General features: G+C 47.1%; 80 protein-coding genes and 1 rRNA gene (2 of these 81 running past the window's edge). 25 read left to right on the top strand and 56 right to left on the bottom strand.

Annotation, left to right across the window (positions count from 1 at the left end; all coding sequences use genetic code 11):
- The 6 genes from HP567_RS07075 to HP567_RS07050 form a co-directional block, all read right to left on the bottom strand.
- Positions 1-54 (bottom strand): 16S ribosomal RNA (locus tag HP567_RS07075) (it extends 1,480 nt beyond the left edge of the window).
- Positions 55-474: 420 nt separating this feature from the next.
- Positions 475-1,410 (bottom strand): ferrochelatase, encoded by a 936-nt coding sequence (gene hemH, locus HP567_RS07070; RefSeq protein ID WP_173610505.1) that lies wholly within the window; start codon positions 1,408-1,410, stop codon positions 475-477.
- 110 nt (positions 1,411-1,520) lie between these two features.
- Positions 1,521-2,924 (bottom strand): M20 family metallopeptidase, encoded by a 1,404-nt coding sequence (locus HP567_RS07065; RefSeq protein WP_173610506.1) that lies wholly within the window; start codon positions 2,922-2,924, stop codon positions 1,521-1,523.
- Between the two features lie 62 nt (positions 2,925-2,986).
- Positions 2,987-4,246, bottom strand: coding sequence for an amidohydrolase (locus HP567_RS07060; RefSeq protein ID WP_173610507.1), 1,260 nt, complete (start codon positions 4,244-4,246; stop codon positions 2,987-2,989).
- A 720-nt stretch (positions 4,247-4,966) separates the two neighbouring features.
- Positions 4,967-6,271 (bottom strand): hypothetical protein, encoded by a 1,305-nt coding sequence (locus tag HP567_RS07055; RefSeq protein ID WP_173610508.1) that lies wholly within the window; start codon positions 6,269-6,271, stop codon positions 4,967-4,969.
- Between the two features lie 164 nt (positions 6,272-6,435).
- Positions 6,436-6,999 carry a hypothetical protein gene (locus HP567_RS07050; RefSeq protein ID WP_173610509.1) on the bottom strand — a complete coding sequence of 188 codons (564 nt, stop codon included), beginning with the start codon at positions 6,997-6,999 and terminating at the stop codon, positions 6,436-6,438.
- Between the two features lie 223 nt (positions 7,000-7,222).
- On the opposite strand from HP567_RS07050, the gene HP567_RS07045 reads away from it, so the two are divergent.
- A complete protein-coding gene (locus tag HP567_RS07045) occupies positions 7,223-8,854 on the top strand; it encodes a peptide ABC transporter substrate-binding protein (protein ID WP_173610510.1) in 1,632 nt (543 codons plus the stop codon).
- Positions 8,855-9,040: 186 nt separating this feature from the next.
- Here the strand turns inward: HP567_RS07045 and HP567_RS07040 are convergent, their stop codons facing one another.
- The 3 genes from HP567_RS07040 to HP567_RS07030 form a co-directional block, all read right to left on the bottom strand.
- Positions 9,041-10,426, bottom strand: coding sequence for an L-cystine transporter (locus tag HP567_RS07040; RefSeq protein ID WP_173610511.1), 1,386 nt, complete (start codon positions 10,424-10,426; stop codon positions 9,041-9,043).
- 707 nt (positions 10,427-11,133) lie between these two features.
- Positions 11,134-11,382, bottom strand: coding sequence for a hypothetical protein (locus HP567_RS07035; RefSeq protein WP_056490663.1), 249 nt, complete (start codon positions 11,380-11,382; stop codon positions 11,134-11,136).
- Positions 11,383-11,490: 108 nt separating this feature from the next.
- Complete coding sequence (locus HP567_RS07030) at positions 11,491-12,288, bottom strand: carbon-nitrogen hydrolase family protein (RefSeq protein WP_173610512.1); 798 nt, start codon at positions 12,286-12,288, stop codon at positions 11,491-11,493.
- A gap of 169 nt (positions 12,289-12,457) precedes the next feature.
- Between HP567_RS07030 and HP567_RS07025 the strand changes: the two genes are divergently transcribed.
- The 5 genes from HP567_RS07025 to HP567_RS07005 all read left to right on the top strand — a co-directional run bounded on the left by HP567_RS07025 (position 12,458) and on the right by HP567_RS07005 (position 19,029).
- Entirely contained in the window at positions 12,458-13,921 is a 1,464-nt protein-coding gene (locus tag HP567_RS07025) for a sensor histidine kinase (protein ID WP_173610513.1), read from the top strand.
- Between the two features lie 15 nt (positions 13,922-13,936).
- Entirely contained in the window at positions 13,937-14,632 is a 696-nt protein-coding gene (locus tag HP567_RS07020) for a response regulator transcription factor (RefSeq protein ID WP_173610514.1), read from the top strand.
- Between the two features lie 231 nt (positions 14,633-14,863).
- The gene (locus tag HP567_RS07015) at positions 14,864-16,333 is read left to right on the top strand and encodes an S-layer homology domain-containing protein (RefSeq protein WP_173610515.1); all 1,470 of its coding nucleotides are present in this window, start codon (positions 14,864-14,866) and stop codon (positions 16,331-16,333) included.
- Between the two features lie 139 nt (positions 16,334-16,472).
- Positions 16,473-17,138: an ankyrin repeat domain-containing protein gene (locus HP567_RS07010; protein WP_173610747.1), complete on the top strand. Its 666-nt coding sequence runs from the start codon at positions 16,473-16,475 to the stop codon at positions 17,136-17,138.
- A 181-nt stretch (positions 17,139-17,319) separates the two neighbouring features.
- Complete coding sequence (locus HP567_RS07005) at positions 17,320-19,029, top strand: hypothetical protein (RefSeq protein WP_173610516.1); 1,710 nt, start codon at positions 17,320-17,322, stop codon at positions 19,027-19,029.
- A 227-nt stretch (positions 19,030-19,256) separates the two neighbouring features.
- On the opposite strand, the gene speD is transcribed toward HP567_RS07005, so the two are convergent.
- Positions 19,257-20,066: an adenosylmethionine decarboxylase gene (gene speD, locus HP567_RS07000; protein WP_173610517.1), complete on the bottom strand. Its 810-nt coding sequence runs from the start codon at positions 20,064-20,066 to the stop codon at positions 19,257-19,259.
- Positions 20,067-20,271: 205 nt separating this feature from the next.
- On the opposite strand from speD, the gene HP567_RS06995 reads away from it, so the two are divergent.
- Positions 20,272-20,625, top strand: coding sequence for a DUF805 domain-containing protein (locus HP567_RS06995; protein WP_173610518.1), 354 nt, complete (start codon positions 20,272-20,274; stop codon positions 20,623-20,625).
- Positions 20,626-20,727: 102 nt separating this feature from the next.
- Here HP567_RS06995 and HP567_RS06990 read toward each other — a convergent pair whose 3' ends face one another.
- The 11 genes from HP567_RS06990 to HP567_RS06940 form a co-directional block, all read right to left on the bottom strand.
- A complete protein-coding gene (locus tag HP567_RS06990) occupies positions 20,728-21,600 on the bottom strand; it encodes a sugar phosphate isomerase/epimerase family protein (protein WP_173610519.1) in 873 nt (290 codons plus the stop codon).
- A gap of 46 nt (positions 21,601-21,646) precedes the next feature.
- Positions 21,647-22,642, bottom strand: a complete 996-nt coding sequence (locus HP567_RS06985) for a Gfo/Idh/MocA family protein (RefSeq protein ID WP_173610520.1) — start codon at positions 22,640-22,642, stop codon at positions 21,647-21,649.
- A complete protein-coding gene (locus HP567_RS06980) occupies positions 22,639-23,544 on the bottom strand; it encodes a Gfo/Idh/MocA family protein (protein WP_173610521.1) in 906 nt (301 codons plus the stop codon). Before HP567_RS06980 ends, HP567_RS06985 begins: the two co-directional genes overlap by 4 nt.
- 16 nt (positions 23,545-23,560) lie before the next feature.
- A complete protein-coding gene (locus tag HP567_RS06975) occupies positions 23,561-24,763 on the bottom strand; it encodes an ROK family transcriptional regulator (RefSeq protein ID WP_173610522.1) in 1,203 nt (400 codons plus the stop codon).
- 22 nt (positions 24,764-24,785) lie between these two features.
- Entirely contained in the window at positions 24,786-25,748 is a 963-nt protein-coding gene (locus tag HP567_RS06970) for an ABC transporter ATP-binding protein (RefSeq protein ID WP_173610523.1), read from the bottom strand.
- Positions 25,741-26,733, bottom strand: a complete 993-nt coding sequence (locus HP567_RS06965) for an ABC transporter ATP-binding protein (RefSeq protein WP_173610524.1) — start codon at positions 26,731-26,733, stop codon at positions 25,741-25,743. The genes HP567_RS06970 and HP567_RS06965 overlap by 8 nt, the downstream gene beginning before the upstream one ends.
- Positions 26,734-26,751: 18 nt before the next feature.
- Positions 26,752-27,642, bottom strand: coding sequence for an ABC transporter permease subunit (locus HP567_RS06960; RefSeq protein WP_173610525.1), 891 nt, complete (start codon positions 27,640-27,642; stop codon positions 26,752-26,754).
- Between the two features lie 19 nt (positions 27,643-27,661).
- Positions 27,662-28,585 (bottom strand): nickel ABC transporter permease, encoded by a 924-nt coding sequence (gene nikB / locus HP567_RS06955; protein ID WP_173610526.1) that lies wholly within the window; start codon positions 28,583-28,585, stop codon positions 27,662-27,664.
- A gap of 67 nt (positions 28,586-28,652) precedes the next feature.
- Positions 28,653-30,245, bottom strand: a complete 1,593-nt coding sequence (locus tag HP567_RS06950) for a glutathione ABC transporter substrate-binding protein (RefSeq protein ID WP_173610527.1) — start codon at positions 30,243-30,245, stop codon at positions 28,653-28,655.
- Positions 30,246-30,318: 73 nt separating this feature from the next.
- Entirely contained in the window at positions 30,319-31,383 is a 1,065-nt protein-coding gene (locus tag HP567_RS06945) for a Gfo/Idh/MocA family protein (protein WP_173610528.1), read from the bottom strand.
- A gap of 104 nt (positions 31,384-31,487) precedes the next feature.
- Complete coding sequence (locus tag HP567_RS06940; RefSeq protein WP_173610529.1) at positions 31,488-32,453, bottom strand: ROK family protein; 966 nt, start codon at positions 32,451-32,453, stop codon at positions 31,488-31,490.
- Positions 32,454-32,659: 206 nt separating this feature from the next.
- Here HP567_RS06940 and HP567_RS06935 point away from each other — a divergent pair, with 206 nt between their 5' ends.
- The 8 genes from HP567_RS06935 to HP567_RS06900 all read left to right on the top strand — a co-directional run bounded on the left by HP567_RS06935 (position 32,660) and on the right by HP567_RS06900 (position 37,538).
- Complete coding sequence (locus HP567_RS06935; protein WP_173610530.1) at positions 32,660-32,905, top strand: spore gernimation protein GerQ; 246 nt, start codon at positions 32,660-32,662, stop codon at positions 32,903-32,905.
- Positions 32,906-32,918: 13 nt separating this feature from the next.
- On the top strand, positions 32,919-33,290 hold the full coding sequence (locus HP567_RS06930; RefSeq protein ID WP_173610531.1) for a spore coat protein: 372 nt from the start codon (positions 32,919-32,921) through the stop codon (positions 33,288-33,290).
- A 15-nt stretch (positions 33,291-33,305) separates the two neighbouring features.
- Positions 33,306-34,442, top strand: coding sequence for a zinc-dependent alcohol dehydrogenase (locus HP567_RS06925; protein WP_173610532.1), 1,137 nt, complete (start codon positions 33,306-33,308; stop codon positions 34,440-34,442).
- A gap of 27 nt (positions 34,443-34,469) precedes the next feature.
- The gene (locus HP567_RS06920; protein WP_173610533.1) at positions 34,470-34,664 is read left to right on the top strand and encodes a hypothetical protein; all 195 of its coding nucleotides are present in this window, start codon (positions 34,470-34,472) and stop codon (positions 34,662-34,664) included.
- A gap of 11 nt (positions 34,665-34,675) precedes the next feature.
- Entirely contained in the window at positions 34,676-34,969 is a 294-nt protein-coding gene (locus tag HP567_RS06915) for a spore coat protein (RefSeq protein WP_173610534.1), read from the top strand.
- A 220-nt stretch (positions 34,970-35,189) separates the two neighbouring features.
- Entirely contained in the window at positions 35,190-35,753 is a 564-nt protein-coding gene (locus HP567_RS06910; RefSeq protein ID WP_173610535.1) for a hypothetical protein, read from the top strand.
- A 323-nt stretch (positions 35,754-36,076) separates the two neighbouring features.
- The gene (locus HP567_RS06905; RefSeq protein WP_229087954.1) at positions 36,077-36,847 is read left to right on the top strand and encodes a matrixin family metalloprotease; all 771 of its coding nucleotides are present in this window, start codon (positions 36,077-36,079) and stop codon (positions 36,845-36,847) included.
- 166 nt (positions 36,848-37,013) lie between these two features.
- Entirely contained in the window at positions 37,014-37,538 is a 525-nt protein-coding gene (locus tag HP567_RS06900; RefSeq protein WP_173610536.1) for a GNAT family N-acetyltransferase, read from the top strand.
- 55 nt (positions 37,539-37,593) lie between these two features.
- Here HP567_RS06900 and HP567_RS06895 read toward each other — a convergent pair whose 3' ends face one another.
- The 17 genes from HP567_RS06895 to HP567_RS06815 form a co-directional block, all read right to left on the bottom strand.
- Positions 37,594-38,814 (bottom strand): CynX/NimT family MFS transporter, encoded by a 1,221-nt coding sequence (locus HP567_RS06895; RefSeq protein ID WP_173610537.1) that lies wholly within the window; start codon positions 38,812-38,814, stop codon positions 37,594-37,596.
- A 183-nt stretch (positions 38,815-38,997) separates the two neighbouring features.
- Complete coding sequence (locus HP567_RS06890) at positions 38,998-39,567, bottom strand: helix-turn-helix domain-containing protein (RefSeq protein ID WP_173610538.1); 570 nt, start codon at positions 39,565-39,567, stop codon at positions 38,998-39,000.
- A gap of 165 nt (positions 39,568-39,732) precedes the next feature.
- Positions 39,733-40,332, bottom strand: coding sequence for a response regulator transcription factor (locus HP567_RS06885; protein ID WP_173610539.1), 600 nt, complete (start codon positions 40,330-40,332; stop codon positions 39,733-39,735).
- A complete protein-coding gene (locus tag HP567_RS06880; protein ID WP_173610540.1) occupies positions 40,329-41,471 on the bottom strand; it encodes a sensor histidine kinase in 1,143 nt (380 codons plus the stop codon). The genes HP567_RS06885 and HP567_RS06880 overlap by 4 nt, the downstream gene beginning before the upstream one ends.
- Positions 41,472-41,534: 63 nt before the next feature.
- On the bottom strand, positions 41,535-42,593 hold the full coding sequence (locus HP567_RS06875) for a fatty acid desaturase (protein ID WP_173610541.1): 1,059 nt from the start codon (positions 42,591-42,593) through the stop codon (positions 41,535-41,537).
- 223 nt (positions 42,594-42,816) lie between these two features.
- On the bottom strand, positions 42,817-43,842 hold the full coding sequence (locus tag HP567_RS06870; protein WP_173610542.1) for an ABC transporter substrate-binding protein: 1,026 nt from the start codon (positions 43,840-43,842) through the stop codon (positions 42,817-42,819).
- A 117-nt stretch (positions 43,843-43,959) separates the two neighbouring features.
- A complete protein-coding gene (locus HP567_RS06865) occupies positions 43,960-45,540 on the bottom strand; it encodes a helix-turn-helix domain-containing protein (protein ID WP_229087952.1) in 1,581 nt (526 codons plus the stop codon).
- Positions 45,541-45,668: 128 nt separating this feature from the next.
- Positions 45,669-47,729, bottom strand: coding sequence for a Fe(3+)-hydroxamate ABC transporter permease FhuB (gene fhuB, locus HP567_RS06860; RefSeq protein ID WP_173610543.1), 2,061 nt, complete (start codon positions 47,727-47,729; stop codon positions 45,669-45,671).
- Between the two features lie 20 nt (positions 47,730-47,749).
- Complete coding sequence (locus HP567_RS06855; RefSeq protein ID WP_173610544.1) at positions 47,750-48,769, bottom strand: ABC transporter substrate-binding protein; 1,020 nt, start codon at positions 48,767-48,769, stop codon at positions 47,750-47,752.
- A 321-nt stretch (positions 48,770-49,090) separates the two neighbouring features.
- A complete protein-coding gene (locus tag HP567_RS06850; RefSeq protein ID WP_173610545.1) occupies positions 49,091-49,714 on the bottom strand; it encodes a hypothetical protein in 624 nt (207 codons plus the stop codon).
- A 223-nt stretch (positions 49,715-49,937) separates the two neighbouring features.
- Entirely contained in the window at positions 49,938-51,815 is a 1,878-nt protein-coding gene (locus tag HP567_RS06845; protein ID WP_173610546.1) for an FtsX-like permease family protein, read from the bottom strand.
- Between the two features lie 13 nt (positions 51,816-51,828).
- Positions 51,829-52,596: an ABC transporter ATP-binding protein gene (locus tag HP567_RS06840; protein WP_173610547.1), complete on the bottom strand. Its 768-nt coding sequence runs from the start codon at positions 52,594-52,596 to the stop codon at positions 51,829-51,831.
- Between the two features lie 177 nt (positions 52,597-52,773).
- Complete coding sequence (locus HP567_RS06835) at positions 52,774-53,781, bottom strand: ABC transporter substrate-binding protein (protein ID WP_173610548.1); 1,008 nt, start codon at positions 53,779-53,781, stop codon at positions 52,774-52,776.
- 167 nt (positions 53,782-53,948) lie between these two features.
- On the bottom strand, positions 53,949-55,382 hold the full coding sequence (locus HP567_RS06830; protein WP_173610549.1) for a polysaccharide deacetylase family protein: 1,434 nt from the start codon (positions 55,380-55,382) through the stop codon (positions 53,949-53,951).
- A 150-nt stretch (positions 55,383-55,532) separates the two neighbouring features.
- The gene (locus HP567_RS06825) at positions 55,533-56,762 is read right to left on the bottom strand and encodes an efflux RND transporter periplasmic adaptor subunit (RefSeq protein WP_173610550.1); all 1,230 of its coding nucleotides are present in this window, start codon (positions 56,760-56,762) and stop codon (positions 55,533-55,535) included.
- A 20-nt stretch (positions 56,763-56,782) separates the two neighbouring features.
- Positions 56,783-59,914, bottom strand: coding sequence for an efflux RND transporter permease subunit (locus HP567_RS06820; RefSeq protein ID WP_173610551.1), 3,132 nt, complete (start codon positions 59,912-59,914; stop codon positions 56,783-56,785).
- Between the two features lie 38 nt (positions 59,915-59,952).
- Entirely contained in the window at positions 59,953-60,336 is a 384-nt protein-coding gene (locus tag HP567_RS06815; RefSeq protein WP_173610552.1) for a MarR family winged helix-turn-helix transcriptional regulator, read from the bottom strand.
- A gap of 228 nt (positions 60,337-60,564) precedes the next feature.
- On the opposite strand from HP567_RS06815, the gene HP567_RS06810 reads away from it, so the two are divergent.
- Together HP567_RS06810 and HP567_RS06805 are read left to right on the top strand one after the other, a co-directional pair.
- Positions 60,565-61,728: a sensor histidine kinase gene (locus HP567_RS06810; protein WP_173610553.1), complete on the top strand. Its 1,164-nt coding sequence runs from the start codon at positions 60,565-60,567 to the stop codon at positions 61,726-61,728.
- Positions 61,729-61,763: 35 nt separating this feature from the next.
- Positions 61,764-62,468, top strand: coding sequence for a response regulator transcription factor (locus tag HP567_RS06805; RefSeq protein ID WP_173610554.1), 705 nt, complete (start codon positions 61,764-61,766; stop codon positions 62,466-62,468).
- A gap of 71 nt (positions 62,469-62,539) precedes the next feature.
- Here HP567_RS06805 and HP567_RS06800 read toward each other — a convergent pair whose 3' ends face one another.
- The 3 genes from HP567_RS06800 to HP567_RS06790 all read right to left on the bottom strand — a co-directional run bounded on the left by HP567_RS06800 (position 62,540) and on the right by HP567_RS06790 (position 65,621).
- Positions 62,540-63,016, bottom strand: a complete 477-nt coding sequence (locus tag HP567_RS06800) for a GNAT family N-acetyltransferase (RefSeq protein ID WP_173610555.1) — start codon at positions 63,014-63,016, stop codon at positions 62,540-62,542.
- The gene (locus tag HP567_RS06795) at positions 62,997-63,707 is read right to left on the bottom strand and encodes an MBL fold metallo-hydrolase (RefSeq protein ID WP_229087950.1); all 711 of its coding nucleotides are present in this window, start codon (positions 63,705-63,707) and stop codon (positions 62,997-62,999) included. The genes HP567_RS06800 and HP567_RS06795 overlap by 20 nt, the downstream gene beginning before the upstream one ends.
- A 186-nt stretch (positions 63,708-63,893) precedes the next feature.
- The gene (locus HP567_RS06790; RefSeq protein WP_173610557.1) at positions 63,894-65,621 is read right to left on the bottom strand and encodes an amidohydrolase; all 1,728 of its coding nucleotides are present in this window, start codon (positions 65,619-65,621) and stop codon (positions 63,894-63,896) included.
- 274 nt (positions 65,622-65,895) lie between these two features.
- On the opposite strand from HP567_RS06790, the gene HP567_RS06785 reads away from it, so the two are divergent.
- Together HP567_RS06785 and HP567_RS06780 are read left to right on the top strand one after the other, a co-directional pair.
- Positions 65,896-66,345 (top strand): MarR family winged helix-turn-helix transcriptional regulator, encoded by a 450-nt coding sequence (locus HP567_RS06785; protein ID WP_229087946.1) that lies wholly within the window; start codon positions 65,896-65,898, stop codon positions 66,343-66,345.
- Entirely contained in the window at positions 66,333-67,949 is a 1,617-nt protein-coding gene (locus HP567_RS06780; protein WP_173610559.1) for a DHA2 family efflux MFS transporter permease subunit, read from the top strand. Before HP567_RS06785 ends, HP567_RS06780 begins: the two co-directional genes overlap by 13 nt.
- A gap of 86 nt (positions 67,950-68,035) precedes the next feature.
- Here HP567_RS06780 and HP567_RS06775 read toward each other — a convergent pair whose 3' ends face one another.
- Positions 68,036-68,791, bottom strand: coding sequence for a metallophosphoesterase family protein (locus HP567_RS06775; RefSeq protein ID WP_173610560.1), 756 nt, complete (start codon positions 68,789-68,791; stop codon positions 68,036-68,038).
- 327 nt (positions 68,792-69,118) lie between these two features.
- Here HP567_RS06775 and HP567_RS06770 point away from each other — a divergent pair, with 327 nt between their 5' ends.
- Both HP567_RS06770 and HP567_RS06765 read left to right on the top strand, forming a co-directional pair.
- Entirely contained in the window at positions 69,119-69,676 is a 558-nt protein-coding gene (locus HP567_RS06770) for an RNA polymerase sigma factor (protein ID WP_173610561.1), read from the top strand.
- Positions 69,673-71,418: a DUF4179 domain-containing protein gene (locus tag HP567_RS06765; RefSeq protein ID WP_173610562.1), complete on the top strand. Its 1,746-nt coding sequence runs from the start codon at positions 69,673-69,675 to the stop codon at positions 71,416-71,418. The genes HP567_RS06770 and HP567_RS06765 overlap by 4 nt, the downstream gene beginning before the upstream one ends.
- Positions 71,419-71,472: 54 nt before the next feature.
- Here HP567_RS06765 and HP567_RS06760 read toward each other — a convergent pair whose 3' ends face one another.
- From HP567_RS06760 to HP567_RS06725, 8 genes are all read right to left on the bottom strand, one after another.
- Positions 71,473-72,006, bottom strand: a complete 534-nt coding sequence (locus tag HP567_RS06760; RefSeq protein ID WP_173610563.1) for a GNAT family N-acetyltransferase — start codon at positions 72,004-72,006, stop codon at positions 71,473-71,475.
- Between the two features lie 12 nt (positions 72,007-72,018).
- On the bottom strand, positions 72,019-72,636 hold the full coding sequence (locus tag HP567_RS06755) for a TetR/AcrR family transcriptional regulator (protein WP_173610564.1): 618 nt from the start codon (positions 72,634-72,636) through the stop codon (positions 72,019-72,021).
- 540 nt (positions 72,637-73,176) lie between these two features.
- On the bottom strand, positions 73,177-76,341 hold the full coding sequence (locus HP567_RS06750; RefSeq protein ID WP_173610565.1) for a hybrid sensor histidine kinase/response regulator: 3,165 nt from the start codon (positions 76,339-76,341) through the stop codon (positions 73,177-73,179).
- Between the two features lie 59 nt (positions 76,342-76,400).
- The gene (locus HP567_RS06745) at positions 76,401-77,549 is read right to left on the bottom strand and encodes an ABC transporter permease (protein WP_173610566.1); all 1,149 of its coding nucleotides are present in this window, start codon (positions 77,547-77,549) and stop codon (positions 76,401-76,403) included.
- Positions 77,546-78,676 carry an ABC transporter permease gene (locus HP567_RS06740; RefSeq protein WP_173610567.1) on the bottom strand — a complete coding sequence of 377 codons (1,131 nt, stop codon included), beginning with the start codon at positions 78,674-78,676 and terminating at the stop codon, positions 77,546-77,548. The genes HP567_RS06745 and HP567_RS06740 overlap by 4 nt, the downstream gene beginning before the upstream one ends.
- Before the next feature lie 15 nt (positions 78,677-78,691).
- On the bottom strand, positions 78,692-79,630 hold the full coding sequence (locus HP567_RS06735; protein WP_173610568.1) for an ABC transporter ATP-binding protein: 939 nt from the start codon (positions 79,628-79,630) through the stop codon (positions 78,692-78,694).
- A gap of 117 nt (positions 79,631-79,747) precedes the next feature.
- Complete coding sequence (locus tag HP567_RS06730; RefSeq protein ID WP_173610569.1) at positions 79,748-80,863, bottom strand: sensor histidine kinase; 1,116 nt, start codon at positions 80,861-80,863, stop codon at positions 79,748-79,750.
- 16 nt (positions 80,864-80,879) lie between these two features.
- Entirely contained in the window at positions 80,880-81,581 is a 702-nt protein-coding gene (locus tag HP567_RS06725) for a response regulator transcription factor (RefSeq protein ID WP_173610570.1), read from the bottom strand.
- Between the two features lie 265 nt (positions 81,582-81,846).
- On the opposite strand from HP567_RS06725, the gene HP567_RS06720 reads away from it, so the two are divergent.
- The 4 genes from HP567_RS06720 to HP567_RS06705 all read left to right on the top strand — a co-directional run bounded on the left by HP567_RS06720 (position 81,847) and on the right by HP567_RS06705 (position 85,561).
- Entirely contained in the window at positions 81,847-82,632 is a 786-nt protein-coding gene (locus HP567_RS06720; RefSeq protein WP_173610571.1) for a class I SAM-dependent methyltransferase, read from the top strand.
- Between the two features lie 146 nt (positions 82,633-82,778).
- On the top strand, positions 82,779-83,390 hold the full coding sequence (locus HP567_RS06715; RefSeq protein WP_173610572.1) for a TetR/AcrR family transcriptional regulator: 612 nt from the start codon (positions 82,779-82,781) through the stop codon (positions 83,388-83,390).
- Positions 83,391-83,412: 22 nt separating this feature from the next.
- The gene (locus HP567_RS06710; RefSeq protein ID WP_173610573.1) at positions 83,413-84,606 is read left to right on the top strand and encodes an MFS transporter; all 1,194 of its coding nucleotides are present in this window, start codon (positions 83,413-83,415) and stop codon (positions 84,604-84,606) included.
- A 94-nt stretch (positions 84,607-84,700) separates the two neighbouring features.
- Entirely contained in the window at positions 84,701-85,561 is an 861-nt protein-coding gene (locus HP567_RS06705; RefSeq protein WP_173610574.1) for a copper amine oxidase N-terminal domain-containing protein, read from the top strand.
- 139 nt (positions 85,562-85,700) lie between these two features.
- On the opposite strand, the gene HP567_RS06700 is transcribed toward HP567_RS06705, so the two are convergent.
- The 6 genes from HP567_RS06700 to trpB form a co-directional block, all read right to left on the bottom strand.
- The gene (locus tag HP567_RS06700; protein WP_173610575.1) at positions 85,701-86,576 is read right to left on the bottom strand and encodes a radical SAM/SPASM domain-containing protein; all 876 of its coding nucleotides are present in this window, start codon (positions 86,574-86,576) and stop codon (positions 85,701-85,703) included.
- A 201-nt stretch (positions 86,577-86,777) separates the two neighbouring features.
- Positions 86,778-87,356 carry a GNAT family N-acetyltransferase gene (locus HP567_RS06695; protein ID WP_173610576.1) on the bottom strand — a complete coding sequence of 193 codons (579 nt, stop codon included), beginning with the start codon at positions 87,354-87,356 and terminating at the stop codon, positions 86,778-86,780.
- A gap of 118 nt (positions 87,357-87,474) precedes the next feature.
- Positions 87,475-88,137, bottom strand: coding sequence for a CPBP family intramembrane glutamic endopeptidase (locus HP567_RS06690; protein WP_173610577.1), 663 nt, complete (start codon positions 88,135-88,137; stop codon positions 87,475-87,477).
- A gap of 148 nt (positions 88,138-88,285) precedes the next feature.
- Positions 88,286-89,500, bottom strand: coding sequence for a NupC/NupG family nucleoside CNT transporter (locus tag HP567_RS06685; RefSeq protein WP_173610578.1), 1,215 nt, complete (start codon positions 89,498-89,500; stop codon positions 88,286-88,288).
- A gap of 57 nt (positions 89,501-89,557) precedes the next feature.
- Positions 89,558-90,496 (bottom strand): nucleoside hydrolase, encoded by a 939-nt coding sequence (locus tag HP567_RS06680; RefSeq protein WP_173610750.1) that lies wholly within the window; start codon positions 90,494-90,496, stop codon positions 89,558-89,560.
- Positions 90,497-90,671: 175 nt separating this feature from the next.
- Positions 90,672-91,814, bottom strand: the 3' portion of a protein-coding gene (trpB, locus tag HP567_RS06675) for a tryptophan synthase subunit beta (RefSeq protein WP_173610579.1). The gene runs 24 nt beyond the window's last position; 1,143 of the gene's 1,167 nt are visible here — the last part of the coding sequence; its start codon lies beyond the right edge, outside the window; the stop codon is at positions 90,672-90,674.

The raw sequence follows: 91,814 nt of genomic DNA, 5'->3' as shown, positions 1-91,814 counted from the left end.
GTATTAGGCACGCCGCCAGCGTTCGTCCTGAGCCAGGATCAAACTCTCCAATAAAGTTTGTTACTGGTTCAAAGCTGGCAAATCATTTAATGATAGACTCATTAACGCTTTCGCTGTTCAGTTTTCAAAGAGCATTTTCACTAGCACTTCAAAAGCGCTAGATTCACAATATACCATGTATCATTACTTAAAATCAACAGGTAATAATTGGTGTGTTTCATTTTGTTCCGCTCTTTTTGGAAGGCGGATTTTTAATATAACATGAGCGGTTCGTTTGATCAAATGCAATATTTGGTAATTAGTTATAGAAGAAGGCTACATCATAAGAGAAGCAGGAGATGCCTCCGTCTGACTACAGATAAAACAGAGACTGGAAGCCCGTCTTAATAGCAAAGGGATGCCCCACGAGTCTCCAACTTTATTTTCTCCGTCAATAGATTTTCACGCTACAACTATTAAAGAAGAGAAAGAATATCAACTCTTCCTCTCTTCGGACCGCTCCATTCTCTCACGAATCATCTCCACGAGAGCGTCCATATAGTCAGCCGAATCATTCAGAAATTCAGTGGAGACAAACTCCAGCCCGCAAGCTTCTGCTTTCACCCGGCAATGGATTCTGCAATCGAAAATCGCCTCTACATTTTCGGTCAAAGACAGCAAGTCACAGACAACGACTGCCTTGCCGCCTGACTCGGGCACTTTTTCAATCATTGCATGCACATCCGGTCCTAACCATTTCTGCGGGGCCGGGCCTGCGCTTCGGTAAGCGAGTTGCCACTTCTTGCAATCAGCTCGCATGGCGACCTCTTCAGCCAATTCTTTAAAAGCTTGGATGAACTCGTTGTTCACTTCTGGCACCCCCGGTTGACTGTGGGCTGTAAACAACACAGTCGCTTCGGAACGGTTCTCCACGGAGAGCCATTGCAGTGCCGTTCGTAGACGAAGACTGATCGCTTCTGCAATCCCCGGATAGCGGTGCCAATGATTGATTTCCACAACCGGAATGTTTGCACCGCTAGCTTCGAGCGCTTTTCGGACACTTTGATAATAGGCTGTTGTTCCCGTTCTCGAATACAAGGGGGACGTCGGAAACGCGTACAACTCAGTAACACCGTCTGCGACCATTTGTTGAACCGTCTCGTGCACAAAAGGAGACGTATGCTTCGTAGCTTGATAGATTTTGATTCGCTCGCCGCCTCCAGTTTGATTCAACCGACGCTCCAAGGCCAGCGCTTGCCGAGCTGTTACCGAGCCAAGCGGATCTGCAACGCCAATTGATTGAAAGCGTGTCTTGGCAGCCTTCAACGTATCCGGCAAAGGAACTTTGCCGTGAAACAGATGGGTATAAAAAGGCAGTACATCATCGATTGATTTCAGTGAGGCGTAAGACAACATGAGCAGGGCTTTCATCTGATTTTCGCAACTCCTTTTGGCTATTTTACATGAAGTCCTTGCTCTTGAACAAAAAAGACGACCTCTGATCGCTCGGAAGTCGTCGGTGTGTTATTTCCGTGTGTCTCTTATTTTTTTACAGAAGGCATAACACCCTCTGGAATCGGGCACTCATACGTTTGACCGCCCAGACGCTGTTTCAGCTCAGCTTTTGCCTGTTCAATCAGCTCTGGGTTTTTCAGCATGTCAATAGCTGTAGAAGCCATGACTTTCCCCGCATGCAGCATCCCTTTATGTGCCATGGATGTCGCCCCGAGGGACACCCATTGCCAGGAGTGCAGGGTGGAGCCGTTTATATAGCACGCAGTTGTGCATTGCGCAGTTGGCGTAATCCAGCTCACATCCCCTACATCTGTGGAGCCGTTCAGCGGGATTTTTGATCCGTCGTATGGATTGAGCCATGTCACCATGTCTGGTGCAGGCATGTCCGGTGACTGTTTTTCCGAAGTAGCGAGTTCCTGCTTGGACAGCGTCGCACGCATTTCTTTTGCCAATTGCAGTTCCGCTTCATCATGCACAGGGACGCCAAGCTCCTTGAAGTTTTTGTACATGACCTCTTCGAGCAGCTTGTTTTGCACCAGATTTGAACACGCTTTGTCGAATACGATCTCTACCTCTGTTTCGGTCATGAGCGCAGCGCCTTGGGCAATTTTGCATACGCGTTCGTAAATCTCCTGTACTTGATCAACCTTTGGCGCACGTATGAGGTACAGTACCTCTGCTTTTGGTTGAACTACATTTGGCGACAAGCCGCCGGCGTTCGTGATGGCATAATGCACACGCGCTTCCGGGATGATGTGCTCGCGCAAGTAGTTCACGCCGACGTTCATCAATTCCACCGCATCCAATGCGCTTCGACCGAGATGTGGACTTGCTGCCGCATGGGCGCTTTTTCCTCTAAACTTGAAGTAAATTTGATAGTTCGCAAGTGAATCGATGGACATGATACTGTTATACCCCATTGGGTGCCAGCAAAGTGCGAAGTCCACGTCGTCAAACAATCCTGCTCGCGCCATGAACGCTTTCCCGGAGCCGCCTTCTTCACCTGGGCAGCCGTAATAACGAACTGTCCCTGTCATGTTGTTCTCTTCCATGTACTCTTTCACGGCAACGGCTGCCGCAAGAGAAGCGGTACCGAGCAAGTTATGTCCGCAGCCATGGCCGTTTGCCCCCGCTACGAGAGGCTCTTCCGTAGTTTGGCCTTTTTTCTGGCTCATGCCCGACAGTGCATCGAACTCGCCCAAAATCGCCACGACGGGATTTCCGCTGCCAAAGCTTCCGATGAAAGCTGTCTTGATCCCACCTACACCGCGTTCAACCTTGAAGCCCTCTCCTTCGAGTGTTTGAGCCAGCAGTTCAGCCGATTGGTACTCTTCAAAACGCGTCTCCGCAAAGTCCCAAATCTGGTCGCTCACCTTGATGAAGGCATCTCGTTTTTTCTCAATCATTACTGCAATTCGCTCGGTATGCATTCGCAAACATCCTCCTCTGACCTCGTTGTCCACATGCTTTTTCGCTCAGGTAGGAACGTTTTTTACGTCAGCAATCGTCTGGCAATTCGGTTCAAAAGCGCTACGCTGCGTGGCAAAATCTCTTCTTGTATATCGAACTTCGGATGGTGGTGAGGCGCCGGGATATCCGTACCGATTGCCATATACGTTCCTTTTCCGCCACGATCCTGAACGCGTTTAATCATAAAGCTGGCATCTTCACTGCCCATCGAGTTGTACTCGCCGTGCTTAAAGGAATGGAAGCCTTCTACTTGCCGGGCTTCTTCCAGTGCCAGTTCTGCCATCTCCACATCGTAGTTGATCGGGATTGCTCCCCCGACGACTTCGATCTTGTAATCGAGCTCATGCATAGCGGCACTATGCGCGATGATGTTGCGTACACGGTTTTCTACTTCTTCATTTACTTCTTCGGTAATGGAGCGAGTCTCTACAACCATCTTGGCATAGGCCGGAATGATGTTCGCTGCTGTTCCGCCTTCTAACACACCCACATTGATTCTCGTATCACCCGTGCTGAAGCGGGGAATCGCATGAATGTTCAACAGGGCAGTAGCCGCTCCGAGCAATGCATTTTTCCCTTGCTCTGGCGACGCACCAGCATGAGAAGAAACACCGTAGAAATGCGCCATCATTTTCGTGGTAGCCAAAAATCCATAGGAACCGCCGTGTACCTCACCCAGCGGTACATTGACACCCAAATGGTTGCAGAAAATATAATCAACATCGTCCAAATGACCTTTCTCCACGATTGCGTATGCACCGCGAACACCTTCTTCGGCTGGTTGAAAGATCAGTTTGAGTGTACCGGAAAAATCTCCTGCTGCAAGCGCTTCTGCCAGTCCCAAGCCAATCGTGGTATGACCGTCGTGAGCGCAGGCATGCATGTTGCCTTCATAGTGGGAGCGGAAGCCATTCGCTTGTGGAAAATGGTCTTGCTCCCTACTTTCCAATACAGGCAGTGCATCCATGTCAAAACGGAAAGCAACCGTTGGTCCAGGTGCCTTCCCTTTCTTTACACCGATCACTGCTGTATAGCCACCGCGCATTTTTTCAGCGATCGCCGGGTTTGCACCGTCACGCAAAGCTCTTTCATACGTTTCCTGGAGAACCGCCTCGGAGGGCAAGCCCCGACGGGAATCTCCATCGATTGCTTCTTGTCCGTATATGACCTCATAGCCGAGGGACGTCAAAATCTCTACTACCTTGGAAGCGGTACGGAACTCCGTAAACCCCACCTCTGGATGTCTATGAAAATCTCTTCGCAACGAAACCAGATCCAACATCGTTCAATTCCTCCTGTTAACTCTGGAGCATGTCTTTTTCCATGCCCAGGTCCGATAGGCAAGCTGTAGAAATATGAGAAGACTGGCGAATGTAAACCCTTACAATATACGAATATTAAAAGACAATTTCGCTTAATTGAATTATATAGTTGGCTCGTTCTTTTTTCAATAGGAGTTGTTAGACTTATTGAAAAATAGAAAAATTTCGTCTCGTTGTTGTGGAGGGGAGGAAACAGGAGAAAACGCTCAGATTCTAGGGCCACCCGCTGGGGGATTGACTGCCCGACTCCATGCAAAAAGCGAAACCGCGTCCAAAGTGGTCCAATCAGGATGTGTTTCAGAGGTGGACGCTTAAGAGCGTGTTTCGCTTTTGGCATTGCGTCTCGGTCGGTGTCCCTAAGCTCTTCGCTTATTTCTCCTGTTTCCTCTACGAGCTTTCCATGTTTAAGGCGAGCATCACTTACGACAGAGAAGAATATTTCCAGACGTAGCGACTTGTGGAGTCCTACCGAGCGGAGAAGGGATTCGCGGGAAAAAGAAACGCAACCGTGCCCATACGACGTAGCGGCTACCACTTTTGCGTTTCCCCGCGAATCCCTTCGGAGCGGACAGTCATAACCCCCCAGCAGGACGGAGCCTGGAGCCTAGTCTGGAAATGTTCTTCTCTCCACTGCAGCCCCATGACATGAAAAAACACCCGAAACCTCTCGTCGGGTGCTTTCATTTCTTTAACTGATAAAGCTTCTTCGGACGCCCACGCACAGCCTGCTGCTCTTCCCCGCTGAACTCGGCCAGATCCACTTCGCACAAGCTGCCCATGATCCGCTGTGCATTTCGTACCGTCATCGACAAATGCGAAGCGATATCCGTCGTCGAAAACGACTTCCAGCCCATACGCTGAACCAGCGCACGCAGCTTGTGATACGATTTGACACTTACATTGGCCCGGTTTAGCTTCTCCAACAACTCGCGATCACTGGAGCGGAATGAATAGGCGAGCTCCTCTGTTTCTCCCACCGATTCCATCATGACGCCATTATCCTGTACAACGACAATGCCCGCCCCCGGTCGTTCTTTTGCATGCTGGATTGCTTTTCGCGCATTGTTTTCCGCAGAAAAAGCTGTATCCCCAAAGCCCACACCTACTGCAACCGGAACCTCTGCCTCCAAAGAGAGCTGTTCCACTGTTTGTCGGAGCATTTCAATTTCTCGTTGTATCGCACCACGCGAACTGAAAATCTGGTAGCGTCCGTTGCCATTTGCCAACAGGGAGCCGTCCAGCCGATCGCAGAGCGCAAGCAAAATTTGTCTGATCTTCAGCTCCAGATGCTGCAAGTAAAAGCGCGTGCTGGCCCGCTCAGGAATTTTGTCAAACTGTTCCAGCTCAATGATTTCTACCCCGATTTGTGTGTCCTTGAAATAGGAGCTTTTCACCTTTTCAATGACGATTTTCATCGCCTGACGAATCTCCATTTTCGTCATCAGGACACGATAGACAGGAATACCTTCCTCGCGCAGCGCATGTTCAACCACAGAAAACGTAGTGAATGCTCCTTGTGTCTTGCCTTCACGCCACAGCGATATATGAAACTGCGTGATCGCATCGAGGTCAAAATGCTCGTCGTACGTAGTAACGTAAATCTCCTCGTCCGGTATGTCCAGCTCCGACATCGACTCTCGCAAATGTGTCCCCTCCGACTCAATCATATCGATGGAAACACGGTTCACGGCTGTATTTTGGTCAATCGACATCTGAATGAAGCAGCGATACAAATTCGAACCGTTCGGCGGGCAATAGACGATATTGGCATCCGGGGTGAGCACGTTTTTGGCGATGGTAAACGGAACCGGCCCTGAGAAAAACCATCCGTTTAACTCTGGATGATGCTCCCGGACGATTTTGCTCACTTCACGTACGTCTTCATAACGAAAGGGGACAAATTCGATTTCATGCTCAAATTCATTGGCGACCGCCAGTATCCGCTCCACCGAAGGAAGCGGTCCTACAACACCGATTCTATACATAAGGGCGTTATCTCCTACCTGTTCTTGATCGACACCTTTTCCTCATTCATATCATGTACGCTTCTCTTTGTCCATCGAATGCCAAATGCGTTACTGAACGAAAAAAAGAACTGATGGCAATATACCCCTTAACCATCAGTTCGAACTTTATTTGAATAGGACTACTAGCGATTCAAGTTTTTAATGTACATGCCAGCAGCCACTTGTCCCTCGTAAACCCATCCTGGCGGAACAGGTGAATATTTGCTTACTAATAATACGGTTCCATAAGGAGCGCCAACGACATTCATGATCGTTTTGCTATCATAATTTTCTCGCGATACAACCCATCCAGTTGGAACGGGGGAGAACTTAGTCACATTAAAATCCGTGCGATAAGATGCTCCTATTACATATTTGATCACACGACCAGCTACTTCATCTCGTAAAACTACCCATCCTGCTGGAACGGGAGAATATTTGCTAACTCTTAATTCTGTACCATATGGAGCACCTGCTGTATTTTTAATTAGCTTGGAACCTAGGTCTTCACGAATGACGACCCAACCTGCTGGAACAGCAGCGGACTTACGAATCCATTCCTCATCCGAGCTCCATTTGGCAGAAACTAATGAATGTTCTTTCTGCTCACCAACACTAAATGGTGTGTTTGCGGCTTGAATCGGAGACGTTAACACTGCAGAAAATACGGCTACACCTAATGCTGAAAAAACCATTTTCTTAAACATAGTGATTCCCACCTCTCCTATCATTAATATCTACCAAAATATACCATAACTTTAAAAACGAGTAAATTTTTAAGAAAAATCAATTAATTCCATTCCACTATTTCTATCTATCAATAATCTAAGTAAATATTTTTTATCGAGAAACTAAAAAAATTTCTTTGCTATCGAAACCCTCAGCAAATATTCTGAATATACGTTTTCTATCATTTTAAGGGGGGTATTTATGAAAAAGGGACTGGCAATTGCAACCTGTCTTACCTTGCTTTTCGGGGTACTAGCGGGGTGCTCGAACTCTTCCGCACCTGCTGAACCCACTGGCTCCACTACACCTGCAGAAGCGACAAAAACAGAGCCCATGGTGTTAAAATGGAGCATTAACAGCGAGCCTCCTTCGATGGACCCTGGGATCGCCGTCGACGCGGATTCGTTTGACATGATTTACGCTGCCTTTGAAGGTTTGACCAGCTATGACCTGAATGGACAACTCGTCAATGCTACGGCTGAGAGCTTCACCAACTCGCCGGATTACATGAACTACACCTTCAAAATTCGCAAGGACGCCAAATGGAGCAACGGAGATCCTGTCACCGCCCATGATTTCGTCTATGCGATCAAGCGCAATCTCGATCCGAAAACAGCGTCCGAGTACGCCTATCAGCTTTACTACATTAAAGGAGGAGAGGAGTACAATACGGGGAAAGGCAAAGCAGAGGATGTAGGCGTCAAAGCTGTAGATGACTACACCGTCGAATTTAACCTAAAGGCCCCGACTCCGTTTTTCCGTGAACTAACCTTCTTCCCGACCCTCTTCCCGTTGCATCAAAAAACGCTGGAAGGAAACCCGAAATGGGCGAATGAAGCGAAAACCATCGTGGGAAATGGTCCCTTCATCATGGACACGTGGGAGCACAAAAGCAGAATCGTCTTTACGAAAAACCCGAACTACTGGGACAAAGACAACGTCAAGCTCGACCGGATTGAAATCGCTATGATCGAGGACAACAATACAGCGTTCTCGATGTTCGAAAATGGCGACATCGACTGGGGCGGCTATCCTGCCTCAACTCTTCCGACCGACGCAATCCCTACACTCAAAGATGCTGGCAAGCTGATGGTCGCGGATAATCCGGGCACGCAATCCGTTGTTTTTAATACAAACAAACCACCTTTCAATAACAAAAAAATTCGCCAAGCCTTCGCGTATGCCATCAACCGTCAGGAAATCATCGACAATATTTTGCAGACGGGTGTTCCAGCCGCCTATGGTTGGGTACCGACTTCCATGGGATTAAAGCCAGACGGCTACTTTAAAGAAGATCAGGCGAAAGCAAAAGCATTACTGGAAGAAGGTATGAAGGAGCTCGGACTCTCGACCTTCCCGACTGTTACCTACACCTTTGACACAAATGATACCAACAAAAAACTGGCAGAAGCCCTGCAAGATCAGTGGAAAAAGGCACTCGGTGTCAACGTGAAGCTGTACACGGCGGAGCTGAAGGTGTACCGGGACATGAGATCGCAAGCGAACTTTGACATGATCCGCTTCCAATGGGGCGCAGACTTCAATGACCCGATCAACTTCCTGGAGATGTTCCGTGATAAAACGGGCGGAAACAACCACCCGGATTGGGAAAATGCCAAGTTTAAAGAGCTGATCGATAAGAGTTACAACGAGCCTGATCTGGACGCGCGCAAAAAAATTCTGCTCGAAGCTGAGACGATTCTTATGGAAGAAATGCCGCTGGCTCCAATCAACTTCCGTGGAAGCCCTTATGTGAAAAACGACAAGGTGAAGGATTTCATCATCTTCCCGCTGGGCGGCGCTTACTTTAAATACACCTCGGTTAATCCGTAAAGAATAAAATCTTATTTTGTTTTGTGCGAACATAGTGGTGGGGAAGAGAAAAACGGGCTCCCTCCGTTGGTGGCACGCCAACGAGTAGCCTTTGTATACACGAGTTTCTTGAAACCACATAAATCAAAACAAAACAGGCTGTACCTGTCGCAATAGACGGTACAGCCTGTTTTATTACATTTACAATTACACAGTCAGCGTTTTTTGGTCGGTTCCGTGGTAAGCATTGGTATCCAGCTCTTTTGTCACTCTGCTCGTCAAGAGACCGGACGTCATGCTGCCGCTTACGTTTAGTGCTGTGCGGCCCATGTCAATCAACGGCTCAACGGAGATGAGCAGACCGACAATGGCAATTGGCAAATTCATCGTGGACAAGACGAGCAGTGCTGCAAAGGTCGCCCCGCCACCTACGCCTGCAACCCCGAAGGAGCTGAGCGCCACAACTGCGATCAGTGTCAGGATGAACGATGGTGTCAACGGATCAATTCCTGCGACAGGTGCTACCATGACAGCCAACATGGCTGGATACGTACCGGCGCAGCCGTTTTGTCCGATGGAGAGTCCAAAGGAGCCTGCGAAGTTGGCAATTCCCTCAGGAACCCCCATGCTTTGCTGCGTTTTTACATTCAGTGGCAACGCGCCCGCGCTCGTACGCGAAGTGAAGGCGAACGTCAGGACAGGGAATGCTTTTTTCACGTAGGTGATTGGATTCAATCCTGCAAACGTCAACAGCAGCAAATGAACGATAAACATGATGATCAGCGCCACATACGATGCGACAACGAACTTGCCCAGCTGCCAGATGGCATTGTAATCGCTGGTAGCTGCGACTCTGATCATGATTGCCAGTACACCATATGGCGTCAGGCGCAAGATCAATGTCACGATACGCATAGTGATCGTATGGAATGCATCGACGATTTTCGCAAACAATTCAGCTTGCTCCGGATTTTTGCGCTTTACCCCTAAATATGCTACACCGATAATCGCGGAGAAAATCACAACAGCAATTGTAGAAGTCGCCCGGTCTCCAGTCAGGTCGAGGAAAGGATTGGCTGGAAGCAGTTCCAGGATTTTCGCCGGCATGCTCAAGTTCTCGATATCACCCAAGCGCTGCTCCACCTGTTCGATCCGAGCAGATTCCGCATCCCCTTGCTGGAATTGTGCCCCGTCGAGATTAAATGCCAAGGTAGTCGAAATCCCGATCGCTGCCGCGACAGCAGTCGTCCCTACCAAAAGTCCGATAATCAGCGTACTGATTTTCCCAATGTTATTGGTTAGTTTCATTTTGGTAAAAGCCGATAAAATAGAGATGAATACTAGTGGCATTACGATCATTTGAAGCAGTTTCACATAGCCTTTACCTACAATGTTGTACCATTCGATAGTGGATTTGAGTACATCCGATTTGGCTCCGTATACGTATTGCAAAATGAGTCCAAATAAAATCCCGAGTCCGAGACCGACAAATACCCGCTTGGAAAAAGAAATATGCTTCTTTTGCATGGCATACAATCCAGCAATGAATAAGAGCAATAAAACAATGTTTACGATGATCAATAACGTCGACATATATTCCCCTCCCTTTCGTTTTATGTACCTCTCATTATTGTATTCGGTATAGATATAGTTATATTACCAACAATCCCTACTGGTCAAGTAAGAATTGTTTTTATATTATTCCAAACTGTCTTACAGAGGTACATAATGTCCGGCTGCAGTGGTGGGGAGGAAACAGAAGAAAACGCTCTGATTCTAGGGCCACCCCCTGCGGGATTGACTGCACGACTCCATGCAAAAAGCGAAACCGCGTCCAAAGTGGTCTCTTTCTCGAAGTTATTTCAGAGGTGGACGTTTAAGAGCGTGTTTCGCTTTTTGCATTGCGTCTCGGTCGGCGTCCCTAAGATCTTCGCTTATTTCCCCTGTTTCCTCTGCGAGCTATCCTTTCTAAACGAGTTTTTAATGCTTTAAAAGATGGAAGAATACACTCTCGTTACGCCAGAGAAGAATATTTCCAGACGTAGCGACTTGTGGAGTCCTACCGAGCGGAGAAGGGATTCGCGGGCAAAAGAAACGCAACTTGCTCGCGCTACGAAGCGGCTACCACTTTTTGCGTTTCCCCGCGAATCCATTCGGAGCGGGCAGTCTTAACCCTCAGCAGGACGGAGCCTGGAGCCTAGACTGGAAATATTCTTCTCTCCACTACAGCTCCGCATAAAAAACCAGGAACCGCCCATTTGGACGATCCCTGGTTCGTTAGTAATACGAAATTGTTTCGCTTATTTTAATTGCTTCACCACCAAACACCACAACCAAGTGATGACGACCGCACCAATGGCTCCGGCAATGACGTTGAAGCCTGCCCACATCCACAGCCAATCACCCAGTACCAAATCGCCCAGCCAGCTACCCAAAAGAGCAGCAATGAGCGAAGCCCACCAGCCTGATCCTGCCGCTTTTCCTGTACAGATCAAGCTCATTGCCCACCAAACGACCACACCGACGACAGCCCATACGAACCAGAACATTCGTACACACTCCCTCTCTCATGATGGTGACGCTTACATAAGGGCCAAAATAATGACTGATTATCTGTTACCATCATATTGAACAAAAGAGAAAGTGTGCATAGGCATTTAATTGGTATACAGTTCCGCTCGGCGGTTGGCTACGCTTGGCAATTTGCCCCGTACTCGCTCAATCCGACTTACATCCAGTTCTGCGATCAATAACGTTTCTTCTTCCCCTGCACTCGCTATCACGACACCCATCGGATCGACGAACATGCTGCGTCCGGCAAAAATATTTCCGACCTGGTCAGCCGCACATACGAACATTGTGTTTTCAATGGCACGCGCACGAACCAGCGTCTCCCAGTGATCCTCTTTCATCGCTCCCGCTACCCAGCCTGCTGGCACAAACAAAATATCGGCACCCTGGAGCGCAAACTGTCTCGCGATTTCCGGGAAGCGCACCTCGTAGCATACCATCAGCCCGATTTTGCCGAATTCCGTTTCCACCACTTGATACGGATTATCCCCAGGCGCGATGAAGTCCGATTCTGTGTAGGAAAAGGCATCGTATAAATGTGTCTTGCGGTACGCATGCAGCAGCTGTCCATCACGTCCTAGAAAAACAGTCGTATTGTAGGCACGATTTTCATCACCCTCGATGGATTCGAACACACCACAAACCACATAAACTCCGTGCTCGGAAGCGAGCTCTGCCAAGCCGGACACAAATAGACCATCCAGCTTTTCCGCTACCTCCGCTGGGGTTACTCCCGACTTTGGCGTGGCAGGTGCGCTGTACATTTCAGGCAAGATTACAAAATCTGCCCCTGCTGCCTTTGCTTTGGCAATGTAATCGGCTGCTTTTTGCAAATTTTGCGTCTTATCCATCGTCGCTGTCAGTTGTGCAATGGCTACTTTCACGAATATCCCCGTCCTTCCCATTCATACAAAGCTCTCGTTTTCTTACTTGCTAGTATAACTGATTTTGACAGAGTTCCAAGTAAATCTGCTTTACCAACTGGACGTCTTGTATATAATGGACTTGTCATCTTGCGTATAAATTTTCACCCTATTGAAAGCAGGTGAGTCCATGTCCATCCGTATCAAGCTGCTGCTCTCTTACACAGGGATGCTAGTCATCAGCTTGCTGACGTTTTTTGTAGCCGCCAGCCTGTTTACGATTGCGGCGACAGGCGATTTCAACAGCTTTCGCGATTTTTATAAAGTGCATTATCAGCTAAATCCGCTGACAGAACAAGAAGAGAATATTTTCCTTGAATTGAAATATCTCGCCAAGAATGAGCCGGATCAGTTGCAAAATCAGGAGCTGCTTGCCGATTACGATTTCAAGCTCAAAACGGTACGGGCCGGCCTATATGTCCGCAGAGAGAGCAATCAAGTCTTTACCTCTCCAACCATCAATCAGCCCGAGCTGGAAAACAGCTTGCCGCCCTATGACTTGAACAACAACCAGATTCGCAACACGTTCAACATCGGCGAAAGATTTTATGCGTATGCCAAGTTTGACTTCAAGTTTTCAGATGGCGCAAAAGGCAGTGTCTTTGTGATCCGCGAACGCAGTCCATTTGGTGAGGTTATCCGCAAACTGCTGCCGATGCTCGTGTTCCTCCTCCTCGGCGTCATTGTCATCGCAAACGTCCTGTTGTACCGCTGGATTACTCGTAGCGTCGTAAAACCGCTCGATTTACTGCGCAATTCGGCTGAGAACATCAAGGAAGGCAATCTGGACTTTGAGCTCCATCTGTACACGAAAGACGAGATTGGACAACTGAACGAAGCTTTCGAAAACATGCGCAAACGATTGCAGGAATCGGTGCGACTGCGCCTTGCGGACGAAGAAAGCCGCAAAGAGTTGATTTCCAACATCTCGCATGATTTACGGACACCGATTACCAATATCAAAGGCTACATCGAGGGAATCCGTGATGGCGTAGCTGATACCCCGGAGAAAATGGACAAGTACGTCAATATCATTTACTCCAAGGCAGTAGACCTCGACTTGCTCGTCGATGAGCTGTTTCTCTACTCCAAGCTCGATCTGAAGCAAGTGCCCTTTACATTTGAACATGTAGATATCGTGCGGTTTTTGGATGACTGCATCGACGAGCTGCACTACGATTTGGAAAAGAAGGGCATCACGATTCAGTGGAATCAACGCGCAGCAGAAGGCACCCTGGTCATCGCCGATCTGGAAAAAATCAAGCGCACCGTCTTAAACATCATTGGCAACTCACAAAAATACATGGATAAACCTGAAAAAATCATCTGCGTCTCGGTTCAAGCAGACCCTCATTGGGCCACCATTGAAATAAAAGACAACGGCACCGGTATTCCGCAGGAAGCCATTCCTCACCTATTCGAACGATTTTATCGAGTGGAGCAATCCCGTAATTCTTCCACGGGCGGTAGTGGTCTCGGACTGTCCATCGCGCGCCAGATCGTCGAGGGTCACGGCGGCAGAATCTGGGTGGAGAGCAAGCAAGGTGTAGGTACCAGCCTGTTCTTTACGTTAAAACGTACCCACAAACAATAGGAGGTGCACATTCCCATGTCTTCACGCATCCTCATCATTGAAGATGAGACGACCATCGCTCAACTGGAGCGGGATTATTTTGAACTGAACGGCTTTCAGGTCGATTTATGCCACTCCGGCAGCGAAGGCTTGCCGCTTGCCATCAATGGCGACTACAGTTTGATCATCGTTGATTTGCAGCTTCCGGGCATGGACGGCTTCGAATTGTGCAGCCAGATCAGACAAGTCAAGGAAGTGCCGATCCTGATCGTCTCCGCCAAAAAAGAAGAGATCGATAAAATCCGCGCCTTTAATCTCGGTGCCGATGACTATATTACAAAGCCGTTTAGTCCCAGCGAATTAGTAGCCAGAGCCAAAGCCCATCTGACAAGATACGAGCGTTTGACAGCCCGACAAACTCAACCAACGAACGCAGAAATTCACATTCGCGGTCTCGTCATCGACAAAGTATCGCGGAGAGTCTATGTACGCAATCAGGAAGTTATATTCACGACAAGAGAATTCAATCTGCTTGAATTTCTAGCGACTCACCCGAATCGGGTTTTTAACAAAAATGAACTGTTCGAACGAATCTGGGGCATGGATTCCAGCGGAGATATCGCGACCGTTACGGTGCATATTCGCAAGCTGCGGGAAAAAATCGAAGTCGATCCATCCAATCCGCAGTACATAGAGACTGTCTGGGGTGCCGGTTACCGATTTACTGTCTAAGCATAAACGCGAATACCATGATTATTACAAAAACCTTCAGTGAAAACGAGGACGGATTTTCCGCTCCACGTCAAAGCTGGAGGATTTTTTTTCAATAAAGGTCAGTTTATCTTTTTTTAAGAACCTTTTTAGATTCTATTAATCTCTTGTTTCTTGGCAGTTTATGTCTCTCGACTATTCTACAAGTAGTCAAGCAACACCCATTCAACCAATCTAAAGGAGGACCAACTGATGAAAAAGTTTTCCAATAAAATCGCGATCATGATGCTCGCAACTATTATGGGCACAGCATCCCTTCCTTACGCTGCATTAAACGTACAAGCGGCTTCCACTCCCCTGAATGCACAAGAAATTCAACAAGCCGTTACTGAACTCTCCAAGCTGAAAGTTATGCAAGGCAGTAACATTCACAATCAAGTTACGCGTGCCGAGCTGGCAAAAATGGTCGCACACACCTTTGGCTTGCAAGGCGGCAAAACAGATAAATCCGTAACGTTTACGGATGTGAAAGCAAATGACTGGTTCTATAAATACGCGGTTGATCTGGTATCCCTCGATATCATGCAAGCAAAAGATGGCCAATTTGATCCACGCGGAACCGTAACAGATGCTGAATTCGTGCAAATCGTCGCAAAAGCGCTCAAACGTGATGTGAAGTCGGTTAACTACTGGGCGGAACGCTTCTTCTCCGCAGACAGCAACGTTACGCGCGGTGAAGCCGCTTATCTGTTGAATGTGGCTCGCCAGGCAATCCCTTCCGATAAAGCAACCATCACGAGCGTACAATCCTTGAACGAAATTACATTGATTGTGACGTTCGACGCTCCGTTGACAGCAGAAAACGAAGCATTTGCCAAAGCAAAAGAAGACTTTGTCTTTAGCGATGGGCTGACACTGACCAATATGCCACGTCTGAAAACAGGTTCTACCAATACCTACATCGTGCCGACCTCGGTTCAAAAGCCAGGAACCACCTACACCCTGACATACAAAGGGAAAAAGGCGGGCACATTCGCAGGTAACGCAACCAAGATCGACATGACAGAAGTGCGACAAGTAACAAACGACACGTTTGAAGTCGAGTCCCTGCGAGCAAATGGTGTCATTGATTACGGATATGTCATCTCTGCCTACAGTGGAGGGCGCGGTGCAAATGCATTGGTGCTGGATCAAAACAACAGTGCAGACGGTAAAACGTATCAAATCATTTCTTCCATGCAAGCAAGACAAGTGATCATTACACCGGAAGGGGGACAACCAATCGTAGCGAAGTACGTGCCTTTCACACAATCAACAGACGGCAAGCAAGAAATTAAATTCCGTCTCCCAGAAGGCCAAGTCCTGACTCCAGGCGTTACGTACACCATTACGTCCGACTGGGCGAATATCGCAAATCCAACCTTCGTCGCAAAAGAAATCGCTCCGCTCGAAATTAGTGAAGCCAAAGCAGTTAATGAAACTTCTATCACCGTTTCCCTCACAGAGGACCCGGGTGACGAGCTGTTCTCCGGACGCAGCGTAGAACTCACTAGTGCAGACGGAGAAAAACTGCTGGCGACGTACAAATATTCCAGCCGCAAAGGTACAACAGGCGTGTTTGACATCCAGCAAGATGGTAAACTGAAAGCAGGTAGCACATACACGGTAACACCTGTCGGCGATTGGGCTGGCAAATCTTCTGCCGAGCTGACAATCGAGTAGTCTTTGTAAGTGTTCAAAAACTGACTTTATGAGCTACCTCTTTTGTGTGATGCAGGTATCCAAATCAAAAGAAAGGTGTGGGCTCGCTGTGCTGTATGCAGGTCTTTTGACCGCTGTCGTTATTCTGTCAGGGTGTGAAATGAATTGGAATACCATCCTGACGAGTGGCGAGCAGCAAGCAACCCGGGCGGTGAAAATTGAAATGGATAAGCTGAATCAAGCCTTATTGACAGCAACCAGTCAAGGAGACAAAGCAGCGATTGAGAGGCTGCTTGCAGAAGGCGCGGATATTGACGCCACCGATAGTAGGGGCCGGACCTCTGCAATGATCGCGGTCCACTCCGGTCAACTAGACGTTTTCAACTTGTTGGTTGAACGCGGAGCCAACGTCAACATCCGAGACAACAACTTAGACAATCCCTTGCTCTACGCTAGCGCAGCAGGCCAGCTCGCATTCGTAAAAGCCTCGATAGCAGCAGGTGCCGACACTACCATTACGAACCGTTTTGGCGGAACGGCCTTGATTCCTGCGGCTGATCGTGGACATGTCGAGATCGTCAAGGAACTGCTCACCACCTCCGATGTCAACATTGATCATGTCAACAGATTGGGCTGGACCGCTCTCTTGGAAGCAGTGATTTTGGGCGATGGTGGCAAGAAGCATCAGGAAATCGTGAAGCTGCTGATCGAGCACAATGCCAATGTCAATCTCGCTGATCACGATGGTGTGACGCCTCTGGGACATGCGAAGAAGCATGGCTACAAAGAAATGATCGAAATGCTCACGCAGGCTGGTGGAAAATAAGAACATCTATAATGGAAGAAACAAAGGATAGGATCGTCAGAACTCATCTGACCCCTATCCTTTTTCTTATTTCCTAGACCAAAAGCCCCTGCAAAACTCAAAACTTTTTCCATATTCAGGCGTCAATTACTAGTGGACTATTCCATTATACCTACACCATTTTGATAGGAGCCTGTTTTACATGACCGTCAGCTCGTATACATCGATTTTGGAAACGGACAAACGCATCCGAAAAGCTTCTCCTAACCTTGAAGCTAAGGTGGAGATGTACAAGCTCTTTCTTGCTTCTACAGACGCTATTGAAATCCATATGAGTAACCTGACGCATCCTTTGACTACCATCAGAATCTATGACATCCATCGAACAAAACTTGCAGAAGCTGAATATAGTCCGAACGCCCCCATCATCCTTCCGTTTTTTCCGGAGGAAGATGGCCTTTACTACGTGCAGCTGACGATTGGACCTGATCCGGACCCGCAGCACACCTACCAACTGCATGTGGATAAGTACAAACGCCTATCGGGAATCATCCATCAATCGGAGGAATTTTCCGCAGAAAATGGTCCGTACATGATCGGACCAGAGGATGCCATCATAGCTGCTGGGACCTCCATCAGCTTTGAAGCAGGTACATCCATCAACGTACGCTGCCAAAACAAGATCGTCGTCCAAAACGGGGCTTCTATTTCTTTTCGCGGGGAACCGGACAAACCTGTCGTCGTCATCGGCGCCATAGACGATACAACCCCGCACCGTTGGAATCAGCTCGTTTTATCTCCCTTGGCTGAGGCAACCTTCCAGCACATCATTGTGCAATACGACAACGATGAAGACGGCGTGGACTTCTTGACCTCAGCGGCCCCTTTCGTGGCAATCGCCTCATCCGTTGAGGAATTCGAGTCAACGGTTGCCAAAGCGAACTATGTGGAGCGGGCCGCAGTCATATCTCCCTCTTCTCGCCTGGACTTCATCAAAACTTGGTTCCAGCAGTCCAGCCCTTATCGTTTCCATATTTTTAGCGACCTCCTGCCTGAGCTTTATTTCGGCATTGATGTCGCCACCTTTGCGCGATGGGAAACGGATACGAAGCGGATTAACGAAGAACGTGTAGAAGCTGGCGAAATCAATTACTGGGATTTTGTTAACGGCAACTTCACTGCTGATTTGATAGAAGCGACGTATCTGTTTGCCAATAATGAGAGCAGCCCGGAGCTGCGGATCCAACGATTGATTGATTTTCTGATCATCGCGCAAAAATGGAGAAGAAAACACGGGTGCTTCAGCCTGTTCGACCTGCTCGATCCGTTTCACGATTACGACGAGGAGTTTTACAAAACGTTTGAACAGATGTCGTCCGCCTTCTGGCTCGCGCACAATACGTCCATTATTCACTGGGATACTCTTTCACGAGAGCTCGGCATTTGGCAAAAAGAAAGTTTCTTCGAACGGCAATTCATCAACTCTGTCATGATTCGTCTGCACTTCGCAGCTGATCTGCCGTTCTCCCTTCCCGGGTACGGAAACAACATTCCACCCGTCGGCTTTCTCGGTATTTCCATTCACTTTGGCCCGTTCCGCTATCCAGAGGACTATCCGGCTCCCGAGCCTGAATTCGACGTCAATTACGGCGAACTCTCTACAGCTAGCTATGTGAAATTTATGTTCGAATCGTTGCTCAATGGCAAAACGAATCCCGTCTACACGTGGTGGATCCCTACACAAGCGGATAAGGAGCTGTTTCGAACCTTACAGGAAAAGGGGATTTCGCTGGATTCCCCTCCGGAAGATTGGGATCGCGAATTCGTGCAACCTGCTAGAAAAACGCTGGAGGAAATTCGGGCATTCTACCTTAACCCTACTGCAAGTGAAAGGTTCACCTCCAACTGTTGAGGTCGGGAGAAGCCATGCCACAAGTCTTTCGAACAGCAGATGATTATTTCGGGGGTTAGACCTTTTTGATAGTTATGTCTGGAAGTCTTTTGGAGGAGATATTCTTTTGTTTCATCATCTTGGGTAATCTGTAGAAAGTATTTCGATTTAAATCTTTTGAATGAACGCTCAGGGAAGCACACAAAGCTACGTGGAAAGAAGCCTCCCCAAGTAGGAAGGCTTCCTCCTTAATTCACAAAATTTTTCCCATAGTAAATCTCGTCCATCTCTATTTGCAATTGCTTCGCAATATCCTCCTGCTCCTCCGGTGTCAGCCTATCCTTCGTGTATCCAAACAAATAATTGTTCAGATCAAATTCCCTGCGTTTGCATTTGGTATGGAAAATATTATCCTGGTACACATTCACATCAATCATGTGGAACAAGTCCTTAATTTCCTCGGGAATATAATTTTGGATGGAACTGATGTCGTGATCGATAAACAGCTTGTATCCATGTATATCCCGGGTAAAACCCCGCACCTTGTAATCAATTGTCATCAGGTCTGTATCAAACGAACGAATTAAATAATTGAGTGCTTTGAGCGGAGAAATTTCGCCACAAGTCGACACGTCGATATCAGCCCGGAATGTACTGATGCCCTCTGTTGGATGGTACTCTGGGTACGTATGAACCGTAATATGGCTCTTGTCCAACTGTAGCACTACATTCTCAGGTAAAGGCCCGGGAGATTCCTCATAAGATTCATTAGGGACTTCTACGACCGGCCCCTCGGATACAAGAAAAGTGACGCTCGCGCCTTGAGGTACATAATCTTGTTGGGCGACATTCAGTACATGTGCGCCGATAATATCCGACACGTTTTTTAGGATATTCGTCAATCTCTCTGCATTGTATTGTTCATCTATGTATTCGATATACGCTTCCCGTTCCGCTTTTGTTTTGGTGTAGCAGATGTCGTACATGTTGAAGCTGAGTGACTTGGTCAAATTGTTGAAGCCATGCAGCGTAACGTTTTGTTCTGTTTTTTGTTCCAAGCGTCATTTCCCCCTGTAGTAGCATCCAAAACTCGTTTGGTCTTACTTTTTCCTCCATCTCGTTCATAAATACCCACTACTTTTGTCCTATCAAAAATTGATTCAATAGCATCAGGGAAACTTAACAGAATATGGTTCTAATCCCCTTGGTTTAGTGATAAAATATCGAAGTGTGTCAAAATTTAGAAGAAAGGGGGAAATTATCATGCATTGGTATACAAGCGTATTGAAAAAATACGTCGCTTTTACAGGAAGAGCTAGACGTCAAGAATATTGGATGTTCACTTTGTTCAACATCATCGTATCTCTGGTAATTGCTCTCGTAGACTCATTAATTGGTACAGCATCTGTTTTGGGCATGATTTATTCACTAGCAGTATTACTGCCTAGTTTGGGCGTAACTGTTCGCCGATTGCACGATACAGGAAGAAGTGGTTGGTGGGTCCTTCTTGGATTAATTCCTTTTATCGGTGCTATTATTTTGATCGTATTCTTGTGCCAAGACAGCCAAGGAGACAACCAATACGGTGCGAATCCTAAAACTTCGCAATCCTTCTAATGTCTTCAACACCTCTCCTCATAAGGGAGAGGTGTTTTATTTTTGGCCCAAAGAAAAAACGGCAGTTCGGGGCTCCCCAAATGCCGTTTTTCCACTACCGTTTTACGCCTCGTCCCAAAAACGTCGCAGGTTGTCCATCCCGATCTTGGAACCTTCTCTACACTCCTCCATGCCTTCGAACTCAACCGTGATATAGCCATCATAGCCAGAGTGCTTGACCAGCTTGACGACTTCGCGTATGTTGATGTCGCCTTGTCCGACTATCGCTCCACGCAGGAAGTTGCCATTGACGGTCTTGAACCATTTGCCAGCGCCTGGGTCATGGTAGGACGGACGGAAGTAGAAATCTTTAAAATGGACGAGCGAAGCATAAGGCAGATTTTTTTGCACACCAACCAGCGCAGCTTCGTCCACACACATGAAGTTTCCGATATCCAGCGTCGTTTTGAAATTCGGGCGGTTGACCTCATGCAAGACACGCTGCACGCGATCACTTGCCTGCACCAGCCAGCCGTGATTCTCGATTGTCGTCGTTATTCCGAATTGCGCGGCATAATCAGCGATTCGACGGCTGCCCTCAACCATCTCAGCCAAATGCTTTTCAAAGTATTCGATCGTCGTCTCCTCTACGGGAACAGTAAAAGCAGACACGTCGTGGCGCATATGCTTGATACCCATGCGGTGCAGCAGATCGACATGTGTTTTTACACGTGCGACTTCTGCTTCGAAGGCTTCTTCGTCTGGTTGAATAAAGTTGGTCGGCATCGAGTAGTTGGACAGCTCAATCCCTACCGCTTTTGCCTTATCCCGAACAGCGTCTGCCAATTCGTAGTTATCAACTAGTGTAAAACCGTATGGCACAATTTCCATGTGTTCACCGCCGTTATCCGCGATCCATTGCACGACATCCAGTACATCCATTTCCCCAGCTCGGATTGCTGTCAGTAGACTGTAAGTGCTCAATCCAATTTTCATCCGTTCCACCTCGTTTGATTTATTTGTATAGAAAGGCTACAGCTCATCATGATGAGAAATGCACCTTGTTGATAGTCACGGCTTGCTTCAGACGATGAGATTCATAGGCTGCCTTCACCACTTCTAGCGTCCGCAGTCCATCCTCTCCTGTAATAGACGGAGGTCGGCTTTCCATGACATTTTGCACAAAATCAGATATAAGCCGTTCATCCATATCCACAGCCCAAGGCAGATTTTGCAGCTTCGAATCGCGGTCATTGTAATAGAGCGCGTGTTGCTTGAAGACATCGATGTCCAACGTGCCTTTGGTGCCGACAATCCGCATCGTCACATCTCCCCACGTCGGGAACGTCTTCGGTCTCGACCAGCTCGGATCGATTCCAACAATTACGCCAGACTCCATTTCCACAAAAACCAGTCCACAATCCTCTACCTCCAACTCGTAAAAACGTGTGTCCAGCTCAGCGTAGACGCTTTTTACTTCGTCCTGGAGCATCCAGCGGACGAGGTCCATCAGATGGACGATGTGATCCGTCGCTGCCCCACCGCCAGACAGCTCCTTTTCAATGAACCAGCCACCTGGCATTTGTCCGTGGTTCGTGCCATCGATGGCGAGAATGTCTCCAAGAGCACCCGACTGAACGATCTGCTTGACACTTTCCATCACGGGTGCAAATCGGACAGGATAGGCAACCTGGAGCATGACACCTTCCTCTTTGCAAACCTGAATCATTTCGCGTGCATCCGCAATCTCGGTGGCAATTGGTTTTTCGCAGAGAATGTGCTTTTTCGCTCGCGCTGCCGCAATCACGTGCTCCTTGTGCTTGGCATTTTCCGAGCAAACAATGACCGCGTCGATACCGGATTGCAAAAAGGCATGCAGATCTTGATAAAAATTAAGCTGGTAGGCAGTGGCCACTTCCTCTCCACGGCGAGAATCATCATCCCAGACTGCTATCAGCTGCGCATCCAGGTGCTTCTGCAAATAAGTAGCGTAGCTATGGGCATGCATATGGGCGAAGCTGATAATTCCTACCTTCATCCTTCGCCACCTCCAAGCATGAGACTCACAGGTTGTCCCGTCCTGACCGATTCTCTCGCCGCCGAAGCGATATCGAGAGCCGCGAGCAGATCACGAGAATACAGACGTGGTACTTCCTGTTTCTGTACACAGCGAACGAAATGCTCCCGCTGTCGCTGCATCAGATCCATCCGTAGGAATGTTGTCGAAAGAAACTGCTCTCCCCGACTCCAGCGAATGGGGGTGCTTTCCCGGCTATCATGGGCAATCATACCTTGATCACCGGTAAGCTCAAAGGAACCATGTTCTGTCTCCTCGGCCCAAGATAGCTCTACATGGGCAATTGCCCCGCCTGCCATTCGAAGCATGACCAACGCATAATGGACGATCTGTCCTGACTCATTTATGTGCTTGACCTCTCGCGCCATCACTCGCTCAACCTCGCCGAACGTCCAACGCAGCCAGTCGAATTCACCTATTCCAAGCGCTTGAAAAATGCATTTGTCGGCATTCGGGGATGATGGAGGAGCACCTCTTCGCAAGCGAATGACGCCTGCTTTGCCTACTGCCCCATTCTTTATTTGCTCCTGTGCTTGCTCGTATTCCGGAGCAAAACGCAGTGTATTGGCGAATTGCAGCACGATATCATACTGATCGCACAAACTGATTCCATCACGTCCTAGAGCAGTACCGTCTGCGCATAAAATATGCTTTCCCGCCTGGGCCGCAAGCGTCACCCATGGGTCAGCGCTGTCCGCAACCCAGCCAATATCCACGATATCCACTTTTGTTCCCTGCAAGATTTCGCGCAAAGAAGACAAGCTGTCGGCCACACCTACAATCTCTGCCTCTTTGATCCGAAGCCAAGCCTGCGATTCTTTGACGCTTGTTCCCGCTTCCCCTGCGACTACAACTTTTACCATGATCCCGCTCCCTCTCTTATAGCGAAAACTGAAAGGTATCCTGCAATAAAACAGCGGCAGCTCCTGCGACCTCTACATTTTCACCCAACGAATTCGGCCGAATCTCCAGTTCCTCCGTCAGGATTCCATGCGCATATTCCCCCACGTAGTCTTTTACTTTGGCGATCAACAGCTCATTTTCGAAGGCAATCTCACCGCCTAGAATAATGACCTCCGGATTGAACAAATGAATCAGATTAACCAACCCCGAAGCCAAATAAGAAGCGGTTTCCTCCAAAATGCTGATGGCAAGCGGGTCCTGCTCTGCCAACGCCTGACGAAACACCGCAGGAGTAATCCGGCCAACATCCTGCTCCACCAAATCAGAGATGCGGCTCGCTTTTCCTTTCGCAAGCGAGGAGACGAGCTTGGAGTAAATGGTTGGCCAGCTCACGTAATTTTCCAGACAGCCAACATTTCCGCAGTCGCACCGCACACCTGCCCGATCAATCGTGGTGTGACCGAACTCACCGGCCCCGCCTTTAAAGCCCCTGTAGATGGCACCGTTCATCAAAATACTGGCTCCCAATCCATCCCCAATTGTGACGTACAGCATGTTTTGATAATGACTGAAATCCCCGATGGTCTTCTCGGCTAGCAAGTACGCATTCGTGTCGTTATCCAGCCATGTTTTCAACTGGAACCTCCGCTCGATCATTTCTTTAACAGGAGAATTCTGCAAGCGGAGCTTCGTATTGTAGCGAATCACTCCATGAACCGAGTCCACGATACCTTGAGTGACGATCGAGATTCCCATACATGTCTCCAGACTCGCGGCTCCACGCAAAAATTGCTCAATAACCTCCAGCAAAAAAGCAAGGATACTCTCCCCTTGGTACGGCTTGATCGAGTGAACTTCCTTTCGTTTGACCGCGGCTTCCAGATTCATTTCGGCAATCGTAATCTTCGAGCCAGAGATCGAGATGCCTATCAGAAAACGGCTATCAGGAGAAAACTGGATCAATATCGGTTTGCGTCCGCCATTTGACTCCCCTGTTCCCACCTCGGATACGAACGCGTCACGAATCAACTCACTGACAGCTGAGGTCACGGTAGTAGGACTCAGTTTGTTCCGCTTCGCTATTTCACTCCGGGAAATGGGCCCGTAATGACGGATCGTATCGAATATGATGGAGCGATTCAGTTCCTGGATCAGCTTTAAATCACCCGTCCTACGCATGTAACCATCCCTTTTATTCAAGTCACAAATGGCAAGCGACAAAATGATCTCCGTCTGCCGCTTCCCTCAATGCTGGAGGTGTCGTCTTGCATTTATCCATCACGAACGGACATCGCGTATGAAACAGACAACCTGACGGCGGATTCACCGGGCTCGGCACATCTCCCTGCAAAATGATCCTCTCCCGCTTCGCCCGTGGATCAGGAATCGGAACCGAAGAGAGCAGCGCTTTTGTATACGGATGCCGGGGATTGGCAAAAATTGTTTCCTTCGGGCCGGATTCTACGAGACTCCCCAAATACATCACGCCGATCTTGTCGCTAATATGCTCCACCACGCTCAAATCGTGGGAAATAAACAAATAGGTCAAATGAAATTCTTCCTGCAAATCTTTTAGCAAATTCAAGATTTGCGATTGAATCGACACATCGAGAGCAGAGACTGGCTCATCCGCGACGATTAGCTTCGGCTTCAAAATCAAGGCGCGAGCGATTCCGATGCGCTGCCGTTGCCCTCCGCTGAATTCATGGGCGAATTTCTCCGCATGATAGCTGGAGAGCCCGACGACCTCGAGCATTTCTGCGACAATCCGATCACGCTCTTGGGCAGACAGCTTCGTATGAATGAGAAGAGGCTCTGCTACCACATCGCGAATTTTCATCCGCGGATTCAGTGAGGCGTACGGGTCCTGAAAAACCATCTGTACCTGCTTGCGCACTTCCCGCAGCTTTGTTTCGTTCATCTTGGAGATTTCCTCGCCATTGATCCAAATCTTGCCCTCATCTGGCAACAAAAGCCGTGTAACCAAGCGCCCTGTCGTCGACTTGCCGCAGCCACTCTCTCCGACCAAACTGAACGTCTCGCCTTCCCTGATCTCGAACGAAACGTGATTCACTGCCTTTACGCTTTTTTTGCTGCTGAACAGACCGCTATCAATCGGGAACGTTTTTTTAATACCGTCTACCACGACCAGTGAGTTAGACATGAACATCCCTACCTTCCTCTTGATAGAGCCAGCAGCGGCAAGAACGTTCCTCTCCCACCGTCGTTATGGCGGGCTCCTTTTCCCAACAGACAGACATGACATCCCTGCAGCGCGGAGCGAATTTGCAGCCCTTCGGCATATTGTTTGGTGTCGGTACGTTGCCCGGAACCGAATCCAGCCGCACGCGCTTTTGCCCGATTTTGGGGACGGAGCCGATCAAGCCTTTTGTATACGGATGCTTGGGTTCGTCGAACAAGTCGTAAACAGATGCTTCCTCCACGACACGCCCTGCGTACATGACCACGACACGGTTGCACATCTCTGCCACGACGCCCAGATCATGCGTGATCAATAGCATCGACATATGCTCGTCAGCCTGAAGCTGCTTCATTACGTCGAGGATTTGTGCTTGAATCGTGACATCGAGTGCCGTCGTTGGCTCATCGGCAATCAACAGGTTAGGATTGCAGGACATCGCCATCGCAATCATAATGCGCTGCCGCATACCGCCTGAGAGCTGATGCGGATACTCACCCATGATTTCGCTCGGGCGCGGAATCCCCACCTTTGTCAGCATGCTCACTGCTTGTTCTCGCGCCTTTTGGTCGGAATAGCCGAGATGCAAACGAATGGCTTCCATTAATTGCTCTCCGATTTTCATCACCGGGTTGAGCGAGGTCATCGGCTCCTGAAAAATCATCGAGATTTCTTTTCCGCGAATACGGCGCATATCACTCTCCGAAATCGAGAGCAAATTCGTACCGTTGTAAACAATCTCGCCATTGGTAATCTCACCAGTAGTGTCCTTGAACAGGCGCATGATCGACAAGGAAGTCACGCTCTTGCCGCAGCCCGATTCGCCAACCAGTCCAAGCACCTCGCCTTTTTTTATATGAAAGCTGACATGGTCGAGGACGACTGTCTTCTGGTTGTCTCTCGTAAATTGCGTCTGCAGATGCTTTACTTCCATGATGTTCTCACTCATCTGCCCCATCTCCCTCGTTTAGTTCTTCGTTTTCGGGTCCAAAATATCGCGCAGGCCGTCCCCAACCAGGTTAAACGCCAGCACGGTCAAAAAGATCGCAATCCCTGGAATGATGACCACATGAGGAGAAGTGGCGAGATAGTCACGACCCATACTGAGCATCGCCCCCCAGTCGGGACTCTCGGGCGCGGCTCCCAGACCGAGAAAGCTGAGACTGGATGCTGCCAAGATCGAGGTACCGATTCGCATGGAAAAAAAGACGATCATACTGGAGACGGTCTCTGGAAAGATGTGACGAAACATAATTCGGCTGCTTTTTGCCCCCATGGACCGCGCCGCTTCTACAAACACCGCTTCCTTGGCAGCCAATGTATTGCCCCGGATCAAACGCGCAAACGATGGAATACTGAACACCGCTACCGCTACGACGACATTCGTTAATCCCGGACCGAGAATTGCAACGATGGCGATTGCCAGCAGCAAATCAGGAAAGGCGAACATGACGTCACTCCACCGCATGATGAGGCGATCCATCCACCCGCCGTAATATCCGCTAATCAAACCGAATACCGTTCCAACCACTGCACCGACCAGCACAGAAGAAAAGCTGACGCCAAGAGAGATTCCCGTTCCTACGATGATACGGCTCAAAATATCTCGACCGTATTCATCTGTCCCTGCCCAATGCTGCATGGAAGGAGTCTGCAACGTCACATCATAGTTCGGCTCGTACGGATCATAAGGCGCGATCCACGGGCCAAACAACGCGATGACAAACAAAAACAAGATAAAAAACCCCGCCCAGAAAGCTGTCTTTTGCTTCTTCCACTTCTTCCAAAACTCGCGGGCTCTTGATTTCTTTTTGTTGGAAACCGCTACGTTATGCCCGATTTCTTTTACTACCTCCATTTACGTCACCTCCTTGCCATTAGCTGTCATAACGGATTTTCGGATTCAGTGCCTTGTACAAAATATCTACCAGCAGATTCACGAGAATGAACTCCAGTGAAAACAACAGGATGACTGCCTGTACGACCGGATAATCGCGAAAAGCAATGGAATCAATCAACAGACGCCCCATACCTGGAATGCTAAACACCGTCTCCACGACAACCGATCCGCCCAAGAGAAAGCCGAATTGCAATCCGGCGATGGTCACGACCGGAATCATCGAGTTTTTCAGGGCGTGCTTGCGAACGACTACAGATTCCTTCAACCCTTTTGCCCGACCTGTTCGAATAAAATCTTCCTTTAATGTTTCGAGCAGGGAGGAACGTGTAAAACGAGCCAGCATCGACATGATTCCAGCTCCCAAGGTTAACGAAGGAAGCACGTAGCTCTTCCAGCTCTCGACCCCACCTGTGGGAAACCAGCCCAACGTGACAGAAAAAACCTGTATGAGAATGAGCCCCAGCCAAAATCCAGGCAAGGAAATACCGGATATCGCCGTCAGCATTCCTACGTAATCCGGCCATTTATTGCGGAAAACAGCAGAGATCGTCCCAATCAGCAATCCGAGCACCAAGGCCCAACCCAGGCTCATAAATGTCAACGTCATCGTTACGGAAAAACGGTTTTCAAACATATCACTAATAGGAAGCCCCGTCTTCAAGGAGTGTCCCAAATTTCCTGTCAGCAGGTTTTGCATGTAATTGACGTACTGGGTAAGCAATGGCTTATCCAAGCCCAGCTCCTGACGCACCCGCTCGATCTCTTCCAAGGTCGCTTCTTTTCCCGCCGCCAAGCGAACAGGGTCACCCGGAACCAGATGGATAAAGAAGAAAATGAGCAACGACACAACAAAAATAATCGGGATGATCTCGATGAGTCTCTTCACGATATAACGGAACATGGTACGGTTCCTCCTAGAAGAAAAGCAGCGCCCAGCGGCAGACAATGCCCGAACGCTGCTTCAAGTATTATTGGAACGCCGCTTCCCTTACATAGATGCCGCCACTTGGTGTGATATAAACACCGTTCACGTTCGCGCGTTTTCCGTACAAGATTTCATCGACTGCGAGGAAAATCCATGGTGCATCTTTAAACACATTTTCTTGCACGACGCCATACAATTGTTTTTGCTTGTCTTGGTCTGACGATTGTGTCGCTTCCTTGATGCTTTGGTCGACAAGGTCATTTTTGTAGAAAGCCGTGTTCGCTCCCGCAGGCGGGAAGTTCTCGCTGCTAAACAACGAACGCATCGCATTGTCTGGATCAGCAGAGGACCAGCTTACGTACCACATGTTCATCTTCGCTTCTTCTGGCGACTTGATGCCGTAGATTTCATCGGATAGCGTGGCTTCTTCCATCGATTTCACTTCAACGGTGATGCCGACCTTTTGCAATTGTTGCTGAATGAATTGCATGCCCTTCATCGTATCCGAGTTCGTATTGCCCCAGATATCGGTAGTGAAGCCGTTCTCGTAGCCTGCTTCTTTCAAAAGCTGCTTCGCTTTTTCGATGTTGTATTCATACGCGCCTTGCTTCGCATAGTGGGCAATCGTCGGGGACATCACGGATTCCAGTTGTGCGCCATACCCGGATTTCACGACTTTTATGAACGCGTTTTTATCGACTGCATGGTTGATAGCTTGGCGAACGCGTGGATCATCAAACGGCTTTTTCAGCATATTGATCGAAACATACCGGGTGATAGTGGAAGGTGTGCGCTCTACCTTTACTCCCTCTTCACCGTTCAGTGTCTCTACTTGCTGCTCTGGCAACGGATAGATGACATCGGCTTCACCCGTCTTCAGCATGGCTACGCGGGAACCGTTTTCAGGAACGGGTTTGTAGACGATTTTACCGACCTTGGCAGCTCCCTTGTTCCAGTGATCCGGATTAAGCTCTACCGTCAGATGGTCACCCTGTACCCATTCCACGAATTTATATGGACCTGTACCGACTGGATTTTTGGTAATGTCTTTGCCGTACTTCTCCAGAGCCGCCGGGCTGATGATTCCGGTCGTGAACTTGTTGATCATCGCGGAAAACGGCTGGTTCAGCGTCACTTTTACTGTGTGCTCGTCGACAATCTCTGTGGACTTGATGTATTTGTAGTTCCGATAAGCTCTCAGGTTGTTGTCTTTGTTACTCATCCGGTCGAAGTTGATTTTGACTGCTTCGGCATTGAAAGGTGTGCCGTCATGGAACTTTACATTTTGCCGGAGCTTGAAGGTGTACTCTGTTGCATCTTCATTCACCGAATATTCAGTCGACAAACCCGGCATGAGCTTCAAATCCTTGTCGTAAATCAAAAGCCCTTCGAACATCGCGCTTTGGACACCTGATGACAGTGCATCCCCTGTATTTTGCGGGTCCATCGTGATGAAGTTTTCGTTTACGGCGATGACCATCTGATCCTTTTGCGGCGCTCCCGTCGTTGTCCCCCCATTGGAAGCTGCAGGAGTTCCACTACCATTGCCATTGCCACCGCCACTGGAACATCCGAAAAGTAAAGCCACTGAAAAAAGTAAGACGGATGCGGTTCGCAAAAACGATGCTTTTTTCATTTTCTTTTCCCCCTTGTCTTCATGTACGCTATGGGTGTTATCTGGATGTCCATGGATAGGTCTAGCCTGCCGGTTATCGGGTAAATACGATTTCTCTTCCGGTCGCAGCTGATTCGTAAATACCGCACAGAATCTTCATCATCTCCACACCGTCCTGCACTGGGCTAAGCGTTTCCTTTTCACCCAATATACATGCGATAAAGTGATCAATCTCATTTTGGAAGCCTCGCTTGAAATCAAACGATAGTTTATCCATCTGCGGGCTGACATTCAGGATCGTGTCATGCTTTTCTGCAATGATGGACAACTCTGGCTCTACCTCTGCGCCTCCCTTGTCTCCGTACAGCTTGACGGCCAGCTCGTCTTTTTTTGCATGCAGTGTATAGCTCACATCCACGAAAAGAGACGCTCCGTTTTCAAAGCGAATGAGTGCATTGGCCATATCCTCGACAGTGTTTTGGGAAGGGTCGTAGTCAGCGGCTTTGTAAAAGGAAAGATTTTTGACGTTGGCGCGATTGCCCAGCTTGTTGTATGTATTGCCACTGACGGTCGTTACTTTTGGGCAGCCCATCAAATACCAGCACAGATCAATGACATGTACCCCGAGATCGATCAGCGGACCTCCACCAGATCTGTCCTTGTCAGCGAACCAGCCTCCCGGATTTCCCAAGCGACGCAGACAGGATGCCTTCGCGTAATAAATCTCGCCCAGCTCGCCCGCATCGATGAACTGCTTGAGCAATTGCGCATTCGTATCGTACCTTCTCACAAAGCCCACCTGGAGAAGCTTGCCACTTTCTTTTACGGCCTTTTCTATCAGGAGAGCGCTTTCAACTGTTGTACTTAAAGGCTTTTCCAAAAGCACGTCTTTACCCGCCCTAAGGGCAGCAATGGCAATATCAGCGTGCGTGTTGTTCCACGTACAAATACTCACTGCGTCTACCTGCTCATCTGCAAAAACATCCTCAAGCTTGCTGTAATAGGTCTCGGCCCCGTACTTCTGAGCTTTTTCCCGAGCGCGCTCCTCGTTGAAGTCGACGACGGCACGAATTTCTGTACGCTCGTTTTGCTGGTACGATTGCAAGTGCATGTCTGAAATAGATCCTGCACCAATCACCGCAACTCTCACTTTTGCCATGATGCTGTCTTCCTCCTTGGTTCTCATTTGTTAATTAATTTTTTCAGTGGAGTAATTAATAAAATGATACAAAATTGTTTTAATTTTTGCAATACGGATTTCAATTAAAAATTGGATTCAAAAACTCCCCCTGCCGCTCCCATCACTCCGGCCTCCACCCCGATTTGGCTTGTGACCACCCGCACTTCATTCGCCAATCCAGAGATGGTTCTATCTCTCATACTCTTTTCGATTTCTGGAAGCATTAGTCCAGATGCGTTCATAACCCCGCCTCCAAAGACAATGACCTCCGGATTAAACATATAGATTAGATTGGCTGCTCCTATGCCTAAATAAAACCCGGCTTGCTTTACGATTTGCGCGAAAAATGGATCTCCTGCCAGCGCAGCTTCACTGATCTCTTTTGCCGACAGCTCTCCCTTTTCAACAAGGATTCGATTGGTACCGGGCTCCTTCGTAGATGCCAATTTTTGACGGGCGGCGTTTTCGATAGCAGTACCAGAAGCGTAGTTTTCCAGGCATCCACGATTACCACAGCGGCATGGCGGTCCGTTCCAATCGATTGAGATATGGCCGAACTCACCCGCACTTCCATCTCTACCTGAAACCAAACGTCCGTCGCTAACGATTCCAGCCCCAACCCCTGTGCTGACTGTGACGTAAATCATATTTCGTGTACCGACACCTGCACCCCATAGCCACTCCGCAACCGCCGCAGCATTCGCATCATTGAACAGTCGAGCAGGCAATCCGAATCTTTGCCCAATCAACGTGCCAATCGGAACATTTCGCCAGCCCAGATTGCTCGCAAAAATGACCTCGCCACTATCGCTGTTAATCACACCAGCGGAAGCGATTCCAACCCCGCATACTTCTTCGGAATTGATGCCGCTTGTTGACAGGACATCGTGCGTGGCGGACAACACCCTTTCAATTACTGCCTTTTCTCCCTCTTCCGCGTACGTAGGCAGTTGCTTTCGTGCAATCAATCGACCAGTACGGTCCACCAGGCCAGCCAATATTTTTGTCCCACCCAGATCCAGCCCAATCGCATATTCCTCTTTTGCCATGCTCGTCTCTCCTTTGTTTACCGTAACGCATGATATTAATTTCTCCAATGGTTTTATAAATGTAACTTAGCTTTATTTGTAGCACACACACCTCCCAACGTCCAGACTATTCAAAAAAATCCACCTCGCCCGGAAACTTCTTTCGAATACCAGGAAGTACATAGGACAGAATAAAACTGTTAAAACGCCCAAAAGGAGGATGGTACATGAATAAACAGACGCTGGCTGCCCATGAATCACTGGATATTCATGAAGTACTTAACTTTAAAACACTCTGCCTCGCCAAATCCAAGCTGATGCAAGGCATCGTATTCGATCAGGATTTACGAGCATTGATGCAAAAAGATGTAGAGCAATCCTTGCAAGCAATCGCGGAGCTTCAGGCTATTTACAAGAACGCACCCTTTCAGGCACCGATCCCGCAAACTCGTCCGACCCCCATCATAAACTGAAGGTGAAAATCTGATGAACAACGATTATCAAGATCCCATAAATGCATTAAACATGCCGGAAAAGGCAGATATGACTTTTGCTATGGACTTCCTCATGCGAGCCAAAGAAGGCGTCCGAAACACAGCCATCGCTCTAACTGAAACCGTTACTCCGGAAGCGAGAGCCATATTGCGGAAACAGCTCCACCAAGGAATTGCTCTTCATCAAGAAATCGCGGAACTGATGCTCAGTAAAAAATGGTTCCATCCCTACGAGCTTCATGAACAATATCAACTAGACCACCTCTCAGCCTTGGAAACGATTCAAATCGGGCAAATGAATCTCTTCCCAGAAGATACTTCGCGAAAAGGCATGTTCGATCGGACACCAGATGAACACCAATGATGGAGGAACTTATCGATGAAAGCCGTTACCTACCAAGGCATTAAAAACGTAGTGGTAAAAGAGGTGCCCGATCCGAAGCTTGAAAAGCCCGATGATATGATCGTGAAATTGACAAGCACCGCCATTTGCGGGTCCGATCTCCATTTAATTCATGGCATGATCCCCAATTTGCAAGAGGATTATATTATCGGTCACGAACCAATGGGTATTGTTGAAGAGGTAGGCCCCGGTGTAACCAAGCTGAAAAAGGGCGACCGCGTCATCATTCCATTTACGATTGCTTGCGGCGAATGCTTTTATTGTAAAAACGATTTAGAAAGCCAATGTGACAATTCAAATGAGAATGGCGATATGGGTGGTTTTTTCGGATATTCCGGCACAACTGGCGGTTATCCTGGGGGGCAGGCGGAGTATTTGCGGGTGCCCTTTGCGAATTTTACCCATTTCAAGCTCCCCGAAAACTGTGAAGTAGAAGATGAAAAGCTATGCTTGATTGCCGATGCTATGCCCACTGCCTATTGGAGCGTAGATAACGCTGGTGTCAAGAACGGAGATACCGTGATTGTTCTGGGCTGCGGCCCCGTAGGCCTCCTCGCCCAAAAGTTTTGTTGGCTGAAAGGTGCAAAACGAGTGATCGCGGTTGATTATATCGATTACCGCCTGCAACATGCGAAGCGTACAAACAACGTAGAAATCGTTAACTTTGAGCAAAAGGAAAATATCGGTAACTACCTGAAAGAAATCACGAAGGGTGGCGCTGATGTTGTCATCGATGCTGTTGGTATGGATGGAAAAATGTCCGATCTGGAGTTTCTGGCAAGTGGTTTGAAGCTGCAAGGAGGCGCCATGGGGGCAATCGTCATCGCTTCCCAAGCAGTTCGCAAAGGCGGCACAATCCAAATTACCGGTGTTTACGGCGGGCGCTATAATGCCTTCCCTCTTGGAGACATCATGCAACGCAATGTCAACATACGTTCCGGACAAGCTCCTGTGATCCACTACATGCCTTATATGTACGAGCTCATTACCACCGGAAAAGTCGATCCAGGCGACATCATTACGCACGTCATTCCCTTGAGTGAAGCAAAGCGTGGCTACGAAGTATTTGATACCAAAACAGACAATTGCATAAAAGTCGTTTTGAAGCCTTGATGAAATGAGAAGGAGGGTGCTGCTGCGATGAGTTACGGATTGCATGAACAGCTTGAACTACACGAAATTGCTACTTTTAAAACCATTTGCATGACCAAGTCCAAGACAATGCAAGGCCTGGTTTCCGATGAGACGTTGGGACAGCTGTTGGCTGACGATGTTCTCGTATCCACCAGACAGCTCCAGGAACTGAGCTCTCTACTGACAAAAGCAAATTCATAGGGGGACAACAAATGACTGGCATTCTTCAAAGCTTAGCTGGTATGGGTGGCCTCACGGATCAAGTAATCGCCATGGACTTTCTCATCTCCACAAAGAGCGGTGTGCGGAACTATGCGATGGCACTGACGGAAACAGGCACCCCAGAAATTAAGGAAATACTAACCAAGCAATTGGAAGAAGCAATCGATTTGCATGAAAAGATCAGCCTGTACATGATTGAGCGTGGCTGGTATCATCCATGGAATATTACCGAGCAGATTCAGTTGGATCAGCAAAATATCCAGACCGCGTTAAATCTTTCGTGAAGTGAAAGCACCTTTTTTGGGTGCTTTTTAATTTGTCTACCATTCGACAATATCTCCTAAAGTAAAAAGAAAGTATATCCTATAAAATGGTATATATAGCTTTTGTTGGAGGGAAGCAATGATATCCATCTACTATTTTTGATGGAGTACCGCAACTTCTGGCATCCACTCGATGAGCGTTTCAGAGCTACATTACCTCTGTCATGAAAGGTTGATGTTCATGTTTAAAAAAGCCTTGATCATCCTGACATTAAGCTCAGTTGTCGCCGTACCAAGCTTAGCTGTAACAGCCCACGGGGCCGCTCTACCTTCACAGGAGAAGGCACCAGCCTCCTCAAAAACAATAATCAAAAATGCCGCATTTGGTCAAGAAGTCTGGGTAATGCTCGGCTCGCCTATTCCAACCGGATGGGTCGTCATCAGATCTTCCGGCAATATGAACCTGATTAAAGATATGAACAACGCTCCGACTGGTTACGAAGTTTGGGTAATGCTCGGTTCCCCTATGCCAACTGGATGGGTCGTGATTAGAAGTACCGGAACCATGAACCTGCTTAAAAACCTGAACAGCGCCTCTTCTAATCAGGAAGTTTGGGTAATGCTCGGCTCCCCTATGCCTGACGGATGGGTTGTAATCAGAAGTACTGGAACCATGAACCTGCTTAAAAATCTGAACAACGCATCCTCTGGTCAGGAGGTATGGGTGATGCTAGGCTCGCCTATTCCTGACGGATGGATTGTTGTCAGGTCATCGGGAACAATGAACCTGATCAAGCGCCTATAGACTAATCAGAATAATAGGATAAACCGCTTCCCCAATAGCTAGACTCATGGCATGCATCCTGTCCACAAGCTGACGTCGAAACTCAATCGACATCAGCTTTTTTACTTTTCTTGTTAGTTTAAATATGGTATAAATTGTTAATTATTTCGTAACTGCCTTGAAAATACTGGATGCTTATTTTACCATTGGGAAAACAATTTCAAATTACTAAAAAAAGATGGACTAGTAGGAATGGAATTGTTTTTGTAATCAAAAAAATGAGAAGGAGGTCCACAGAGAACTGTACTGGGAACAATGAAAACTCTTATTTGGAAAGGAGCCTCATGATGTTAGAACGAATATTGGGTAAACTTTTATTGCTCACCATTACTCTTGTCACTCTTGTAAATGGATATTTTGTTACGCCGACAAACGCACAGGATCAATCCGAATATCGTGTGGATTTTAGCGGTGTATCCGCACCGATCCCTGTCAATATCCGTACCGGACCGACTACTTCTGCTGCTATCATCGACAGTCTTCAACCAAATACCCGAGTACAATTTTCTGGTTGGACCCGAGGTACCTCGCTAACCGACTATTGGACGGGCTCCCCTGATAATAGATGGTTCTTCTACGAGAAAAACGGCATGAAATACTATGTTGCTTCTGCTTTTATTAACGGAAACCCACCTGCCACCGATCAAAACAAGGTCTTGGTTTCGTATCAGGTAACCATTACGACGAATATCCCTGCTCTTAGACAGGCCTATGAAAATGCCATACAAAACTGGAACAACACAGGCATTGTTTCCTTAACACCAACACAAAACGCCCCCATTACATTAGGTGAAGGCTATGCAAGGGGGTATGATGGATTTGGCTGGTGGCAATCGAATGGCTCCAGAGTTACCGGTGGCACAGTCATTCAATGGAACAGAGTAAGCAACAGAAACGCCGCTTATTTAGAAGCCTTGGCTACTCATGAGATTGGTCATGTACTACGACTAAATCATAGGTCGGATCACTCCATCATGAATAACTCTTGGTTAACGAGAATCACTACTCCTACCCAAAACGACATCAATGAGCTTCGAAACATCTATAGTCGATAACGCTATTGCCCACAAAATAGACTATGCAAGGCACTCTTTTGGCTGTCGAAAAAGTCGACGGCTTTTTTTGATGAACAGCCCGCCTCTTGGTAATCCCCCCTTTCCTTCTCATGCAGCAGCGTATACGATTATAAATATTCCTTACCATTCCCAAAGGAGAATCCCCATGAATAATCAAATTCTCAGTGCACGCCTGACTCTCACTAAAGTGGCATTACCCGATTGGGAGCTGATCCGCTCCATCTATTCCAACCCGACACTGATGGAGCATATCGGAGCAACCATGAGTGACGAAGATATCCGCCGTAACTTTGAGAAAGAACTCGCTCCGTGGAGTCTCGAATCGAACCACTGGCTGACCTGGATCATACATGAAACCGACTCCGGTAGCGACGTTGGCTTGATTAGTATCTGCACCCGTAACCGAGAGACCCTCACTGCGGAAGTCGGCTTCATCATACTGGACGGATTCAAAGGCAAAGGCTATGCAACGGAATCAATCAGACGCGTATTTGATTTTGCAGTAGATACATTTGGCTTCAAAAAATTTACGGCTGTTTGTTCCGAAGAGCATGCCGCTTCACGCCGTGTTTTGGAGAAGGCTGGAATGAAGCTGGATAAAATCGTGCCCGAAAGCACTGAAATCGCTGGCAAGATGGTGAATGACTGTTTTTATACGTTGGAAAAGTAAAAGATCTTACGCCTTTCACAACGCAATAAGCCACCATACCTGTGAAATGGTTTGCTTACGTCGCTTTTGAACCAATAGAGCGATTTCTGGCTGCGCCTAGCCCAAATATAAAGAGCAAGATTGACGCACCGACCAAAAGTAGCAGGGGAACCGTCCAGCTATCCGTTACATCATGCAGATATCCGAAAAGGGTCGGGCCTATTGCGGCAAGTAGGTAACCAACTGATTGAGCCATACCGGATAGCTCTGCAGCCTGTTGAGCATTCTCTGTACGTAAACCAAAAAACATCATCGATAAACTAAATGCAAAACCTCCGCCAATTCCGAGCATGATGATCCACCAAACAATGAAATTCGCGCTTCCATAAAGTAATCCAAGCGTTCCCATGAAAAGTAAAATTGCCGTAATCGTAACTAATGAACGTTGACTGGACATTCGCCCCGCGATAATCGGAACGATAAAAGTAAAGGGAAGCAAGGCTAACTGCATAATGGATAGGAACCAACCAGATTGATCTGAACTTGTTCCTTGCTGTTTTAAGATTTCAGGTAGCCATGTAATCAGTACATAGAAAAACGTAGATTGAAGTCCCATAAACAAGGTTACTTGCCACGCTAGTGCGGAACGCCATAAATTCACACCACTATCCGCCGATTGATTTTGAACGGTGGCTGTTTCCCTAGTGCGGCGTTTCATTTGAGGTAACCAAAATAATACGGATACCACACTAAGAATGCCCCATATTCCCAGTGCCCCTTGCCATCCAACTCCTAATCCAACTGCAATGGGAACACTAATGCCAGATGCGATTGCCCCTAATATATTCATAGAAATGGAATATACACCAGTCATTAAACCAATTTGTCCAGGAAACTCCCGCTTTATAAGGCTAGGCAACAACACATTAGAAACGGAAATTGCCAACCCAAGAACAGCAGTACCGATATATAAGGTAGCGATTCCTGGGAGAGAACGCAAAATAATCCCAAAAGTAAGAAGGAGGATGGAAATTAGAATCATTACTTCTACGCCAAACCTTCGTCCTAATTTAGGAACAATGGGAGAAAAAAGTGCAAAAGCTAATAGGGGCAACGTGGTAATCATACCTGCCAGCGTATTCGAAATATGAACATCGTCCCGAATAAGACCAACTAGAGGCCCCACCGAGGTTAAAGGGGCCCGTAAATTAGCTGCAATAAATATGATCCCTACAATAACCACCCAAACTGCTGATCTAGTAACATTTGAAGTTGATTTAATCTTTTGCGTGCTCATTATTTTCCCTCTTTGTCTATTAGATTGAATACAGGAGTTCATTCGAAACCAAAGAAAAAATATATTATAATATACTTTTCCACCAATATCGTATATTATAATACAATAAAAACCCTCTAGCAACCATTCGGTCGATAAAGGGTCATAGTCGTGGTAGTCTATGAACATACAGGGGATCGATTTTTAGACCCCGTATTTCAATATAATATGGAGCACAACAAGCTCGTCAGACTGGTTTATATAGGAATGTGTGCCATCTGCACTAAAACTAATCGAATCATATTGGTTCAAGGTGTACGACTCATTATTTACATGGATGGAAAGGGTTCCTGACATTACTGTCACAATTTCCGTTGTATTGTGGTGATGCTTCTCTGGATGGTATGAGCTATTCGGTTGTAAATAAGCTCTACACGTTTCAATTTCATTGCTTACGTTTTGAAAGATTGGCTCAATGACCCACTCTTTATTATCCCCGGCAATTCTGAGTCCCTTCCCGGCTCTGGACAGATTCACACTGTTTTCGGTTGAGAATAACGCCAAGAGTGGAATAGATAAGCATTTCGAAATTTTCCACAGCACCCCGATTGTTGGGTTGGTTTCTCCACGCTCAATATTTCCAAGTGTCAGCTTGCTCACACCGGATAATTCTGATAAATCTTCCAGGCTCAAATGCTTCTCTTTACGGATTTTTTTTAATACCCCTCCAACCTGAAGAACAACTTGTTTAGGGTCATCGGTTTCTGGATTCATTTTAAGCCTCCCTTTACTATAGATGGAATCTATAAAAAATATGCTAGTAGCATGCCTATACGATAGTGGATGAAATCATATTAAATATACCAGATCATCAATCATAACCCCATAAAAAAGAAACCCTTCCTGCCAAAACAGAAAGGGCCTCCTTCAACTGGTCTGCTACTTAAACCAGCCTTTTTCCTTTGAATGCATAATCGCCTCGATCCGATTGCTCACACCGAGCTTGTCGAGAATGACGGAGATGTAATTCCGCACAGTCCCTGTCGTAATGTACAGCTGACTGGCAATCTCCTTGGTGTTCTTCCCGTCAGCGACCAAAAGCAGGACTTCCTTTTCCCGCTCCGTCAGCGGATTCTCCTGCCCATACGCCTCATCGATCAGCTCAGGCGCATAGATCCGCCGCCCAGCCATAATGCTGCGAATCGAGCTGGCCAGCTCTTCGCTCGGACTGTCCTTGAGCAAGTAGCCGTTTGCGCCTGCCTTCAGTGCTCGTTCGAAATAACCTGGGCGAGCAAAGGTTGTAAGAATCATCACCTTGCACCCGCTACCTTTCAATTCCTCGGCAGCGTCCAATCCGCTTTTGACTGGCATTTCGATATCCATAATGCAAATGTCGGGCTGATGCTGATGCACGAGCTTGACCGCATCCTCACCATTACTTGCTTTTCCGACGACCTTCATATCCTCTTCCAAATCGAGCAGGGAAGCAAGGGCTCCCAAGAGCATCCGCTGGTCCTCTGCAATGACAATGCGAATCATCTTCCCGCCTCCTGTTCCGGTTGTTTGAAGATGTTGGGTACCCGAATCACTAGCTGTGTTCCAGACACGGAGGACTGGATTTCCATGCTTCCGTTGACAAATTCCAGCCGTTCCTTCATTCCACGCAAACCGTTGCCTCGGTAAACCAATTCCTCCGCCATTCCGATGCCATTATCCGTTACGCTTACGACGAGATCGGTACGAGCGGGTTCAATGACAATGGAACAGGCAGTGGCGTTGCTATGCTTCACAATATTGTTGACCGCTTCTTTCAGGCACATGCACAACACGTTTTCTGTCATCAGCGAAGTGTTGGTCAGATTCGTGTTACCTTCCAACACGAATTCAATATCCGCTGCCTTGAAAATTTGCTTGATCCGAAACATCTCATCCTCTAGCCGCGTCCCACGCATTTGCGTGACCATTTCCCGTACTTCCTTCAAAGCGATTCGCGCTGTTTGCCTGATCTCCTCCAGCTCTGTTCTCGCCAGAGCAGGATTTTTGTTGATCAGCTTGTTCGCCAAATCGCTTTTTAACCCAATTAGGGAGAGCTTCTGCCCCAACGTATCGTGCAGGTCGCGGGCAATGCGTTGGCGTTCCTCGAGCTTGACCAGCTCTGAAATCCGCTTGTTCGCATGCTCCAGCTCTCCTTGCAGCTTCTCTCGCTTATTCCAGTTGTACGTAGTCACGGGCAAGAGAATGACAGCAACCATGCTAACCAAAACAAACGGAAGCTGGCTAATCAATTGCGCGTTTTTGGTGAAAAAGCCGATGTTGACCGATATGGCGGTGCTAATCAAATGAACCGTGTACAGCGTAACAAAGCCGATCTTGTTCTCGATATTCCCGATAAAAAACGCCAGAAAGAGCGAGAAATACACATAGCCGAACATCAAGGTCATCGCGATGGATATGATGATCTGCACACCCGTCCAAAAGTAAATCAGCCAGCCCTTTGACAGAAAGGAGAATACATAGCAAATAAAAAACAGAATGATCATGATGATTCCGATCACCGCTTCGTACGTCGATGATGACCGGAAGATGAAATAGAATGGCAGGATGTAGAAGACAACCCACACATAAGGGCTCAAGCCCGTATTTTTTTGAAGAATGTGATACCACTTCTGCTTTTGCATGCTTGCCCACCTTTTCTTCGGCACTCTCTCAAGTGTATCGGAAATCAAGGGTTTATGGCAGGCTTATTTTCCTTCCAAACTCGGTTTGGAGCCTTGGAGTGCATCCATGATCACTTCAGATCGAGCAGCAGCCAATCGCTTGATGCCTTTGAAGCTCACAAAGCGCTTGTTGCTCTCATCCCACAAATGAAAACGCAGGCACTGCACGCTTGCCGCCAGTGTAATCGTTGTCGCCTTCTGAAGCGGCGGTGTCTCGTTATGTGCTTTTTCCAGGTTGTAATTCGGTACACGTGGGCTTAAGTGATGGACGTGGTGAAAGCCAATATTGCCTGTGATCCATTGCAAAACCTTCGGCAACTTGTAGTAAGAGCTTCCTTCTACTGCTGCTTTCACGTAGCTCCACTCTTCTTCGTTCTCAAAGTACGAATCCTCATACGTATGCTGCACATAAAACAGCCAAATCCCAAACAATCCCGAGACAAAAAAGATCGGACCTTGAATCAGCAGGAATGCTTGCCAGCCAACCGCCCAGATTAAGAGCCCATAAAGACCAACCAGCAATACATTCGTCAAATACGTATTCAACCGCTCTTTGCGGCGAGCTCGCTTTACATTAAAACGATATTGGAGCAAAAAGACAAAAATAGGACCCAAACCAAACATAACGATTGGATTACGATACAGCCGATAAGCCATTTTACGCCAGGTAGGAGCTTCGAGATATTCATTAACAGTCAGCATCCACAGATCGCCTACACCTCGTTTGTCGAGGTTGCTGCTCGTTGCATGGTGAATATTGTGACTATTTTTCCACTGTTCATACGGAATGAGGGTAAGCACACCAGTAATCGTCCCCACGATGTCATTTGCCCGACGATTTTTGAAAAAGGATTGGTGGCAGCAATCATGGCAAATGATGAAGGTACGGATGACGAAGCCACCTGCGACAATGACGATAGGCAGCGTCAGCCAATAGGACACAGATAAGCTGAGATAAGCTCCGTACCAGAGAAGAATCAGCGGAACTAGCGTATTGATTAGCTGTCGGATACTCTTTTTCATGTCTGATTTTTCAAAGGGGGCAACATTCTTTTTCAACTCGGCAATATTGGCTTGATGCATCAATTGTTTCCTCCTCGACCGAAGCGCATAGAGACGTGGAGTGCGCCGGACACTTTATTCTATCTTTATTGTAGAAAATAGCGTCTGGCCGCTGTAGTCATAAACGTCAAGTCGAGGACATGACAAATGTCATGGTTGAACAAATGGATGGAATATTTAGGTTTAGTAAAAAGACCCCATCCATACTTCGGATGAGGTCTCTGGCCTTGACACCGTATTGTTCTTACTTCAAATCGAGCCGCTTCACGATATCTTCAAGCAGCAAATTCGCTGCCTTGATGCCGCCTGCTTTGTTCCACACCGTTTCGTCTACATGGAAAACTTGATTGGTCTTCGCCACATTCAGAGATTTGAAGACTGGGCTTTCCATCCATTTTTTTGCGTTGTTCGCAATGTCTTGAGATTCTTTTGTTGGCTCCGTTACCCAGTAGAACAGGATGTCCCCGTCCATAGCAGACATGCCTTCTTCACTGATCATTTCTGCAAAGTTATTAACGTCCTGGGAAGCTGGACGTGCGAGTCCCAGCTGATCGAGCAACACACCGCTAAATGTATCTTTTTGATAAATTTGTACACCTTTTTTGGAGAATTTCGCTACGGATACTTTGGTAGAAGCTTTAGGACCCAGCTTTGCTTTCACAGCAGCTACGCGGTCGTCGAATTCTTTCAGGACTTGCTCGCCTTCCGCCTTTTTGTTCATTGCTTCAGCATAGAGCGTGAAGTTGCTTTTCCATCTACCGGACAGCTCTTCGGAGAATACGGTTGGAGCGATTTTGGACAGTTGATCGTAAATCTTTTCATGACGTACTTTGTTTCCGATGATCAAATCAGGGCTCAGGCTTACAATCGCTTCGAGATTTGGCTGGTCTTCGAAGCCCAACACTTCTACGCCTGTCATCTGATCTTTGATGTGAGGATACCAAGGATCTTCATCCCAGGACTGTACAGCAGCGATTGGCTTAACGCCAAGTGCTAGCAAAGCTTCCGTACCTTCATTCGTTAAAATAACTACGCGTTCTGGTGTTCCCTTAATCGGAGTGGTACCCATTGCGTGTTTCACTTCACGTACTTCAATGGAATCGGTTGGTGCTGGTGCCGGAGTAGCCTCAGTCGTCGTGCCCGATGCAGCTGGCGTCTGTTGAGCTTGATTGGCATTGCCTCCGCAACCGGCAAGGACAACCAGCAAGCACAGCGCGAAGAAGCTGGTCATGAGGTGGCGCATGGTACATAAACTGGTCTGACTTTTCATATCGAGAATGCCCCCACTTCTGCTTATCAACTTAGTGATAACAATTATCAATTGATAGTATATAGAGACTCCTCTTCCTTTTCTATGGACGTGATTGTCCAATTGCCATGGACCAGATTATCTCTGTGCGACCTGGAGAAAATACGCTGTGCTCCTTTGAATCGTATGCTCTCTGCCAAACGGTCCCCATGGGTCCCATTCGTGATTGGCGGGATGGTACACTTTGTTTTCCCGCACCGCACGCATCTCTCTCCACTGCGGGTTGTTCCACAGCGCTGCCACATGCTCCCGTTCACTCCAGAACACGATGATTCTCTCCGGGTTCAATTCGATCAGATCGTTGAGCGCATTTGGTTTATAGGCTGCGTGATTCACATTCTGATCAGGCGCAAACCCAAGCTTGTGATAAAACAAGTCAGCGAGGGCGTGCCCCTCTACACCATACAGGCGCACCTCATCTGCAAGGACGCGAATCATCGTCCATTCACCCGTGCGTGTAACCGGTAACAGTGCATCCCTTGCTTGTTTTTCCACTATGTCGATGTGCTTGATGATTTTCTCTGTCAGACTCTCTTTCTTGAAAAGCGTCGCCAATCTCTTTTGGTAGTCAATCCAGTTCGGATAGCCGTCAAAGAAGACCGTTCCTTTTATTTTCTCCCAGTCTCCTGCCTCCCGATTGTGAAAAAAATTCATTTTGACAATCACATCAGGCGACAAAGTCAAAATCTCTTTCGGATCAATCAACCGCTCTGCATTCAGTGCTTTTGTCCCGCGCAGCTTTTGCTGCAAATAAGAAGGAAAGCCCGTCCTCGTTTCAAAGTAGTTCGGGAAGGAGGGGGCTGCAATCGGCTGAATTCCCATCGCGAGAAAATGATCCTGCAAGAACAGCTTGCTGACCACGACTACCCGCTGGTCACCTTGCTTCATATAAATTTGCGGCGACAATCCTTCGCGTTTTTTGAAGAGTCTACTAAAATACAGCTCATCGGCATAACCCACGTTACGAGCTACATCCTTCACACTTCCTCCAGAATGGGCAAGCAGCTCCTTGGCATGCTCCATCCGCAGCCCAGTCAAATACTCCCCAGGTGTCATTCCCGTCGCACGTTTGAAAGCACGGCAATAAGAGCTGGGGGTCAACCCCGCCAGTTTTGGCAAGCTTCCCAATTCCAATGACTCACGGTAGTGTTTTTGCATGTAGGCGATGGTCTCCTCAATCGCTCCAATGCCTTTTTCCTCATTCTTTTTCTGTTCATCATGAACAATACCAAGCAGCTCGTATAGCAGCGCTTGGCTCCGCAAAAAAGAAGAGTAGTCCCGCTTCCGTGTCAATTGCGAGAGTTCCTCCAATACCGTCAGAAATGAAGCGGGAGTAGAGACAGCCAAAACCTCGACTTCTTTCCTCTCGGGAGCGCTCTCGTGCTGATCGTGTCTCGTTTCCGCGTAATGCAGCCTGTATATGTGCAACGGTCCTGATTGGCACCGCAATTCTTCTATCTTTGTCGTCGGGCTAAACAACAAGAGCTTTCCGGCGTCGAGCACCTGCTTTTGACCATCAACTGTCATCTCCGCACGTCCTTCTGCCACATAACAAAGGACATGGGTGTTTACCTCCACATGACGCAGGTGAAAATTTTTCAATCGCTGTTTGCGAAAGGCGGTCATCAAGAAGCCAGGATAATCTTGATTAATCGTCAACAGACTCACATCCTTCTATCACCGGAAAATAGCAAGAAAAAGTAGACAAGCTGATTGCAAGAATCAGCCTGTTCTACTTTTATCATGTTGGAGATCTCTGTATTTGGCAAGTACTTACCTTGCCTACGTTATTGTGAGGAACGATTTGAACGAAACATCAGCAAGAACAGATAAGGCGCACCTAGCAACGCCACCACTACTCCCGCCGGAATATCTTTAGGGATCATGACGGTTCTTCCCAACAAATCAGAAGCAGCCAGCAATACAGCTCCAAGCATGGCTGAGACGACAACTGCACGGCGATGATGCGGTCCAACCAGCATACGGGCTGCATGCGGAGCGAGAAGACCGATAAATCCTACGGCTCCGACACTGGCAACTGCCGCTGAAGCGAGCAACACTGCGATGACTGCCACAGACAACCTCGTCATCCGCACCTTTAACCCCAATCCAGTCGAGCTCTCGTCGTTAAATGACAAAAGGTCCACCCGACGTCCCAGCCACCATGCGATCGGTGCTAAAACGAGGATCGCAGGCAAAAGGCGGCCTACTTCCATCCATCCCCGCCCATATGTACTTCCTGCCAGCCAAGTAAGTGCGGGCGCTGCCAGAATCATGGAATGTACGATCAAGATATTGATCAAGGCGGCACCTGCGGCAGAAACCGCAATACCTACAAGCGTCAAGATGATTGGATTGAGCCCTCTTCTCCAAGAGACCGCGTACACAATCGCAGCAGAGATGATCCCACCTGCCACGGCCCCTAGCGGCATCCAAGCCGAGAGTTGAGGAAACACGAGGAGCACGATAATCGCCCCTACACCCGCACCGCTCGTGACACCGACAATCTGCGGATCAGCTAGTGGATTACGTACTGCACTCTGCATGAGACTTCCGCTGATCGCGAGTGCCACACCTGCCAACATCGCTGTCAACAGTCGCGGCATCCGAAGCTCAAACACCAATTGACTGTACATCTCGTTTCCTTGTCCCATGAAAATGGCGATGATCTCAGTCCACGGCAGGTACATGTTTCCGCTAGACAAGCTGATCATCCAAACGACCACAAGCAACACAGCAAGAATGCACACAATCAACGGATACGAAACTTTGCGTTGTGCTCCACCGACACTCATCGAGCCTCCAGTACCAGCACTCATGCTGCGCGAAACACGCAAAGCCAGCCAAATCAACCATGGGCCACCGATAGCAGCCGTGATGGCTCCTGCCGGAAGTTCACCATAATGATTGATAAACATACGTGCAATCGTATCAGAAGCCACAAGTAGCGCTGCCCCCCAGATGGCACATAGCGGCAGCAGCCATCTATGCCGGGTGATGCCTGACAATCGCACTAGATGCGGAGCGACGAGTCCGATAAAACCGATTGGCCCGACCACACTGACACTGACGCACGTAACCAGGATCGCAATAAACATGGTGAAAAGCCGTGTTTTTGCTACCTTTTGCCCCAAGGATTTCGCCGTTTCTTCATTAAGGCTAAGTACATCAAGCTGCCTGGCCATGAAAAAGCTGACCAAAATCCCCGCTACAATCCAAGGCCAACTGAATTCTACACCCGACCAGTCATTTTGCTTCAAGGAGCCTGATCCCCAGAGGAAAATGCCATTTGTCGTTTCTTCGTTAAACAAGATGATGGCACTTGTCAAGGAGGAGTACACCAAGGTGACAATCATCCCGGACAAAGCCACACGCACAGGCGTACCTTTTTGCCCGCCAGACATGAAATATACGGTAACAGCTGCAAGTATTCCGCCCGCCATCGCAAATGGAAGCGGATGGTCATGCAAGAATGATGGCCAGAAAACCATCCCGAACACCACGAAGAAATAAGCACCTGCATTTACGCCCAATGTCGTTTCCGAAGCAAGCGGGTTTCGTGTCACTGTCTGCATCAAAGCTCCGGCAATCGCCAAGGCTGCACCAGACAAAAGCCCCATGACCGTTCTCGGAAGCCTAACACCTTGAATCATGTGGTGATCGGAAATGTCTTGTGGAGCAATAATGGCCTGAACAACAGAACGCAGAGAAATGTCTGCCATTCCCTGTGTCAAACTGACAAATATAAGCACCAACAGAGCGACCAGTCCACTCCCTACCATCAAGAACAATCTCCAGCCCCCTCTTTGTGAGGAAGTGGCTGGAGTGATGTTAGATCGTGTAAACATTTTACTTTTGGCTAAACTCATTATTTTGCCAACAGATCAACAGCTTTATTCGCGAGAATCTTTGCAGACATGGTACCACCATACGGCCACAGATCTCCGCCCAGAGCATAGACGCGATTCTCTTTCACAAAAGTAAGGCCGTTCCAAACCGGGTTGTTCTTCAATTGATTCTCAATCACGTTATCATCATTTTGAATGATATGGAGGAAATTCGCATCCTGCAACGCTGGAAGTGCCTCCACATCTGCCAGTGTCATTCCTGTTTGCTCAAATTTCTTGGGCTTATACTTATTTGTCAGACCGATATGAATCAAGATGCTTGCTGCTGTAGAGTTGTCCGTAGACAAACGGAATTCTACCGCATTTTGACTGCTGTACCCCATCGCGAGGACGAATGGAACTTTATCTGCACCAGCCTTGGTCAGCTTTTCTTTTGCTTCCGCATAAGTCTTGTCGAGGTCTTTCAAAGCGGCTTCGGCTTCAGCATTTTTACCCGTAATATCCGCAATTTGCTTGAAGATCTCGATCATTCGATCATACTGTGATCCCTGACCTTCAGCAGGATTCGTATCAAAAGCAATCGTTGGAGCAATTTTACTCATTTCGTCGTAATTGGCTTCCACGTTTCTTTTAATACCGATAATCAAATCTGGCTTCAACATCATGATCGATTCCAGGTTTGGGGAAGTACGACTCCCTACATCCACTACTTCTGGAGCAATTTCCACCGGGAGTTTGACCCATTTTTTCATATTTGGAATATCTGCAATCCCTACAGGCTGAATACCAAGAGCCAACAAATGCTCTGCTGAGCTCCATTCCAATGCAACGATACGCTTTGGAGTGCCTTTGATAGTCGACTCTCCCATCATGTGCTTCACTGTGCGCACTTGCTCTTCAGCCGGCTTCGCCGCGTCAGGCTGAGCTGTAGCAGCTTGGTTGGAACCAGATTGTGAAGTTGACCCTGCATTGCCGCAAGCAGCGAGTAGCAGCATCGCAGACAAAAATACAAGCATCACTGGTAATTTCATAAGACGCATGAAAAAATTCCCCCTTACTTTTCTAGGTGTTACTTCGAATGAGAAAAGATGTTGCATGATGGTCATGATTTCCAATCGAACATTGATTATGATAATGATTATCATTTTCTTTGTCAACGGTGAGATGTGTTCAAAGTCTTAGGCTCGCAGGATCATTCGCTAATGGGTCGGATAGTTCCAAAATCCAAAGCCTTATGGTAGTGATAAACCGTAAAGGGGCTATCTAGAAAGTCAGTCTAAGCCGACTTTCTAGATAGCCCTCACTCCAAAACAACTTTGGCATCTCAACAGGTTCAGTCTACAACAAACAAAGATAGCAGATTAGAGCTCTTGTTTCTTCGTAGGAATAATCTCTCCCGTTTTCATATCTATTCCAATAGTGATAGATTGTTTGGGATCTTTTCCAGTAAACGTAAGGTTATATCTGCTAAATTTGCCTACAAAGTTGTCTACAATATTGGCACTTGAAATCACATAGGATTTTGCTTCTGGATGTGAGGCATAGAATTTATCTACCCCGGGTTTTACATTTGGGTATGATAGAACTGTAGCAGCATCCAATGATTGTATGGTATAGCTAAGGTTCCCCGTTTTCGAATCTACTGCAAAGTGAAAAAAGTTTTTTGAATCTTTTTCAAGTCTAATAACATACTTATCATACTCACCTTTTGAAACCACATCTTGATAAGCAGTGATCTCATAAGATTTTGTTTCTGGAAACTGTACATAGACTTGATCGATTGCTGCTTTCACAGCCTTGTCGGCAAGAGCTTCGGAAGCTGAGAGCTTTTTGTAAATTCCTGCATACAATTCTTGGTTTTGAGCTGCAGTCTTTTGAGTTGGGTTTTCATTTGCACTTACTGCTAAAGCTCCAGATAGGGAAATCGCAGTAGCCAATCCTAAAGCTGCCAAACGTACGGATGTTTTTTTAAGGTTTATTTTCATACCAATTCTCCTTCGCGTTTATGATTTCTTTCCTAGGTATAAGTTAGAAAAAATTTCTAAAATATAAGGTGGGGTAAACTTAAAATTTTTATTAAAGTTCTTTGGTCATATAGCTTACCCCATGTTTTTGTCCCTTTAGCAAGTTGAATGGTCCTTTGCTTATAACGGTCCGTTTAAAAGACAAAAAATCCCCCTCAAATGAGGAGGATTTTTTCGATTAACATTACGCTTCTTTCGGCAACACAATTCCACGATAAAGCTGAACCGTGATGTAATAGTAAATCGCATAGATTACAACGAAAATCAGCGTCGGAATCCAGATGTTCAGGTACGGATCCAAAAGGATGAACGAGAACATCTCCATACCGATCAATACGTGCATCAGACCGATGATCGCCGGGAAAATGAAAACCATGAACAGCTCTTTATAGATCGAACCTACGAGCAACGATCGACGTACGCCGATTTTTCTCAGCATACTGTAACGATCTTTGTCACGGGAAGCACCCGACAAGATTTTGAACATCAGGCAGCTCGCCATCATCGCAAGGAAAGCAATTCCGAGGAAGAAGCCCATGAACATCGTTCCGCTTGTGAAAATATACATCCCCGCATACGTGCTGTATTTGGAAGAAGTGTATACGTCTTTCGCTTCCACATTTGCGATAGACCCAATCAACTGCTTTTGACGTTCATCCATTTCTTTTAATTCGTGCGTGTATTTCAAATAGTCGTCAACCTGGGCAAGGAGAACCTTGTGTTCACTTCCAGCGGTTTTCTCATACGTCGCCTGATCCACAACCAGAACGGATTTGCCCTCAATCATTTGGTAGTTGATAAAATTGGTGAATATCGCTTTGTCCCAATCCTCAGGAACAGCATCGTACTTACCTTTGTCATCTTTTGACGAACTAACGATATACGTCTCTTTTGGAAGCGGATCTGTCACAAGTTTTGGCTTGTTGTCAGCAGAGTAATTTTGAATGCTGTTCGTGGAAATCAGCAGCGGATTTGCCAGCAAATCTTCCTTCAAGTAGTAATATGCCTTGTCGTCGACTTTGTATCGATACGTATTTTGCGTTAGGACGTTCATTTTTTTCAGTGCCTCATAATCCGCTTCAACCGGATCATGCAGATTCATGTCATACACATGGAATACCGAGGTAAACAAATTGACGTTTTGCTGGAAGGCCAAGCCCCCTGCCATCGCCCCGACACCAAGCCCGATCAGCATGGCAACTGTACCAAGAATTTTGGTCAGGTTGTTCACCCGAAAACGCAGCTGAGCAAAAGTGAATGCGTTCAGCTTACTATCATTCAGCTTTTTATTTTTCTTCAAAGCCTGTACAAGCACTGGCAACAGCGAGATGAATATCAAGTACGTCCCGACTGTGCATGAAATAGCGCCTACGATAAAGCCGAGAGCTTGCAGGTACATAATCAAGTGCAAGCATGTATAGCCCAGAGCCAACAGGATCACGCCAAGGATGGCTACCAAAACGGCTCCGATTCCTTTTGATTTGATTTGGTCATTTTGTTGCTCGGCACGGATGAGAGCGAGCTCAGTAGCACGAGCCAAACGAGTCGCATTGATCGTGGATGTGATGATAAACAGGATGAGGAAGAATCCCCATGTCATCCAAACGGCTGGAAGATAAAAAGGATAGTACCCATCCGTAGAAATCTCCAGCAGGTTCATGAGCAAGACGCCGATGCCGCTTGCAAGTGCAATACCAACCAGACTACCGATCACCAGGGAAATGATCCCCATCGTCAATGTTTCCAGGAACAAAATCTGGCTGATTTTCCCCTTCTTCGCCCCCAAGACCATGTACATTCCAAGCTCTTTGCGCCGCAGTGAGAGTAGGAATGAGTTGGCATAGAAGATATAAAAAATCGTGATAAACGCCAGCAGGAATGCCCCTACATTGAAAACGATCTGAATCGAAGAAATCATCGCGTTGTTCTTCGTGTAATCAGAATTGAGGGCAAGCGTCTGGAACATGTAAAAAATCGAAATGGAGATGACCAGACCCACGAGCAGAACCAGATAGTCCTTCATCATCTTCCGCATACTGGACAAGGATAGCTTGAAAAGCATGAAACGTTACCTCCTAGCGTACATCATGTGATGCACCTAGCTCGGCCAGTACATCCAGAATTTGTTTAAAAAATTGCTGACGATCCCCCGTACGTTGAATCTCGGTGTACAATTTGCCGTCCTGAATGAACAAGATCCGTTTGCAATAGCTCGCGGAAAAGGCGTCATGCGTAACCATCATGATGGATACCTGGTGGTTCTCGTTCAAATCTGTCATCGTTTCCAGCAAGCTTTTTGCATTCTTCGAGTCGAGAGCGCCCGTCGGTTCGTCCGCCAGCAAAATCGCAGGATCATGCACAAGTGCGCGTGCTGCTGCGGCACGTTGTTTTTGTCCCCCGGAAATTTGAACCGGATATTTTTGCAAAATCTCTTCGATCCCGAGTGTTTGTGCTACGTTACTTACTTTGGTGCTGATCTCTTTGGAAGGGACTCCTTGCAGAGACAGTGGCAATGCAATGTTCTCATACACGGACAAATTCTCTAGCAGGTTGAAATCTTGAAAAATGAAACCGAGCTTTTGTGAGCGAAAATCTGCAAGCTGATTACGCTTCATCTGTGTAATGTTCGTTCCCGCAATTTCAATAAAGCCTTCTGTTGGACGATCCAGTGTAGAAATCACGTTGAGCAGAGTTGTTTTACCCGAACCGGATGGCCCCATGATTCCTACGAATTCACCTTTGGCTATGGTCATCGATACGCCTTTTAAGGCATGCGATTGGCTTTCACCTTTTGTCCCATATATTTTTTGAACGTCTTTCACTTCTAGTACAGCAGTACTCATTCTACGTTCCTCCATTCTATCTATTGGCTAGCGCTCGTTGTTTCTGTCGCTATCAACTGTAACCAAATTCCAGAATAGGAGCTATTGATGTTCCTTACAGTTTTCTTTACATTTTGTAAGGTTTATTACGTGAGACGAAAAAAAGTCATCCGGCGAGGGATGACCTTTTCTTGTGATCTATTTTTTGCTCTTGTTCTCTTCATGCCTTTTGATCAGCATATCTACGAACATATCGATATGTGCTGTGATCGCAATTGGGTCATAGCGATAGAATGTATCGTAGTCGTTGTAGAAAATCTGATTTTTTTTCGCCGCAGGGGTGGCATTCCAGACAGCGGACTCCTGTAAGGTTTTCAAGGCTTCGCTATTTTTTTCCGGATTGTAGAAAGTAACGAACATGTAATCCGCAGCGTATTCTGGCAAGGTTTCCATGGACAGCTGTACGGTTTGCTCTTTGGATTTGTTTGCGTGCGGCATTTTCAGCTTCAATGCATTGTACACGGTTTGACCACCGCGACCTGCGTGATCGCCGAAAATCCACAAATCTCCTTTGTTCGTCAGCTCGTAGAGACCAACCGTCGCGTTCTCATCCACGATGCCTTTCAGCTTTTCGCGACCCCAGGCAGCCTTCTTGTCAAAGTCTGCAATGAACTTGTCTGCCTTTTCTTTATCGCCAACCACTTCTCCGAACAATTTGACCGTATCGTAAATGTTTGTCGCCGTACCATACGGGAGATAAACGGTTGGAGCGATTTTGGACAAGGCTTCATAATTGTCATCATACATGACGACGATAAGGTCAGGAGCGAGCTCTAACGTTTTCTCCACATTGATCCGCGGGCTACCTACGTCCTGCGCATTTTTTAATTGTTCCACGGTAAACGGGCTTTTGAAAGCTTCCGTCTCTGCACCGATTACATTTCCACCTACTGCAATCAGCTCGCCTGCGTAGTAGTCCGTCACAATACGTTGTGGCTTGTCAGGAATTTGAATGGTCCCTTTTGGTGTTTCGATACTGCGCATTTTGTTTACCGTAGGGGCTTCTGTTGACTTGTCAGCTGGCTTGGAAGCAGAATCCGTGGCGGGTGCTTGCGTTGCCGTATTTGCTCCACCGCATGCCGTCAAAAAAAGCGAGAACACAAAAATGACAGCAAGGACAGCTTTGACTGTTTTGTTCGTAAGCATGATGGGCCTCCCTTATGTACGTTTGTAAAATAGATATATTATCGATATTGATTATCATTATCGACAAAACTATAACAAAGAGTATTTTTACTGTCAATCGCCCCCAGCTTTGCGAAAAAGGCAAAAAAAATCCCTTTCTGAGAAAGAGATTAGTTGCCAAAGCGGCTTTATTTAAGCATATCGTCCATCTTTACAAAGGTGTAGCCTTTGCTTTTCAAGCTTTCCAGTACAACCGGGAGTGCCTCAATCGTGTGGATGTCATCGAGCATATGCAGCAAAATGACACTGCCATTTTTCGTTCTGCTCATGACGCCATTTACAATATCTTGGGCGCTGTTTTTCTTGTCCCAATCCAATGTGGTGACATCGTACAACGCAATGACCTTGTATCCCGTAGCTGCTATCACTTTGGCTGTGTGATCGTCTACTACGCCAGTCGGCGGACGGAACAGCATGACAGGTTGCTGTTGGATCGCTTCGGTAATGACTTGATGTGCTTTGACCACGTCCTTTTGCAATTCTTCTGGTGTCAGCGTCGTTATGACTGGATGGCTATACGAATGGTTGGCCACATCATGGCCACTTTCTACCATCGCTCTCGCCAAATTCGGATTGTTCTCCACCCCTTTTGCCCGCAAGAAGAACGTCGCTTTTACATTATGCTCTGCCAAAATGTCCAATAGTTTCGTTACGGTTTTGTCGCTTCCCCAGTCATCAAAGGTTAGCGCGATCTGTTTTTTATTTGTGTCGACCTGAGAGATGATCTCGTACTCGGCATTTTCAAATTGCGGGTTCAATTTTGCTGCGTCAAAGCCTGGAATTTGTTCCAGCGGCTTGCGTTCACCGCCGTTTTTCACCATCTCACTGAGCGGGACAAACTGATAGCCGATATCCGCTGCTGCCTTGGCGATCATCGGAATGGCTGGGATCACCTCAGGATTGATGTCTGTATTGAGTGAGATAATGCTGCCTCTGGACATGTAGCGTGTTATGTAATCTCCAATAGTTTTGGCGTCTTTTTGCAAATCACGGTCCTTCGGGTTGATATTGTAGCTGACGACCGCTTCCATCCCGAGATGGGCGGCTGCCAAACGAACGTCATCTGTCACATCGCCAGATTTGGTCCTCACATAGCGAGGTGAAATACCCGTCTCGCGTTTGATTACCTCATTACTCAACTGAATCTCTCGATATATTTGCTCGTAGCTGAGCTTGCTCATATCCAATTGATTCAATGTGTTGTTTTGGATTTCATGACCGCGGGCCAAAATGTCCTTGGCGATGTTTGGCTCCTCGGCGACACGCATACCAGGGAGAAAAAAGGTAGCTTTTATTTTATGAGCATCTAGCTGCTCCAAAAGACTTTTCATCATTTTATCGTCGCCCATGCCGTTAAACGTCAGAGCCAGTTCCTTGCGCCCCGTGTATACATAAGGTAGCGCCTTGCTTTTTTCACCCGTGTATCGAGTGATTTTCTGTTTCTTCTCTATCTTCAGGCGCTCAGTGGATTCTTCTTTGCTCGCAAACATCGAGCATCCAGAGACGAGCACGACTGTCATGAGCAGTGCCATTCCTTTGGATAGTTTGGCGGATATAATCATGTATGACTCCTTATCCCTTCATTTCTTTGATGTCGAAATTAATCATAGCTAAAATTATACTCTGTTTGGCATTTTTGGTAGAGTAGATTTTCTTTCCATTTCATAACAAAAAAAGGCGGATCTGCTCCGCCCCTTTTTCTTTCCTATTAACTACTCCTGAATACTCACCTTTCCGCCATCCACAAGCAGCGTCTGACCTTTTACCACGACTTTATCTCCATTCGCTAGGCCGGATACTACTTCAATCAACTCGCTTGTCGAGTTGCCCGTCGACACTTCCTCTTGCTTGGCTGCTTCCCCTTCCAGCTTGAACACGTATTGTCTGCCTTCACGCTCAAATACGGCCTTGCGAGGAATGACCAGTGACTTCGCTCCTTCTGAGCTTTGCGGGAAGGTAACATTCACGACCATATCGGACTTCAATTCATTGGAAGCATTCGGGATCGTGATTTCTACTGGATAGGCCTTGAGCTGCGAATCCATGACAGGACTAATCGCCGTTACATTTGCATCAATCGTTTTGCCTGTAGACTGCACGTTTACTTTGACGACTGCTCCTACTTTTACTTTCGTCACATCTGCTTCGGACAAATTCGCTTTGACCACAAGTGGATTCGTTTTGACGACGGTCACAATAGGTTGCTGGCCTGCCATCTGTCCCACTGCCCCAGTCACGCTTGCGACAAATCCGTCGATGGGGGAGACAACCTTTGCATTTGCCAATTGCTCACGAGCGTTTTGCAGCCTGACCTCGGACTCCGTTACACTTGCCGCCGATACTTGCACACCCGTTTTTTGTTTCGCGCTTTGCAGCTTCTGCTTTGCATTGTCATAGGAAATTTGGGCTTTTGTGAGCGTTGTATTAGCCTCTTCCATTTTCTCAGTAGCAATCGCTCCCTCTGCGAGCAGCTTCTGATTACGTTGTTGATTCAGTTTGGCGTCAGCAAGCGCTCGCTCTGCTTCTGTCAAATCATTTTGTGCTTCCACCAAGCTTTGGTTAGAAGTACTGCCTGCTTGGGTTAAGTTCGCTTTTGCCACACGGAGAGCTGCTTCTTGTTCTCTTACGCTGTTAGAGAGCTCATTCGTATCGAGTGTAAACAATAATTGTCCTTTTGTTACAGCCTGACCCAGCTTTACGGGCAGAGACGCAATTTTCCCACCGGTTTTTGGTGACATTTGGACTTCCTCACTCGGTGCCAATTTTGCAGTGAGTCCAGCCTCAGAAGTGACCATGCCTTGTGCCACCGTTGCAACCTGTACAGGGGTAACCGTTTCTGCTGGTGGGGCAGCAGTCGTCGCGGCCTCTTCCTGACTTGCGCAGCCTGTGATCAAGGTAAGGGAAAGTAGCGCCACAATCGCGATTCTTTTATTTATGATCATGAATGGTTCCTCCTCTTTTCTCATGCATTTGTCGATTCCAAAGTGGTAAGGCTTTTCTTTTCCTGCTTTTGCTTGCGTTTGTTGCGTCTCTTTTGTCCCATCTCATCAAACCATACGGTAACCACAGGTACGAGTACGAGTGTGATCATGGTGGAGAAAATCAAACCATACATGACGGTAGTAGCCATTGGCGCTTGCAGTTCCAAACCAGACCCAGCAGCAACCGATAGAGGAGCAATGGCCATAATGGTTGTGAGAGTTGTCATCAAAATTGGGCGCAGACGAGCAGGTCCTGCATGTAAAATCGCTTCATGTAGCTCCCAACCTTTTGCACGCAACTGATTGATCAAATCGATTAGCACAATCGCATTGTTCACAACCAGACCGATCAGCAAAATGTACCCGATCAAAACAGATACGGTAATAGGCGTGCCTGTAAACAAAAGCCCCAGTATAACCCCAGTAAGGCTCGGAGGAACCGAGAACATGATAATAAATGGACTGAAAAGCGATTCAAACTGAGCAGCCATGACCATGTACACAAGCACGACAGACAAGATAATCGCAAGACCCAGATTCACAAAAGAATTTCCCATATCCTCGCTCTGCCCGCCCATTTCGATGGTATATCCGTCTGGAACATTCAACTTATTGATGATATTCGTAACTTCCGTCGCGGCCGCTTGCAGGTTATCCCCAATCAAATCGCTTGTGACTGTCACTTCGCGCGTCATGTTTTTGCGCTCAATCGATGGTGGTACATCGACTTTGCTAATGGTCGCCACGGAAGTGAGGCTGATTTGAGCGCCTGTTGGCGTGGAAATGCGCAGATTCTTCAAGTAATTGATATCTTCCTTATAATGTTCTGGCAGTTTGAGATTGATATCAATTTCATCTTCGCCCGTACGATACTGGGTAACCGTTTGACCTTGGAAAGAAGTTCGCACAGCAGAAAGGATTTCATTTGTTGTCACTCCGTACAAGCTCGCCTTCTCTGTATTGACCTTCACATCGAACTCCTGACTCATTTCCTGAACACTGGTAGATACGTTGATCGTTCCCGGTACCTTGGCTATTTCTCCTTTCACAATCTCACTCAGTTCCGTTAAGACGTCCAGATCATCTCCGCGAATTTCAATCGAGATGGCTGCTCCGCCCCCCATACCACCGGAAAGGGATTTCACCTTGATATCTGCACCTGCAATATGCTTGACTTGCTCTTGCAGGCCCACAGCAATTTCCTCTGTCGATCGCTGTCTCGTAGAAATCTCTCCTACGTGAAGTTCGATCGTTGCGTTATGAGAAGTAGATGCACCGCTCTCTGAAATACCGTCGCTACCCCCGACAGAGGACTTGACCAATTTCTTTTCTGGCACTTGATTGACCACTTCTTCTACTTGCTTCATTACTTTTTCTGTTTCCGTCAAGACAGTACCCTTTGGCAGCTTGATCTCTACCTGGATTAACCCTTGGTCCATATCTGGGAAAAAACCTGCTCCGAGAGAGGGAACTAACATCAATGAGCCAATCAACATGGCAAAAGCAGATCCGATCACCGTTTTCCGATGACCCAATGCCCATTTGAGCAACCTTTGATAACCCTTCTCCACTTTATGGAATCCGATATTAAACCAGATTATTGGATTGAAGCCGCGATAGTTTTCGTGATTCGTATGCTCCGGTACCGTTTTTAACATCCGAGCACTCATCATCGGAACCAGCAAGAAAGTGAAAACAAGTGCTGCGATGTGTGAGAAAACGACCGTCAACGCTAACGGTGCGAAAAGCTCAGCAACAATCCCCTCTGTCAGCGCAATCGGTAAGAATACGCAAATTTGTGCCAATGCGGATGCCATTACCGCGGTTCCTACCTCTTTGGAACCGACCAATGCCGCTTCCATCATGCCCTTACCTTGTTCCCGCTGACGGAAAATGTTCTCCAGCATAACAACCGCGAAGTCCACTAATGATCCCAATCCGAGCGTGAGACCTGCCAAGGAAATCAAGTTGATTGTTTGACCTGTCATATACATCAAGAGGAAGGTTGATATGATCGATACAGGCAGGACAATGACCGCAATGAGCATAGACGACAGACTGCCCAAGAAGAAGAACAGCATGAGTACGCCAATGGCACCACCTGCAAGAGCATGTACTATCGTGTTGTCAACGGAACTCTGGATATAGGTAGAGGTATCGAGAACGATGCTTGTTTCTACATTTGCTGGAAGCGTGCTATTAATCTTCTCCAGCTCAGCCTTTACGTCTTTTGCGATTTTGATCGTATTACCGCCTGTGCCTTTCATCACGGAAATTCCCAAGCTTGGCTTTCCATCAATGTAGCTCAGATTGGTTACTTCTTTGATGGTGTCTGTTACGTTGGCAATATCACTCAATCGGATGAAGCTCCCACCGACAGAGATCGGCGTGAGTGCAATGGTGTCCACATTGGTGAATTCTCCTTGCACGCGAATACTGGTTTTTGCGTCACCTTCCCGAATCGCACCAGCTGATCCGGATACATTGCTGTTTTCAAGTGCTGCCTTTATTTGATCCAATGTCAATCCATAGGCGGCTAGTTTGGCTGGGTCCACGATGATATCGACAATTCGCTCTTGCCCACCGGTGACAGTGACAGAAGCAACACCGTTAATTCGTTCCAAGCGGGCCTTAATTACATCATCCGCGATTTTTTTCAGTTTGTTGACATCTTGATCGCCAGTTACAGCCAGATCAATGATCGGCTGGCTTGTCGGATCAAATTTCAAAACCCTTGGTGAACCAGCTGATTCAGGCAAGCTCCCTCGGACCAAATCTACTTTATCTCGCATATTCAGTGTCGCTTGATCCATGTCGGTTCCCCACTTGAAATGGAGGATGACCGAGGAGGAGCCGTTCACAGAGGTTGATGTGACCTTGTCTAAATTCGGAACCGTGCCTAATGCATTTTCGATCGGTTTGGTAACAAGCTTTTCTACCTCGGCTGGAGCCGCCCCCTCAACAGAGGTAACAACTACGGCGACCGGTGAAGTCAGTGATGGCATCAATTCAATAGCCAAGCGAGGAAAGGTAACCAAACCAAAAATGAAGATGGCTATGGATATCATAATCATCGTGACCGGACGTTTAATGGACAGTTCGGATATATTCAAAATTTTCTCACCTCTTCTTTTGTAGGGAGCTCAGCGTATCAGCTCAGTATTTCTTTCTCCAAAATAAGCTCGCGCAAGGAATGCAGGGAAGCAGGTGTGCAAGCACTTCCTTCTTGACACGTCCAATTCGCTGGTACACGCTCCGTCAATGCTGCCCACACAATTCTCCGATCCGATTTATCACGAAATCTGCGCACCAAGTTCATCTGTTCCAACCGACTGATTAAGCCTGAGGTCGTACTATAGGAAAGATCAATCGCCTTGCTGATTTCTCCCATTGTTTTCGGGCTGATCGCGATTTGCTCCAGAATGAGAACTTGTTGCCAAGTGATATCACTTGAATCCAATGCTTGCATGGAAAGAGTGGAAAATACGGTGCTCGTTTCACGTAGAATCTTCGCTAACTGAAACAGTTCGTTCATAAAAGCCTCCTACCCATTGTCTATTTTTCGGACTATCGTTTGGGGTGTTCCCCTCCACAGATCAAATTGTACTTATACGATTCGTCCCCGAAGTCTATCGGGCAGTCAAATTGTGGAATTTGATTTTATCTATCCAGAGATAGAAGACCGTACACCCGGAGATAGACGACAGCGCATGCTAAAATGAAACTATAATGGGTACGTATTCCAAGAAAGGAGGTTGTCTTCTTGAACGCTTCAACTGCATCTTTACGCTCCCGTTTCCTGCTCATTTGTTTTTTTGTATTGATCTCATTTTTTCTCATTCCAACAGCTTACATCCATGAACCCCCCATTCCATTTATCATCTCTCTGATCATCATCTTCTGCTTCTTGCTGATGTTTCTGAGACCCAAAAAGAATTGGAAACCACTTCAAAAAGACATCGCCATTATCGTTCTTGGTACTGTGTCATTTATAAAAGTTCTATATGTAGGAGAAGAGATCGGTCTATCCTTGCCATTGGTAGCTTTTATTGGTTATCACATTCTTGAACGCCGCGGATTGTACTATGCGATTTTTTTTGGCACATGCTCTTTTTCTTACATGTACTTTTATAAAGGCAATATTTTTGAGGAAGTAATCGGCTATGTCGTGGCCTATATCGGATGGTATATCGGCGCACGAGGATTATCTCTTCAAAATCAAGCAAAGGAATCGAGTCAACAGCATCTAAAACAATTGCAAGAGGCGCATGTTGAACTCCAGGAAGCTCATTCTGAACTTCAAGAGGCCTCTGTGAATACACTTCGTGCCGCTGTCCTCGAAGAGAGGACCAGAATCGCCCGCGATGTTCACGACGCCTTGGGGCACAGTCTCACATCGTTAATCGTTCAATTGAATGCTTTGAAATACATGCTGCAAGGAGGACCGAGTGACGCACAGGAGGCTGTCCGAGACATGCTTACGGTATCCAAGCAAAGCCTCGATGATATACGCTCGTCTGTACATACATTGGCTGCAGACAAATCTTCTCTGGGAATCACACCGCTGCGCATACTCTTATCACGAGCCCAACAGCATACCGACATCAAAATGCAGCTGATCAGTCCCAATCCAGACATTCCTCTCTCTCAGCAGATGACCATTACGCTTTACCGGATTCTCCAAGAAGCGATTACCAATTCCATACGACATTCTGATGCAACAGAAATTTTCATAACGATTGAAAAAAAACAAAACTATCTATTCCTGGCTATTTGGGACAATGGGAGTATGACGAATCATCATCAAATCAAGCTGGGCGCAGGTTTAACAGGTATCGCAGAACAAACCAAGCAACTAAACGGGGACCTTTCCTATTCCATTCGAGAGCCCCACGGCTTTCAAATTGACATCAGCTTTCCGCTTTGAAAAGCAAATAGCAGTATATAAGGAGGAATGCCAGCGTGGAAAATCAAAACAAAAAAGAGACCATTCGTGTGGTCCTGGTCGATGACCAAACGATGATCCGTCAAGGATTGGGATATGTCATCAGTATGCAAAAGGATATGGAAGTAAGCGGGGAAGCTTCCAATGGGGAAGAAGCCGTGAAGATCGTAGGAGAAATCATTCCTGATGTAGTCTTAATGGATGTACAAATGCCGAATATGTCAGGAATTGATGCAACACGAGAAATCACTCGACTCCATCCTTCGATAAAAGTTTTAATCCTCACAACATTTGACACGTACGATTACATTGTAGACGGTATTCGTGCTGGTGCTGTCGGCTATATGCTAAAGGATTCCGATTCACAGGATATGTTGGACCTCATTCGCAGGGCCCATCAGGGAGAGGCACTGTTTTACACGGCTACAGCTGCCAAGGCTCTAGCGGAGGTTCTACAGTTTCAACAAAAGAATCACGAACCTGACTCTGATGCTGACTGTGACTCGCTTCCACCCCTTGTCATGCTTGATCAGTTGACTGATCGAGAGCGGGACGTACTTGAGCAGCTATCCTACGGCAAACGCAACGATCAAATTGCGCAGCACTTACTCATCTCAGGGGGAACCGTCAAGACGCATATCCATCGGATCTTGCAAAAAATGGGCGTAGAAGATCGTACACAAGCAGTTGCCAAGGCGATCCGGTATAAAATCGTGAAATAGGGAAGGAAACAAAAAAGCCCAAGCATGTAAAGCATGCTTGAGCGTTGATAACTGATTGGAATAGACTGCAGCTATTCCATACTCTGTACCTTTCCGATCTCCACTTCCAACAGCGGTAATACTCTTCCTGGGAACACGGTAGACGCGATTTCTCCTACTCGCTTTGCCCCTCTCGACAAGTAAAACGGTTCTGCGTACGGGTCGCTGTGGATGGTGATGACTGGGATATCCAGCTTTTGTGCCACCTCCACCATATGCTGCCACAGAGCCTTTCCATAACCTTTTCCTACTGCCTCCGGTTCCAGGAACAAAAAGCCTAATAGCCACTGCTCCTGCTCTGCATCCTTTTCCAAACTCATGAAGCCTTTGATGCTGCCCTCATCCTCTAACACATATACTTCCTGTGTCTCGATATAGGCAGATGATAGCGTCAGATCTTCGCGACAGGCCTCCATGAATTCATCACTGTATCCCCAATAAGCTTTGGAGCGATAGGCTAGCTTGCTCAGTTCGCTTGCTTCTTGTCCTTTACCTCTGCGGATGTTCATCTGAATTCAGGCCCTCCTTTGCTACGATCTCTGCTAACCGTTGTTTGATACCCCCTGTACAAACGCCACCATGATAGGCAATCACTGTCTCTATATCGAACTCGAGCAGTTTGCGGATCGATTGCAGAGCTGTCGCTTGATCTGGTGTGAATTCGGGATTGAAAGGCATCAGTACCCCATCTTGTGCTGTGAGGGCGTCTCCAGAAATCAGCGTCTTGCTCGGAATATGATACAAAGAGATGTGATCGGGGGAATGACCGGGCGTATAAATCACCTGTATACCGCCACAGTATGGGAGAACATCGCCATCCTGTACGGCATGATCGACTTCTACCGGAGGAGCCAGCTGCCCGCTTTTGATCAGGGGTGTTTCTCCAGCCAGATACGGAATCGCTGCCTCGTGAGCAATCACCTGTACGCTTCCTTCCGCTGCTGCTACGATTTCTGGCAAGCTGCCGATATGATCCCGGTCTTGATGGGTAATGATGATTTTCGTCAACTTTTCAAAGGGAATCGCTTCTTGCTCCAGTACGTTCTGAATCAGCTCCAATTGTCCGGAGATGCCTGTATCCACAAGAATGGCTTCATTTTCATCCCATAGCACTGCGGTGTGGACGACGAATGGATTGCCTCCTGCGTTCATCTCCAGTTTGATCGTTTTGATTCCTTCTGTTTGGGTCAAATCGGACACCTCCAGTATTTGCTTGAATCTGAATCGTATGAATGATTCCCTAAAAGCAGGGGTGAATCCTCCCCTCCCCGATTGTCAGTCCACAAAAAATGGCCTTCAACTTGGAGAGGCCCTGCAAAAAAACGAGCCTGTAGAATCGCTTCTAAGGCTCGTTTCGCGTTTAAGGAGAGGTATTCCTATCCTCTCTTACTTTGCTTCCTTCTGACGATAGACTTCCTTCCCTTCAACCAAGGTCAGCACGACTTTCGCATCTTTGATTTGAGTGGCTGGAATTTTAAACAAATTTTTATCGAGCACGATGAGATCTGCCTTCTTGCCGACTTCGATCGAGCCTGTGATGTCATCCACGTGGTTGGCGTAAGCACCATCAATCGTGAAGCTGGCGATCATTTCTGCAAGCGTCGCACGCTCGTCTGGGTTGGCAATTTTGCTCGGATCGGTTACACCTTCCTCGACCCGGGTAATGCCTTGTTGAATGCCATGCAGTGGATTGAATTCCGGCGTTACGATGTAGTCAGACGAAGAAGCTACATGCACCCCTTTTTTCAGGAAGCTCTTCATCGGGTATTCTTTTTCTGCGCGTTCGTGACCCAAGTACGGTACTTCGATCTCATCGTAGTAGCCCTCTTCCTGCATAAACCAGAATGGCTGCACGATTCCGACTGCACCCAGCTTTTTGAAGCGCTCGATGTCTGACTCATTGACCAGTTGCAAGTGAACGAGCGAGTGGCGAGCATCGTGCTTGCCATTTTGTTTTTCAGCGAGCTCCATACCGTCCAGTGCAATGCGGGTAGAAGCATCCCCGATAGAATGGATGTGCAATTGGAAGCCTGCCTTGTCTACTGCGGCAGCGGTTTGATTGTAAACCTCTGGCTTCCAGATTAATTCTCCGTTTGTTTCCTTATGGACATACGGCTTTTCCAAGTAAGCTGTGGCGCCTTCTACGACTCCATCCAAAAAGATTTTGACGGCGTTGACCTGGAATAGCGGATTTTGATTTTGATTACGCTCACGGATTTTTACGAATTCTGCGATCTGCTCAGGTCCTTTTTCCGGATTCGCTGTCAACGCATTGCGGAAGCGGATGGTCAGCTTGTCCTCTTTCGCGAGCTCCTCGTACGCTTCCAATACGTTCGGATAGCGTAGCATATCCGGGTCGCGCACTGTCGTTACACCGCGTTCAACTGCTTTTTCCTGGTAGGCTTCAATCCCGGACTTGTATTGCTGGACGGTGTATCCGCCGATTTTTGACAGCACCAGATTCATTGCGCTTTCACGCAACGTTCCAGATGGTTCACCTGTTTTCGGATCGCGCTCGATAATGCCACCCTCAGGGTTTGGTGTGTCCTTCTTGATTCCGGCCAGCTTCAATGCTGCCGAGTTCACCCACAAAGAATGTCCATCATCGGAGGTCAACGCGATTGGAGTCGTTGGCACGATTTTATCCAAAACTTCCTTGCGCGGACCAATACCAGGCACTACCGGATTGCTCCAGCCGCGTCCTTGCAATGCTGGTTCATTTGGATGCTCTTTGACGAATTTCTCGATGGTCGCAACGTATTCCTCGACAGAGCCTCCGTTAAATAAATCAATGGAGTAAATGAGTCCCGTCGTTTTGCTTGCATGCGTATGACTGTCAATAAAGCCCGGCAATACCATTTGGCCTTTCAGATCGATTACTTTCGTATCCTTGCCAATGTGTGCTTTCGCATATTCATCTGCGCCGACAAAGACAATTTTATCACCGCGAATAGCCACGGCCTCCGCCCAGCTGTTCTTATTGTCCACTGTGTAAACCGCGCCGTTCGTTAACACGACATCTGCTGGCTGTTTTGTCTCTTGGGCGGCAAAAGCCGACATCGGGCTCATCAGCGCTGTGGCGAGTAAGGCGCTAGTTAATTTTTTTCCAAACACGTTAAGATCCCACCTATCTATTTATCTAAGATGAAAAGAATGCCAAAACTGATTGTAGCATCGCAACTCTGAAAATTCCATGAAATCCGGTCGAAAAATAGTATTATTTCCCGATTTATGACGAAATTGATCACATAATGACCACTTGAATTGGTCAAATTGGTAAAAGGTTAATTTGACTCTCCTTCATGAATCGATGTATACTCATAAATGTTTTAGGGGGTAAACATTTAACACCGTATATAATTAAGCAATGAAAACAGGAGAGGGTACGATGCAAAGCCAAGTCAATTTTGAAGAACTTTATATACAACTCCAGCGAAAGGTTTCGGCTGAGTCACACAAGCGTTTGGACCCACTCGTATCAGGATCACAAGCGATGCTTTTGCGAATCCTAGATATGAGCGGCCCGCAGAAGGCATCTTCTATTGCAGAACGAATGAATATTACCCCCGGAGCCGTTACGAGTCTCGCTGATAAATTGATTGCTTGCGGCTATGCCACCCGAAATCGTGACAGTACGGATCGCCGCGTCGTCCAACTGGACATAACCGATGAAGGAAGAGAAATCCTGCGGAAATATAAAATCATCGTGAGAAATACCATTGAACAGTTTTTTGCAGGCGTGTCTGATGAAGACAAACAACACTTAGTCCGCATCTATCACCAGGTTCTGAAGAATATAGATCAACAAAGAGAGGAGAATCAAGATTGCAACAGCTGACAGAGAAAAAGAAAGTGACGATTATGATCGCGATTATTACAGCCATGTTTTTTGCCGCGATCAACCAGACCATTATTGGTGTTGCCATGCCGCGTATTATCTCGAAGCTCGGTGGCATGGATTACTATTCGTGGGCGATTACGATTTATTTGCTGACCTCAACCGTCGCTTCTGTGCTGGTTGGGAAGCTCTCCGATATATACGGAAGAAAACCGTTTATTTTGACAGGTATCGCGTTGTTTAGTATCGGAGCCTTGTTGTCCGGGTTTTCTACCGATATTTTTCAACTGATTACGTATCGTGGCATTCAAGGGGCGGGTGCAGGGATCATCATGTCCACTGCTTTTACCGCCATGGGTGATTTGTACGAACCCCGCGAGCGTGCCAAATGGGGCGGAATCATGAGTGCCGTCTTCGGTGTATCCAGTGTGCTTGGTCCTCTGATGGGCGGCTATATCGTCGACCATCTCGAATGGCACTGGGTGTTCTGGATCTTCTTGCCGATTGGCGTGATTGCCTTTCTGTTGATCATGATTCATTTCCCAAGAGTACCGAAGCAAGAAGGAGAGTCTGTCGACTACTTCGGCTCGCTGTTCTTGACGCTCACCATCGTACCGATGCTGCTCGCCTTCTCATGGGCAGGTAATGGACCGGGCAAACACGCCTGGGGCTCGTGGCAAATTATTGGTTTGTTTGCCGCCACAATCATTGCGTTGATCGTGTTTATTATGATTGAGAGGAAAGTAAAGACTCCTGTTCTTCCGCTGGGCTTGTTCAAAAACAGTATTTTTACTGTCTCCAATCTAGTCGGATTCTTCCTCAACGCGGGGATGATGGGCGCTATCATTTATGTGCCATTCTTTGTCCAAGGGGTCAAAGGCATCTCGCCGACGATGGCTGGTTATGTGGCGATGCCGATGTCGATTGCCATGCTCGCGACCTCTGCAATCGCCGGACAAATCATGACCAAGACGGGAAAATATAAAAAGATGGCGCTGGGTGGACTTCTCGTCATGACCTTGGGCATGGTGCTGATGTATTTCATGTCGCCAACCACACCGATTTACTTGCTCGTGATCTACATGATCATTCTCGGTTTGGGGATCGGGATTGCGATGCCAGTCTTCTCTTTGACGGTGCAAAATGCAGTCGCACCGCAGCAATTGGGTGTCGCCACAGCAACGTCGCAGCTTTTCCGTAACCTCGGTGGGACCATTGGAATTGCTGTCATGGGAACCGTCATGAGTGCCAGCATGTCTGCGAAAATGACGCAACTGTCGGGAGCCATGGGTCAGGTGAACAATCCCGCAGCAGCTGATCCTGCCCTGGCAGAGAAGCTGTCGCTCTTTACGAATCCGCAAAATTTGTTGGATCAGCCGAAAATTGAAGCCACGCTGGCTAGTCTGCCACCGGATTTGCAGCCGCTGTTTACTCACATGCTGGATATGATCCGGGAAGCGATGAGCTATGGAATTACGACTACGTTTTTGACTGGGGCGATTGTAGCAGGAATCGCGGTCATCATCGCGCTGTTCCTGAAGGAAATTCCACTGCGTAGTGGGAAGATGGGACAGAAGCCGGAGGGCGAAGCAGGAAAGGCTTAATAGGAAAAGGAAGAGGGCACTTGTCCTCTTCCTTTTTTTCATGGGGTTAATCTGCAAGAATGTCTGGCTGCTCGACGGTCGACACCCTACAGCTCTGCTCTTCCCGTTCGGATCGCATAGGCGTAGTCTCTGCGTCCGTTTTCCTCTGCTTTTCTGGCTGCCTGCTCGAAATCATACGGAACCAATACATGCTCAACCAACCACGAGCCGCCTTGTTTTTTTATCGTAACGTACTTGGCATGGGGTGTCTTCGATTCCATTGAATGCGGGTACGGCGCTTCCTCAAAATACGCTGGCAGCCCTACGCTCCCCGGATTTACCACGAGCTTGCCATCTGGCAGCCATACGGATTTGGGCACATGTGAGTGTCCGCAAAAAATGACCTGTTGCTGAATGCCAGTAAGCTCGATCATTAAGGAATTTGCGCTTTTGTCTTCGATTCCATATGGAGCGACACTCTCCAATAAGTACACATCATCGGCAAAAGGTGTGCCGTGGCAAAACAAGAGATCATCCAACGTCCACTGCTTTTCGAATGCCCCGATCCAACTAAGCATTTCTTGTGTCAGCAGTGGCTTCACGTATTCGAACGTGATGGACTCCATTTGCTCTTCCAGTAAATATCTGTCACAATTACCCATGATGTGGGTAATAGAAGATCGCTCCATTAAGAGCTCTGCCGTTTTGATCGGATCAAGCGGTCCAAACAACGTATCGCCCAGGTTCACGATGGTTTGAATACCGCGGGAATCAATGTCGTGCAGCACGGCCTCCAATGCATAAGCGTTGCTGTGTATGTCGGAGATCACCGCGATGGAATGGTTGTTTTGGCTCAAGGTCATATACTCCTTTACGAAATTCGAAGCATCTATGCTTATAGTATTACTGCAAAATTATGTACATTTCCTGCCCCATTTAAGTTTTCGCGGCTTACGTGACAGACAGATCAAGAGGATGCCCTTCTATCAAACGAAGAGAGGCATCCTCTTCCTATGCCATTTTGAAAAAATCATGAAAAAAGTTTGAGAGGGGTCCCCTCTCCTCATCGTCTATAGTAGTGAACAGCAAAACGGTTTTGTCCGTTTTGTTTGACAACAATCGAAAAACGTCGAGACGTTTTTCACAAAAAGGAAAGCTGCGCAGCACCTTTTTGCAAGGAGGTAACAAACATGCAGGACGATCGAGAGGTCATTGCGGAGGTTCTTCAAGGAAATAAAGAGGCTTATGCTCTGATCGTCAATAAATACAAGGGAAAAATCGCTTCGATTCTCCAGCGTACGCTCCACCATTCTCATGATGCCGAAGACATGGTGCAGGAGGTTTTTATCAAGGCGTACTACAGTCTGCCAGACTATAAACCCCAGTACTCCTTTTCTGCCTGGCTGTATCGAATCGCAATTAATCGCGGGATTGACGAGCTGCGGAAGCGAAAACGGATGCCTTCCGTAACGGAGATAGATGTCGAGGTCAAAGACGAATGTCCGATCCCGGAGGAAGATTATCTGGAAAAAGAACAGAGTCATTCTTTGCGACAGCAGATGATGACACTGGACAAAAACCACAGGATGCTTCTCGATTTACATTATCTCCAGCACCTAAGCTACCGAGAGATCGGCAACAAACTATCTTTGTCCGTAGATACTGTCAGAATGCGCCTCTCCTATGCCAGGAAAAAGCTGCGAGACCAGCTAAGCAAGCCGGAGAAAAAAGGGGGTACCCCGCTTTGAACTGCCTTACGCAAAGACAGCTGATCGCCTACATGGAAGATCGTTTATCACCAGTGAACAAACAAAATATCGAAAGTCATCTCGATCATTGCACACACTGCCAGCACCGGCTGGAGCAATGGATCGATGAGCTGCACCAAACAGAAGAAACGATATGGGAAGATTCTCTCTCAGCAAATATGGATCAAAAAATTATTCAGATGCTCTCGCCTCATCCCGTGAGAGTATTGAACCCTGCTACCCCTTCACACCAACCACCTGCGTGGAAAAAAAGGAGTATCACGATCATGAAAAGAATGACAATTGCCGCCGCTGCATTAACCATCATCGTAACGGGAGGAATGCTCGTCTCCCCGACCTTTGCCAGTTATGTCCATGCTGCTTTTACGAACAGCCCAATAGGCAAGGCTGATCCTGTAGCACCTGTAAGCAATAGCTTTTTGCAAGAATTAGCGGACAAAGGAATTGCTCAAGCAGCCAAGAATGGATTCGCGCAGTCCGTTGATGTTAGCACGACCGATCAAGGCCTCACTTTTGCCGTGCATGAAGTGATGGCTGACCCGCTGCGGATTAGCATAGCAGCTTCTTTAAAAGACAAGAACGGAAAGGCATTAGACAGCTTTATGTCGGAAATGGTGAGTAGATCTACCAAAGAGCCACTTATCATCATCAAAGACAAACAAGGAAACATCCTTACACCCTCTAAGGAAAAAAATGCTCAATACCCCAATAAACAATGGGATCATTCCATGTTTGTCGATAATGGTGTTATGATCTTGGATCGCGAGCTACGAAGCTATTTTGATGATCTAAACAAGGTGCCTGACGAGCTGATCGTAGAGTTTAACATCAAGCAACTGGACAGCATCAAGGGGAACTGGAAGCTGTCCGTACCAGTCGATATGAAAAAAGCAAAAGCAGCAATGAAGACCCATGAAATTAACAAAGCCTACACGACCCCGCAAGGACTCAAGCTGAACGTCAAACAAATTACGTTTGCGCCAAGCGGAGTGGAGATGGTCATTGATCGAGCCCTTGCTGCTAACGAGAATAACGCATACAGCTATGAGCTTGTGGACGACAAGGGCAAAGCGGTCGCTGCTTGGGATTCGACTGCGGTTATTCATGAAGCCAACAAAAGAAGTAATGTGACCAGGGATGTGAAATGGGAGCATACCCAATCCACCGAAAGTGGAGCAAGAGACTTCCATTACTTCTATCCCATTGACGAAAGCCAAAATCTCACCTTCAAGCTTGGATCTGTTTATACAGAGGAAGCGGCTGCTTTAAACGCGAAATTGGACACCAATCGCCTCGAGAAGAAAGAAGTCATCACAGCGGAAGACCAGGGAGATCAGTTTACTTTCAAAAAAGATCAAAAGGATCCAAACGCGGTTGTTGATTTTGAAGGCTATGACGGCCATTACCGCGTGAACGACGATGGAACTACCACGAAATTGGAAGGCTACCACCTGGCATTCGAGGCAACTCTCGCTCCAGATGCTGCCGCTATGGGTCCTTACCAATACTGGACCATTACAGACGAGACCGGGAAAAAGTACGAAGACATCCAGTACTTAATCGATAAGACTGAGTTTGAAAATGATCGGGCGATTTTTGGAGGTAAGGTTTTCTTAGAAAACCTCACAACCCTGCCAAAGCAATTGATCATTTCATCCGAGAAACGAATGGTTGAACACAAAAATGTAGAGTGGGAAGTACCAATTTACTCCGGAAAATAAGGGCTTTTCATATGCAAAAGGCTGGTGGTACACATCGTACCGCCAGCCTCTTTTTCACGCGATATATTCCTGCTGCAAAATTCCCATGTGGACAATATCATGCCATTTCCCCTCTCGAAACAAAAACTGCCGCGAGATTCCCTCTTGCTTGAATCCGAGCCTCTCATACAGCTTGATCGCCCTTTCGTTAAAAGAAAAAACACGCAGCGATACCCGATGCAGATTCATTTCCAAGAATGCATAATCCAGCAGCAGCTTCAGCGCTTCTCGTCCATACCCTTTTCCCCAATACTCTTTCTCCCCAATATCGATGATGCACTCCGCATTGCGGTTTTTCAGGTCGATCTGGATGAGAGAGGTAATCCCGATCGGTTGATGGGTTTGGCTGTCTACGATCATATAGCTCTTCGAGGAGCTTGCATGCAGAATGACCTGGTTCACAAAACCGTTCGTATCTTCCCACGTGTAGACGTCCATTGACGGATTCGTTGTCCGCATGACTTCTTCGTCATTTCTCCACCTGTGGTAGACGTCCACGTCCTCCCCCGTCATTTTTCTCAAATAAATTCTCTCTGTTTGAAACATCATTCGAACCCCTCCTTATTGAGTCGGTCCCAGCATCGCTCTCAATGAAAACAACAATGCTTCCATCTGCTCGGGCACCTTCGTTTTGGCTGGGCCCAAATGCGCGGTATCCAGCATCAATCCATCGATAACCGAGATGAAATAGCGAGCGATCACCTCAGGTGGTAGCTGTGGCTTAAACTCACCTGTCGCTGTCCCATGCGCGAAGAAAGCTGTCAACACGTCGACCATTTTTTCATAGCGAGTCGTGATATATGGATAGCTCTGTTGCTTCTGCTGATCCTTCAGTGACAGGAAAAACTCTGAGTTGGCTTTGGACAGTGTTTGATCGATTTTCTCGATCTCGCCTTGTTGCTTGTTCACCCATTTGGTGATTTGCTGCCAAGACCTTTCACCAGAAACAGGCGCGAAAAATTGTGCATCCTGTTGATCCTTGAATTGCAGCAGCTCCAAATATAGGTGCTCCAGGTTATCAAAGTAGGCGTACAAGGCTCCTCGTGATACGCCAGCCTCGTCCATGACGTCTTGCATGGTGGCCCGTGTGTAGCCTTTTGTGATGAACACACGTTTTGCCGCTTGCAGCAGTTCGATTTTCTTTTTGGTTTTGTATTCGTCGCTTACTTTTGGGGCCATGGGGTTTGAGGCTGCCTCCTTTGAACAAAATGTACATTGATGTCGTTTTTGTTGGTGAGATCATTATAAACGACATTCATGTCGTTTTTCAATCCCTTACGATTTCCCCACAATTTTCACCCCACCTTTCTACGGAAGTAGCCGCAATGTCCAATCAATGAAAAAAACATGGCATATTCTGTGTTAGATTGTCATGAAAGGATGGGGGCATTCTTGAAAAGAAAAAAATCGAAAAGGCTCAAAAAAGTCTTGGGACGCTTGGTACAATATGGACCTTATCTGGAGCGTCGCAGAGACCTAAGTAATCATCTTAGAGATGAATGTAATGATTTGAATCCGAATAATCCGAGCGGGGCTTTTTGTTGTTACCATTGCAGTAGATGTGCCATATATGGTAATCGGTTTGGTGACTATGACTGTAACTATTGTAATTCCGCAGAATGTAGGGGCGGGTGAATGGCGTTCCTCTGTATAGAAAACGCGAAAAAGCACCCTGCTTCACCATTAACAGTGATGCAGGGTGCAAAATAGCAACTCTCGCTATTGTGTCCGATCCGGTATGACAAAGGAAACCGTTGTTCCTTCTCCCGGATTGCTCGTGATGCGCAAGCCCTTCCCGTACATTTGCGTCAGTCTCCGATTCGTATTGGACACTCCGATTCCGCCTCTTTCCTTCTTAGACAAATCGAGAATTTGCCTTACAGTCTCCTCCTCCATTCCTATACCATCATCCTTCACCTCAAAAAGAGTGGCATTCTTTTGCCGGACGATGCGGATATGGAGAGTTCCCCCTTCTATTCGGGTAAGAAGACCATGGTTGATTGCATTCTCCACCAACGGCTGAATGGTCAGTGGCGGGATCAACAAATCGATATGAGGCTCAACCTCCCACACGACCTGTAACCGCTCGCCAAATCGTTCCTTTTCAATGTAAAGATAGGCTTGGACGAGCTCCAGCTCATGGGAGAGTGCAACTTGTTTTCCTGTATTCAAAAAGTCAAAGCTGATATGCAAGAAGGCGGTAAACGCATCTCCGAGTTTACGCATCTTCTCCGTATCAATGTCACTCAACGCCATAATCGAGCTAAGTGTGTTGAACAAGAAGTGCGGGTGAATCTGCGCCTGCAAGTAGGCAGCCTCCATACGAAGTCGTTCATCGACGGTTTGCTTGAGTGTCGTCAACGACCAGACGCGATATTTCAGCTCCATGCCATCTACTGGTTTGCAAACATAGTCATTCGCACCAGACAAATACCCGGTGTATACATCCTCAGACTGGCTGCGCGCCGTTAAGAGCAAGATCGGAAGCTCTGAAACAGAGAAATGCTCTCTAACCCTTTGCGTCAGCTCATAGCCCGACATATGCGGCATCATGACATCGATGATAAGCAAATCCCACTGCTCTGTAAAAAGCAGATCGAGCGCCTCTCTTGGCGATGTACACGTAGTGATTTGATAATGCGAGGATGAGAGCATTCGATCCAGCACCCTTAAGTTAACCGGGTCGTCATCGATTGCTAATATATTCGCCCTTCTTTCTACAAATGCATGTGCAGCCGTTTGCTGAAAAGCCAAGATATCTGGCGCTTCACTATGCCTCATCTGGTTGATAGCCGTCACTTGATTGCTCTTATCTATCTGCTCCGCATATTGGCTCTCTGTTGCTTTCATCTCATCTGTACTAACCACGGGCAGCCAGAAGCTAAATACCGAACCTTTGCCCGGTTCAGAGTCGACTCTCAGCTCGCTATCATGCAGCTCGACCAGCTGTGTACAAATAGCAAGACCGAGGCCGATTCCTCCACCACCGTTCGTTGCTTGAGCTCCCTGCTCATACGGCAAAAATATACGTGCCTTGGTCTGTTCATCCATCCCGATTCCTGTATCGGATACATAGATCGCCACCTGTCCGTCTACGTTCTCAGCAGAAACGACGACAGATCCTTCTTCCGTGAACTTCAGTGCGTTGTGAACAAGATTGAATAGAATCTGGACTATCCGCTTCTCATCTGCCAAGATTGGCGGGATGGACTCTGGTATGTCCATTTTCAGTTGAACAGGCTTGCCTTCTACCATGTAAGTAAGCATGCCGATGATTCCAGAAACAACTGATTGAATATGCAATGGCTTCTTCTGCAACACGATATGCTTGTCCTGCAAACGCACGACATCTAGCAAATCATCCAGTAAATGCGACATTCTGCGACTGATCGTGATTAAGAGCTCCATATCCTGCGTGCTCCGACCACCCATGACATGCTTTTCATTGTTGACGACAGTCTGGGCGATGTTCATGATACCGTGCAATGGCGTTCTCAGTTCATGCGAGGTATGGGCAAGAAACTGGTCTTTGAGCTTGTCCGCTTCCTTCAATTGCTCCGTTAGCTTTACTTTTTCCTCTGCATTGCGAAAGAATCGCTTGAACCAATAGGCAGAGAAGCTGACAAGAGCAGCAATCAGGTCGAGCGGATAAAACACGTACTTGATATCGATGATTTGATATTCCATGATTGCGGACCATATGACATTGGAAAAAATACTCGTTGCAGCAATGAGCCAGAATACAGCATCATGCTTGTTTTGGATGAGCATGCGGCTGATTCTGAAAATAAACAATAGCAACGGGCCGAAATAAATAATGACTAAAAATGGCGTTCCGGCTAATATATACACCCATTGTGCCGTTCCCAGCACGATGACTGCCGAATAAAGACTGAGCACGGAAAAATACGCCCTAAACGGCCTAGAGTTTTCTTTCTCCCCCTGATCAGATAGACTTCTCACCAATAAAATCATCAGCAAAGGCTGCCATATGTAGGCGAGCACTTCTACCTTGATCGACCATGTATAATCGATCGGGATCCAAAGTAACAGTAGATTGTCATAATCCGACACAACTTTTATCCCCACGCAGGAAAGCAACAGCAAAAACACGAGAAACTCTTTGTAGCGGGCATTCAACACATACAGGATGCCGGCATACAAGCCATGAAGCAACAAGATGAGGAAGGTTGCCATCTGGAAGCCGATAGAATACCAACGTTCGGTGTCAATAGCTGCCTGCGACCCGAAGTAAATCGATCTGATGATGCCCCCTTCGATTGGATTATGGTAGTTGGCCGTTCGGACAAGCACTTCAATGACCTTTGCATCACCTGCATTGTATGTAACCGTGAAGGATGCCTTCTGCGGCGTGTACGCTTCCGCTGTTGTCGCAGGCACTCCAACTCTGGCTAAGATCTCTCCGTTAACGTCTACGGTAGAAGATGCCTCCACTTGCGGAACCCATAAGGTGTATGGCTGATTTAGTGGTTGATCGACCAAGATCCGTAAACGGTATGTTCCATAGCCATACGGTGACGGAGAGTCCCTGGAAAAAGCGCTGCTCCAATCGCCAGGCACTTGAACATATTGCCGCTCGTCATTGGATGATTGTTTGAATTCTTCATGCGTGACGAACGAATTAGGGAAAAACTCCCATTCCCCATCCAGTGAAATGGACGGGGAATTTTCGAAGTCCCACCCGCGCATATCAAGAACCCCTTGAACTACAGGCGGATGCTCTGGAAACGTATGAAACGAAAACCAGAACATCCGAAGCCCTAGTAGAAATGCTAAAAACAAGAGAAGAATCAAAAGATACTTACTTATGAGTGCTTTTGAATGACTCCGATTATGGTTGCTTCGCTTTATCATAGTATGCATCTTTCGACACACTTCGGATTATCCCTTGTCAAATTACAGTTCCACAGTCCTATTTTTACTCACACAAACTGCCTACTATCGTTATTCCGCCCAAACCGATAAATGGCGATCAAGGCAAAAACTATAGCGAATGCGAGCAAAATAGCTATGTGCAAATACAAGCTCCCCAGACTGTACCCTTGTTGCAGCTTATTCACCGTATCGAGCAACCAATGCTGGGGCAAGAATGTTGAAATTTTGCGCACGGTGTCCGGCATGATTTCCATTGGAAAGAAGCAGCCGGCCAGTAGGCATGTCGGTACAATGATCAGGTTGGAAATCGCTCCAGCACCTGCTCTACTCTTCGCGAAGGCAACGGTCATCAGCGAAAGGGCGATTGCTCCCAGCGCAAACACGAACAACGGCAGAATCATTTGACCATACGAGACGCCTGCATCTATGCCGAAGACGTTTTTCATGACGAGCAAGGTGACAATGATTTGCAGCAGCAAAATAAACATGCTGACGATAATATTCGAGAATACATAGGATCTAGCCGACATCGGCGAAGAAAGGAGTCGCAAAAAGGTGCGATTCTCTTTTTCTTTTAAAATGATCTCCGACATGTTCACAGCCGAAAACATCATGAACATAATGAGAAATCCAATCGATTGATTCGTCATGCGCGTCACGTTCGATGTGTCTTGAAGCATTGCCGTATTTAGCTTGTAGCGTTGCTCATGGTATGCCGTATACAGCTTTGTGAACTTTGCCTCATCCGCCTGTGCCGCTTTTCCAATCACGGCAAGATTGCCGATATAACTGTGCAGCATGGCCTTCACGTAGGCAGTAACCTGTTCACCTTTTACGGATACAATATTCAAGTGTGCCGGCGCCCCTTTCCGAACACTGGCAGCATACCCTGCCTCGAAAACAATTCCGCTATCCAGCTCACCGGAAACGATTTGTTCACGCATCGTTTGTTCGTCAATGACTGTGACTTTGATAGATTCCAATTTCTCGATAAACCGGATCGTGTCCTGCGTGATCACCTGGTCCCCATCCTGATTGATAATTCCTACATGAATCGTGCCGCTGCCTGCATTGCTGTAGAGGGTAAGAGACAGCAGAACCCCAACGATCGGCAAACCTAAATAGGTGAACCAGCTTTTTTTACTGCGAAAAGTCTCCATCAGGGTTTTCCTAATTAGCCATAGCATTTCACTCATACGAAAGCACCCTCCCGTCTGCGCATCGTGATAACAGAAATGATGATGAACGCCGTGGCGATGCTCACGTTCATCGCAATCGCAAACCATGCGCCTCTTGGATTGTCTGTGTAGATGATTTGCAGCAGTCCTGTATTTGCCCAGTGAAGGGGAGAGAATTTGGCCAAGAGGCTGAAGAAACCTGCCGATTGATCAACGGGAAAATAGGCACCGCCTACAAAGGAGGCGACTTGCGTAAAAATATTGTTGATTGCCCTTACTCCTTCCCCTTTGAAAAGAAAGCTGATCCCCAGGCCCAGGCTGACCGCAAGCAGCACCTCTGTCAAAAGCACGAGGATCACCATTCCGTAGTGGTTGCCCCAATCTGCTTGGAACACGAACTTGCTGACTAGGAACACGACGAGTACGAAAAATAAATTGACGAACGTACTGCCGATAATTTTGCCGGTAAAAATGACACCTTTGCTGACAGGCGCTGCCATTAACCGTGTGGACGTTTTGTTCGTCCGCTCCTTGGTGAACAAATAACTCGCAGAATACATCGAGTAGAGCCCAATCATGGTCGTCATCGCAATCGCGTAATAATCGATTGCCCCCGGTTTTTTATTTGGATTCAAGGTCGTTTCATGAATAAAATCATCACGATGTCCGATACCCTTGACTATTGCCGAAGCAGATTCGGGATCTACCTGATAAGCTGCGGATGCGAGCGAGTACCGATCTGCAAAAACGGTTAGCATCCCCGCAAGGATATTGCTTCCTATCGCATTCTTGCTGCTTCCATAAAACTCAATCCCCGTATCACTGACGACTGCGTACCCCGTATAGCGATCCGAACGAACTTCCTCCTGCCCGTTCATGCCTGAACTCTCTTGAGCGACCTCCACTCCTTTATCACCCAATGCTTTGGTAAACGCGTTCCACGCCGTAGACATTTGCGCATTCGTCCCGTTGCTTTTATACAACAAGCGCATGTCTCCTACGGTCCTCGTATCGTCGAAGGCATTGGAAAGGGCGGAACCTAATATCAGCATCAGGATGATGGGAAGCGCTAGCATAAACATAAACGTTCTCTTTTCGCGAAGGCTGGACTTGATTTCTTTTACAGCGATATTCCATATGTTCATGGCAAAGCCCCTCCTCTAGTCTCGCAAGTTTCGACCGGTTAAGGTCAAGAACACAGTCTCCAGATTCGGCGCTTGCTCTTCAACGGAGCGGATTTCTACCTGATCCTTGATGAATTGTTGAATGATCCGGTTCAGGTTGTTGATCTCCGTTTTCGATACGATTTTGATCGTATTCTCTTCTTGAAGCACCGCATTTACACCGGGAATCGCCTTAATACCTTCGAGGTTTAACGGTTCATCCGCTCTGACGCCAATCCAAATTTCCTTTGCATCAGTAATAATCGATTTTAGCTCCTCCTTCGATCCTTCCGCGATGACTTTTCCATGGTCGACGATGGCAATGCGAGTGCAGATTTCTTCGACTTCCTCCATGTAATGGCTCGTATAAATGATCGTGCAGCCCATGTCGTTTAGCTTGCGTACCGAATTCAAAATATAATTGCGTGAATGAGGGTCAATCCCGACTGTAGGTTCGTCCATGATGATCAGCTTCGGCCGATGAGCAATGGCGCAAGCGATGTTTAACCGACGCTTCATCCCGCCAGAGAAGTTTTTGGGAAAGCTAGTAGCTTTGTCACCGAGACCTACGAATTCAAGCGCCTCTTCCGTCCGTTCGCGTAGCAGTGATCCACGAAGTCCGTACAAGCCAGCAAAAAACCTCACGTTTTCATAGGCAGTCATATCCTCGTAGATGGCGATATCTTGTGGCACGATACCGATGTTCATTTTGGCGAATTTGCTGTGTTTCTCAATGTTTTTTCCCAGCAGAATAATCTCGCCCTTTGTTGCGCGCAACAGGGAGGCGATCATGTTGATGGTCGTGCTCTTTCCCGCTCCGTTGGCCCCCAAAAAACCAAAGATTTCTCCTTCCCGAACATTCAGAGACATATTGTCGACGGCGACGAAATCACCGAATTTTTTCGTTAACTGACGAATTTCCAATACATGACTCACGCAACTCACTCCCTTCGTGGTTATGTCTGCATTGTAATAAAAAAGGATGCCCCTATGTCAGTGCATAAGTTCATCCTCGACACATGAGAATTCTCATGTTGTTTCTTATGATTTTTTTCATTCGTTGCGATAAGGCAGCAGAGTGGTCACGCTAAAGCCTCGCGTACCGTCTACGATCACTGTTCCACCAGCGGAAGCGGCTCTCTCCTCCATCCCGAGAATGCCAAGCCCTTTTACAACCTTTTCTGCACCGGCCCCATTGTCTGTGACCACTGCTTTAATGAATGTATTCAGTACCCGCACCTCTAGGGAAATCACTGTTGCCTTCGCATATTTGAGTGCATTCGTGACCGCTTCCGTTGCGTTTTGCTGGATGATTTTCCACTGAATCGGTGTAATGACGTCGATGTCCCCATCAAAAGTAAGCGTGGCTGTCACTGTCTCTCTCGCAGATAGCTCATCGACAAACAACCGGAGTCGATTGATTCCTAACTCCTCTGGCCGTGGCTTCACATCCTTGAGTGTCACTCTGATTCGCTCCAGCCCTTCCTTCGATATTGCAATCGCATTACGAAGTAGCTCGGATGCCTTGTCCTGATCAGTCGCCATCAGCAGTCGCGACGCTTCCATCTGAATGAGCGCACCTGCCACCGCATGCCCCACATCGTCGTGAATTTGTTGAGAAAGGCGATTGCGTTCCTCCAGTTGAATCGTATAGGTCGACTGGCGGAAGTATTCGCTGCTCTCATTCAAGGAGCGGGTCAAGCTTTGTAAATCCGCTCTCATCTTCTCTCGTTCTGCCTCTAATCTGCGAAGCTTGTCAGTTAGCATGCTGCCACACCTATACAGCAAAAAGCTAAGAAAGGCCGTTAGTAAATACATGGGTATCCATTCAGGCAAAACAATGAACAAAGGCAACAGTATACAGCCAAATACGACCACTCTCTGTTTACTTGCCAAGAATACGAGCTCCAAAATGTGGACAGGCAAGAGCAACACAAATAACGGGTCCAACATAAGAGTACTTGCTACCACGAACACGATAGATAGCCCCATAAATAATTGCTTATGATTCCTCTTTTTCACAATGAGAATAGTGAGATTACTAGCCAAATACAACAAATACACAAGAATTTGACACGGGTCAATTTCAGAAGTGGGATGAGCCAGAAAAGAAGTCACGATGATAAACCCAAGCACCGCTGCCTTATTCGCCATTGTCCATAACTCCATCGGTATTGACCTCCTTTCAGTCAGACATGTTCGTTTCGCCCGTCAAATAATAGATGGCGATCTGCGTGCGGTGTTCAAGCGCTGTTTTATTCAAGATGGAAGTAATGTAATTCGCAACGGTTCCTTCGGAAATAAACAGCTTCTTGGCGATTTCTTTGTTCGATAGCCCTTTGGCAATCTGCTTCATGACATCGAGCTCCCGTTCCGTAAATAAGCTTTGGTCGATTTTGCTTTCGGTAGGGATGGCTGCTGTCGCTTTGGGAGGAGCGGTAGTGGACATGGTATCCGTCGCGTTTATCCCTGCATTCAGGTTCATTTTGATTTTATCCAGGACGACATCCTGCAGGACATGATGGTTGTTATAGACACTCTTAATGGCATCTCGGATGCGGTTGGGATCATTGTTTTTCAATAAATAACCGCGTGCCCCCGCTTGAATGGCTTCGAGAACAAATTCGTCATCGTCGAACGTCGTCAAAATGAGTGGTCTGACTGTAGTTTCTGTAGTCAGCACACGAGTCGCTTCCACTCCATTCATATTCGGCATCCGAACGTCCAAAAGAGCGACGTCTACCTCGTGTTGTTTGCAAAACGTCACCGCCTCGACCCCATCCTCCACAATCCCGACTACTTCAAACTCCGCAAAGCTCGTCAGGATGATTTTCATGCCTTCCCGTATAAACGAATTGTCGTCTGCGATCAACACTTTGATTTTCAAAGCAGCTTGCCTCCCGTCAAACAAACCCTCGACCGCATAAAGAGCGGACGTTTATTTTTTCCCAATATTACCACTGTCCTGCTTTGCTTCACAATTGTAGAATATCGCCCCAATTGTTCTTACTTTCCGGTCACACATGGAAAAATTAACACTTCGAAAATATATAGACACGAATCATATGTGTCAGTATGATAAATTACCTAAGCCCTCTAACCAACCTATCGGGGCCAATTTTTTGAATGGAATACTCTATGGAGGGGAATTTGTGGAAACAGCACAACTGAATAAAACATCTTGGAACACCGGGGCTTATCAAGCGTGGCTGAAACGCTTTGGAACACCTGCTGAGGCAGCGGTCAAAATTAAAGAAGACCCCCAAAAACGAATCGGCAAAGTATATGAGCACATGGGAGATATTCGCGGCAAAAAGATTATCAATTTACTCGGTTCTAATGGAAACAAAGCCGTTGCGCTCGCCTTGCTAGGTGCCGACGTGACCATCGCCGATTTCTCGTATGAGAATGAACAATACGCCAAAGAACTGGCTGCAGCTGCCGATGTTGACCTGACTTACATCGTATCGGATGTATTGCAGCTCCCTCCAGATGTATTGTCTGGTGAGTATGATCTCGTTTTTATGGAATTCGGTATTCTTCATTACTTTTTGGACTTAACCGAATTATTCCAGGTGGTCAACTCGCTCCTGCGAAAAGGCGGCGCGCTCGTCCTCCAAGATTTCCATCCGGTATCCACAAAACTCATCTCCTCACGTGGAACGACTGCGAATATTCGCAAACATAAAGTAACAGGCGATTATTTCGACACCTCGCTTGAGGAAAAGGAAATTGCTTTCTCCAAATTTCTCTCGAACGGTACAAATGTCGCTGAATCAAAAGTATTGTTACGCAATTGGACCTTAGGCGAAATTGTTACGTCCATTGCAAACAAAGGGCTGTGCCTAAAAATGCTGGAAGAGCTCCCGAATCTCTCCTCGGAAGTTTTTGACAAAGGAATCCCGAAGACCTTCACAATTATCGCCGAGAAATTATAATGAACGTTTGCCATCATCTTATTACATTCCTAATACCGAAAAGGGGAGGATTTCCCTCCTCTTTTTCTTTCATACCCTTATAGACTGACGGTCAGTCATATGGTAATCTGTATCCAACCACTTACTGACAATCGAAGGAGGCGCCGATGAAAAGAATCGTGAAAGACCCCACAACACGGCGAGCAGAGATATTGGAAGCGGCCGGGGAGCTATTTCGAAATCAGGGTTATGTCCATACAACCGTGGATGCGATCATTCAAAAGGTTGGCGTAGCGAAAGGAACCTTTTATTACTACTTCAAATCGAAGGAAGAAATCCTTGAAGCATTTGTCCAGTCCATGGTCGATACGCTTTGCGAAGAATATAAAAAAATCGCAGATGACTCTACCTTGCCTGTCATGGAGAAGGTTCGCCAGATGCTGCGCAGCCAAAGCCACCCTATCGACAAGCAAGCCGAATGGATGGAAAGCTTGCATCGCCCTGAAAACAGAGAGCTTCACGAGCGTCTGAACATCGCCATTATCTTAAAAATTGCTCCTGTCCTTGCGCAAGTCATTGAACAAGGAAATAAAAAAGCTGTCTTTCATGTTGAGAATGCCTTGGAAACCGTTCAGTTTCTCCTCGCTGGCTCGCAATTTTTGTTGGAATCAGGCATTTTTCATTGGGAGCAAGAAGAGCAGACAAAACGTCTACAAGCCATGCAGGTGATTATTGAACGGTCACTAGGAGCTGCGCCGGGGTCCTTCTCGTTTCTGTAATGGATGAAAAGGAGGAAAGACAATGAACGCTCATGATAAAGCCTTTCGCAGATTTCTGATCATTTGGTCAGGGCAGCTGCTTTCCGCCATCGGTAGTGGACTTACCGCTTTTGTCTTGGGTGTCTTTGTTTTTCAACAGACCCAATCTACCATGAGCTATTCGTTCATCATTCTCTTCTCTTTTCTCCCCTCCTTCCTTTTACTCCCCTTTAGCGGGGTGTTTGCAGACAGGTTTGACCGCAAGAAAATGATGGTCATTGGCGATCTCGGTTCCATAGCTGGTATCTTGTTCATCTTGCTTGTCATGCTGTCCGGGCGCATGGAATTATGGCACATCTATTTGGGGGTCTGCATCAGCTCGATCTCTGCCGCTATTCTAAACCCAGCCTATAAAGCAGCCGTCTCCGATCTGGTTTCGGAAGAGATGTACTCACAGGCAAGCGGACTCATCCAACTGGCAAGTTCAGCTCAATATCTTATTTCCCCACTGATTGCAGGATTTCTTCTCAGTGCTTTTGATATCCAGCTCGTCTTACTCATCGATATGATGACCTTCCTTTTAGCCGTCGGCGCCGTGCTGATGATTATGAAACACGATGCCACTCCCCAGACACATGAAAGACAAAGCTTTTTTCGCGAAATGTCTGAAGCCTTCCGCTATCTCCTTTCAAAGAAAGGCGTTTTCTCGTTCGTTCTGTTAATGTCCGTCGTGTGCTTTTACATCGGGTTGCTGCAATCGCTTTTTGGGCCTATGATGCTGACATTCACTGATTCCAAGACATTTGGTATCGCCCTCTCTGTATCTGCATCAGGTATGCTCGTCAGCAGCCTTTTGATCGGACTGTTCAGTATGGGAAAAAGCAAAGTGTTCATGCTGTCCTTCTCTCTCGTACTTGCTGGCTTGTTTTATGCCCTGATGGGTGTGTTTACTTCCGTTTGGCTGATTATGGTTTTTGGCTTCCTCTTTTTCATCACGCTTCCCTTTGTGAACACCAGCCTCGAGGTACTCATTCGAACGAATGTCGAGAATGAACGGCAAGGCAGAGTGTGGTCGATGATCACGGCTATTTCACAAATCGGGTTCGTACTGGCATTTGGATCGGCGGGATTTTTGGCGGATCATGTATTTAAGCTACTAGGAATCGTAATTGGACGCGTAAGAAAGATACGGGATTTGGAAGGAATGACACGGAAAGGTAACTATTCGCACAAATAAAATATTTTCTCAAAATCTATGCAACTTATTCATATATTCCTCCGTCTTGAATGTCGAGTTCATGAAACTTACACCTAGAAGGAGGAAGATTCAAATGAAAAAAGCAATATCTACTTCGTTGGTTGCTATTCTACTCGCAACTAGTGTACCTGCTGCTCTGGCGGCTGACCTGGAAAGCAAAGGAAAAGGTAATGGCAAGCCCGAAGTAAAGGCAGAAGCAAAAGATAAATCGAAAGAAACTTCTGTCAAAGAATCTGATACCGATACTGATAGCGACGATGAGAACTCAACTGAAGCTAGCACAGAATCCAACATCAAAGACGTAAAATTGAAAAAAGAGCTGATCGAGCTTCGCCAAGAGCTCAAGCATGCAGCGGAAATCACGGAAGATCAAAAAGCGAAATACGAGCAGCTGGTATCTGAACTGGAAAAAACCGCTGACAAACATGGAGCTTTGGAAGTACAGCTTGAGCTTCTTCAGCGCACGTACCAAAAAGGAGATCACACACCATTCAAAAAGCTTGGAGAACTCCTTGAGAATACTGGCTCGACAGAAGTGAAAGCATTCGTAGATGGACAACAGGTAAAAGCTGACGTGGCACCGTTTGTAAAAGGTGGAAGAGCGTTGGTGCCTGTACGTGCTATCAGTTCCGCATTGAAAGCGGAAGTGAACTGGAAGCCAGAGACTCGTAGCGTAGAAATTACGCGTGGCGAAAAATCCATCACGCTGTACCTCGATAAAAAAGAAGCAACTGTTGATGGGAAAACCATTTCTCTGGACACTGCACCTGTACTGAAAAATGGACGTGTATTCCTGCCTCTGCGCTTCATCAGTGAACAACTGAACGCGAAAGTAGAATGGCAAGAAGAAGGCAAAATCGTCATCATCGACGACCTTCAAGCCGCTAACGAATCCGAGCAGGATAAAGACTCCACCGATACATCTGCAAAGTAATACAGGCTACAAGCCCTCACATATTTGAGGGCTTTTTACCATTAGGTCTACCTTTGCTCGTAAATAAAAAAGATAGCGGATCTCATTCGCTCCTTTCAGCTATGAAATCCGCTATTTTTTATTTTTACCAACACTTTTGCTATGCTCCAAACCGCTGGCGGTACCCGCATCTTCTACATAATTCCTCGACAGCTTCCCTGCGAGAAAATCCTTCTACCAGATTATTGGCCCGCTCGCCATCCACAATATCGGTGAAAGAGTTCTGATTGATATTCCCTAGATTAATAACCCCTTCCCCATCGAGACAACAAGGCACAACGGTTCCATTTTCGAGGATCGCCGCTTGCGTGCGCAATCCATGGCAAAAGCCTTTTCCATCATCTTCAGGCGCTGTCAAACTCGGCCACTGGAATTCGTAATCTTGGTTCAAATAAACGCGGTCATCGATTTTTACCCCGCTGCCCGGCACTACTTTCTCTTCGATCCGATAGTCCAGCCCAAATTCTTTCTCAATGATTTCGAGAGTCTGGCGGTTTCTACTCTTTTGAATGTTCGTGGCGTTATCCTGTGTCAAATTCCACAGACGGAAAGAAAAAATTACTTGATGCTCCCGAGCTTCCCGAACAAATGAAAGAATCTCGCGCAAATAACCTTCACGGTTGGTTGAGCCGATATGCCCGTCAAAGCTGTGAAGCGAGAAGTTCATTTGTCGGAGAGCAGGCTTGCCCAGCAATTTATGCCGATTTTTCGCGATCAGCGTTCCATTTGTGGTGATATTGACCTTGAAGCCTTTCTCATGGCTGATATCAAGCAGCTCATCAATTTTGGGGTGGAGAAGCGGTTCTCCTTTGACGTGCAAATAAATGTAATCCGTGTGCGGTTTGATCTCATCCAGCCTTTTCGCAAAGTCTTCTACTTTAATAAAACTTTTACCGCGTTCCGTTGGCGGACAAAAGGTACAGGCGAGATTGCAAACGCTGGTGATTTCTATATAGACTTTCTTAAAGGTTTTCAAGATGTTTTCCCCATTCCCGATGCCTATGATTGATCATACCCATCATAGTAACATAGGAGGGCTTTTACAGGTAACGGTGTATTCTGGTGGTTTAAACGAAATCTCGCGTCACTCGATCCTTATTACACGCCTTATATAGACATCAAGGTCTGCGTCATAGTATCCGATTTTTTCATCCACTTGCTTCCGTAAGGGGCAAATTCATCCCCTACCTTTTTCATAGTCCTCTTTCAGCATTCCGTATATCTCTACATCCACAATCCCTTTGCCCGACCATAGCGTTGCTTGTCTAAGTGTTCCTTCCTTCATGAAGCCATTCTTCAACAATACTTTTTTCGAGGTCTCATTCGGAGGCATCACTTCCGCCTGTATTCTGTTGACGTTGACATCCATGAACAAAAAATGGAGCAATATGTTTACCGCTTCTGTCGCAATCCCTTTTCCCCAATGCGCTTCGGACAAGAAGTAGCCAATCGTCACCATGCTTACCTTTTGCTGAAAGTCGAAAGCTTCGATAATGCCAAGCAAGTGATCTGGGTTATCATTGGCGAATATCCCCCATTTGATCCTGGATTTTTTCAAATAGTCTCTCTCAAAATGCCCGATCATGTTTTTCACTGTCGCTTTATTATGCTTGGGGATAATCCCGCAGTATGCAAATACATGGTCATTGCTGTAGATTTCAAATACTTCTTCCAAATGCTGCTCTTCGATTTTCTTCAAGGTGAACCGATCTGAACTTAGAATGGGAAATTGGTTAAAAAGTACGTCAACGTTCATGATTTCAGCTCCATCTTTTGATATTCTCTAACTTCTTATTTTTTCCAACATGCCCCTTTTTCCTCCTTATCCACCTAATAGAAACAGGTATGGAAGCTTGCCTCCATACCCGCATCATTCATTTCAAGAATAGTAGATAGACAGCCATAACCCCTGAATCTGCAAGGATATGACTGATGATCGAACCCATCAGTGAGTTGCTCTTGTCTCGCATATATCCCCAAATCATTCCCGCCAAAAAAACCGGAAAAATCATCGCAATATTATACGGCCAGCTAAACAAAGGAATGATGGAGAGGAAATGATACAAGCTGTAAAACAATGACGTCAGCAAAATCATGGTTCGCTTTGTCCGCTTTCCTTCCAGCTTTTTAAATAAATATCCTCTCCAGTAGATTTCCTCAAGAAACGGATTGATCACTAGCAAAACAAGGATGAGCCAAACGACAAGATTGCCTGAGAAATCCCATTGTACCAATAAATTTTGCAGATCATCCTTATCAAACAAAAAGCTGTGAAAGAAATATCCCGCAACAATCATGGTGAGAAAGAAAAGAAATCCAGTCAAAATGCCGTGATATATATTGGGGCGGTTGATTCCCAATCCCATTAGCCTGAATGTGTCCCGCCATGTATTTCTTTTCAAAACGATCATGTCCACAAACGGAACCGCAAACAGCCATCCGTAAAATAACAGAAACGTTATTGGCACGCTACTCATGACTTGTAAACCCAAAAAGATCATGATTGTTGGCCCTAGAAATAACAGTACATGCTTCATCGTATCCCCACCAAATCATGGCTTGTTTTTACTAACAAGATTGTAGCCGGGAACACAAAAAGCGAGTAGTACCAACTTCGCGTAGTACCCAAAAAAACGAGGGCATGGATCACTCCAGCCCTCGTCTTATTTCTACCCACTCACTCATCTAAATGAGCATCCCGGCAATCGCTGCGCTCAACAGATTCGCCAAGGTTGCCGCAACTACTGCACGCAAGCCCATCTCCGCAAGGTCTGATCTTCTTGACGGAGCAAATCCGCCCAAGCCGCCAATGACCATAGCCAGCGCAGCCAGATTGGCAAAGCCGCAAAGGGCGAAGCTGATGATCACAACACTTTTTTGCGACAAATGCGCAATCTCAGGGGCAAAAGCCGTGTATGCCACAAATTCGTTGAGAATAATTTTTTGCCCGATGAAAGAACCGGCTTTTAGCGCTTCCTCCCATGGAACCCCGATCATAAAAGCAATCGGCGCGAACAGGTAGCCTAAAATGTGCTCGAGCGTCAACGCTTGTATTCCCACTAACCCGCCAAGCCAGCCAATAATCGAGTTCAGCAAGAAAATCAACGAGATAAACGCGAGCAACAGCGCCCCGACACCAGCAGCTACCTTTAGCCCGTCCGAAGCTCCTCGAGCAGCCGCGTCAATGACGTTTCTGGATTCCGTATCCTTCATCACTTCTACGTGTGCTACCTTCTGTTGCTGTTCTGTTTCTGGCATGATAATTTTCGCGAGCAACAGACCACCCGGCGCTCCCATGAATGCTGCCGCCAGCAAATATTCAATCGGCACACCAAGCATCGCATACCCACCGATCACCGAACCCGAAACGCACGCCAGTCCACCTGTCATTACAGCGAACAGTTCAGACTTAGTCATTTTCTCAATATAAGGTTTTACGACAAGTGGCGCCTCAATCGGACCCAAGAAAATATTTGCAGAGGCTGACATGGATTCGGTTTCGCTCGTTTTGAGCACCCGAGACAAAAATCCACCAATAATTTTCGTAGCCCACTGCATAATTCCGAGATAATACAGGACCGAAATCAAGGAAGAGAAAAAGATAATAATCGGCAATACTTGCAGCGCAAACGTAAAGCCTGCATTCTGTGCACCGAGTATCCCGCCAAACAAGAACTGAATTCCCGCATTCGTCGAATCAATGATGCTTTGAACAATCGACGCCAAGTACTCCAGAAGCTTTTTCCCAAAATCCCATTTCAGTACGACCAAAGCAAAAATAAACTGAATGGCAAACGCGCCAATGACCGTTCTCGGTTGAATCGCTCTGCGATTTTTCGAAAACGCAATGGCTATAATAAAAATTCCCAGGATGCCGAGAACTCCCCAAATATATTGCATGAACATACCCTTTCTGTATCGCCAGCTGTGTCGATTTCTAAGATGACTTGCTTTGTTTTAAATCGCTTTTTTCGCTAATTCTGTCATGTAATCAAAGAATGCATCACGGTCTACGTCGTAAACCACATGTACCGGGCGTCCGTCAGTCGTCTCAACGGTTCGACCTTGGCTAGCACCTTCTGTAATGACGATGCTGTTAACCGTTTGCACCTTTACAAGATCACTATTGCCAACAAATGCTGTGGTTAATACATCCCACAGGTAGTAAGTCGAGTTGGTCGAGAAGTGTACAAGAGGCGGCACCATTGCGTAGCATTGACCCAAGAAATCGATACCGATATGCTTGCGCTCCTTTGCCCAGCGATCACGAACATCCAGCGTCAGTGGGACTTGGTTCGTGCTCTCCAGTGCGACCAAATCAATCTCGATTCCACTTTCCCATACACGAGCAGCCGCTTCCGGGTCCCAGAATACGTTCCACTCTGCGGTTCCATCGTGCTCAGGCTCGTGCACGTTGCCTTCTTCACGGAATGTTCCGCCCATCCACACCAAGCGTTCTACTTTTTCTTCGATGGTTGGATCGACATCCAATGCACGCGCAAGGTCAGTCAAAGGACCGGTAAACAGCAAGGTCGTTTTTCCTTCCGTTGCACGCAGCGTTTCAATCATGTGAAGATGTGCAGGCTTGTCAGCTACTGGCGTGATCACTTGTCCCGATTCATTGAGCAAGGGCAATGCATCTACATAAAATGCATGCATGCGCCAGTCTTTGGGAAAAGGATTTTTCCCGCGGGAATTGGACTCTGCTACATCCAAACCGCCGTTACCGAAACGATCAATGATTTTCCGGCTGGCAAACATCGCTGGTTCCAAGTAGCAATCCGCTGGAATGACGGATACCCCCGTCAGATTCACATTGTCCATTTGGAGCAGCAAAAATAAAGAAATTAAATCATCAACGCCGCCATCATGGTTAAAGTAAATGTTTTTCTTCATCATTATGATCTCCAATCTCATACATGAACTTGTAAGAAAGTACACTGAAACCACTATTATTTGGAACCCTTCAAAAAATAATACTAAAGTTTCACTAAAAAATATATAATCACAATGAAAAACGCAATCACTAGACGAAAAAAGAGGCTATCCTTCAGGACGGCCTCTGCATCTATTATTTGTTTAACAGATGGAAAACTTGCTCAACGTCTTTATCACCTCGTCCTGAAAGGTTAACAATCAGGATCTGCTCCGGTGAAAGAGTGGGTGCCAACTGCAAAGCATAGGCAATGGCATGAGCGCTTTCCAAGGCGGGAATGATTCCTTCTGTTCTCGATAGTTCTTGAAAAGCCGCCAACACTTCTTCATTCGTCACCGTATAGTATTCCGCTCGTCCACTGACTTTTAGCTGGCTATGCTCTGGGCCAATGCCAGGATAATCCAAACCAGCAGCAATCGAATACGTTTTTTGAGGTTCCCCATTTTCATCTAGTAGCACCAAACATTTAAAACCATGAAGGACGGCTGGAACCCCTTTGGTCAAGGTAGGTGCCTGATCAGGCTCCACACCAATCAGACGAACAGATGGTTCCTCTATATAATGGGCAAAAGCTCCAATCGCGTTACTGCCACCGCCAACAGCGGCGATAACCGCATCCGGCAAACGACATTCTTTTTCCAAAATTTGTCGTTTTGATTCTTCACTGATAATCGATTGGAAATACTTTACCATCGTAGGGAACGGATGCGGACCAACCGCAGATCCCAATAGATAGAACGTGTTCTGATAGTTTTGTACCAAATCATTTAGCGCTTCATCAACTGCATCCTTCAATCTTCCCTGCCCTTTGGACACCGCTACCACTTTTGCCCCTAAAAGCTCCATTCGAAATACATTCAGGGCCTGTCTTTTCGTATCCTCCTCGCCCATATAGATCACGCATTCCATGCCAAACATCGCGCAAACAGTCGCGGTAGCAACTCCATGCTGACCTGCACCCGTCTCGGCAATAATACGCTGTGCACCCATTCGCTTTGCCAGAAGGATTTGACCGATGACATTATTGATCTTGTGCGCCCCAGTATGGTTTAAATCTTCTCGTTTTAGATAAATTTTGGCACCGCCGAGTTTTGCCGTTAAATGACGAGCAAACGTCAGCGGATTCTCACGCCCTATATATTCTTTCAGATAATACTTGTACTCTTCGACGAATTCCTCATCATCTTTATACTTTTCAAATTGCTCAGCTAAATAGTCCAATACTTCCTGCAATTGTGGAGGGACAAAGCTTCCTCCAAACTCACCGAAATATCCCTT

Source organism: Brevibacillus sp. M2.1A, assembly GCF_013284355.2.
In the GTDB taxonomy this organism is placed as follows: domain Bacteria; phylum Bacillota; class Bacilli; order Brevibacillales; family Brevibacillaceae; genus Brevibacillus.
Note: the sequence above shows the minus strand (reverse complement) of the source record. Positions and strands in the feature narration are given on the sequence as shown.

Excerpts from the sequence above, each read along its gene's own strand:
- HP567_RS06870 (WP_173610542.1), bottom strand. The coding sequence starts at position 43,842 with ATGAAAAGTCAGACCAGTTTATGTACCATGCGCCACCTCATGACCAGC.
- HP567_RS06835 (WP_173610548.1), bottom strand. The coding sequence starts at position 53,781 with ATGCTTACGAACAAAACAGTCAAAGCTGTCCTTGCTGTCATTTTTGTG.
- HP567_RS06755 (WP_173610564.1), bottom strand. The coding sequence starts at position 72,636 with ATGGCCCCAAAAGTAAGCGACGAATACAAAACCAAAAAGAAAATCGAA.
- HP567_RS07060 (WP_173610507.1), bottom strand. The coding sequence starts at position 4,246 with ATGTTGGATCTGGTTTCGTTGCGAAGAGATTTTCATAGACATCCAGAG.
- HP567_RS06885 (WP_173610539.1), bottom strand. The coding sequence starts at position 40,332 with ATGATTCGCATTGTCATTGCAGAGGACCAGCGGATGCTCTTGGGAGCC.
- HP567_RS06900 (WP_173610536.1), top strand. The coding sequence starts at position 37,014 with ATGAATAATCAAATTCTCAGTGCACGCCTGACTCTCACTAAAGTGGCA.
- HP567_RS06800 (WP_173610555.1), bottom strand. The coding sequence starts at position 63,016 with ATGAACATCCGCAGAGGTAAAGGACAAGAAGCAAGCGAACTGAGCAAG.
- HP567_RS07010 (WP_173610747.1), top strand. The coding sequence starts at position 16,473 with ATGAATTGGAATACCATCCTGACGAGTGGCGAGCAGCAAGCAACCCGG.
- HP567_RS06830 (WP_173610549.1), bottom strand. The coding sequence starts at position 55,382 with ATGATTATATCCGCCAAACTATCCAAAGGAATGGCACTGCTCATGACA.
- HP567_RS06730 (WP_173610569.1), bottom strand. The coding sequence starts at position 80,863 with ATGGAGTTATGGACAATGGCGAATAAGGCAGCGGTGCTTGGGTTTATC.
- HP567_RS06980 (WP_173610521.1), bottom strand. The coding sequence starts at position 23,544 with ATGGTAAAAGTTGTAGTCGCAGGGGAAGCGGGAACAAGCGTCAAAGAA.
- hemH (WP_173610505.1), bottom strand. The coding sequence starts at position 1,410 with ATGAAAGCCCTGCTCATGTTGTCTTACGCCTCACTGAAATCAATCGAT.
- HP567_RS06935 (WP_173610530.1), top strand. The coding sequence starts at position 32,660 with ATGAATAAACAGACGCTGGCTGCCCATGAATCACTGGATATTCATGAA.
- HP567_RS07025 (WP_173610513.1), top strand. The coding sequence starts at position 12,458 with ATGTCCATCCGTATCAAGCTGCTGCTCTCTTACACAGGGATGCTAGTC.
- HP567_RS06920 (WP_173610533.1), top strand. The coding sequence starts at position 34,470 with ATGAGTTACGGATTGCATGAACAGCTTGAACTACACGAAATTGCTACT.
- HP567_RS06680 (WP_173610750.1), bottom strand. The coding sequence starts at position 90,496 with ATGAAGAAAAACATTTACTTTAACCATGATGGCGGCGTTGATGATTTA.
- HP567_RS06985 (WP_173610520.1), bottom strand. The coding sequence starts at position 22,642 with ATGAAGGTAGGAATTATCAGCTTCGCCCATATGCATGCCCATAGCTAC.
- HP567_RS07040 (WP_173610511.1), bottom strand. The coding sequence starts at position 10,426 with ATGTCGACGTTATTGATCATCGTAAACATTGTTTTATTGCTCTTATTC.
- HP567_RS06925 (WP_173610532.1), top strand. The coding sequence starts at position 33,306 with ATGAAAGCCGTTACCTACCAAGGCATTAAAAACGTAGTGGTAAAAGAG.
- HP567_RS06715 (WP_173610572.1), top strand. The coding sequence starts at position 82,779 with ATGAAAAGAATCGTGAAAGACCCCACAACACGGCGAGCAGAGATATTG.
- HP567_RS06945 (WP_173610528.1), bottom strand. The coding sequence starts at position 31,383 with ATGGCAAAAGTGAGAGTTGCGGTGATTGGTGCAGGATCTATTTCAGAC.
- HP567_RS06785 (WP_229087946.1), top strand. The coding sequence starts at position 65,896 with ATGCAAAGCCAAGTCAATTTTGAAGAACTTTATATACAACTCCAGCGA.
- HP567_RS07035 (WP_056490663.1), bottom strand. The coding sequence starts at position 11,382 with ATGTTCTGGTTCGTATGGGCTGTCGTCGGTGTGGTCGTTTGGTGGGCA.
- HP567_RS06760 (WP_173610563.1), bottom strand. The coding sequence starts at position 72,006 with ATGATGTTTCAAACAGAGAGAATTTATTTGAGAAAAATGACGGGGGAG.
- HP567_RS06975 (WP_173610522.1), bottom strand. The coding sequence starts at position 24,763 with ATGCGTAGGACGGGTGATTTAAAGCTGATCCAGGAACTGAATCGCTCC.
- HP567_RS06850 (WP_173610545.1), bottom strand. The coding sequence starts at position 49,714 with ATGAAAATAAACCTTAAAAAAACATCCGTACGTTTGGCAGCTTTAGGA.
- nikB (WP_173610526.1), bottom strand. The coding sequence starts at position 28,585 with ATGTTCCGTTATATCGTGAAGAGACTCATCGAGATCATCCCGATTATT.
- HP567_RS06880 (WP_173610540.1), bottom strand. The coding sequence starts at position 41,471 with ATGCAAAAGCAGAAGTGGTATCACATTCTTCAAAAAAATACGGGCTTG.
- HP567_RS06745 (WP_173610566.1), bottom strand. The coding sequence starts at position 77,549 with ATGAGTGAAATGCTATGGCTAATTAGGAAAACCCTGATGGAGACTTTT.
- HP567_RS07045 (WP_173610510.1), top strand. The coding sequence starts at position 7,223 with ATGAAAAAGGGACTGGCAATTGCAACCTGTCTTACCTTGCTTTTCGGG.
- HP567_RS06740 (WP_173610567.1), bottom strand. The coding sequence starts at position 78,676 with ATGAACATATGGAATATCGCTGTAAAAGAAATCAAGTCCAGCCTTCGC.
- HP567_RS06930 (WP_173610531.1), top strand. The coding sequence starts at position 32,919 with ATGAACAACGATTATCAAGATCCCATAAATGCATTAAACATGCCGGAA.
- HP567_RS06750 (WP_173610565.1), bottom strand. The coding sequence starts at position 76,341 with ATGCATACTATGATAAAGCGAAGCAACCATAATCGGAGTCATTCAAAA.
- HP567_RS06960 (WP_173610525.1), bottom strand. The coding sequence starts at position 27,642 with ATGGAGGTAGTAAAAGAAATCGGGCATAACGTAGCGGTTTCCAACAAA.
- HP567_RS06915 (WP_173610534.1), top strand. The coding sequence starts at position 34,676 with ATGACTGGCATTCTTCAAAGCTTAGCTGGTATGGGTGGCCTCACGGAT.
- HP567_RS07020 (WP_173610514.1), top strand. The coding sequence starts at position 13,937 with ATGTCTTCACGCATCCTCATCATTGAAGATGAGACGACCATCGCTCAA.
- HP567_RS06895 (WP_173610537.1), bottom strand. The coding sequence starts at position 38,814 with ATGAGCACGCAAAAGATTAAATCAACTTCAAATGTTACTAGATCAGCA.
- HP567_RS06840 (WP_173610547.1), bottom strand. The coding sequence starts at position 52,596 with ATGAGTACTGCTGTACTAGAAGTGAAAGACGTTCAAAAAATATATGGG.
- HP567_RS06815 (WP_173610552.1), bottom strand. The coding sequence starts at position 60,336 with ATGAACGAACTGTTTCAGTTAGCGAAGATTCTACGTGAAACGAGCACC.
- HP567_RS06875 (WP_173610541.1), bottom strand. The coding sequence starts at position 42,593 with ATGCATCAAGCCAATATTGCCGAGTTGAAAAAGAATGTTGCCCCCTTT.
- HP567_RS06770 (WP_173610561.1), top strand. The coding sequence starts at position 69,119 with ATGCAGGACGATCGAGAGGTCATTGCGGAGGTTCTTCAAGGAAATAAA.
- HP567_RS06710 (WP_173610573.1), top strand. The coding sequence starts at position 83,413 with ATGAACGCTCATGATAAAGCCTTTCGCAGATTTCTGATCATTTGGTCA.
- HP567_RS07005 (WP_173610516.1), top strand. The coding sequence starts at position 17,320 with ATGACCGTCAGCTCGTATACATCGATTTTGGAAACGGACAAACGCATC.
- HP567_RS06965 (WP_173610524.1), bottom strand. The coding sequence starts at position 26,733 with ATGAGTGAGAACATCATGGAAGTAAAGCATCTGCAGACGCAATTTACG.
- fhuB (WP_173610543.1), bottom strand. The coding sequence starts at position 47,729 with ATGTTTACACGATCTAACATCACTCCAGCCACTTCCTCACAAAGAGGG.
- HP567_RS06910 (WP_173610535.1), top strand. The coding sequence starts at position 35,190 with ATGTTTAAAAAAGCCTTGATCATCCTGACATTAAGCTCAGTTGTCGCC.
- HP567_RS06705 (WP_173610574.1), top strand. The coding sequence starts at position 84,701 with ATGAAAAAAGCAATATCTACTTCGTTGGTTGCTATTCTACTCGCAACT.
- HP567_RS06855 (WP_173610544.1), bottom strand. The coding sequence starts at position 48,769 with ATGCGTCTTATGAAATTACCAGTGATGCTTGTATTTTTGTCTGCGATG.
- HP567_RS06690 (WP_173610577.1), bottom strand. The coding sequence starts at position 88,137 with ATGAAGCATGTACTGTTATTTCTAGGGCCAACAATCATGATCTTTTTG.
- HP567_RS06685 (WP_173610578.1), bottom strand. The coding sequence starts at position 89,500 with ATGCAATATATTTGGGGAGTTCTCGGCATCCTGGGAATTTTTATTATA.
- HP567_RS07055 (WP_173610508.1), bottom strand. The coding sequence starts at position 6,271 with ATGTATAGAATCGGTGTTGTAGGACCGCTTCCTTCGGTGGAGCGGATA.
- HP567_RS06775 (WP_173610560.1), bottom strand. The coding sequence starts at position 68,791 with ATGACCTTGAGCCAAAACAACCATTCCATCGCGGTGATCTCCGACATA.
- HP567_RS06905 (WP_229087954.1), top strand. The coding sequence starts at position 36,077 with ATGATGTTAGAACGAATATTGGGTAAACTTTTATTGCTCACCATTACT.
- HP567_RS06845 (WP_173610546.1), bottom strand. The coding sequence starts at position 51,815 with ATGCTTTTCAAGCTATCCTTGTCCAGTATGCGGAAGATGATGAAGGAC.
- HP567_RS07050 (WP_173610509.1), bottom strand. The coding sequence starts at position 6,999 with ATGTTTAAGAAAATGGTTTTTTCAGCATTAGGTGTAGCCGTATTTTCT.
- HP567_RS07015 (WP_173610515.1), top strand. The coding sequence starts at position 14,864 with ATGAAAAAGTTTTCCAATAAAATCGCGATCATGATGCTCGCAACTATT.
- HP567_RS06825 (WP_173610550.1), bottom strand. The coding sequence starts at position 56,762 with ATGATCATAAATAAAAGAATCGCGATTGTGGCGCTACTTTCCCTTACC.
- HP567_RS06995 (WP_173610518.1), top strand. The coding sequence starts at position 20,272 with ATGCATTGGTATACAAGCGTATTGAAAAAATACGTCGCTTTTACAGGA.
- HP567_RS06990 (WP_173610519.1), bottom strand. The coding sequence starts at position 21,600 with ATGAAAATTGGATTGAGCACTTACAGTCTACTGACAGCAATCCGAGCT.
- HP567_RS06950 (WP_173610527.1), bottom strand. The coding sequence starts at position 30,245 with ATGAAAAAAGCATCGTTTTTGCGAACCGCATCCGTCTTACTTTTTTCA.
- HP567_RS06970 (WP_173610523.1), bottom strand. The coding sequence starts at position 25,748 with ATGTCTAACTCACTGGTCGTGGTAGACGGTATTAAAAAAACGTTCCCG.
- HP567_RS06890 (WP_173610538.1), bottom strand. The coding sequence starts at position 39,567 with ATGAATCCAGAAACCGATGACCCTAAACAAGTTGTTCTTCAGGTTGGA.
- HP567_RS07065 (WP_173610506.1), bottom strand. The coding sequence starts at position 2,924 with ATGCATACCGAGCGAATTGCAGTAATGATTGAGAAAAAACGAGATGCC.
- HP567_RS06940 (WP_173610529.1), bottom strand. The coding sequence starts at position 32,453 with ATGGCAAAAGAGGAATATGCGATTGGGCTGGATCTGGGTGGGACAAAA.
- HP567_RS06695 (WP_173610576.1), bottom strand. The coding sequence starts at position 87,356 with ATGAACGTTGACGTACTTTTTAACCAATTTCCCATTCTAAGTTCAGAT.